The organism is Nocardia flavorosea NBRC 108225 (genome assembly GCF_001613385.1).
GTDB classification, from domain to species: domain Bacteria; phylum Actinomycetota; class Actinomycetes; order Mycobacteriales; family Mycobacteriaceae; genus Nocardia; species Nocardia flavorosea.
The window spans coordinates 56,514-153,550 of sequence record NZ_BDCG01000001.1; the positions used below are offsets into that span (position 1 = coordinate 56,514).

The window sequence follows — 97,037 nt, forward strand, 5'->3', positions numbered from 1 at the left end:
CGTGGCTGATGATCACGAGCGGTACCCGGACACCGGTGACGAAACGTTCGAGGCGGTCGAGACCGTCGAGGTCGAGGTCGTTGGTGGGTTCGTCGAGCAGCAGGATATCGAAACGCGACAGCAGAACCGAGGCGAGACCCGCGCGGGCAGCCTGCCCACCGGACAATCCCGTCATCGGGGTATCCAGCCCGCCCGCGAGGCGGGCGGTGAGCCCCAGATCGGCGGCAACCTCCGCGGCACGCTGTTCGAAATCGGCGCCGCCGAGCGCGAGCCAGTGTTCGAGGGCGGGGGAGTAGTCGTCGTCTCCGCCGTCGGCGAGTCGTTCGGCGGCGGCGTCCATGATGCGCTGGGCGTCGGCGACACCGGTCCGGCGGGCGAGATAGCCGAGTACGGATTCACCCGCGGTGCGCTCGGGCTCCTGCGCCAGATAGCCGACGGTGGCGGCGGGCGGACTGAGGGTGATACTGCCTTCCCCCGGGGCACCGTCAGCGAGCATGCGCAGAAGCGTCGATTTTCCCGCGCCGTTGACACCGACCAGCCCGATCACATCACCGGGAGCGAGAGTCAGATCGAGGTCGGCGAACAGGGTGCGTTCGGCGTGCCCGGCCGAGAGACCACTGGCCTGCAATGTTGCGCTCACCGCGCATATTCTGCCCGGACCGGCCGCAACGCTCGGAACCGGCTGTCGAGAGCGTACGCGGTGGTACAGAAGGAGACGGTTACCCGCACCGCGACCGTGGCCGGTCGGGATCGGTCGAGGCGCCGGCGGCACTCCGCAAGCGGATTCGGCATGGGGCGTGGGCTTGCCCCGCGATCGGAACGCGATGCCCTCGTATCGGATCTCGGCGGACCAACGGATCGCGGGGATAGCCGGCTCGGGTCTACGGCGACGAGACCGTTTGCCGACCCGCCGTCCCAGCCGCCGGGTTAGGGCCCGCCTCCGCACTACACGAAGGTCCGGCTGGCGGATGAGGGATTCCACGCTCCCGCGACATGGGAGCGTGCTCAGAGATAACAAAAGAAGGTGTTGCGTGGGACAGGTAGCCGGGCCGGGCTCTCGCGGAGGCTCAGGGCCTTGCGGGGTCGGCCCGGAGGGTGTCGGCGGTGATCGGGAGCGCACGCACACGGACCCCGGTGGCATGATGAATCGCGTTGGCGACCGCGGCGGCCGCGCCGACGATCCCGATCTCGCCCGCGCCGCGCGACCCCATCGGGTTGGTGTGCTCGTCCACTTCGTCCAGCCAGATCGCGTCGATGTCCTGGACATCGGCGTGCGCGCTGATGTGGTAGGACGCCAGGTCGTGGGTGACGATATGGCCGAACCGGTGGTCGCGCACGCTGTCCTCGTGCAGGGCCCCGGAAACACCCATTGTCATGCCGCCGATCAGCTGCGAACGCAGGGTGCGCGGGTTGATCGCCCGACCGATGGAGAAGACGCCCAGCATGCGTGGGATACGGATCTCGCCGGTGTCGCGGTGGACCCGGGCTTCGACGAACTGGGCGCCGAACGAGTGCAGAGCGAACTTTTCGGCGTCCGGATTCCCGGCCGCCCGGGCGCTGGTGCGCGAGCCCGTGGTGGGGGTTTCGCCGTGCTCGCGCCGGAAGGCCTGGGCGGCGGCGACCACAGCCGATCCCCACGAGCCGATTCCGGTGGATCCGCCGGCAACGCTGGCCTCGGGCAGGTAGGTATCGCCTATCCGCAGCCGCACCGCGTCCGGGGCGCAGCCCAGTGCGTCGGCGGCGATCTGGGTCAGCGCCGTCCAGGTACCCGTGCCGATATCGGCGGCACCGATATCGACGGTGTAGTGCTCGTCGGCACCGAATTCGATCCGGGCGGTGTTACCGGGCATCGCCATGGCGGGGTAGGTGGCCGCCGCGACCCCCGTCCCGACCAGCCAATCACCATCGATTCGTGCGCGCGGAGCGGGATCGCGTCCGGCCCAGCCGAGATGTTCGGCGCCGGTGCGCAGGCATTCGACGAGATGCCGTCCCGACCACGGCAGGCCCGTCTCCGGATCGGTTTCCGGCTCATTGCGGATGCGCAGCTCGATCGGGTCGATACCGCAGGCCACGGCGAGTTCGTCCATCGCCGATTCCGCCGCATACATACCGGGACATTCCCCCGGCGCGCGCATCCAGAACGGCACCGGCACATCCAGCGCGACCAGGCGATGGGAGGTCCGCCGGTTCGGGGTGGCGTACATCGTCCGGGAGGCGACCGCGGTCTGCTCGGCGAATTCCTTGATCCGGGAGGTCGTCTCGACCACCTCGTGCGACAGCGCGGTGAGCCTGCCCTCGCGATCCGCGCCCAGGCGCATCCGCTGCACGGTCGGTGTGCGGTAGCCGACCAGTGCGAACATCTGCTGCCGGGTGAGCGCAAATTTCACCGGCCGTCCCGCGCAACGCCGGGCAGCCAGCAGCGCGAGCACATTGTGGGCATGGGGCGCCCCCTTGGAACCGAACCCGCCGCCGACGTGGGGCGCCAGCACCCGCAGCTGGGAAGGTTCGAGCCCGAACAGCGGTGCCAGCGTCGACCGGACGGTGTGCACACCCTGCGTGGAGTCGTAGAGCGTGACCTCCGGCCGGCCGGTCGATTCGTCCCACAGCGCAATACAGGCGTGCGGTTCCATCGGGTTGTTGTGCTCGGTGGGCGTGGTGTAGGTCCGGTCGATACGCACCTCGGCCGCCGCGAATCCCGCTTCGACGTCACCGTCCTCGGTATCGGTCGGGAAAGTCGGATTCACCTGCTCGGGCGCGTAGCGGCCGGGGTCGTCGGCGCGCAGTTCGGTGTGATGTGGCTCGGACTCGTACTCGACCCGCACCAGATCGGCACCGTGACGTGCGATTTCGGCGCTCTCGGCGAGTACCGCGCCGATCAGTTGCCCGCGGAAGTGCACACGGTCGTCCTGGAGGATGCTCAGTTCACCGTCGGAGGCATCGGCGAGAGCGGGAGCGTCGAACACGGTAAGTGCCGCAACCACTCCCGGGAGACGCAGTGTATCGCCGGTGTCCATGGAATCCACCCGGCCCCGGGCGACGGTGGCCTGGACCGGATGGAGATACAGAGGATTGTCCACGGGATGTTCGACGGCATACGACGCCGTACCGGTGACCTTGGCGTGCCCATCCAGCCTGGTCAGCGGCGTACCCATCGATTCGGCCGGTATCAGTGTCATCGCTGTGCCTGTTCGGTGAGGGTCTGCAGGGTCGATACCAGGGTGCGGTGGGCGAGTCCGACCTTGAACTCGTTACCGTCCAGCGGCTGCGCGTCGGCGAGTTCGGCATCGGCGGCTCGTTCGAAGGTCTGCCGGGTCGCCGGGGCCGCGGTCAGTTCTGCTTCGGCCCGCCGCGCACGCCACGGTCGGTGCGCGACTCCGCCGAGCGCCAGCCGCGCGGACCGGATCGTGCTGCCGCCGGGTTCGAGGGCGAGTTCGGCCGTCACCGAGACCAGTGCGAACGCGTAGGAGGCACGGTCACGCACCTTGCGATAGTCCGCAACCACCCCGTCCGGTGGTGCGGGGATCTCGATCGCGGTGATCAACTGGCCGTGGTCCAGAACGGTGTCACGTTCGGGATGGTCCCCGGGCAGCCGGTGGAACTCGGTGATCGGGACCCGCTGTTCGCCGCCGGTGTTCTCCGTGACCACCGCGGCATCCAGTGCCGCGAGCGCGACCGCCATATCCGACGGATGCACTGCCACACAGTGCTCGGATGCCCCCAGGATCGCGTGATAGCGGACGTACCCGCCGAGTGCCGCGCAACCGCTGCCGGGCTCGCGCTTGTTACACGGCGTCGACACATCCTGGAAGTACACGCATCGGGTGCGTTGCAGCAGGTTGCCACCGGTGGTGGCCAGATTGCGCAGCTGTCCCGACGCCCCGGACAGCAGCGCGCGGGCCAGCGCCGGGTAACGGGCCCGGACCACCGGATGCGCCGCCAGATCGCTGTTGCGGACGGCCGCGCCCACCCGCAGCCCGCCGTCCGCGGTCTCCTCGATCTCGTCCAGCGGCAGCCGGCTGACATCGACCAGCAGTTCCGGCGCGGCTATGCCCAGTTTCATATGGTCGACGAGGTTGGTGCCGCCACCGAGGAACGCCGCCGCCGGTCGTTCGGCCACCGCCGCCACCGCCTCCCGGGTGCTCGCCGCGCGCCGGTACTCGAACGGGATCACCGGGCCGCCGCCTGCCGGATCGCCGCCACGATATTCGGGTAGGCCGCGCAACGGCACAGGTTGCCGCTCATCCGTTCCCGGATCTCGGCACTGTCGAGTTCCGCGGCGGCCGTGAGATCAGGGGTGACGTAACTGGGATTCCCGGCCTTCGCTTCCGCCAGCATCCCCACCGCCGAGCACACCTGCCCGGGTGTGCAGTAACCGCATTGGAAGCCGTCGTGCTCCAGAAACGCCTGCTGGACGGGGTGCAGGGTCTCGCCGTCGGGCAACCCGGCCGCGGTGACCACCTCGGCCCCGTCGTTGGCCGCGGCGAAGGTGAGGCAGGTGGTGGCACGCCGGCCGTCGAGCAGTACCGTGCACGATCCGCACTGTCCGTGATCGCAGCCTTTCTTGGGAGCCGTGACACCGAGCTGCTCACGCAGCGCGTCCAGCAGGGTGGTGCGGTTGTCCACGCGCAGCGTCCGCCGCTGCCCGTCCACGTCCAGCGCGATATCGCTGTGATTTTCGGCAGCTGTCATGGCCGCCGGATACCCCCGGCTCACGCCCCAAACCGGAGACCTTCGCAACGAATCGCGGTCGTGTCACCGGCGTGATGGATGGGACTGCCGAGATCACGCAGCCGCGCACCGCTGCCGTTGCGCCGCTGCGCGACGATCTCCGCGGCAATGGACACCGCCGTCTCCTCCGGGCTGTCGGCCCCCAGATCCAGGCCGGTCGGCGCGGCGAGACGCCCCAGTTCGACTTCGGTGACCCCGGCGTCACGCAGCCGGCGCACACGATCGGCGTGGGTGCGCCGGCTTCCCATCGCACCGATATACCCGGCCTCGCTGCGCAACGCCGCCGCGAGGAGCGGCACATCGAACTTCGCGTCATGGGTGAGCACGCAGATCACGGTCGATTCGGTCACGGGCGTCTCCGCGAGATACTCGTGTGGCCAGCGCACCACGACCTCGTGTGCCGCCGGAAACCGCGAGGCGGTGGTGAAGGCCGGCCGGGCATCGCAGAGGGTGACCCGGTAGCCGAGGAATCGGCCCATGCGGGTGAGCGCGGCTGCGAAATCGTCGGCACCGAAAATGAGCATGCGCGGTGGGGCGGGAAAGGACTGGACGAATACACGCATGTCGCATGCGGTATCGGTACCCGGTAAGTCGAGTATCCGGGTGGTAGTCGTATCGGCGAGTGCCCGCACCCGATCCAGCGAGGCATCCGTCGCAGAGCGGCCGTCACCGGGACGAGCCGGGATGAGTGTATGACGTGGGGCCGAAGCGTTGGCTCCGGCGACGATCGTCGCCAGCGCGACCGGCTGACCGTCCCGAATCGCTGCTAACAATGGCGCGAGCACTGCGCGCAGCGATTCGTTCACAGGTTCGACGAACACGTCGAGCCTGCCACCACACGGCAGACCCGGGGCCGAGAAGTCCCCGGCCCCGCCGTCGTACCGCAGCTGCTCCGGAACACCGCTGCGCATGACCTCCTGCGCCCGTGCGCAGATATCGCCGTCGACACACCCACCGGAAATACTGCCCACGATCCGACCAGAACCCGAAACTGCCAGCGTGGCCCCGGGCGGGCGCGGACCTCCGGACCAACTGTCCACCACTCGCGCCAAGGCGGACCGCGAACCTGCACGGGTCCACTTCAAGGCTGCTTCCCAAGCCGTATTCATCGGCTTGTGGGCATCGGCCGAGTGAGCCGCGAATGTGTGCGGACCGGCGGGTATCTCTGTGGTGCCGGAGTCTGCTTGTTGCTCATCCGTCTCGCCTACCCACCGAGGCCACTTTCAGTCCTCCGGCGATGCATTACGATCGCGGCAGCTGATCGGCGGGTCAGGCAGTGGAAAGTTCAGAGCCTCCACTGCGGGGAAGGCGGGAAGACCATCGGCAGGTTCGTCAACGCTCGGTGGAACGGGCCGGGGCGCCAGACGAGCTGGTCCACCGGGACTGCCAGTGTGATCTCCGGCAATGCATCCAGGAGCTGGTCGATGATTTCCTGGGCGAGCAGGTAGGAGAACGGCCGGGCGTGCGCAGGGCACGCGTGCGGCCCGGTGCTCCAGGCGAGGTTCCACCCATTGTCCAGGAATTCGCCCGTGTTCATCTCCGGGTCCGTATTGCACGCCGCCATACTGATGATCACCGGCTGATTCGCCTGCAGCCATACGTCCTCGATCAGGATCGGCTGGCGAGGGTAGGTGATGCAATAGTTCGCCATCGGTGGATCGGTGGCCAGCCGTTCATCCAGCGCCGTCTTGGTGGACAGGTGGAACTTGTTCTCACTGCTGGTGTAGCGGGGATCGGTCAACATCAGAACCAGAGTGTTGGCGATCAGGTTCAGAGGCGGTTCGACACCGGCCGCGAACAGCAGCACCAATTGGTGCACCATCTCTTCATCGGACAGTCCTGATTCGTGCTGGACCATCCTCGTGGTGATGTCATCACCCGGATGAGAGCGCTTGAGATGGGTGAGTTCGAGCAACGCTTCGCCCATACTGGCATTGACCGCGTCGGTGTCCACGCTGTCGAACATCGCCGCACTGGCCGCCGCGACCCGCTCACCGATATCCTGCGGACAGCCGAGCACCTGGCAGAACACAGAGAAGACCATCGGGGCGACATATTCATTCAACACATCGGCCTGCCCTCTTTCGCAGAACGTGTTGATGACCGTCATAGCGGATCGCTCCACCATCGGCCGCAGCGTGTTCAGGTCGATCCCGGCCAGGGCATCGTTCATCGCGCTGCGGTAGCGGGCGTGTTCGGCGCCGCTGGTGCGGATCGCGTTCGGCCGGTATTCGATCATCGGCATGATCGGGCTATCGACGGGCGCTGTCTTCTGCCAGATGCTCGGATCGGCCGGGAACCGGTCCGGATCGTTGAGAATGCGCACGGCGGTGCGATACTTGATCACCATTGTCGCCGGCACGCCCGGCCACATCTCGACCGGCACCAGCGGTCCGTAGTCTCGCCGCATCTGGCGGTATGCCCGGTGGGGATCGGCCGCAAATTCTGCACTGTAGATAGGGATCCGAGGACCGTCGTCGATCGACGCAGGCGAGTCGACGGGTGCGCCCTGGTGCGCGTGCTGCGGATACACGTAAATCTCCTTGATATCGTTTGCGGCAGCATAGTACCCAAGGTGTAGACCTCCGGGCGCCTATGTCGTTCCCTCACAATAGATTTCTGTCGCCGTGCAAGCGATTCGACCACGCATCGCAGATCGTTCATGCCGCGGGCCCGGCCGACCACGCTGCGGCAGGATGCCAGCCGAAACTGCAGTCACGTGGCTCTGACCGAGCCGGGGTCGGCGGTAACATCACCCGGGGACGTAGTTGCCTGGGCGCCGGGGTGGGTCCGGTGTGCCAAACCGGACCCACCCCTGTCGGGTCATCGGCGGGCAGGGTCCTGGCAACGAGCTTCCCATGCCGCGGGCAGATCCGCAGACAGGACCGGCGCACCGAGAATCTCGTCGTCGAATCCGAAGGCGTCCAGCACCGCAGGTAGATGACCGGCTAGGTTCTCGATGGCCCGGTGCAGTTCTTGTTGCAGGGTTGCCACGGCAGCGATATCGAGGAGACCGTGGGTGAGGTACCAGGTGGAATCCTGGTTGATCCGGTCCAGTACGAAAACATCACGTACGGCCGCGATCTCCGGCAAAGCGGCATATGCCTCGAGCGCTTGCAACGCCTGCTCGGAGCAATAGGCCTCCGCGAGGTCGAGGGCGTGCGGAACCACCGCAAGTCGATCTTCGAGACCGGGCGTAGCCAGGTGCGGTTGGGCTTCCCGTGCGACCGTCAGCGTACGCGCACAGAGCAACCGAGCACGGTCGGCGGGATCGCTGGGGTCGTGCAGGGTGATTTCGGGTGGCGCCGTCGCGGCGAGTTGTTTGGCCAGTACGCGACCGGCGACCGATCCGAGGACGTAGATATCGCCTTCGCCGGTGATGGCGGCATGACAGACGCCGAGGTAGTTGGCGACCCGGTTCGCGCTGAACATGCCTTGTGCAGCCATTTTGAGGCGGCAATCGGTGACTGTGTCCAATGCATGCTTCTGGATGAAGTGCTTGGCCAGCATCACTTTCACCACAGCATCGCGAGCGGTGAGGTCGGCCCCGGCGAGGAATGTCTTGGTCGCGTCGCCGAAAATGGTCCGTGCTACGGTGCCGGCCAGGTCGGTGAGCAGGGTGTCGCGGACGTGCGGGATATCGAGCATGACCGGTTTGTCGGTAGCGGTCATCGGCACCACCCGCTGGCCGGCGTAGCGCAGCGCGATGTAGAGAGCAGAGCGCGCCGAGGCATTCAGACAGGACGAAAGCGCCAAGCGTCCGACGGTCAGCTGACTGATCGCCGAGGCGAATGCCCGCTTCGGGCTGTCGGCATCCTGCCAGGTCAGGACACCGTTGTCATCGATGGTGGCCAGGTTGTTCGCCAGCCACGCATGGCGTTCGATCCGAAGGTTGTCGAAGCTGATGACCGAGTTGTCCATGATCACCAGCGGCTGATGGTCGAGCTGGGTGATGGTTACACCGGGTGCAGGTTCGCCGTCGGCGCCGCGCAGCCGTGCCGTGAACAGGTGCACACCCTGATCCACACCGGCCGCATCGATGAACCGCGCACCGATAACGCAGACCCGGCCTACGGGGATGCCGACCGACGGCATGAACTTCCGCGCGCGCGGATCCGGCGTGTTGAGCACGAACCCGTCGCCGTCCCAGGTTGCGGTGGTCCGCATGAACCCGATGTTGGAACCGCATTCGTATTCGGTCAGCAACATGACTCCGACGGCGGTGGCGTCGTCCAGGTCCATTAGGTATGGCGCCGCGGAATCGGAATCGGTCAGCGTGGCCAGACTGCCCGAGGCCAGGTTGTAGTGGCCGGAGATCAGTGGGATCAGATCCGTCGCCAATACCGCACACCAGTCGAACACCGCGAAGAGTTTGGGAAGATCGGTCGCGACAGCACGGGTGCCGATCTCGTCGACCAGGTACTTCAGCTGGTCGTAGGCGTTGAGACGCCGTTGTTCCTGGCTCTGTTTCTCCGTTACGCGGAAGTCCGGGTTGCTCAGGATCTTCTGTAGCTGCTGATGGAACTCCAGGTCGCCGTGCCGAAGAACCTCGGCGAGCGACGTATGTTCCAGATCCCCTTGGGTAACCATAACCGACTCCTACTCATATTCCGATCCCAGCGGACGCTAGTTCACCGCTGGGCATACTGCGGTGTCCCCTGCCGGCTTCCGAGCACTGCACCGGCGGCCGACCGCGCAGGTACGCGGATGTCCGCCGAAGCCGAGCCGGGGTGCTGTAGGACCACCTGTCAATAGCTCAATGCGGCACTCACCTTTGCGGGAGGGCTTGTTCCGAAGTGTGGCCAGGGCGGCTTCGCGGTGCGGCGCAGAATGATCGGGCCGCCCGGCGTTGCTCGGGGGATCCCGGATATGACCCGGGGATTTCCGGTGGCCGTCTGATCGGACGCGTCGGCCGATGTGCACGCGATGGCCGGGCTGTACGGCGTGCGCACCCGCGAGTGGGCTCTGCGGGCACCGCGATCTGCGGGATCGCTGTTGCCGCAAAGTTGCCGTTGACGCCCAGGAACACGAAAAGTATTGTGCCACAAAACGTCTTCGCGCTCATCGTGAATGATGACAGCAATTGGTCTAGGCCGTTGACCTTGTGTCTTGATGGTCTGCGTTCGCCGGGGCGGTTCGAGGTCTTCTCCAGGGGCGGCGGTTTGCTCGAGTTGTACCCGGCCTGCCTGCTGCGGTTATCTGCCCGGTCGGTACGTTCTGCTGCTCACCGTGGTGTCGATGTACTCCGAAACTTCATCTGGAATTGGTAGAGACCAAATGCGTTTCGCCCGTTACCGTTGTTAGCGGCTCGAGGGGGATAGGGCATAGCCCGGCCTCCGCCCACCGGTTCACGGTCAGATCGGAGTTCCGCATGTACACCCACGAAGACCCCGTCGTCATCGACCCGGAAGGCTCGGATATTCAGGGTGAGATCCGCCGCATCCGGGAACGGGGGCCGGTCACCGAAGTTGTGCTTCCTGGCGGAGTCCGGGCATGGTCGGTGACCGGCGCGGCCGAGCTCGAGCGGATTCTGTCCGGTTCCGAAGTTTCCAAGGACCCGCACCAGCACTGGCCGGCGTTCCGGAACGGGGAGATCGGCCAGGACTTCCCGCTTCTCAACTGGGTGAATACCCGCTCGATGTTCACCGCGTACGGATCCGAGCACCGCCGGCTACGCAACTTCGTAGCGCCTGCCTTCACAAACCGGCGAACGTCGGCCCTGGAGCCCCGAATCAGAGGGATCGCGAATGACCTGGTCAGGGGCCTGGATGCCGCCCCGGCGAGCGAACCCGTGAACATCCGCGAGCATTTCGCCTATCCGCTGCCGCTTCGCGTGATCAACGAGCTGCTGGGAGTCCCTGAACACCTGGTCGGGCCGCTGCGGAAATGTGTCGACGGCATCTTCGATATCGGATTGAGCGAAGCGGAAGCCGTAGCCAACTACGAGGAGATGATCGGGCTCCTGCAGACCCTTGTCGCGTATCGTCGGGAGAGTCCCGGCGAAGACATGACCAGTACGCTCATCTTCCATGTCGACGATCCCGCAAAAGATTTCAGCGCCCACGAGCTCGTCGGCACGCTGTATCTGACGGTCAATGCCGGACACGAGACCACTGTGGATCTGATCGACCAGTCGATCTACCTGCTGTTGTCCAACCCCGACTACCTGGCCGCAGCGCTCGACGGCAGGTTGAGCTGGACGGACGTGATAGAGGAAGTGCTGCGGTTCGAGCCGTCTATCGCACACGCACCATTGCGCTACGCGGTGCGGGATTTCTCCATCGGTGATGTGACGATCGCCGAAGGCGACCCGATACTATCCTGCCCCGCCGACGCCAACCGGGACCCTGAAATCTATGGTGAGAGCGCCGTTCGTTTCGACCCTACACGGACGAACAAGGGTCACATGGCCTTCGGGTACGGAGCACACCGGTGCCCTGGCGCGCCCCTGGCACGGTTGGAGGCGCTGCTGGCGCTTCCCACTCTCTTCCAGCGCTTCCCGCACATGAGACTTGCCGTATCCCCCGAAGAACTCGGCACAGTGCCGGGATTCATCGCCAACGGCCACGACCGCTTGCCGGTCTTCCTGAAATAGGCATCCGGCAGATCCCGGCTCCGCGTCAGTGGCGCGCGACGGAAATCGATTTCGTGTCGAGAAACCCCGCCAACCCCTCACGCCCGAACTCCCGCCCGATCCCGCTGGCCTTGACCCCACCGAACGGTGCGTGCGGGTCCATGCTGTAGGCCTGGTTGATTCCGAAGGTCCCGCTGCGGATCCGCTGGGCGACGGCCAGGCCGCGGTCTGTCTCCGCTGTCCACACCGACCCCGAGAGTCCGTATTCGGTGTCGTCGGCGAGCTGTACGGCGTGGTCGAGGTCGCGATAGGTGAGCACGGTGAGTACCGGACCGAAGATCTCTTCCCGCGCGATCCGCATGGTGGATTCCACATCGGTGAACAGGGTCGGTTGGACGTACCAGCCGCGGTCGAGGCCGGTGGGGGGCCGATGTCCGCCGGTGATCAGGCGGGCGCCTTCGGCGCTGCCCAGCTGGATGTAGTCGCGGATGCGCTGTCGCTGGCGGGCGGTGACCACGGGGCCGATGCGAGTGGAATCGTCGGCCGGATCGCCGACCGTGAGACCGTCCACCATGGCGGCCAGGGCGTCGATGTACTCGGTGCGGCGGTGGTGTGGCACCAGGATCCGGGTCTGGGCGACACAGGCCTGGCCGCCGTTCATCAACGCGGCGACCTGGATTCCGGCGGCGACTTCCGCTGGGTCGGCGTCGTCGAGGACCACGGCGGCCGACTTGCCGCCGAGTTCCAGGCTCACCCGTTTCAGTGCGGACCCGCATGCCGCGGCGACTTCGCGACCCGCTGCGGTGGAGCCGGTGAAGGACACCTTGTCGACATCGGGGTGCCCCACCAGATATCGGCCGGTATCGCGGTCGCCCGGGAGGATCGACACAACTCCGGGCGGAATATCTCGCTGTCCGCGACGAGTTCCGCCATCAGGTAGGCGTCCAGCGGTGTCTCCGGTGAGGGTTTGAGCACCACGGTGCAACCCGCGAGCAGCGCGGGAACCAGTTTGGCGACGACCATCAGCATCGGCATATTCCACGGGGCAACGGCTCCGACGACACCGACCGGTTCGTGCCGGACCAGGATATCGCTGCCGTAGTAGCCGGGCCGCGACTCCTGCCACGGGAAGCCCGCGGCGAGATCGGCCAGCGCGCGAATCATCACACCGGGTAGCCGGGCATGTGCCGAACGGGAGAAGGTGATCGGCGCACCCATTTCCGCGGTGACGAGCTGGGCGATCTCCTCGACGCGTTGCTCGTAGCGGCCGGCGAGGCCGCGGACGATCCGGATGCGCTCGGCGGGGTCGAGGCGCGGCCAGGGCCCGGTGTCGAAGGCTCGCCGGGCTGCCGCGACGGCGCGATCGACGTCGGCGGGCGCGGGGGCGGCGATCCGGGCGATCGGGTCTTCGGTGTGCGGGGAGATCACCTCGAACGCGAGATCTGATCCGGGTGGCACCCATTCGCCCCCGATGAAGAGATTGTCGTACCGGTGCATGCGTGAGTTCCTGTCAGGCCGTGTGCACGCTGAGTTCGCGAAGCAGGCGGACGGTGGGTGGTGGGTCGGACTGGACCGCTACCGGTTTCGACATCTCCCCGGAGCGCGCCCGGGCCCCCCATACTCGCCTGCACGGCTTCGAGGTCGTCGGCTTCGATTTCGTAGAGCGCGATGAAGCTTCCGTCACCGGCCAGTGGTTCCAGTCGGCGAGCAGAGACTATCCCGTCGATCTCGAGCATTTCGCCGATATGGGTTCCGGCGTACCAGCGGTGGTATTCGTCGAGCTCTTCCGGTGAGCTGGGGCGGGATTCGACGTAGAGGATTCCTCTGGGCACGGCGTTTCTCCTTTGTGTTTACGGGTCAGTTCGGTGCGGTGACCGGTTCGTTCTTGTGGACGCCGCCGTCTTTCATGACGAACCGCACCTGCTCCAGGGCGGTGATATCGCGGGTGGGGTCGCCGGGGACGGCGATGATATCGGCGAGCAGGCCCGGGGCGAGCCGGCCGCGGTCGCCGGCGTCGATCAGTTCGGCGCTGGTGACGGTGGCGGCGCGAATCGCCTGTACGGGGGTCATTCCGCGGTCGACCAGTGCCCACAGTTCCTTGGCGTTCTGCCCGTGCGGTACCGCGGGCGCGTCGGTGCCGCAGGCGATCTTCACACCGGCCTCGATGGCTTTGCCGAGCATGCGCCGGGCCTTCGGAAATACCTGGGCGGCCTTGCGCTGAAGCGCGGGTGGCGCTTTGGACGTATCGAGCCCTTCGGACAGATAGCTGGTCGGCACCAGGAACGTACCGTGGTCCACCATCATCTGCACGGTGTCGTCGGAGGCCAGTGATCCGTGTTCGATACAGTCCACGCCCGCCCGGATACAGGCGCGGATTCCGGCGTCGCCGTGGGCGTGGGCGGCGACCTTGATCCCGGCGCGATGGGCCTCGTCGACGATGGCGGCGAGTTCTTCGTCCGAGTACTGCTGGGTGCCTGGGGCGGTGCTGTGCGACATCACCCCGCCCGAGGCCGAGATCTTGATGACCTCGGCGCCGTATTTGATCTGGTACCGGGTCGCCGCCCGCACCGCGGACACACCGTCGGCCATACCCTCCTGCACCGACATCGGCATGATGTGCGGGGCGAGTTTCTGGAACATGGTGGGGTCGAGATGCCCGCCGGTCGGGGTGATCGCATGACCGGCGGAAACGATCCGCGGCCCCGGGAACCAGCCCTGTTCGATCGCGCGGCCGAGGTCCACATCCAGCAGGTAACCGCCGGTTTTCACCATCAGCCCGAGGTTGCGCACTGTGGTGAACCCCGCCATCAGGGTGGTTCGCGCGTTGACGGTACCGCGCAGCGTCCGGTATACGGGATCGTCCTGGACCCCGTGCATGGGGTTCGGCAGCCCGGTGGGGTTGTCGGGCCCGCCGATGAGCAGGTTGATCTCCATATCCATCAGGCCCGGTAACAGAGTGACGTCGCCGAGATCGAGTTCGGTGGCGCCCTCGGGGATCGCGGGCGGATCGACTGCCTCGATCAACCCGTCCCGCACCACGATCACCGCGGGGGAGCGGACGACCCCGGCGTCGATATCGAGCCGGCGTGCCGCCCGCAACACGGTCGCCGCGCCGCTCATGGCGCCGGTTCGATCACGCAGTCCATCGACGACTGACCGGCATCCGGTATCCAGGGCTGATTCCACACCTCTACCGGGAAGGACACCATGATCATCGAATACAGCAGGCGCAGCAGGTTCACCGCGTCGTCGGGCATATCGTCGAGGCCGACCTGATCGAGATAGGTCAGCGCGGCCTCGGCACGCGGGGTGATCGCATCGTAGAAGCGCTGCATATCCTCCATCGAGGAGGCCATGCGTTTGGCATAGCGTTCCCCCTCGGTGGCCAGGCACCATGCGGAAAACGGTTCGAGATCGGCGAATTCGGCGGGCAGTGCGCTCATCGCTGGGCCGCTCCTGTCTGCTGGTTACGGTGGTCGTCGACCCAGTCGGCCGCGGTCTTGTGCAGGTGGCGCAGCAGAATCTCCTGATCGTTCAGGGGGAAACGTGTCACTGCACGGGATTCCAGCATCATCTGGGTCGCTTCGAGGGTGCTGGCATCCTGCAGGCCGTATTCCTTGAACGTCACGGCTGTCATTTCGTGCGCGACCCGGTCGCGCGGTGTGCGCGCCGGCGCGAAATACAGGTTCCCCTCGAAGATATGGGTGTTGTAGGAGGTCGGCCAATAGTGGTAGGTGAGATACCAGCCGCTCGACCAGATCAGGATCACGAAATTGGGGAACAACTGGAAGGAATCCAGACCCCACGGATCGCATTTCGCCGGGTTGACCCCGGGTGGGAGTTCACCCAGTTCCGGAACGTCCCAGGGCCCGAAGAGCCCGCCGCGGGTGATGTCCTCCATGGGTTTACGCATGGAGGGGTCGAGCTCCCAGGTCACCACACCCGAGGTGCTGACCATACGGTGGGGGCCCTGTAGCTGATAGTGCGGTGCCTCGAAGCCGGCGGCCTGCGCGGCCGCGGAATAGTTGTCCGGCGACTGATTTCCGTGCAGAACCGCGGCGTGGTAGAACTCCGCGAACGCGTCCATATAGAGTTTCCAGTTCGCGCCCACTTCGGAACGGTAGGAATAGCGTTCGGTGAGCTGATCGAACGGGTAGCCGTCGAGATCGGTGATCATCGGGCCCAGGAATTCGCGCAGCGACTGTTCGGGTTCCGGCGCCAGATTGATGAAGATGAACCCTGCCCACACTTCGCAGTGCACCGGGGCGAGACCGTAATCCTTTTTGTCGAGGTCGAAGAATTCGCCCTCCTGCTGGACGAAGGTCAGTTCACCGTCCAACCCGTAACGCCAGCCGTGGTACTTACAGGTGAACTGCCGGCAGGTCCCCGAGACCTCCTCACGCGGGAGCTCGTTCCACACCAGTTTGTTTCCGCGGTGCCGGCAGATATTGAAGAATGCGCGCACCTCCTTCTGCTTGTCGCGCACCACGATCACCGATGTCCAGGCGGCGTGGATCTCCTTGGTGAAATAATTGCCGACCCGTGGAAGCTGCTCCACCCGCCCGATATTGAGCCAGGCCTTTTTGAATATCGCCTCGCGTTCGAGTTCGTAGATCTCCGGGGAAATCGAGTCCTCGTAGGACATCGGCGCGGTGCCGAGTTCGGGATAGTGCTGTGTCCAGCTGCCTTCGGCGGGTTTGGGCCAGCGCGCCATGGCGGTGCTCCTTGCGGTGGTTCGGGTCGGGCGGCGACTACGGGCCGGTCGCCGGCGGGGTGGCTATCGGATCGGCTCGTCGCCGAGAACGGTGGTGCGCAGCATCTCCCGGGGGGAGTTCTCGGGGTAGGGGGCGGCGCGATGGATGACACCGCGGTTGTCCCAGATCACGGTGTCGCCGACCGACCATTCGTGGCGGTACACCCGCTCGGGTGCGGTGCAGCGTGCGAGCAGATCGTCGAGCAGGGCACGGCCCCGGTCGCGATCCATTCCGATCACGTGATCGGTGGAGGTGCCGAGGACGAGGGAACGGCGCCCGGATTTATGGGTCCAGACCAGCGGGTGGTCCCGGGTCGGCCAGCTCCGCCAATACTCCAGCTGCCGGGGAGTAGGGTCGGCGGTGACGGGGCGCTGGGACGCCTCCAGCGAATGCAGGACCCGCAACGTTCGCAACTGCGTCTTCTCTTCGTCGGAGAGCCGGTCGTACGCCCGGTAGGTGCTGGCGAATTCGGTTTCCCCGCCGCTGACGGCCACGGCTTTCGCCGACAGGACGGTGGCCATCTGCGGGTAGGCGTCGTCCTTGGGGGTGCAGCCGTCGATATGCCAGTCGAAGGTACCGCGCAGATAGCTCGCGGAGGAGTTCTTGCCGGTATCCAGGCTCACCCGGTAGATCCCGCTGACGGGGTGGTGCCCGGCCGAGGTGTCGATCTCACCGAGCGTGCGGCAGAACGCCACTTGCGCCTCCGGCTCCAGGTGCAGGCCCCGGAACACCAGCACGCCGTTGGCCTCCAGCGCGTCGAGCACCAGCGCGGGAACGGTTGCGTCCGACACCATCCGGTCCGCGTCGAGCCCGACGATTTCGGCGCCGATCTCGTGGTTCAGTTTTTCGACGGTGACAGTGGTCATGATTGCTCCGCTCGGTCGGGCGTCGGTCCCGGTGACCGATTCGTATGCCGGTTCACGGCCACGGCTCCGCGATCCGTTCCAGCTCCGCGTCGGCACTGTCGACCGGCCGGGGTCGCAGGAAGATCTCGACCGCCATGGCCACCAGCGCCAGCGAATAGACGAGCTGCAGCAGATGCAGCACCTCGTCGGGCAGATCGTCGAGGGGGAATTTGTCGCAATAGGCGATCGCCTCCTCCAACCGGGGGAAGAACGCCGTATAGAACTCGTTCAGTTCGTCCATCGAGCTGTTCATCCGCCGTTCCCAGCGCTCGGTCTCGGTGGCCAGACACCAGATCGGTGCGAACCGCTCGAACTCGGCGAACGCCGGCGGCAACATGGTCTGCGCCATCGGAATCACACCCCCACCCGTGCGCCGCGATAGTCGCCGACCCAGTCCGCTACCACCTTGTGGAAATGCCGGACCAGGATCTCCTGGTCGTTCACCGGATAGGCGGTGATCCGCGCGGTGCGGTAGGCGGATTCGAGCGCGGTCTGGGTGCCGGTGAGCATTCCGGCGTCCTGGAGGGCGAATTCTTTGAATACCACTGAAGACACCTCGTGCTCCACTCGTTCACGCACGCTCCGGGCGGGCCGATAGCACAGGACTCCCTCGAACAGGTGACTGTTGTACGAGGTGGGCCAATAGCGGTAGATGAGATACCAGCCGCGGTAGAACAGGATTTCGAGATTCGGGAAGATCTGGAAGTTGTCGATACCCCACGGCTCGACGCGGCCCGGATTGATGCCGGGCGGGAGTTCGCCGATATCGGGTGACTCCCATGGGCCCACGAGTCCGCTGCGGGTGGCCCGTTCGATCGGATACATGAACTCCGACGGCAGTGTCCAGCGGCGGGCACCGCCGGTGCTGACCACCCGATGCGGTCCGTCGACCTGGAAATGCGCGCATTCGAAATTCGGCTCGGGATTGCGGACCGGGCCGGGCACCTGCTGCGAATGCAGGCCAGGGACGTGATAGTACTCCTGGAACGCGTCGGCAAACAGTTTCCAGTTGCTCTGGTTCTCGGCCCGGAATTCATACCATTCGGTCATCCGGTCGAACGGGTAGTCCTCCAGCGCGGTCACCATCGGACCCAGGAATTCCCGCAAGGTCTGCGGAGGTTCGGGGGCCAGATTCACGAAGACGAACCCGGCCCACACCTCGCAATGCACCGGAACCAGGCCGAGCGCCGATGTGTCCAGGTCGAAGAACTCGCCCTCCTGCTGTACGAAGGCCAGTTCCCCGTCGATGCCGTACCGCCACCCGTGGTATTTGCAGGTGAACTGGCGGCACGTCCCCGACGTCTCCGCCCGGGGATCCTCGTTCCAGACCAGTTTGTTGCCGCGATGGCGGCAGATGTTGTAAAAGGCCCGCACTTGTCGATCGCGATCGCGCACTACGATCACCGAGGTACGGGCGATATGGATTTCCTTGGTGAAATAACTGCCGACCCGCGGCACCTGCTCTACCCGGCCGATATTGAGCCAGGCCCGTTTGAAGATCGCTTCCCGCTCCAGTTCGTAGAACTCCGGCGAGATCGAATCCTCGAACGAAACCGGGCCGGTGCCGAGGTCCGGATAGTGCTGGGTCCAGGTGCCTTCCGGCGGTTTCGGCCAGCGCGCCATGGTCATTCCTCCCGTGCGGAGTCGTGGGATGTCGTCGCGGATCCGGTGGGCGGGTCCGGTGGCAGATCGACACTGTTGGTCACCAGCGCCAGACACAGGTAGGAGCCGGCGACGAAGAGCAGTTCGAGCAACTGCCGGGTGTCCAGATGTGCGGTGAGGGCGGTCCAGGTGCTGTCGCAGACCCGGTACCGGTCGAGCAGTTCATCCGTGGCGGCCAGCACCAGCCGGTCCACCTCGGGCCAGTGGGCTGTCTCGCCGCAGGCGATATCTTCGATCGTGCCGACGGTGATACCCAGACCCTGTGCGATGCGGGAGTGCTGGTCCCATTCGTAGGCCGACCGGGTCTGCCAGGCGACCCGCAGGATCGCGAGTTCGCGTAGCCGGGGATCGAGCGTGGCACGTTCCAGCAGTAGTCCGTTGTATGCCAGCCACGCCCCGCCCAATTCCGGGTGGTGTCCCAGGATCCCGAGGATGTTCGGCAGCGGCGGTGCGTCCGAGTCTCCGGACAGGTACCGGTCGGCGCGTTTCAACCGGCCCCGCAACATCGCACGTCCCTGTTCGGTCCAGTCCGCGGCGGCCAGTGGGGGGAGGCGGGGGCCGACGGTGGTCATATGACAGACCCGCCGTTGACGCCCACCACCTGGCCGGTGATGAACCGGGCCTCCTCGGAACAGAGGAAAGTGCAGGTCGCTGCGATATCGGCGCCGTCGCCGAGGTAGCCGACCGGGATGGCGCGGGCCATCGTCGCGCTGTCCGGAAGATGGCCTGCCGCCTGGGAATCACGCGACATCGGTGTGTCGATCCCCGACGGGGGGATGGTGTTCACCGTGATCCCGCACGCGGCGTACTCGCGCGCCAGCGCCTTGGTCATGGCGATCACGGCGCCCTTGGAGGCGGTGTAATGGACCATTTTCGGCGACCCCCGCTGGGCGCTGGACGAGGAGATCGTGACGATCCGGCCCCACCCCGCTGCCAGCATGTCGGGAATTACCGCCTGCACACAGTGGAATGTGCCGGTGAGGTTGATATCGATGATCCGGTGCCAGGACTCGAGGGAGATCTCGGTGAACGGTTCGAATGCGAAAACACCGGCGCTGGTGACCAGTACCTGCACGGGGCCCCATTCCGTGCGCACCTTGCACAGCGCTTCGTCCACGCCGGCACGGTCGGTGACATCCACTTCACAGCCCATCGCGGTCCCGCCGCCGGACCGTAAATCCTCGGCGACCCGCTGTGCGCCCGCGCCGTCGCGGTCGAGTACGGCGACGTGATCGCCGGTCGCGGCGAGCCGCGCGCAGATAGCGGCTCCCATCCCCGAAGCGCCGCCGGTGACCACGGCGACCCTGTTCGTTCTGCCGGGGTCATTCGCGGCCTTCGCCACGTGGGCACGAACCATGGTGTTCCCTCCGCGCTACAACGGTCGCCGGGCGATCCGCCGGTCTTAATCGACTGCTTAATTAAGCGGGTGATTAATGTTATACGGACGGGGTTCTCCGGCTGTCAAGGTCCGAAAGTGGCCTGAACAGGCCCGGTTACGCCGCCGGAGATCCACGTCGTAGGCCGGTCCGGCCGCCCTGCCTGGGTGGTTTCTAAGATCGAGGAGTCGGTGCGGCCGGCCGGAGTCGTTCGGTAGGGACTGCGACCGCAACGGTCGACCAAGGAGGTGCCATGGAGGAAAGCCGAAGGCCGGCCGACGCGGAGGCGGGGAGCGGAAGCCTTTCGTCGCGCTCGGCCTTACTCGATGCGGCCCAGCAGATCATGCTCGAGGACGGTTACGCGGCGGTGAGCTCGCGGCGCCTCGGTGCCCGCGCAGGGGTGAATCCCGCGCTGGTCTACTACTACTTCGGAAATATGGACAGCTTGTTCGTCGCGCTCTTCCGCCGCGGGTCCGAACGTAGTTACCAGCGCCTGTTGGAGGCAGCGGAATCCGAACAACCCCTCTGGGCGCTCTGGGATGCCATCCATCATCAATCCCGTACGGCGCTGACCATGGAATTCGTCTCGCTGGCCACGCACCGGCCGTCCATTCGCTCCGAAATCGCTCAGTCGTCCAAAAGATTTCGTGAGCTGCAACTGGAGATTGTCTCGGGAGCGCTGCGCGACCGCGACCCGGGCCCGTGGACCCCGCTGACACTGGTCATGCTGATGTCGAGTGTCTCCCGGTTCCTGCGGATCGAGGAAGCCTTCGATATCGACGCCGGTCATTCCGAGATCACCGCCGTGGTGGAGGAATTCCTCGAGCAGGTGGAAGGACCCCGGAACACCGGCGATCACGGGGGCGTGCCGCGCGGTGGCGCCGGATCGTCGGCGCAGTAGTCTGGGCGTGCCGGATCTTCGTCTCCCGAGAAATGGGCCCACCGTTATGACGTCTCTGTCCGAGAAGGCTGCCGCATTCCGTACACTCCACCGCCCCGGTGATCCCGTGATCCTGCCGACGGTATGGGACGCCTGGTCGGCGCAGCTGGTCCAGCAGGCCGGGTTCCAGGGGGTGACGGTGGGGAGCCACCCGCTGGCCGATTCGCTGGGCCGGTCCGACGGCGAGGGGATGTCGTTCGCCGAAGCGCTGGGACGCGTCCGGGAAATCACTGCGGCGGTGGATATTCCGGTGTCATTGGATATCGAGTCCGGCTACGGTCTGGAGCCGGTGCAACTGGTCGACGGGCTGATCGCGGCGGGCGTGGTGGGCCTCAATATCGAAGACACCGTGCACAGCGAAGGTGGCCGGCTGCGCGAAGCCCGGGAACACGCGGACTTCGTCGGCGCACTACGGCAGGCTGCGGACGGCGCCGGTGTGCCGCTGGTGGTGAACGCGCGGACCGATCTGTTCCTGCGCGGGCTCGGCGACGAGGCCGATCGCTTCGACCGGGCCGTGGACCGATTGCGACTGGCCGCCGAAGCAGGTGCCGATGTGCTGTACCCGGTCGGCTTCCACGACCCCGAAACGCTGCGACGACTCTGTGCCGAACTGCCGCTCCCGGTGAACGCCGTAGCCTTTCCGGACAAGGGCGACCGGACTGTTCTCGCCGAAGCAGGGGTCGCGCGGGTCAGTTTCGGCCCGCTTCTGCAGCGGGCGCTCACCGAGACCGTAAACGGGCTGCTGGAGCGCTGGAACTGACCCGGGTGCGATGGGCTACGCACTGATGCCGTGGGTGAGGACCGCCGCGAGTTCGCGATAGGCGGCGCTGTCGTCCAACCCGGTGCGAGCGCGGACGCCGCCCTGCTGGATGCGGACCATCATCGTTGCGGCCAGGTCGGCGGCGAAGGCGGCGTGGACGCCGCGGAACTCGCCGTCGGCGACGCCCTCGTCGATGAGTTCCTGGACCCGGCGGGCGGCGATACGAGTGTTTCGTTCGTAGACCTCGCGTGCCGGAGTGAAGTGGTCGAGGTCGGTCATGAACCGGTCCGAGGCCACGGCGAGCGCTTCACCGACCGCGGTGAGGTAGGTGGTGATGCGCTCGCGCGCTCCGTTCGCCGCGGCGACGTCGGTCTCCACGGTGGCGGTGGCACGTTTGAAGAAATGTACGGTCGCGGCGGTGACCAGCTGTTCCTTGCTGCCGGCGAGGGTATAGAGGGTGGATTTCGAGCATTTGAGCCGGGCGGCGATGGTGTCGAGGGTCAGGTGGGCGAAGCCCTCGGCCAGGAACAATGCGACGAGTGCGTCGAACAGTTCGGTACGGCGGGTGGTCGCGAAGGTCGCACGCTGCTCCATACCGGCGATAGTACTGGGGAACTTCTTGCAGTACTGATCGACGGGCAGTACTGTGGCCGACGTCCGAGTACTGTTCTGCGTATCGCCGCGAGGAGATTTCTGTGGCTGTCGACCGACTCCTGCCCACCGACGAGGCACGCGATCTCATCGGGCTGACCCGCGATGTGGCCGACAAAGTCCTCGCCCCCCTCGTCGACGAGCACGAAAAAGCGGAGACCTATCCCGAAGGCGTCTTCGCCACGCTCGGCGAAGCGGGTCTGCTGAGCCTGCCGTACCCCGAGGAATGGGGTGGCGGTGGGCAGCCCTATGAGGTGTATCTCCAGGTGCTCGAGGAGATCGCCGCACGCTGGGCCGCGGTCGCGGTGGCAGTGAGTGTGCACAGCCTGTCCTGCCATCCGTTGATGGCATTCGGCACCGAAGAACAGAAGCAGCGCTGGCTACCGGAGATGTTGGGCGGCGCCACGGTCGGCGCCTACAGCCTGTCCGAGCCGCAGGCGGGGTCGGATGCGGCGGCGCTCGCGTGCAAGGCCACCGCGGTCGACGGTGGATACCGGGTCCACGGTTCGAAGGCCTGGATCACTCACGGCGGTATCGCCGATTTCTACAACCTGTTCGCGCGCACGGGGGAGGGGTCCAAGGGGATCTCGTGTTTCCTGGTGCCGCGCGACACTCCGGGCCTGAGTTTCGGTAAACCGGAGGAAAAGATGGGTCTGCACGCCGTGCCCACCACCTCGGCCCACTACGACGACGCCTTCGTCCCGGACGAACGCCGGGTCGGCACCGAAGGGCAGGGGCTGCAGATCGCCTTCAGCGCCCTGGATTCCGGCCGGCTCGGAATCGCCGCCGTCGCCGTCGGGCTCGCGCAGGCCGCGCTCGACGAGGCCGTGGCGTACGCGCAGGAGCGCACGGCGTTCGGACGCAAGATCATCGACCATCAAGGGCTCGGTTTCCTGCTGGCCGATATGGCCGCCGCCGTGGATTCGGCCCGCGCCACCTACATCGACGCCGCCCGGCGCCGGGACGCGGGACTGCCGTACTCGCGCAACGCCTCGGTGGCCAAACTGGTCGCGACCGACGCCGCGATGAAGGTCACCACCGACGCCGTGCAGGTCCTCGGCGGCTACGGCTACACCCGGGATTTCCGGGTCGAACGCTATATGCGGGAAGCCAAGATCACTCAGATCTTCGAGGGCACCAACCAGATCCAGCGCCTGGTCATCAGCCGCTACCTCGCCGGCTGACCGGTCCCGTCGCTGCCCGGCTCACTCCGTGGTCGTGCCGATCCGGAGCCGGTTTCCGTCCGGGTCACACAGTTCGATTTCCCGTGCCCACGGCGCCTCTTCGATCCGCACACCGAATTCCGACGCAATGGTGTCGACATCGCGAACGCGGAGGTAGATCAGCGTATCGGGGCGGGCGTCGCCCGTGTGCTCCGATAGGAACAACCGCACGCCGCCTCGTGCGATTTCGACGAAAGCCGGAAGCTCCGGGGCGAAGCGGTGCTCCCATTGGGCGGCGAAACCCAGTCGCTCGTACCACTCGACTGCCGCGGCGGCGTCCTCGACGTGGAGAATCGGGATGACTTCTTCGTCCATGTGGTAATGGTCGCAGAGTGGAGCGCGCCCTCATCGCGCGCTCCACCCGCCGTCCATCGTGTAGGCCGCGCCGGTGACCATGCCCGCTTCGGGCGACGCCAGCCAGCTCACCAGTGCGGCGACCTCGTCCGGTTCCACGAGGCGTTTGATCGCGCTTTCGGTGAGCAGGATCTTGTCGAGCACGTCCTGTTCGGGGATTCCGTGTGCTTCCGCCTGGTCCGCGATCTGCTTGTCAACCAACGGTGTCCGAACGTATCCGGGGTTCACGCAGTTGCTCGTCACCCCGTGCGGGCCGCCCTCGAGCGCAGTCACTTTCGACAGGCCCTCGAGCCCGTGTTTGGCCGTCACGTATGCGGCCTTGAACGGCGAGGCGCGCAGGCCGTGGACCGAGGAGATGTTGACGATGCGACCCCAGCCCTGCCCGTACATATGTGGCAAGGCGGCGCGTACCAGCAGGAACGGTGCCTCGACCATGAGCATGAGCAGATGCCGGAAACGCTGGGGTGCGAAATCCTGGATCGGGCTGATGTGCTGCACCCCGGCGTTGTTCACCAGGATGTCGGTGTCGAGGGTCAGGTCTTCGAGGGCTGTGACGTCGAGTAGGTCGACCGTCCACGCCGTGCCGCCGAGTTCCGCGGCCACCGCCTCGGCCCCGGCGGTGTCGATATCGGCCACCGTGACCCTCGCACCCCGAGCCGCGAGCGCCCGGGCGCAGGCCGCCCCGATACCGCTCGCGGCGCCGGTGACCAGGGCATTGCGTCCCGTCAGATCGCTCATCGCGCGGGGACCGCGGCCGGGGCGAGGCTTTCGGCGTCGGCGCGGTCGAGGCTCTCCAAGGTCAGCCCCTTCGTTTCGCGTGCGACCAGTGCGGCGATCGCGCTGACCGCCGCCGCACCCGCCAGGTACCAGGCGATCGGCACCGCGGAGCCGTAGGTGTCCAGCAGCCGGACGGCGATGATCGGCGCCAGCGATCCCGCCACGATCGAGGTGACCTGATAGCCCAGGGACACGCCGGAATAACGCATCCGGGTCGGGAACATCTCGGCCATGAGCGCGGGCTGCCCGGCGTACATGAGCGCGTGGAAAACCAGGCCGATGATGATGGCGGAGACGATGACCAGGTTGTTACCGCTGTCCATCATCGGGAAGGCGAAGAAGCCCCAGGAACCCGCGGTCACCGCGCCGACAAGATAGACCGGCCGTCGGCCGAAACGGTCGGATAGGTTGCCCACCAGCGGAATCACCACGAAATGTACCGCGTGCGCGGCGAGCAGCCACCACAGGATCACCGAGGTGTCGGTGCCCACTTCCACCTTCAGATAGGTGATGGTGAAGGTGACGACCAGGTAGTACATGATGTTCTCGCCGAAACGCAGTCCCATGGCGGTGAATACGCCGCGCGGGTACCGGCGCAGGACCTCGACGACACTGAGTGATCCGGCCTTGATCTCCTCGGCCTCCTGCTGTGCCGCGACGAAGATGGGTGCGTCGGTGATCTTGGTGCGAATGTAGTAGCCGATCAGCACCACTACCGCCGACAACCAGAACGCCACCCGCCAGCCCCAGCCGAGGAATGCCTCGTCGGACAGTGTCGTGGTGAGTATCAGCAGCACCACCGTGGCCAGCAGGTTGCCCGCCGGCACACCCGCTTGCGGCCAGCTCGCCCAGAAACCGCGGCTGCGGCTGGGGCTGTGCTCGGCGACCAGCAGCACGGCGCCGCCCCATTCGCCGCCCACCGCGAAACCCTGGATGAATCGCAGGGTCACCAGCAGAGCCGGCGCCCAGTACCCGATCTGGCCGAAAGTCGGCAGGCAGCCCATCAGGAAGGTTGCGGCGCCGACCAGGACGAGACTGAACTGGAGCAGCTTTTTGCGGCCGTACTTGTCGCCGTAGTGCCCGAAGACCACGCCGCCCAGTGGACGCGCCACGAATCCGACCGCGTAGGTGACGAACGCGGCGAGGATGGCGTCCAGGTCGCTGGTGCCCTCGGCGAAGAACACCTTGCTGAACACCAGTGTGGCGGCAGTGCCGTAGAGGAAGAACTCGTACCACTCCACGACCGTGCCCGCCATCGACGCGGCGACCACCCGCCGCAGGCCGCCCGGATCGGCGCCCTTCGCGTCGACCGCATCGGTTCCGGGGCTGGGCTCCCGCATGGCAGTTCTCCTTCGCGCCGGGGCCGCACCAATGCAGTGTGACGATGCCCACAGTATTCGGCTGCACTGAGTATTGGTGCAGAGGAATGGTGCCGCAATGACCATTTCTGCAGCACCGTTGTGCAGAATTGCAGATATGAGTGCGTCCGTTCCCGGTCGTCCCAGCGCCGACGATCTCCTCGTGCTGCTCGCCGTCGGCCGTTCCGGTCGTTTCGTGACAGCGGCGGACGAACTGGGTATCAACCACACCACCATTTCCCGGCGCATCGCGGCGCTGGAACAGACCTTGGGCGGCCGGGTACTCACCCGCGTCACCGGTGGCTGGGAACTGACCGAACTCGGCCGCGAGGCACTGACCGCGGCCGAAGTGGTGGAATCGGCAGTGAAATCACTGGCCGCCGGCGCGGACGGGAACCGGGTGCTCGAAGGGGTGGTCCGGATGTCGGCGACCGACGGTTTCAGTGCCTATATCGCCGCACCCGCCGCCGCCCGGGTGCGGCGGCATCATCCGGGTATCGCGGTCGAAATCGTCGCGACCACCCGGCGGGCGTCCCGGCAGCGCTCCGGACTCGACCTCGAAATCGTCGTCGGCCAACCGCAGGTGCGCCGCGCCACCGCCACGCACCTCGCCGACTACCGCCTCGGCCTCTACGGTTCCCGCGAATACCTGCGCGACCACCCGGCGCCCGCGACGATCGACGATCTGGCCCGGCACCCACTGGTGTACTTCATCGACTCCATGCTCCAGGTCGACGATCTGGACCTGGCCTCCGGTTTCGTTCCCGCCATGCGCGAATCCGTCACCTCCACCAATGTTTTCGTGCACGTCGAGGCGACCCGCGCCGCGGCCGGTCTGGGCCTGCTGCCCTGTTTCATGGCCGATCGCCACCCCGATCTGGTGCGCATCCTGCCGGATTCGGTGGCGGTTACCCTCGGCTACTGGCTGGTCGCCCGGGCCGAGACACTGCGCCGCCCGGAGGTCGCCGCGGTGGTGGCCGCGATCCGGTCCGTGATCGAGAATCAACGCGATATCCTCGCGGGCCGGGGATGAGTGCGCCGCCGGAATCAGTCGACCCATTTCCGCCTGGCGGCGGCACCGAGGGCGGGGACGATCCGTCGTGGTGTGCCCGGAGCAACCGGGTGTGCAGCGCCGGATACAGCAGGGCTGCGTCAGCGGGCGAGGCGAATGCTTTTCCGGTGAGTCGTTCTATTCGCCCGAGACGATGCCGGACCGTGTTGCGGTGCAGGTGCAGATGCTTGCCTACAGCGGTGGGGGAGCCGCCGAGCCGGTACCAGGCCAGGGCGGTGTCGATCAGCAGCCCGCAATCCTCGGGATCGAGCCGGTCGAAGGCGGCGAGCAGATCGGCGAGAACATCCGCCGCCAGTTCCGGGTTCGCGGCGATCAGGGCACGTTCCGGCGCGGAGGCGTAGTTGTGGACCCCGGTCTCGCCCGGCGCCGAGCATCGGAGCGCGAAACGTGCCTGGGTGAGTGCGGCGGGCGCGGCGGCGAGGTCGGTGAAAGGCCGGCTCGCCCCCGCCCGTGACCGCACCGTCCGAAGCGTTCGCTCGAGAGTGGCCGGCGGGCGCGCGGCGGCCAAGGTGATCGGTTCGTCGCCGAGCACGGTCGACGCGGCGACGATTCCGTTGTCGTCGAGGTGGACATCGCCGACCAGAACGACCGAGACGGCTCGGGTGGGCAGGCCCATCCGGCGGCCGATTTCGGTGTGCTGTCCGGGCGGTAGCCCGGGATCGAGCAGTGCGCGCAGCATGCCCTGGCCGGGGTGCGTGGTCCCGCCCGCGACCACCCGCCGGCGGGCGTCGGCGGCTGCGACCGAATAGTCGTCGACAGTGGCCCATACCAGGGTGGACAGTCGAGGGAGCGCCGCCCGGACGTCGTCCCCGGCGGATTCGACGATGATCTCCCAGAACGCCAGCCCTGCGACGCGGAAGGCGTGCAGGAGGCTTTCCAGCGGAATACCGAGTTCGGCCTCGAGCCGCCCGGCGCGGCGGGCAGGCTCGAGGGAAAACGGGACCTCGGCGAGCGCGTCCAGCCATGCCGCGCAACTGTCGGAGACCAGCTCGACCAACTCGTCATGGCTGAGCGCGGCGTTCCCTCTGCATTCGGGCCGAGAACCTGCCCGGGGCCGGGCCGCCATCCGCGAGGCTGCCGCGGGGACCTTCGCCCTGGTCCCGGACCTGGCCTTCCACCTGGTATCGCTCCGCGTCGGCGACGACTTCTGGGTAGTGCGGTGGCAGTTGACCGGAACCTCGGCGACCGGCCGTGACGTGTGTGTCGATCTCGCGGATTTCGTGCTGGTCGAAGACGGCGCGGTCAAGGAGAAACATTCCTACGTCGACGGTGTCGCCATGCAGGCAACTCTGGCGTGACGTAGGTCTGTGCCGGCCGGGAGGATCAGGGGCGGAGAGACCACTGGTAACGGCTGGTGGGCACCAGATCCAGACCTGTATCGGCGCCGAATCGTGCGACGCTGGCCATGAGTTCGGTGATCCGGCGGCGGAGCTCGGCCTGGTCGCCGCCGCTGCCGTAGAACGTGTGCGGGTCGGTCATCGCGCCCATGGGGAAGTGTTCCTCGACAATGGCCGCGACCTCCGGTGCCGAGGGGGTGAGTTTCTCCTCGACGGTGTTCTGGATATAGGCGACGGTGTTCTGGGTGCGGATGGCGATCGGGGTGTGCTGCACCTGCCAGTACTGCAGGTATCGCGCTCGCGGCATCGACGCGGGCCTGCGCAGCAGGGCGATATTCGCCAGTGCGTCGCAGCGGGTGCCGTCCGGCACCGGCATCGGGTCGAGGCGGATGTTCTCGTGCACGAGATAGGCGTGCGGTGCCGGTTCGCCTGTGGTATCGGACACGGCGGCGACAATCGCGGCGGGGTCGCCGTCGGTCCATACCGAGACGAGGGCGGTGATCGGTTCACCGGGGCCGAACCGCATCGACGCGGGCGCGACGTCGGCGTCGTCGAGGTTCACCTGCACCGCGTTCGCGCCGCCTGCGGTCAGTGCTTCCCGCAATTCCGGTGTGTGGAACCGGTCGCCGAGATCTGCGCCGTGCAGGGCGATGATCAGTTTCGCCATGGCGAAAAAGTAGCACGTGTTCTACTTTTGCCGAGACGAAACGGCCACCCGACGCCGAGCGCAGAAAGGCCGACCCATGAGGTTCACCTACGCCGAGACCATGACCGACCCCACCTATTACGTGCCGCTGGCACAGGCCGCCGAGGCCGCCGGGTACACGTCGATGGTCCTCGCCGACAGCATCGCCTACCCCCGCGACTCCGATTCCACCTACCCTTACACCCCGGACGGCAGCCGGGAGTTCCTGGAGGACAAACCGTTCGTCGAAACCTTCGTCCTCGCTGCCGCGCTGGCCGCGGCGACCACCACCCTGCGGTTCACCCCGTTCGTGCTGAAACTGCCGATCCGGCCGCCGGTGCTGGTCGCCAAACAGGCGGCGTCGGTGGCGGCGCTCAGCGGTAACCGCCTGGGCCTGGGCGTCGGGATCAGTCCGTGGCCCGACGATTTCGAGATCTTCGACGTGCCGTTCGAGAAGCGCGGTAAGCGGATGGACGAATGCCTCGATATCGTCCGCGGACTCACCGCCGGCGGGTACTTCGAATTCCACGGCGAGTTCTACGATCTGCCGCCGATCAAGATCTCACCCGTGCCCACCGAGCCGATCCCGCTGCTCATCGGCGGGCACAGCCGACCGGCGCTGCGCCGCGCCGCGCAGCGCGGTGACGGCTGGATGCACGCCGGTGGCGATCCGGCCGAACTCGACCGTCTGCTCGCCGAACTCACCACCCTGCGCGCCGAATACGGCACCCGCGAGGATTTCGAAATCCATGTCATCTCGGTGGACGGTTTCACTGTCGACGGCGTCAAACGCCTCGAGGACAAGGGCGTCACCGATGTGATCGTCGGCTTCCGCAATCCCTATGGCCGCGAACAGGACACCGAGAGCCTGGACACCAAGATCGCCAATCTGTCCCGGTTCGCCGACGATGTCATCGCCCGCACCCGGTGAGCGCCGGAAAACGAGCCGAGGAAGTCGGAATGAGTAGTTTGGCAGGGAAAGTGGCGCTGGTGACCGGCGCCTCGTCCGGACTCGGGGCGGCGGTCGCACGACTGTTCGCCGGTCGTGGTGCCCAGGTCTTCGGCGTGGCACGCGACGAAACCCGGCTGACCGAGGTGTTCGCGGAGGTGCCCGGTGGCCGGTTCACCACCGGCGATATCGGCATCGCGCAGACCTGCCGGTCGATGGTCGAGGACTGTGTCGGCGCCTTCGGACGACTGGACATCCTGGTCAATGTCGCGGGCACGCACCGGATGCGCCACACCGGGGAAGTCACCGACGAGGACTGGGAGCACGACCTCGCGGTAAACCTCAACGGCCCGTTCTACCTGTGCCGGGCCGCGCTCCCGCACCTGCTGGAGACCGGCGGAAATATCGTCAATGTCGCCTCCATCGCCGGAGTCGAAGGCCAGGCGTATTCGGCGGGATACTGCGCCGCCAAACACGGTCTGGTCGGCCTGACCCGGGCACTCGCGGTCGAGTTCACCGCGGACCGCCTCCGCGTCAACGCGGTCTGCCCCGGTGGCATGCTGACCCCGCAGGTCACGGGGTTCACCCTGCCCGACGGCGCCGACCCGAACCTGGTCATGCGGGTCGCGTCCCCGCGGGGGATGAACCAGCCGGAGGAGGTCGCCTCGGTGGTCGCGTTCCTGGCCAGTGACGACGCCTCCGCGGTCCACGGTGCGGTCTATCTCGCGGACAACGGCAAAACGGCGGGCTAGCCGGGCGCTAGCCGGTCGGCGGTGCCATCGGGATCCGGCGATGAACGATCACGCCGGGCCCGGAGTTTCCGCTCACCGGGAATGCTGTTCCTGACGGCCCGGTCAATGGGAAGACCGAGCGCGCCGGGAATACGGCGGACCTAGCGTCGCCCGTATGAGTGCAGAATTCACCGGAGGTGCGCGATGACGCGCCTACCGGAACGAGTGGCGGTGGTGACGGGCGCGGCCGGCGGGATGGGCAGCGCCCACTGCCGCCGGCTGGCCGAGGAGGGGGCCGATATCATCGCCCTCGATCTCACCGAGAACGCGGACGGTCTGGCCGCGACGGCCGCGGAAGTCGAGCGTGCCGGCCGTCGGTGCCTCACCGGATTCGCTGATGTACGCGACCCACTGGCCGTCGAAGAAGCAGTGAACACCGGGGTGGCCCAGCTCGGCCGCCTCGACGTGGTCGTCGCCAATGCCGGTGTGTACGCGGGTTACGCACCGGCCTGGGAGCTGACCGACGAATCATGGCAGCGGGCACTGGATGTCAACCTGACAGGCGCCTGGCATACGATCCGCGCCGCCGCTGGGCATCTCGGCGAGGGCGCGTCGATCGTGATCGTCGGATCCACGAACGGAGTGAAGGGTGGCGCGACGGCCGCTCACTACGCGGCGAGCAAACACGCAGTGGTCGGGCTGGCTCGCACCCTCGCCAACGAGCTGGGACCACGGGGGATCCGGGTCAACACGGTGCACCCGGGGTCGGTGGCGACACCGATGATCCTCAACGACCGCGTATACGCGAAATTGTGCCCGGAGCTGCCGAACCCGACCCGGGAGGACGCGGCCAGGGTGCTCGCCCAGCGCACGATTCTCCCGGTGCCGTGGGTGGAGCCGGTGGATATCAGCAATGCCGTGTTGTTCCTCGCGTCCGACGAATCCCGGTACATCACCGGGATCGAGCTCGTCGTGGACGCCGGACTTACTCAGAAGGTGTGAGATGGGACGGGTTTCGGGCAAGGTCGCGCTGGTCACCGGCGCGGCACGAGGAATCGGACGGGCACAGGCGATCCGGCTGGCGGAGGAAGGCGCCGATATCGTCGCGATCGATATCTGCGGGCCGGTGGATACGGTGATCATTCCATCGGCGACTCCGGCAGATCTCGAGGATACTGTGCGTGCCGTGGAAGCAACCGGGGCGCGCATCGTGACCGCGGTGGCCGACGTCCGCGACGGCGTGGCGCTGCGCGCGGCCACCGACGCCGCGGTGGACCAGCTCGGCGGTATCGATATCGTCTGCGCCACCGCGGGCATCACCTCCAGCGCCCCCGGACTGGAACTGACCGAACAGCAGTGGCAAACCATGCTGGACGTCAATCTCACCGGTGTATGGCAGACGTGTAAAGCAGCTGCCCCGCACCTCATCGCCCGCGGCAGCGGAGCGATGATCCTGACCAGTTCGATCGCGGGCCTGCGCGGGCTGGTCGGGGTGGCTCACTACACGGCCGCCAAACACGGTGTGGTCGGGTTGATGCGGTCGCTGGCCCAGGAGCTCGCGCCGCACGGCATCAGAGTGAATTCGGTGCACCCCACCAACGTGGACACGCCGATGATCCAGAACGATATGGTCCGCAGATCCTTCCGGCCGGATCGCGAGCATCCCACCCGCGAAGAGTTCGCCGAGGTCGCGAGAACTATGAACATGCTGGCGATTCCCTGGGTCGAGCCGGTCGATATCGCCAACGCCGCACTGTTCCTGGCCTCCGAAGAGGCCCGCTATATCACCGCGGTGGCGCTGCCGGTGGACGCCGGCAGCACCCAGCGCTAGGGCGGTGCGGGGAAGCGGCCGTGCTTCCCCGCACCGTGGTCGAGCAGCTGGGACGACCACAGCGCGCCAGGCAATTCGGCGGTCGGCTCCCGTCCGAATCGGCCACCACGAACTCGGAGGGTCGCGGTTCCCGTCAGCGTTCGGCGCTACACGACAGGGCGGCGTTGCGACATCCGGTTCGTCATGCTCGCCGGCGTTCGTCGAACAGGTCTCGCGCCGTTCAGCGTCCACTCGGGCACGATGGTGAAGTGGAGCAACCTCGAATCCGGGTAGCCGCGTACGTGATCAGGCGCCGGACAGTCCCTGAACTCCTGGTGTTCGACCACGTCGGCCTACCCGAGGCAGGCACTCAGATACCGGCCGGTGGGGTGCAGCCCGGCGAAGGTCCCGAACAAGCGGTCGTGCGTGAGGTGGCCGAAGAAACCGGGCTGTTCGATGTCTGCGTGATCAATCGAATTGCTGTGGATCACCGCCCCCACCCGAGGACCCGGCATCCACGCCGAACAACGTTCTTCCGCCTCGACACCGGGCCGGACACACCTGATGCCTGGACGCATCGGGTCGACGGTACAGGCGACGACCATGGCCTGGAGTTCGCCTGTCACTTCGTGGCGCTGCCGCTGGAAAAGCCGTTGGCCGATAAACAGGACGTCTGGTTGGACCACCTCTCGAGCTGAGCCGTGGTCGAACGACTACAACACGGGGAACTGGGCGCTGCCGGTACCCCGGACGCCGGCCTTGCGGACACCATACGGACCCCTCGGTGCGGTGGTCCGGGAACGGTGCCGATCGTTGCGCGGGGTGTGTGCAGTTCAGCCGAGCCGCCCCGGGACAGGTTCGGTGCGGTACTCGTCGGTGCGTAGTTCACCCTCGGCGACGGCCCGTTCGATCGAATCGCGCAGTGCCGGACAGGTCGGGATCCAGTTGCTGGGCTCGCCCAGGGCCGCCCGCCGGGCGAATTCGGGGCAGGCGGATTCGGCATCGTCGAGCCATTGCACGCTGGTATGACTGGGGCTGTACTTCTCCACCAGGACGCGGTTTCCGCAGTTGGCGCACTGAATATTTCGCACGGTCACTCCTATGTCCGCCGGGCGCGCGCGGCGCGCCGATATCACCGATCACCCTCGCACGGCGGGGGCGCCCGATCCAGGTTCAGCCGAAATCGACATCGTCGGCCGACCAGAACGCGCGCATACCGGTGATCTGCGTGTCCACGTCGAAGGTCATGACGTCGATCGGTTCGACCATGATCGTTTTTCCGCCGGTTTCGGTGACCACCCGGAAGGAGAACGCGGCGTTACCGCCGCTCACACGCAGGCTCAGCAGTTCGGTGTGGCGGCGCGCCGACTCGAGGGGACTGTAGAACTTCTCGATGGCCGCGCGACCGGTGTGTGCCGGCGAGCCGACGGGGTCTTCCAGCGTGGCGTCCGGGTGATAGAGCGCGGCGATCTCGGCCGCGGTCCCGGTGGCGACGGTGTCGAGGTAGCGGCGCACGGCCGCACGGATCCGGTCCGGTTCCGGCATGGTGGTACTTCCTGTTCTGGTCGGGGCGGGTCAGCGTTCGAGCATGTCGCGGACGGCGAGATGGCTGAACAGCATCGAGGCGCCGATCGGGTTACCGCCGCCGGGATAGACGGTGCCGCTGACCGCGGCCATGGTGTTGCCCGCGGCGTAGAGCCCCGGGATCGCGGTGCCGTCGCCGTTCAGGACCCGGGCGCCGGTATCGGTGCGCAGGCCACCCTTGGTGCCCAGGTCGGACAGGCCGAACGCCGCCGCGTGGAAGGGCGGCCGATCGATCGGCACCAGGGGCGATTCGCCCTGGGAGAACGCGCGATCGTAGGCCTCGTCGCCGCGGCCGAAATCGGTATCGGCCCCGGCCGCGACCATCGCGTTGAAGCGCTCGACGGTTGCCACCAGGTTGGCGGCGGGCACACCGATCACCTCCGCCAGCTCCTCGAGGGTGTCGGCGGTCCGCCACAGTCCGGCGGCCACGTACTTCTCGGTCGCATCGAACGACACATTGGGGGCCTGCACCGGAGGTGTGACACCGTCCCGGTCGTCGTAGACCATCCAGTAAGGAAGGGTGAGCTCTCCCGCGCGCATACGGTCGATAGCGGCGCGCCCGAGCCGGTCGTACGGTGCGGACTCGTTCACGAATCGCCGCCCGTCCTGGTCGACGAAAATACCCCCGGTGAACCACAGTGCGAACGCCGACCGCCCGTCCGGGTGGGTGAGCCCGGGCGACCACCAGGCCTGATCCATCAGATCGGTATCGGCGCCGGCCGCGATCCCGGCCTCGTGCGCGTGGCCCTGGTTTCCGGGTGGTCCCATGGTGTCGCGTGCGCTGCCGGGGACACCGTAGCGCCGGCGCAGCTCGTCGTTGCCCTCGAATCCACCGGCGGCCAGGATCACCCCGCGCCGGGCCCGGATCGCCATGGTTCCGCCCGGCCGCTCGATCAGTGCACCGACGACGGCTCCGTCCTCCACCACGAGTTCGGTCAGGGCCGCGTTGCGGTGCAGGCGCACCTCCGGGTAGGTAGCCAGTGCGCGCAGGAAACGGCCGATCAGAGCTTGTCCGCCGATCAGCAGATCCGGCAGCGGGGCACCGAGCCGTTCGGTGTCCAGCGGCCCGCGTAGATGCTCGCGCAGCTCACCGAGCTCGGCCGCGGGCAGCGGGGCGGGCACGATATGGCGTTGCCCGTCCGTGCGTGCCTTGGGCGCGGCGCCGAAGTAGTCGGGCCACGGGTACATGTGGAACTCGAAACGGTCGTCGGCCTCGAGATACTCGATGAGATCGCGGCCGCGGCGCACATAGGTTTCCTGTAGTTCGAGCGGTGTGCGGTCACCGACGACGGCGCGATAATAGGTGAGCGCGTCGTCGAGGGTGTCGTCGGTACCGGCCCGCTCCAGCACCGGATTGCACGGGAACCAGACGCCGCCGCCACCCGAATACGCGGTGGTGCCGCCGAACTTGTCGGTCGCCTCCACCACCGCGACCGACAGCCCCTCCCGGGCCGCGGTGTAAGCACCGGCGAGTCCCGCGCCGGACCCTGCCACCAGGACATCGACCTCGTCGTCGAAGTTCACCACTGCTGTACCGCCTTTTCACGCTCCCGGATTGTGCCGAGGCCGACGCTAGATCGGCCGCCGCGCGGTGCGGGGCCGCCCTCCCGGTGACCGGGACACCCGGTCGGCATCCCCGTAGTCGCGTAGTGGTGTAACGGACCGGTATATGTGCGTTGATAGCATTCGGCGGTGACGACGAGCGAACCCGATCCGGCGCAGGTGAACCTGCCGCCGACCAGTTGGGCGGTGCTCGCCATGCTCTCCTACGAGGAGGAGATCTCCGGGTACGACCTGAAGAAATGGGCCGACTGGAGTGTCCGCTACATCTACTGGAGCCCGTCCTACAGCCAGATCTACTCGGAGCTGAAGAAGCTCGAACGGCACGGGTTCGCGCAGTCCCGGGTGGACAGCGACAACGCCATGCGCGGTCGCCGGCTCTATCGCATCACCCCGGCCGGCCGGGCAGCCGTCACCGCCTGGAGCAACAACGCGCCGGTCGACCCGCCGATGCTGAAACACCATGTGATGCTGCGGGTCATGTTCGGGCACCTCAGTTCCCCCGATCGGCTCAAGGAAATCCTGCGCGACCATATCGCCGATGTCGAGCGCCTGGAACGCAGCGCCGCCGTCGATTCGGAGGCCGCGAAAACCGAACCCGGATGGGCGTATTCGCAGATCGTGCTGCAATGGGCGCAGCGCTACTACGCGGCTGAACGCGACCTCGCCCGGCAGTTGATCGACGATATCGACGCGGCCGAAACCGCGCTGGTGACAGCCGAATACGATGAACAAACCGACTACCCGCATCCCCTGCCGGGGCGGTGGCGGGAGGTCGAGCAGCGGGTCCGGCAGGAGGATCCCGAACGGCGCTGACGGCGTGCCGGTATCGATTGTGAGCGCTACGGCAGACACGGCCGGGTCGGTCGCGGGCATCCGTGAGCCGTTCACGCCGGCCCCGCGATGCCTTACGCCGGGGGTGGGACGCCCGTATCTGCTGAGGAGATCGGCAGCCGCACAATGTTTCTCGCCACCACCATCGATTTTCTGGCCAAGCCGGAAACGCCCCGGTCGAGCCGTCGCCCGGATCGGATGAAGTCCTGCAGCTCACCCGATACCTGGTCTGGTTCGTCGTGATCGTGCCGATTGCGGCGCCGGTCAGCGCGGTCCCATGATCCTGGTGGTTGTGACTCGTCGATCCCGTCGGCGTGAACCGGACGGTCGTGGACCTGCCGGGCCGGGATGCCCGGGGCAGACCCCGGCTACGGGCCCGGCCCGGGCGGCTCTCGCTGGACCGGTTCGGCGGGCTACGGACCGCTCGGTTCCGGTGGCGGAAATCCGGTCATGTGAGCGCCGGCTCGGCGGGAACGCCCGGACGAAGTTTCGGTGCCGGGCCGAGCGGGCGGAGCTGTTGCAATGTGGGATGCACTCGGACCTCGCCGTCCTCGACATTGCGCCATATCCCGAGGGCGGTCATCCGGACCGGTGCGGCCAGCCGATGGTCGAGTTGCATCTGCTGGATCGGCCCGCAGATCGATACCGCCGCCACCGCCCGGCCGACCTCACCGATCGGCGCGGCGACGCAGCCGAAACCCGGCAGTGACTCTTCCCGCTCGAAGGCGACCCCGTGCGCCCGGACTTTTGCCAGTTCGGCCCGCAACTGTGCCGCGGTGGCGATGGAGTAGCGCGTTTTCGTCCGGACGGTGGTGCCGGCGCCGAAGAAATCGGGGGCCGCGGCATCGGCGAGGATCGCCTTGCCGACGGCCGTGCAGTGGGCGGGCTGGCGGCCCCCGACGCGGGTGGGGACCGCATTGCCGAGCCGGCCACCGACCTTGTCCAGGTAGACGACGTCCGTTCCGTCCAGCACGGCCAGATGCACGACGTAACCGGTCCTGCGGTGCAGTTCGTGCAGGAACGGGACGGCGGCGCGATGCAACCGGTCCTGATGGACCGCGAGGGAGCCGAGTTCCATCAGTCGCAGCCCGAGTTCGTAATCGCGTCCGTTGCGGCGCAGCCAGCGCAGGCGCACGAGCTGCTCGAGGATGCGGTGTACCGAGGACCGGGGCAGTCCGGTCCGCCGGACGACCTGCGCATGTGTCAGGCGGCCGTGTCCTTCGAACGCGTCGAGGACCAGCGAAATTCTCTCGATCACGGCACTCGGGGTCGCGGTGTCGGCGGGGGTGGTCATGGAGCCCTCCATCGGGGTCTGCGAGCTGATGCCCAACGGAATATGCCGATTAGGCATATACCTATTTGTAACATTGTGTTGTGCTCGCTGTCACACGAATCCCGGAAGATGGCCGAAAATGACGAACGGCCCTCCGGGGCGAGCGCAATGCTCGACCCGGAGGGCCGTATCCGGCGGTTCGGTTACCTGGTGGTGGTGTCGACCACGGCGCTACGGGCGATATTGGCGGCGACCTCGGCCTCCCAACTGGTGACCGCGCGTTCGGTATCGATCTCGAACTCGAACCGCTTGGTCATATCCTCGGTGATGTCCTCGACATCGACATAGAACTGCTTGTACCAGCGACGCAGCTGATACACCGGACCGTCCTCCTCCGACAGCAGCGGGTTGTCGATCGGCGCCTTGTTCTTCCAGATCTCGACGTCCTGTTCGAAACCCACCTCGACACCGCGGGCGAACTGCGCCGCCATGGCATCGGCATCAGCGTCCGACATTCCCTCCGGCTTCTTCACCATGGCGCCGTACTGCAGGACGAACGAGTTCGAGGTGACCGGATAGTGGCAGTTGATCAGCACCGTTTCGATCGTCCTGCCGCCTGCTTCGTTCCACAGCCAGTCGATCATGTAGGACGGGCCGAAATACGAGGCGTCCGACCGCAGCGAGGAATGCGGATCGTCGTAGTTGGTGCCGACGTTGATATCGCCGCGCGGTGTGGACCGCATGTACTGCGTGGCCACATGACCTTCGAAAACGTTCTTGAAGTAACGCGGAAAGGAGTAGTGGACGTAGAAGAAGTGGGCCATATCCACCACGTTGTCCACGATCTCGCGGCAGTGTGACCCCTCGACCAGCAAGGTGTTCCAGGTCCAATCGGTCCACTCGGCCGTGCCGTAACCGTCGATCTGCGGAATCGTCACCTCGTCGGTGGGTTTGCTGCCCTGCGGATCGTTCCAGACGAAGAGCTGGCCGTTACGTTCCAGCGTCGGCCAGGCCCGGGTCTTCGCCAACGGCGGTACCCGGCGGGCATACGGAATCCCCGTACACCTGCCGTTGCCGCCCCAGCGCCAGTCGTGGAACGGGCAGGCGATGGAATCGCCTTTTACTGTGCCCTGTGCGAGATTTCCGCCCATATGGCGGCAGTACGCGTCGATCACATGCAATGTGTCATCGGATTCGGACCGGAACACCACGAGGGTGGTGCCGAAGGCCTTGACCTCGTGCGGTCGGCCGTCCCGGAACGTTTTCGCCAGACCCAGGCAGTGCCAGCCGCGGGCGAACCGGGCCGGGGCCGCGGCCGCTTCGATCTGCCTGAATTCCTCGTCGCCGTGCTGGGTTTCCCCATTCGGTGCGTGAGCCGGCATCGGAACCTCCATGTTCCCACCAGAGTTGTGTGTCTGCGCCTGATGGTGACGCGGGTCGCCGCTCGGTGCGGGGTGAGGTCCCAGTCAGTGGGCCGGTTTCGCCGAGGTCCTGTCCGCGATGCCTCGCCGGCAGCCGAGGCGCGCGGTTGGCGGCGGGTGGGTTGCCGTGATCCGTGCGCAGCGTGTCGACCGGCTGCCGGGGACACGGTGGCTCCTATCCTGGTTCCGGGGATCGGCCCGCCGGCCGGTGGGGGCGTTCGACCGGGAATCGCCATCGGCACGTGATCGCGCCACGCTGAACGGAAGGTAGGACGGATGCAGCCAATCCCCGCGGGCGACCATATCGTGGTCGGCGTCGACGGATCCGAGACCTCGCTGGCCGCCGCCGAGTGGGCGACCGTGTTCGCCCGGAAGCTCGCCTTGCCGCTGCAACTGGTGCATTCTTCCCCGGCGCCGGGCCCGATGCCCGAGATCGCGATGACTCCCGACGAGCTGGCCGGGCGGTACCGCGCGTATCGCTCGGAATTGCTGACCACCGCTGAAGAGGCGGTGCGCCGATCGGCACCCGGAATAGAGCTGACCTCGATCGCGGACAGTGAGCCGCCTGCCGCGGGATTACTGAAAGCGGCCCGGGGAGCGGCGATGATCGTTATCGGCGCGACCGGCGCCGGGGCGGTCGAACGGTGGATTCTCGGATCGACGGCACTGCGGGTGGTCGATCAGGCGCGCTGTCCGGTGGCGGTGTGGCGTGGCGACCCCGACGGGCATCCGTCTCCGGACAATCGGCCGATCGTGGTGGGATGCGACGGCAGTCCGCTGTCGGCCGGGGCAACCGAACTCGCCTTCGCTTGGGCGCAGCTTTTCGCTGTTCCGGTGGTACCTGTACGAACCTGGACCGACAGCGCGGCGGCCGGGGATTCCGTCCCCACGGCGATGCAGGTGTTCGGACCGACCGCGATGACCGTCGATTGGGAGACCATCGCCCGCGCGGAGGCCGGGATACTGTCGACGATTGTCGCGCCGTACCGGGAAAAGTTCCCCGGTGTCGCCGTCGAGGAGCGGTCCCGGCGCGGTTCGTCCGTCCGTGAATTGCTACGGGCGCTCGACGAGGGGCAGATGCTGATCGTCGGCCACAAAGGCCGGGGGCGTCTGCGCGGGGCGCTGCTCGGTTCCACGACACAGAACCTGCTGCACCGGGCCCAGCGGCCGCTCATCGTCTACCGCGGGCCCGGCAGCTGACGGTCGCCGGTGTAGCCGCTGCTCACCGCGGCAGGGGTATACACGGCAGTCCGTGGCGTGGCGGTGATTGTCCGGACAGACGCGACAGCGGCGGTCAGCCGGTGGCGAGGGCGAACCACGCGGAGGCCGCCAGCAGGATCGCGGCGATCGCGAGGACAGCGCGGGTGGTGTAGACGTGTCGCATGGCGGCCCCGTTCAGACGAAGTCGAATCGTTCGGTGTGCAGGCGTTCGGCGGGAACACCGAGGTCGGCGAGGGCATCCTCCACGGCGGTGACCATGGGGCCGGGCCCGCATGCGAAATACTGCCTGCGGGGATGCCCGGCCGGTAGATGCCGGGCCAGTACGGCGCGATCGAGATAACCGTGTTCGCCGGACCAGCCGGCGGGTGGTCGTTCCGGAATCCGGACCACCGTGAGATCCAGCCGCTGCTCCAAGTCCCGGATCTCGTCGTCCAGGGTCGCTTCCGGCAAGCTCCGGACAGCATGGAAGAGCAGGACCGGGCGGCGATCTTCACGGTCCGCCATCGTGCGCAGGATGCTCGCCATGGGGGTGATACCGATACCGCCCGCGATCAGCACGAATCCGGGGCCTTCGTTGCGGTCGGGAGTGAAGACGCCGTGCGGGCCGGAGATGTAGGCACGCGTGCCCGCCGGGATATCGCCGACGGTCGAGGTGAAATCGCCCAGCGCCTTGATCGTCATCTCGACCCGCCGGTGTTCCTCGGCGCTGGAGGAGAAGGAGAACGGGTGGGCCGTGATCGAGAACGGCGCGCGGTTCACCACGAGCCATCCGAACTGTCCCGGTTGGAATCGGAATCCGTCATGACCCACCGGCACCAGGCCGAGGGTATGTGCATTACCCCGCTCGGCGGTGACCCGTTCGATCCGCCAGGGCCGGCGCAACCGGAGTATCGGTTCGACGACGCGAACCCACACCAGCAGCAGCACCAGTGCCAGCGTCATCAGTGCCCACAGCCATTTCTTCCACACCGCATCGAGGTAGTGGTCGACGAGGAACATATGGGCGAGCGCGCACGCGACAACCAGCACGGACAGCAGGCCGTGGCAGATCTGCCAGATCTCGTAGCGAATACGGAGGCGTTTGCGCCAGACGGAGGTGGCGATCAGGATCAGCAGCAGGACCGTCGAGGCGACTGCGAACCGCGCCCGCGGCGGAGCCTGCGCCAGGTTCAGCAGACCGACGATATCGGTACCCGCGATCTGCAGTAGCACCGGATGAGCGAGGATGAACGCCAGCGCCACATAGGACACCTGCCGGTGGAATTGCACCAGCGCGTCCTCTCCGAACGGTGCCGCGACGGCCCGGAACCGGGCGACCAGCGCGAATTGCAGGCCCAGCATCGACATTCCGACGAAGCCGAGGGCGACGGAGAATTCCGTCAGGAACCCGCGATCGGCGTCGGCGACACCGATCGCGGCGAATACCAGCGGAACGATCGCGGCGGCCAGGTACAGCCCGAACCACGCTATACCGCGAGCGATCAGCGACAACTCGTCCTCCTGGTGGTTCGACTCGACCGTTGTCTGCGAAACCCGGAATCAGCTCGGCGAATTCTATGATGCGCAGAGGACGCCGGTCACCGCGCCACGCAAGGGACTGCCGTACGGATTCCGATGTGCGGGTCGGTTGGTGATGTGCGGCGAAACTCGGATTTCGAAGAGGTCTACACGTACCTCTCGCGGTCGGTTCGGAAAAGGTGAGGATACGGGGATCCAGTGTTTTTCCGTCGAGCGTCACAATACGGCGGTTGATATCCGAAAGACGCTCGGAGTTCGATGAAGATGCGATGCTGCCGCCTGCCCTGTGGGCCTGTTCGTTACGCGCCGGCGGTGGGCGGCTAACAATTCTGATAATCCTTGTGAGTGCTGCTCTGTAAATGTGAGCTCATTGCAAGAAACCGTATTGCGGGCCACGGATTGCCGTGGTGGGGTGCTTTTGCGTGCAGGATCGACGAAAAACTTTTCACGCGAGTGTGGTTCGGCGAAACGAGGTGCTGACGTGGTCTGTACGAGGTGCTAATCTGCACACGGGAACTTCCCTGGAACGGGGACCCAATCGGACGATGGCTCTGCCGGACACGGATTTCCGAATATCACCGCCCAAGGTTTCGGGGAGCCTCGTCATTTCGAGCGATTTCGCAGCCGGAGAACAAACCGAAGGTTTCGTCAGAGGAAGAGAGGATCGGCATGAGTGCGGTTATCGGCCTCGGCTCGGCGGCCGCGGGAGCGGCCCTGAGCCTCGCGTGGGGCCTGCTGGGCATCATCATCTGAAGAAAGGAGGCGTCGTTTACCTGAGCAGCAAAGATACTATCCATCGAGTACTGAGGACGCTGTCGCCGGTCCGTAGCGCGATGCACCGAAGCGCGCCACGGCCGGTGAAGCGTGCGTGATACCCGGGTATTGCCGGATTACCGGTTCAGGCCGGCCTCCGCGGCGCCGGCGGTCAGTCGATCGAGGCCGAATGCCTCGACGGGACCGAGGGCGCCGGTGCCGAGCAGGCCGCCGTCGAGTACGGTCCGGGCGCCCCAGGCGAGGATCGCCGCGGTGAAGTCGTAGGGGTCCACCCCCGCGAGCGTCACCGAGGCTCGATTACGGCCCGCGGCATCGGATACGTCCGCGACCGCCCAGGTGCGGGTGCGGGCCCGTGCGGCGGGCGCCGGACCGCCGGTCGAGCCTTTCACCACACGGGTCAGCGCGGTTTCGCCCAACTTTTTCACGGGCTCCACGCGGGCGATCGCGGCGGTGATCAGTGAGGTTGCCCGCAGGCCGTGGGCGGCGGGCCCGGGAAGGCCGAGATAGACGTTCGCTTCGCGGAGCTGCGGATACGAGCGGGCCAACGCGAAATGCTCCGAACCCGGTACCGACGCCGCGGTGCGAGAGCGCCCGGCGACCTCGAAATCGCGTACCCGGGCCGCTGTTCGCTGGGGTACGATCCGGCCGTCGCGCAGGGCGAAACCGTCTTCGAACAGCATGCCCGCCATGGACGCGCGGGTGCCGCCGCTCGTGCCGGGATCGGCGATGAAGTAACCGATATCGGCGCGAACGGCGTCCGGCGCCTCGGCCAGGGCGAGAGCCGCGGCCAGATTGCCCGGCACATAATCGAATCCGAAGGCGGTGAGCAGTGCGATATCCGCCCGGCGGGCTTCGTCGTCGTGGTCGAATACCGTGCGGATGAACGGGCCTTCTCCGGTGGAATCGAAATAGTGCGCGCCCGCTGCGACAGCCGCTGCCAGTGCAGGCTTTCCGTAACGCAGGAAAGGGCCCACCGTCGAGATCAGCACATCGCCTCGGCCCAGAAGTGCACGGACCGAGGCGGGATCGGTCACATCGGCCACCGCGGTATCCGCGCCGCCGGTCTCGGTGGCCAGTTGTGCGAGGGAATCGGCGTTACGCCCGGCGAGCACGGGCGCGGTGCCGCGGGCGGTGAGCGCCTGCGCGATCAGGCGACCGGTGTAGCCGGTGGCTCCGAACAACACGATCTTCGGCATTGGCTGGTTCTTCCGTTCTGTCCATCGATCGGGTGGTGCGATATCACCGTGGTATGCACGACACTACGTCGGCACGGCTTGCCCGCAGTGGACCGCCCGCAGGTGGGGCCGGGGTAGGTCACCGCCCCGGTTCCAGCGCTCCACCGGCGGCCCGCCAGTCGATCAGTCCACCCGACATGTTCTTGGCTTCGAAGCCGTACTCGATCAATAGATTGGCGGCTCCGTAGGATCGCAGGCCACCGGTGCAGAAGGTGATCAACAGCCGATCGTCGGGCAGTTCGGCGCACTTGTCCGTCAACTGCTCCAGGGGCAGGTGGGCCGCGCCGGGGATCCGGGTCCGATGCCATTCGAATCCACGGCGGACATCGACGATGAGGGCGCCGGCTCGAACGGCCTCGATCGCTTCCGCCGCGGACAGAGAAGGTGCACGGTACAGGTAATGACGGATGCTCATACGGGCAGATCCTCGGTTCGTGGGTTCGGGCAGCGGCCGGCCGGTCGCCGGTTTCATCGGTCAGGTGTGTGCGCCCGGGCGGACGATCATCAGGACGACGACGATCAGCCACAGCATGTTGTAGAGACCGGCGAGCATGCCCAGGGTCCGGAGCCGGGCGCCGTGATCCGGAACCTCCATGGCCTCGCGCTGTATCGGATGGATGATCATCGTGATGATCGCGGCTACGCAGCCGGTGAGGATGATGGCTGCGGTGATCCAGATTTCGCCCAATCGTCCCTGTAGGACGGCGAGAATCATGCCGGCGACGGGGACGATCAGTGCCAGCCGTGCGTAGGTGCCGGTGATCCGGTGTAGGACGGCGGCGACGGCGGGGGAGCGCTCCGACGCTGGGTCCGCGATCGCCACCGACGGTGCGTAGCGCGGGAACAGGCTGGTGGCGACGGCGGAACCGCCGACGAAGATGATGGCCGCCAGGACGTGGACCGACAGCAGTAGTTGGTGCATGGACGAGCTACCTCTCAACCTTCAGGGTAGCTGAAGCTTAGCAGGCTTTCAGGCGGCCTGAAGGTTACTTGCGTCGCACCTCTCGATCCTCCGGTGTCAGGCCCCTGTCCCGCGAAACGCCTCCACGACGGCGGTACCGATCCGGCGCTGTACCGGGTCGGCCGCCGCACCGAACAGCCGCTCGTCCACTTCCGTGACCACCTCTTGGGCAGTCCGCAGCAGGCGCTCACCGTCCGCGGTGAGTTCGATCGCCGACGCCGACCCGGCGCGGGCGGTGCGGTCGCGGACGAGTCCGGCGGCGACGAGCGCCTTCACTGCGGTATGCGCGCTCTGCACGCTGATCCCCGACATCCGCGCCAGTTCGCTGAACGAGGCCCCCGGAACGCCGGAGATATGTCCGAGCAGACCCAAACGCCCCACGGTGAGATCCAAATCGGCCAGTCCCGCGTTCAGTTCGGTCTCCACCCGTCGCGCCAGCGTCAGTACGATGATCGAAGCGCTGGTCACCGGCGGTGTCCGGTCGTTGTCGGTACTCACCATCCCAGTTTCGCGCACACCGCCCGTTTCACCACTCGCAGGTACCTCGGGTCCTGGACTCGGTGCGCAGCCGATTCGTTCCGGGTGAGCGGCACGGACCCTCCGAACCCCAGCTGTCGATCGGTTCATGGCGACGTGAGTGCACGGTCGGTCGATGTCACTGTCTCATTCGAGTCTGCGGCGGCAGGTGGGTCGCCGCCGCCCTCATCGGCCGAGTCCCTGTTCGGCAGACCGGTGATCCGGTGGATGCCGCGAACGGCCGGTTGCTCTTGCGTGTGCGGCGGGTGCGCCACGGTTACGTGGCCACCCATGCCGGCGCCTTTCGGATCGTGGTGCGCCTACCGAGTTCTGGTCGTTCGAAACCAGTCGGTCGATGCGATGTTCCGCCGTACCGAGGTGATCGAGTTCGGATCCTGTTCGACACCGGAGCGCAGCCCGCGACGAGGCGATGAAAACGCCGCCGGCCGAGCGTTGCACGTCCGGGCTCGTTCGGTGTCCGCGGCGGCCGGCCTGTAGGCGACGGGTCGAGGTGGTGCGTCCGATAGGTTCACTATGAGCCGCAATCGTCGGTGAACCGGCGCGGCCGGATTCCGAATACGCAACCGGGAGGGTGGAATGGGGATCGAAGTACGCACCCTCGGTGCTGCGGAACTGGCCGAGGGGGCCGCCGGTGTATTCGCTCTGGACGCGACCACTGTGCTCGAACCGCTGCTGCTGATCGACCTCGACGGTGTCGACGGGGCTACCGCAGCTGCCGCCGCCGCGCGGACAGCGGCACTGGGGGGACCGGCAGTGGGATTCTGTTCCGGCGGTATCAGTGCGGAACTCGCGCCGTTGACGGCCGCGCTGGACCTGACCTACGCCGCGGCCGTGGCGGATCCGGCGGACCGGGCGGTCGTCGTCACCGGCGACGTGCCGGGCGCGGTCGCCGAGTTCACCGACTGCGTACGGCGATATCCGCAGGCGTCGAGTTTCGCGGCGCAGGTGGTACATGCTTCGGAGGGGCTGCCGGTGCCGGCGGCCATCGATGTGGAGTCCTTCGCCTACTCCACGCTGCAGGGCGGCCCGGAATTCGGTCGTTGGCTGGCGGAACGCCGCCGGCTGGGTCGTCCGCTACCGCCACCGCCCGACACCGATCCGGTTCTGCTCACCGAGGACGGCGACACCCTCCGGATCACGTTGAACCGCCCGGAGCGGCGTAACGCCTACGGCACGGCACTGCGTGACGCCCTGGTCGAGGCGTTGCGCACCGCGCAGCTCGCCGGCACGTTCGGCCGCATCGTGCTCGACGGTGCCGGTGCGTCGTTCTGCTCCGGCGGGGATCTCGACGAATTCGGCCATACGCCGGATACCGCGACCGCCCATCAGATCCGGACCCGCGGCGGGGCGGCCCGGTTGATGGCCCGGCTGGCGGCGCGCACCGAGGTCCGCCTGCACGGCCATTGTGTGGGCGCCGGGATCGAGATCTCCGCGTTCGCCGGGCATATCGTCGCCGCCCGGGATACCGTGATCCGGTTGCCCGAGGTGGCGATGGGGTTGATCCCGGGCGCGGGCGGCACCGTGAGCGTGCCGCGGCGGGTCGGTCGATGGCGGGCGCTGCACCTGTTCGTCACCGGTGTCGCGCTGGGTCCGGAGCGTGCACTCGAATGGGGGCTTGTCGACGAGATCGCGCCCGGCGAGTAGCGGGACCGTGTCACCGTTCTCGTCGGATTGTGGCGCTGTCGGCGAGATCGCGGGCGGTCGTGGACGCGAGGTGATTCGGGATGGTATTCGGCCTCAAAATGAGGTAAACATAATCATAGATTGTCGGGGCTCGAACTCCAGTGGTTGCAGGGGAGCGGCCTGACCGTATGGAGGTACGTGTAGTGGGACAGCCAGGGCTTCGTCCACAGAAGACCGCGATGTTGGTCGCACAGCGCATTGTCGAGGGCATCAACAAACGCGGCAACAAGGTCGGTGACAAACTGCCGCCGGAGCGGTTGATGCTCGAGGAATACGAGATCGGCCGGGGAACGCTGCGGGAATCGTTGCGGTTCCTGGAACTCCAGGGCGTTATCGCCCTCAAGCCCGGTCCTGGTGGCGGTCCGATCGTGCAGCAACCCGACGGTATGGGTCTGCAGACCGCGATCACGCTACTGCTGCAATTCGAGAATGCGCCCTTCCGGACCATCGTCGAGGCGCGTACGGCGCTCGAGCCGATGATGGCCCGGCTCGCTGCCGACCGGATCAGCGAAGAACAGCTCGCCACGCTGAAACATTCGGTGGACCATATGCGTGAGCACATCGACGACGAGGAGATCTTCGTCGAGATGAGCCGGGTCTTCCACGACACCATCGCGCAGGGGTCCGGCAACGCGCTGTTCGGCTATCTGATCCACGCGCTGCTGGATATGCTCGACGGCTCCGCGGTGGGGATGGAGTATCCGGAACGCCACCGCGTCGCGACCTGCGATATCCACGAGAAGATCTACAACGCCGTGGCCGCGGGGGATGCCGGTGCGGCACTTGCCGCGATGGAGGAACATATCGACGCGATCTGGCGGTACGAGGAGAAGAACTACCCCGAGGTCCTCGATACTCCGATTGCGTGGGGGTCCCGCGGCTGATCGGCCGGTGGTCCGGGCGAGATCTGCGCCGCCGGCTTGCTTCGCCTGCGGCAGTCTCCGAAGCAGCGGGCGGAGCTTGCCGACGCGCACCGGGGCTGCCGGGAGTCCGACCCGAAACGATCGGGCAGATCCCGGTCGCACGGGTTGCCCGCGGAGCCGCGAGCGGTCGGCGACCCCGTGGGAGAACCGGTGCAGTCAGGGCCGGTAGGGATCTGCCCGTTCGACCGGCGGCGCCGATTTCCAATCGGGCAGTCCGTATTCCGGTGTTCCGACTGGAGTCTTGCCGCCCGAAAGATGCGTCCACTGCGCGTGATTGAGCTGGTGGATGGAGAAACAGGCATCGAGCGCGGTGGTGAAGCCCATCGCGTCCTGACTCTGATTCACCGAATCCTTCACCAGCAGAGCGGCCATACTGGGCACTCGCGCGATCCGGCGGGCGAATTCCAGGGTGTTCTCGCCGAGCTCGCCGGCCGGGAAGATCTTGTTCACCATGCCCAGCGCGAGTGCGTCCTCGGCATCGAGACTGTCCCCGGTGAGCAGTAGCTCCTTGGCCTTGCGGGGGCCGAATTCCCAAGGGTGGCCGAAGTACTCGACACCGCACACACCCAGCCGGGTGGCGACGACATCGGCGAACCGAGTGCCCTGCGCGGCGACGATGAGATCGCAGGACCAGGCGAGCATGAGGGCAGCGGAGAAAACGTTGCCGTGCACCTCGGCGATGGTGATCTTGCGGAGTTTGCGCCACCGCCGGGTGTTCTCGTAGAAGTAGTGCCACTCCTGGTGGAAGCGGGATTCGACCGCGTCGTGGGTGGCCCCGGTACAGGTGAAGGACCAGTGCTGATCGGGTCCGGGTTCACGTTCGGTCCGGTATTCGGAGCTGCCCAGGTCGTGGCCCGAGGAGAAGACGGGCCCCTCACCTGCGAGGATCACCACCCGCACCGTATCGTCGGCTTCCGCCCGCAGGAAGGCGTGGGTGAGTTCCACGAGCAGTCCACGGTTCTGCGCGTTGCGGTATTTCGGGCGGTTCAGCACGATCCGCACGATCGTGCCGTCGTCGTGTGTTTCGTAGCGCAGATACCGGTAGTCCACGGAGGTCGCGGGGTCGAGCAGGGCTTCGGTCATCGTGAGTCCTTTTCTGATCAGGCTGGTCCGGACGGCGTCCGGACCAGCCCGCGGGCTTGGTCGAGAAGTGCCTGCGCGACGCCGTGGAAGCGGCGGCCGAGCGCGGTATCGGCCTTTCCGGCGCAGGCACGCGCATAGGTGCCTTCGAGGATGATGGCGAGCCGGTAGCAGGCCAGAACCTGATACCAGTCGAAGTCGGTCATATCCCGGCCGCTGACGGCTGCGTAGCGGGCGATGAGCTCGTCCCGCCCGGGGAGTCCGTCGAGATGGCGGGCGAGCCCGACCGTGCGGGTTTCACCGGGGTCGGGCCAGGTCGCGAGGAGGTGGCCGAGGTCGAGCAGGGGATCGCCGACGGTGCCCAGTTCCCAGTCGACGACAGCGGCCACGGCCGGCCGGTCGTGCCGGAACATGACATTGCCGAAGTGGTAGTCGCCGTGAATGATCCCCTTGCGCCACGCCGTGGGCCGGTGTGCGTCCAGCCAGCGGCCGATGTCGTCCACCCCGTCCAGTTCGGGACCGGGCCACCCGTCGAGTTCGTGATAGGAGTCGAGCTGGCGTCGCCAGCGCGCGGCCTGCCGGTCGAGCCAGCCGTTGGCGCGGGTGAGCTGGGCTTCGCCGAGTACGGCCGGATCGATCGACCCGAGTGCCGCCGCACTGTCGACCATGGACAGCCCCATCGCATGCTGCATCTCGGTGGACGAGGCGTGTGGTTCGGGGATCTCGGTGGTGGCGGTGAAACCCTCGACCGCGGCCATGACGAAGAAAACGCAACCCATGACGTCCAGGTCGTCACAGACGGCGACGAGACGGGGGTGGGGGACATCGCTTCCCGCGAGCGCGGCGAGCAGGCGTGCCTCCCGGCGCATCGTCTCGTCGCTGTTACCGCGTTTGTGCAGCGGCGGGCGCCGGAACACGTAGCCGGTACCGTCCCGGGTGAATCTCACCAGGATGTTCTGGGTGCCTCCGGTCAGCGGGACGATATCGGTGACGGGCCCGGTGCCCACCTCGTTGCGGTCGAGCCATGACGTCAGTGCCGTGACGTCCACCGGGTCCTGATCCCTCATCGATCCACCTCATGCCTTCCCTCTGTGACGTGTGACGGTGGTGCCGTCGCACGCAGCGACCGGAGGCACCCACCTACCGGAGCCTACACATTCCTACGAACCATTGTCATGATTTCTTTCATATTCCGGCGCATAGTTGTTATCGTTAGCCGCGACGGGCCCGAAAGTCTCCTGCCGCGCGTGGCTCGGCACCTCGGGTGCACATCAACAATCCAAGCGTTCTCACCAGGTGGTGCAATGGGTATCGAAATGGTTCTGGACATGGCCGCATCGGTCCATCCCGAGCGGCTTGCGCTCGGGCGGCGTGATGCGGGTATGACCTATCAGGAACTCGGCGACGTGGCCTCCGGTGGCGCCGCGGTCCTGGCCCGGTACGGCGCCGCGCATCTGGTGTTCGTGGGTGTCAACGGTCCGGTACTGCCGGTGCTGACCTTCGCCTCCGCCCGCGCCGGGGTCCCGCTGGCGCCGATGAACTACCGGCTGGCGGCCGATCAGCTGCGGGATCTCGTCGGGCAACTGGAACGGCCGCTGATCGTCGCCGATCCTGCCTATCGCGACACCCTCGACGGCGCCGCCGAGACGGTGCTGACCAGCGCGGAGTTTCTCGAACTGGCGCGCTCTGCCGATCCCGTCCCCACCGAACCGGCCCCCGACGACGCCACCGCCATCGTGCTGTTCACCAGCGGCACCACCTCCGCGCCCAAAGGCGTGCTGCTGCGCCACCAGCATCTGCTGTCCTATCTGCTCAACACCGTGGAATTCGGCTCCGCCGCCGAGGACGACGCGACACTGGTCAGCACGCCGCCGTATCACATCGCCGGAATGGGGGCCGTGCTCAGCAACGTCTATGCGGGCCGGCGGATGGTGCATCTGCCCGACTTCACTCCGCAGGGCTGGCTCGATATCGTCCGTGGTGAGGGCATCACGAGTGCCATGGTGGTGCCGACCATGCTCGCCCGTGTCGTCGAGCACCTGGACGGCGGCCCCGGCGACGCGCCGAACCTGGTGTCCCTGGCTTATGGCGGGGCCCGGATGCCGCAGCCCGTGCTCGAACGGGCGCTCCAGGCGTTCCCGGCGACCGGGTTCGTCAACGCCTACGGGCTGACCGAAACCAGTTCGACCATCGCGGTCCTGGGCCCCGACGACCATCGCGAGGCAATGGCGGATCCGTCGCTGCGCGGACGGCTGTCGTCGGTGGGCCGGGTGGTCCCGGGTATGGAAGCCGAGATCAGGGACGAGGACGGCACCGTGCTGGCAGCGGGCGAAACCGGTCTGCTGTGGGTCCGGGGGGCGCAGGTCAGCGGCGAATACATGGGCAAGGGGTCGGCACTGGACGCCGACGGCTGGTTCCCGACCCGGGACCGCGCCCGTATCGAGGACGGCTACCTCTATATCGGCGGCCGCGCCGACGACACCATCATCCGCGGCGGCGAGAATATCGCCCCGGCCGAAATCGAGGATGTGCTGGTCCACCACGACGACGTACGCGAGGTCGCCGTTATCGGCGTACCGGACGACGAATGGGGTGAACGGATCTGCGCGGTGATCGTGCCGGCCGGGCCCGGGCACGCCGATACCGCGGCCATCCGGACCTGGTGCCGCGAACGGCTGCGGGGCTCCCGGACGCCCGACGAGGTCGTGTTCGTGGAAGAGCTGCCCAAGACGCCCACCGGGAAACTGGTGCGCCGCGATCTCGTTGCGCAGGTCACCGCGCCGGCCCCGAACTGAGCTTTGCGCTCATCATCCGTTCCATATCCCCCTGGAGGATCCATGCGTAGTGCCGTGCTCGTCGACGTCGTCCGTTCGGCGTCGGGTAAGGGCAAGACCGGTGGCGCCCTGTCCGATATCCACCCGATCGATCTGCTGGCCGAGGTACTGCGGTCGCTGGTGGCGCGTAACGATATCGACCCCGTCCTCATCGACGATGTCATCGGCGGCTGTGTCGGCCAGGCCGCGGAGCAGGCCGGCAATATCACCCGGACCGCCGCGCTGGCGGCGGGTCTGCCCGAATCCACCCCGGCCACCACGGTGACCCGCGCCTGCGGTTCGAGCCAGCAGGCGGTGCATTTCGCGGCGCAGGGCGTGCTGGCGGGCTCCTACGATGTGGTGATCGCCTGTGGGGTGGAATCGATGAGCCGCGTACCGATGGGTACCGCACCGATGGGCCGGGACCTGGTCGGGGCCGGGCTCGCCCAGCGATACCCCGAGGGCTGGATCAGTCAGGGGGTGGCCGCCGAACTGGTGGCCCAGAAGTACGGGCTGACACGCGACGACGTCGACCGGTACGCGCAGGAATCGCATCGGCGGGCCGCGGCCGCCGCCGCTGCCGGGCATTACGACCGCGAGATCGTCCCCGTGCCGGTACCGGGCGGCGCGCACGTGACCGACGAAACGATTCGCGCGGCAACCACCCTCGAAAGCCTGGGCAAGCTGCGGGCCTCGTTCCACTCCGCGGACTCGGACCGGCGTTTTCCCGGCCTGGGCTGGATGATCACTCCGGGCAACTCGTCGCCGCTCACCGACGCGGCCGCCGCAACTCTGATCATGTCGGAGGAGAAGGCCGCGCAACTCGGGCTCACGCCGCGCGCCCGCTTCGTCGACTTCACGGTCGCCGGTGACGACCCGCTGTACATGCTCACCGCGCCGATCCCCGCGACCCGCACACTGCTCGACCGCACCGGCCGCACACTCGACGACATCGATGTCTACGAGGTCAACGAGGCGTTCGCGTCCGTACCGCTGGCGTGGGCGCGCGAATTCGATGCCGACCCGGCCCGGCTCAACCCCGCCGGCGGCGCCATTTCGCTCGGCCACGCGATCGGCGCGTCGGGCGTACGCCTGCTGGCCACGATGGTGGGCGAACTGGAACGCACCAGCGGCCGCTACGGCCTGCAGACCATGTGCGAACACGGCGGTATGGCCAACGCCCTGCTCATCGAACGTCTCTGACCGAAAGGCATACACGTGGACATCAACGGCAAAGTCACCCTGGTCACCGGGGGCGCATCAGGGCTCGGCCTGGCAACCGCGCGCCAGGTGCTCGATCAGGGCTCGAAAGTCGTCCTGCTCGATCTGCCGGCATCGAACGGGGCGCAAGTCGCTGCGGAACTGGGGCCGGAGGCTCTGTTCGCGCCCGCCGATATCACCGATGAATCCGCTGTCGCGGCCGCACTCGACGCGGCCGAAGGGTTCGGCGAACTGCGTGCGGTCGTCAGCTGCGCCGGAACCGGCCGGTCCCTTCGCGTCGTCGGCCGGCAGGGTGTTTTTCCGCTCGACGTCTTCACTCGCGTCGTCACGATCAACCTGATCGGCACGTTCAACGTCGTGCGGCTGGCCGCCGAGCGGATGTCGCGCCTGGAGGTCGACGGAGAGGAGCGCGGCGTCATCGTCACGACGGCCTCGGTCGCCGCTTTCGAAGGCCAGATCGGCCAGGCCGCGTACGCCGCGTCCAAAGCCGGTGTCGCCGGGATGACGCTGCCCCTGGCCCGGGATCTGGCCTCGCTGGCGATCCGGGTCGTCTCCATCGCCCCCGGACTGTTCGACACCCCGCTGCTGGCGGGCCTGAACGACGAGGCGAAGGCCTCGCTGGGCGCCCAGACCCCCCATCCCGGCCGGCTGGGCGATCCGCGGGAATTCGCTTCCCTGGCCGCGCATATCCTGTCCAACCCCATGCTCAACGGTGAGGTCGTCCGGCTGGACGGTGCCATCCGGATGGCACCGCGCTGATGGCGACGCCCGCGCCCCACAAGGAGGAACAACCATGACGGCTCCGGCACTTCCGCTGGAAGGCAAGGTCGCGCTGGTCACCGGCGGCAGTCGCGGACTCGGCCGCGAAATGGTGCTCGGGTTCGCGCGGGCCGGCGCCGATACTGTCATCGTCAGCCGCAAACTCGACAGCTGCGAGAAATTGGCCGCGGAGGTCACGGCGGCCACCGGTCGCCGGGCCCTGCCCGTCGCCTGCCACGTCGGCGATTGGGAGGCGCAGGACCAGCTGGTCACCCGCGTCTACGAGGAATTCGGCACGGTCGATGTCCTGGTCAACAACGCCGGGATGTCGCCGCTGTACTCGAGCCTCGAGGAGATCTCGGAGGCACTGTTCGACAAGGTCTTCGACGTCAACCTCAAAGGTGCGTTCCGGTTGACGACCCTGATCGCGCCGCGGATGGCCACCGCCGGTGGCGGCTCGATCATCAATATCAGTTCGATCGCCTCGGAGCGTCCCACTCCCGACGACCTGCCGTACGCGGCCGCCAAGGCCGGCCTGAACATCCTGACCAAGGGGTTCGCCCAGGCCTACGGACCGGCGGTGCGGGTCAACGCGATCATGGCCGGGCCGTTCCTCACCGATATCAGCAAGGCCTGGGATATGGACGCGGTCGCCGAGAAATTGAAGGCGCTTCCGCTGGGCCGCGCGGGTGATCCCGGCGAGATCGTCGGCGCCGCGCTCTACCTCGCGGGGCCGGGCTCCAGCTACACCTCCGGCGCGATCATCCCGGTCGACGGCGGCCGCAGCGCGATGCGCTGACTCGGCAGAACTCTTTTCAGAAAGGAACCAGGATATGAGCTGGGGATTCGAGACCGACCCCGAGTACCAGCAGGTGCTCGACTGGGCCGATGAATTCGTCACCCGGGAGGTCGAGCCGATCGACCAGGTCATCACCCATGCGTGGGATCTGCAGGATCCGTTGCGCCAGAAGCTGATACCGCCACTGCAGGACAAGGTCCGTGAAAAGGGTCTGTGGGCGACGCATCTCGGCCCCGAACTGGGCGGGCAGGGGTACGGCCAGCTGAAGCTGGCCCTGCTCAACGAGATCGTCGGCCGCACTCATTCGGGACCGATCGTCTTCGGCTGCCAGGCCCCGGATTCCGGCAATACCGAGATCCTCGCGCACTACGGCACGCCCGAAATCAAGGAACGGTATCTCGCGCCGCTCATCGAGAACACGATTGTTTCCTGTTACGCCATGACCGAGCCGCAGGGCGGTTCCAATCCGGTCGAATTCGAGACCACCGCCGTCCTCGATGGTGACGAATGGGTGATCAACGGCGAGAAATGGTTCGGTTCGAACGCGCGGTTCGCCTCCTTCTTCATCGTCATGGCCGTGACCGATCCCGAGGCCGAACCGCACCGGCGGCTGTCGCAGTTCATCGTTCCGGCCGAGACTCCCGGGCTCGAGATCGTGCGCAATACCGGCGTCTGGGGTCACGACTACGAGGTCGGCACGCATGCCTACACCCGCTGGACCGATGTGCGGATTCCCGAGGACCACATCCTCGGCGGGGTCGGGCAGGGATTCGAGGTGGCGCAGACCCGGCTGGGTGGTGGTCGTATCCATCACGCCATGCGCACGGTCGGCCTGGTGCGGCGTTCGCTGGACATGATGCTGGAACGAGCCGTCTCGCGGACCACGCGCGGCGGCCGGCTCGGCGATAAACAGCTGGTTCAGGAGATGATCGCCGATTCGTGGCTGCAGCTCGAACAGTTCCGGCTGCTGGTGTTGCGTACCGCGTGGCGGATCGACAAGGAGAACGACTACCGGAAGGTCATCAAGGACATCGCGGCGGTGAAGGCCGCGATGCCCAAGGTCCTGCTGGACGTGACCTCGCGGGCCGTACAGCTGCACGGTTCGCTGGGTGTATCCAAGGAACTTCCGTTGGGCAAATGGCTTTTCGAGGCCTACCACATGGGTCTCGCGGACGGCGCCACCGAAATCCACAAGATCGGGCTGGCCCGCCAGCTGCTGCGCGACGCCACACCGCACGAGGGCTTGTTTCCCAGCTACCATCTGCCGGCGCTCCAGAACGAGGCCCGGGAAAAGTTCGCGGCCGAACTGAGCGCTCTGGGGGAATAGTCCGCCGGCAACACATCGGCACCGTCCACCGGATCTCCTCTCGCCGAAGGGAGACCCGGCCCGCCGGCTGCGACGCCGTCCTGGGCCTCGGGGAACTGGTCGCCGGCCGAGGCATACGAGGCGGCTGCGCGATCTCGGGCTAGTCAAGGCAAATGATTCGCATGAAAGCTTGACTTCACGCTAATTCAGGCGAATGATATTCACATCTTCGGTGACGTGGATCACGACCGAAGTACCTGCGGTCGCGCCGTGTGGTCACTCCCACCCGCCACCGCGTTCCATCCCTCAAATCCTGCGGAGTTCACATGAGCGCATCAGCGCGCGCTTCGGGCGCGCGGCCCCACCGGCTGCGGCTCCTGATCGAGGTCCCGGCAGTCATCGTGCTCTTCGTCATGATGATCCATGTGACCGCCAACGCCCTGCTCCGGGCGTTCGCCTCGAGTCCCATCCAGAACACCCTCGAGATCACGCAGTACATCTATCTGCCGATCATCGCGCTGCTCGGGTTCGTCGCGGCCCAGCAACGTGGCGAGCACATCGTCGCAGACCTGGTCACGCACTACTTCCCGCGCCAGGTCCGCCGGGGCGTCCTGTTCGCCGGATACACCGTGGCCCTGATCGTGTCCGCCGGTTTTGCCTGGTTCGGACTGGAAGAAGCCCTGCACGCCCGGGATATCGGTCAGACCGCGGGCGTTTCGACGGTGGTGTCCTGGCCGGTGCTGTTCCTGGTACCGGTGGTCTTCGCCGTACTCACCGTCCAGTTCGGCCTCGCCGCCGTACGGGCAGTGCGCGGCGCCGAGGACGAGGACCGGGACGCCACCATGGCCGGCGATATCGACGGCGAGGTCCGGGCCGGGCACAGCAGTGCGGTCCCGACCGGCACGACATCGGATTCGGAGAAGAAATGACCACCGCCGCTGCGCCCGCGGAGAATGCGGGCACCCGCCCACTCACCCCACCACCGGCCGGGCCGGGCCGCAAACACCTGCTCCGCTCGTGGTCCGTCTTCGGTGTACTCGTCGTGGTGCTCCTGGCCACCGCTGCGGCGATGTTCATGCCGCTGAAGCCGCAGGCGATCGGGTGTGCGGCCCTGGTGATGATGCTGACCCTGCTGCTCCTGCGGCTACCGGTCGCCCTGACGATGATCATTCCCTCGTTCGCGGGTCTCTATGCACTTCGTGGTGAGAAAACCGTGGCCAGTGCGCTGTCCTCGCTGCCGTACCACCAGGTCGCCAGCTGGACGCTCAGCGTGGTGCCGATGTTCGTCCTGATGGGCCTGCTGATGTGGCGGTCCGGCCTGACCGCCAACCTCTACGCGGTGGCGCGGCATTGGCTCGGGTGGCTGCCCGGCGGTTTGGCGGTGGGCACCAATGTGGCCGGTGCGGGGCTGGCGACCGTCAGCGGTTCGACCACCGGGACGGCGTACGCGCTCGGCCGGATCGGTATTCCGGAAATGCTCAAGGCCGGTTACGACCGCCGGCTCGCGCTCGGTGCGGTGATGGTGGCGGGTCTGCCCGGTCAGCTGATCCCGCCCAGTATCCTGCTCGTCCTGTATGCGGGGATCGCGGAGGTCCCGGTCGGTAAGCAACTGCTCGCGGGGATCGGACCGGGCATCCTGGTGGCGATCCTGTTCACCCTGGCGATCGTTGTCTACTCGGTCTTCGGCAAGGACCTGGCGGGACCGAACCGGGGCCGCAGTACCGAAAGCGTGTCCTGGAAGGAGAAGATCACCGGCCTCGGGCAGGTATGGCCCATTCCCGTGCTGATTCTCGTGATCGTGGGAGGCATGCTCTCCGGCGTCTTCACCGCGACGGAGGCGGGTGCGGCGGCGGCGCTGTGCTCGGTGGGCGTGCTGCTGCTGTGGAAGCGCAAGACCGGCGGCGCCATGCGGGCGCTCGCCGACGGCGCCGTCGGCACGGTATCCACCGTCGGCGCGGTCTTCCTGCTTCTGCTGGGTGTCGAGGCGTTGTCGCGGATGATGACCCTGAGCGGAATCAGCAATGGTTTTGCGGACCTGATCGCGGGATGGGAACTCGGCCGCATCGAGTTCCTGCTGCTCATGGTCGTGGTCTACCTGGTACTCGGGGCGTTCATGGACCCTCTGCCGATGATGGTGCTGACCGTTCCGATCCTGATTCCGACACTGGAGAGCCTGGATATCTCGCTACTGTGGTTCGGAGCGTTCACGGTGTTCATGGGCGAACTGGCGATCCTTTCGCCTCCGGTCGGTGTGCTGGCGATGGTCATCCACTCGATCACCAAGGATCCGGAGGTCAATCTCGGCCGGAATATCCCGTTGAAGGATGTTTTCGTCGCCGCACTGTGGTTCCTGCCCATGGCGGTCGCGGTGGTACTGATCCTGATCTTCTTCCCGGAGATCTCGACATTCCTGCCGGATAATTCGAGCGCAGGCTGATATCGGTACTCCCGGAAATATCAGTTGTTCGGCCGGAGCGGATCCGCTCCGGCCGAACTGCTGTTACGAGCCGTTTCGTCCGGCGAGTACCCCGGTATCGGTGAGGGTGGCGATCGCCGTGTCGTCCAGCGCGAGAACGTCGCGCAGGACGTCGGGGCCGTCGGTGCCCAGATCGGCGGCCGGCCCGGTCCGCAGATGGACACCGTCGAACGACGCGGGCAGGGCGGCGGCGAGGTATTCGCCGATCCCGGGCTGGGACAGTGCGGCGAACAGCGGATTGGTCTCCAGGCCCCCGGACCGGACGACCTGTTCGAAGGTGCGGTACCGCTCGTGCAGGACCGAGGTACCGGCGAGCGCGCGGCCGACCTCGTCGGCATCGTGGGTACGGAACCACCGCGCGAACAGTGCGGTGAGCAGATCCCGGTGTTCGAAGCGGTCGCTTTCCCGCTCGAAATCCGCGCCGAGCGCGGTGGCCAGCGCGGCGACGGTCTCCTGGGTTCCGGTGAGCGCGGTCAGATCGCGGAAATGGCGCGGCGTCAATGCGACCACCATGAAGCGCGCGCCGTCGGCGGTGACGAAATCGGTGCCGTAGGTGCCGTAGACATCGTTACCGGTGGCCGGTCGAGCGGTGCCGTTGACCTGTACTTCCGTCAGATACCCCAGGGTGCCCGCGGTCGCGAGCGCGACATCTTCGAGGGGAAGCACGATCCGCGACCCCGCCCCGGTGGTGGCGCGGCGGTGGACCGCTGCCGTGATCGCGAGCGCGGCATGTAACCCGGCGGCGATATCCCAGGCGGGTAGTACATGGTTCACCACGCCGTCGTAGTCGTTCGGCCCGGTGATCTGCGGGAAGCCGAGGGCGGCGTTGACGGTGTAGTCCACGGCGGGCCGGCCGTCGCGGCGACCCAGCAGTTCCAGAGTGATGACATCCGGGCGCAAAGCGGACAGTGCGTCGTGGCTCATCCACGACCGGCCGCCCGTATTGGTCACCAGGATTGCGCCACCGGCGCCGGGCGCGGTCACCAGGCGCCGGACGATGTCCTGGCCGGCATCGCTGCGCAGATCGAGGGCGAGCGATCGTTTGCCCCGGTTGAGACCGGTCCAGTAGATCGATTCCCCGGTATCGGTCAGTGGCCAGCGGCCGGTATCGGCGGCCCCGCCGAGCGGGTCGATCCGGATCACCTCGGCGCCGAGCTGGCACAGCGTCAGCCCGCACAACGGGGAGGCGACGAAACTCGAGATCTCGACGATGCGGAGTCCGGTGAGGGGGCGATCGGGAGTGGGGTCGGGTGCGGTCATGCCGGTCTGTCCTTCTGTCGTACGGCGGCTGAGCTGGGCGAATCGTAATTAATGATAATAAATCACACCATAGTATTGACACACATCTTTATCGGCAGCAATACTGCCTGCATGGCCACCATTTCGGCAGTCGGTCCGGAAGATTTCGCTGACATCCTGGCGCAGACCCGTGCGTTCATCCGCAAGGAAGTGCTGCCGCGTGAACAGGAGATCGCGGATACCGACAGCATTCCCGACGATATCCGCAAGAACGCCGCAGCGATGGGCCTGTTCGGCTACGCGATCCCTCAGGAGTGGGGCGGTCTGGGGCTGGACCTCACCCAAGACGTCGAACTGGCAATGGAATTCGGTTACACATCGCTGGCGCTGCGGTCGATGTTCGGCACCAACAACGGTATCGCGGGCCAGGTCCTGGTGGGGTTCGGTACCGAGGAACAGAAGTCGCGCTGGCTCGCCGGCATCGCGTCCGGTGAGGTCGTCGCCTCCTTCGCGCTCACCGAACCCGGCGCGGGATCGAACCCCGCAGGACTGCGCACCAAAGCGGTCCGGACCGGCGACGACTGGGTGATCAACGGCGAGAAGCGCTTCATCACGAATGCCCCGCTGGCCGATCTGTTCATCGTTTTCGCGCGCACCCGGCCCGCCGACGAGAACGGCACCGGAATCGCGGTGTTCCTCGTCCCCGCCGATGCTCCGGGCGTGGAGGTTGCGCCGAAGGACCGCAAAATGGGTCAGGAGGGCGCCTGGACGGCCGACGTCCATTTCACCGATGTCCGGGTGCCGCATGCGGCACTCGTCGGTGGTAGCGAGGATGTCGGGTACCGGGCCGCGATGACCTCGCTGGCGCGGGGTCGCGTCCATATCGCCGCCCTGGCCGTGGGTGCGGCCCAGCGTGCGCTCGACGAATCCGTCGCCTATGCCGCGACCGCCACCCAGGGAGGAACGCCGATCGGGGATTTCCAGCTGGTGCAGGCGATGATCGCCGATATCGCCACCGGTGTGCTGGCGGGACGCGCGATGGTGCGGGAGGTCGCCGCCCGGTATGTCTCCGGCGAGGACCGGCGGACCGGCCCGTCGGCCGCGAAACTCTTCTGCACCGAAATGGTCGGCAAGGCAGCCGATCTCGCGGTGCAGATCCACGGCGGTTCCGGCTACCTGCGGGAAGTCGCCGTCGAACGGATCTACCGCGATGTGCGGTTGCTGCGCCTGTACGAAGGGACCAGCGAGATCCAGCGCCTCATCATCGGTGGCGGTCTGGTGAACGCCGCCAAGAAATCGGCCAAGGCTGGAGGGCGCTGATATGTGGTCCGACGCAGTATCCGGCGATACCGGCCTGCCGCTCGCCGGGTTCACCGTCGTCAGCCTCGAGCAGGCCGTCGCGGCTCCGATCGCGACCCGGCATCTCGCCGATCTCGGCGCCCGGGTGATCAAGATCGAGCGGATCGGCGAGGGCGATTTCGCTCGTAACTACGATGCCGCTGTGCACGGGCTTGCCTCGCATTTCGTGTGGTTGAACCGCGGTAAGGAATCGCTGTGCGTCGACCTCAAGGCCGATGCGGGTATCGCGGCGGTCCGCGCGCTGATCGCCGGGGCGGACGTTTTCGTGCAGAATTCCGCACCCGGCGCGGCCGAGCGGCTGGGCCTGGGCGCGGAGGATCTGCGCGCCGATCACCCCGAGCTGATCGCGGTCAATATGTCCGGGTACGGAACCTCGGGCCCGTTCGTGGACCGCAAGGCCTACGATATGCTCGTCCAGGCCGAAACCGGACTCGTATCGATCACCGGTACTCCCGAAACCGCCACCAAGACAGGTATTCCGACCTCCGATATCGCGGCCGGAATGTACGCACTGTCGGCGATCCAGGCGGCACTGCTGCGCCGGGAACGGACCGGAACGGGCGCGATCATCGATATCGCGATGTTCGACGCGACCGTCGAATGGCTCGGCCATTCCATGTACATGCAGATGTACCAGGACATCCAGATCAAACGGATGGGGCTGTCGCACGCGTCGATCGCGCCGTACGACGCCTACCCGACCCGGGACGGGCAGATCCTGATCGGCGTACAGAACGACCGGGGCTGGCGCACGCTGGTCACCGATGTGTTCGAGCGCCCGGATCTGGCCGATGACTCGCGGTTCGCGACCAATATCGAACGGGTGCGGCACCGGGCCGAAGTCGACGCCGTGGTCGGTGAGCTCACCTCGGGTTTCGAAACCGCCGATCTCGACGACCGCCTCGCGAAAGCGGGTATCCCGGCCGCGCAACTGGGTGATATGAAGGATCTGATCGCCCACCCCCAGCTGGCGGCCCGGGACCGGTGGCGTGAGGTGCAGACCGAGGCCGGACCGATCCGTGCCGTGTTGCCGCCCATGACTTTCCGCGATGTCGAGCTGCGGATGGGCGCGGTGCCGGCGCTGGGGGAGCAGACCGATGCGGTGCTCGCCGAGATCGGCCTGGGTGCCGAGCGGATCGCGGAACTGCGGTCGGCCGGAATCGTGCAGTAGCGCGCGCTCGCGCGTCGTATTCACAGATCAACGATTGGAGCGGGCAGTGGGACTGCTGGCAGGAAAGGTCGCCGTCGTCACGGGGGCCGCGCAGGGGATCGGCCTGGAGATCGCGCGTACCTTCGTCCGTGAGGGCGCCCGGGTTGTCGTGGCCGATATCAACGACGATGCCGGTGCGCAGGCGGTGGCCGAGCTCGGTGGAGCGGACAAGGCCGCCTACGTGCGGTGCGATGTGCGCGACGGTGCCGCAGTGGCGGATCTGGTCGATACCGCCGAGGACCTGTTCGGTCCGCTCGGTGTCTTCGTGAACAACGCGGGGATGACCCGGGACGCGACCATGCGCCGGATGAGCGAAGAGGATTTCGACGATGTCATCGCGGTGCACCTGAAAGGCGCGTGGAACGGTACCCGGGCGGCCGCGAACCGGATGCGTGAGCACGGGGCGGGGGCGATCGTGAACATTTCCTCGCTCTCGGGCAAGGTGGGCCTCGTCGGGCAGACCAACTATTCGGCCGCCAAGGCCGGAATCGTCGGTCTCACCAAGGCTGCGGCCAAGGAGGTCGCGTTCAAGAATGTTCGGGTCAATGCCGTTCAGCCGGGGTTGATCCAGACCCCGATGACCGAGGCCATGCCCGAGCGGATCTGGGAGCAGAAGATGGCGGAGATCCCGCTGGGGCGTGCGGGCCTGCCCAGCGAAGTCGCATCCGTGGTGTTGTTCCTGGCCGGCGACCTGTCGAGCTATATGACGGGCACGGTGCTCGAGGTGACCGGCGGCCGGTTGATGTGACCCGCGGCCGGACACGCCGGCCTCCGGTCATGGGATGAAACCTTGCCTTAATTCATGACTATGATTATGGTGAACTGGCGCATGTTTCGCGTCCCGGCAGGCGTGGGAAGTAACCCCGCACCGCCGGTGCAAACCACAGCGAAGGAGTGAGGATGTCCGACAACACCGCAGGTACCGAGGCCGGTAACGGCAGCCGGTTGCGCTGCAACGAATGCGGCTCGGAAGCAATCGTCACGACCGCCGGCGGTTCCGCGCTGAGCTGCTGCGGCGTCGCACTCGAGATCACTTTCGCCGGTCGCTGACCGCATCAGATCGAGGAGAACCCCGATGAACGAAACCGGTAAGCGCTACACCTGCGCCACGTGTTCGACCCAGGTCATCTGCGTCAAGAAAGGGGAGGGCAGTTTCACCTGCCACGGCGCGCCGATGGAACTGCGCACCGCCAAACCGCTGCCCTCGTCCGACTAGGGCCGCGGCACCACTCGGAAGTGATGTGCCGCGATATCGCGCGCCCCGGGCGGGCGCGGGCGGCGCGGCAAGTGTGTAACAGAAGGAGTCTCTGATGGCTGGTCCACTCGACGGACTCGTCGTGATCGACGCGAGCTGGGGAATGCCCGCGGCCATCTCGACGATGCTGCTCGCCGACTACGGCGCCCGGGTCGTCAAACTCGAACGTCCCGGCGGGCCGGCCGATATGGATTCCGTCCTGCGGAAATCGACCGATCGCGGAAAGTGGAGCGTCGAGGCCGACCTGGGCACTCCCGAAGGCCGCGCGATCGCCGAACGGCTCGTGGCCGGCGCGGACGTTTTCGTCGAATCCTTCGGTGCGGGCCGGGCCGATGCGCTCGGTATCGGCTATGACGCGTGGCACGAGAAATTCCCGGAGTTGGTGTACTGCTCGGTCACCGGGTACGGCCCCGAGGGGCCGCTCGCCGACCGTCCCGGCTACGAAGCGCTGCTGAACGCGCGCCTCGGCCAGATGGCCGAACAGCAGGGACATCGCGCCGGGCCGGTGTTCATGGGGCATCCGACGGTGTCCTACGGGACGGCGTTCATCACCGCGATCGGCATCCTTGCCGCGTTGCGAGCCCGTAAGGTCAACGGGACCGGGCAGAAGGTCGACACGTCTCTGCTGGACGGCATGCTGGCCATCTCGTCGATGAACTGGTGGTGGAACGAGCAGGATATCTCCTATCTCGCCCGCAGCGGCAATCAGAAAGGGTTCGGCAACAAACGGCTCATCACCGACCCGTTCCAGTGCGCGGACGGTAAATGGCTGATCCCGCATACCGGCGGTCCGGGCTCCTACAAGCGGATGATGGATCTGCTGGGCTTCGGCGAGCAGACTCAGACCATCGCCGGACCGGAGATGTCCGTACCGCTCGACGAGGTGGAACTGGATATCGCCCGGAACAAGGTGCCGGAGGCATTCCGGTCCCGCCCGCGCGACGAATGGCTCGAACTGTTCCACGCCGCCGATATCGCGGCCCTGCCCGTGCTGCATCCCGAGGAGACCTTCGCCGACGACCAGGTGCGGTTCGCCGGAATCGCGGTCGATATCCCGGATCCCGATCACGGCACCCTCCGTCAGATCGGCCCCGTCGTCCGATTCGAGAAATCCGCCCCGGGCACACCGGATCCCGCCCCGCGCGTGGGTGCGCACAACGATCGGATCGACGAGATCACCCGTTCACCGCGGTGGGCGCCCGCACCGACCGGTGACCCCGTGGCCGCACCGCTGCAGGGTGTGCGCATTCTGGACTTCAGTTCCTATTTCGCCACCGGGTTCGGTGCCCGGCTGCTGTCGGATCTCGGCGCCGAGGTGATCAAGGTCGAACCGCTGGTCGGTGACCAGATGCGCCCGCTCGGCGACCTGTTCGAAGGCGCCAACCGCGGTAAGCGCACCATCGCGCTCGACCTGCGCTCCGCCGAAGGGCAGGAGATCGCGCACCGCCTCGTTGCCGGCGCCGATGTGGTGATGCAGAACTACCGTCCCGGCAAGGCCGAGAAGATCGGCCTCGGCTACGAGCAGTTGAAGGCGATCAACCCCGACCTGATCTACGCCTACCTGCCCGGATTCGGTTCCGCGGGGCCGAAATCCACGCTGAAATCGTTCGCCCCGCTCGTCTCGGGCCTGGTCGGGCTGAACTTCGAAGGTGCCGGCGAGGGTAATCCGCCGATCCGCCGGGTGATCGGTAACGAAGACCTCTACAACGGGTTCCTCGGCGCCGTCAGCGTGCTGCTGGCCTTGCATCATCAGGCCAATACCGGTGTGGGACAGTACGTCGAGAGCCCGCAGTTGCATTCGAGCCTGTTCGTGATCAGCGAGCACTGCGCCACCGTGGACGGCGCCGCGGTACCCGCGCACCGGCTGGACGCCGAGCAGATGGGTCTGTCGCCGCTCTACCGGCTGTATCGCACGATCGACGGCTGGATCGCGATCGCGGTGTTCGGTGACGCGGCCTTCGGCCGGCTTGTGAGTGCCCTGAACCTGGGCGATCTGGCCGCCGATACACGGTTTGCGACCGCCGCCGGCCGGGCCATGCACGCGGATGCACTGGCCCAGCGGCTCACCGAACGATTCACGGAGCTCACCAGCGCCGACGCGTTCGCGGTGCTGGACGGCAACCAGGTGCCCGCCGAGATCCCGCTCGACTATCCGATCATGCCCGAACTGCTGTGGGAGGAATGGGCCCTCGACTCGCAGCGAGTGGTCGAACACCACCATCCGGAATACGGCTGGTCGCGAGAGGTCGGCATGGTGATCCACCTGTCCGATACGCCCGGCCGGTTCAAAGGCGGCAGCCCCCGGCTCGGTGAGCATTCGGCCGAGATCCTGGGCGAAATCGGCTATTCCGCCGACGAGATCACCGCACTGATGGCGACCGTGTGCACATTGCCCGCGGCCGCGGCAAAGGAATCTTGAACCATGGATATCATCTATCCCGCCGAAGCAGAGGCGTACCGCGGAAAGATCCGTGCGCTGCTCGAATCGAAACTGCCGCAGGGGTGGCGCGGTATCGGGGCGCTGTCGGAATCCGAACAGGACGAATTCCTGACGAGCTGGCGCACAGTGCTCTCCGACAATGATCTGCTCGCCGTCTCCTGGCCGCAGGAGTACGGCGGGGCCGGGCTGTCGAGTATCGAGCAGGTGGTGCTGAACGAGGAGCTGATGCGGCTCGGCGTACCGGACGGTACCGAAAACGACACCCTCGGCATCAAACTGCTCGGCAACACCATGACCGTGCTCGGGACCGAGGAGCAGAAGCAGTACTTCCTGCCCCGCGTGCTGTCCGGCGAACACGTCTGGTGTCAAGGCTATTCGGAACCCGAAGCCGGTTCGGACCTCGCCGGGATGCGGGCCCGCGCAGTCCTCGAGGGTGACGAATGGGTGATCAACGGCCAGAAGACCTGGACTTCCCAGGGCCACCGGGCCAATTGGATCTTCGTGATCGCCCGGACCGATCCGACGGTGGCAAAACACAAGGGGCTGTCGTTCCTGCTGGTTCCGATGGACCAGCCCGGGGTCGAGGTACGCCCGATCGTCAACGCGGCGGGCTATGTCGCATTCAGCGAGGTGTTCTTCACCGACGCCCGGACGCCGGCCTCCTATGTCCTCGGCGGGGTGAACGGTGGGTGGAACACGGCCAACACCCTGCTCGGTTTCGAGCGCGGGGTGCGCGCCACCACCGATGCCGTCCGCTTCGGCCGCGAGGTCGAACGGCTCATCGAGCTGGCTCGCGAACGCGGTCTCACCTCCGATCCGCGAATCCGCGCCGAACTCGCCTGGTGCTGGTCGCGGGTGCAGACCATGCGCTTCCGCGGCTACCGCGCGCTCACCAAACTTCTCAACGGTGGTTCCTACGGCGTGGACGGGTCCTTCTCCAAAGTGATCTGGAGCGAATTCTTCCAGCGGCTCACCGAGGTCGGAATGCAGATCCTCGGCCTCGAGGTACTCACCCCGACCGGCGGCGGCAACGACGGCATGCTGGTGACCCCCAACCCGGGCGCCGACAATTCGTCGCGCTGCTGGACCGATATCGCCCTCTACGCTCGCGCCGCCACGATCTACGGCGGTAGTTCGCAGATCCAGCGCAACATCATCGGCGAACAACTGCTCGGGTTGCCGAAGGAGCCTCGCCTCGACGGCGGCCCCTTCCAGGACATCGGACGCCGTAAGAGCGCCTGACTCGCTGCTTTCCGCCATCACCGTGGCGGAACGGAAGAACGGAAAGTTACACCGTGTACTTCGCTTTCGACTCCGACCAGGAGGAGTTCCGGAGCTCGCTGCGCCGTCTCCTGTCCGAACGTGCCCCGATGACCCGCGTGCGCGAGGTCGCCGAACACGGCACCTACGACGCCGAGACCTGGCAGCTGCTGACCTCGAATATGGGGATCCCGGCCCTGCATATCGCCGAGGAGTTCGGCGGAGGCGGATTCAGTGTCCTCGAAACCGCGATCGTGGCCCAGGAACTGGGCCGCGGGCTCACCCCGGTGCCGATGCTGACCACCACCGGCGCCATCGAGGCCGTCCTACGGCTCGGCAGTGCCGAGCAACATCGTGCGCTGCTGCCGAAACTCCTCGACGGCAGCGCAATCGGTTCCCTCGCGCTCAGCGGAGCAAAGGACACCACGGTCGCCGCCGCGCAGGTACGCGCCACCGGGGATCCCTCCGCCCCGCTGCTCACCGGCCGGCTCGACTACGTCGCCTTCGGTCACGTGGCCGACCTGCTGGTGGTGCCCGCGCTGACACCAGTCGGAGATACGGTGGGTCTGTACGCCGTCGAATCAGGGGCGTCCGGTGTGCGCGTCACCGCCCAGCCGTCACTGGACCCGACCCGGCCCGTATCGACAGTCGAGCTGACCGATAGCCCCGCCGCGCTGCTGGGGTCGGATCCGGAATCGATCGGCCGCGTCGTCGATCTGGTGCGTACGCTGCTCGCGAACGAGGCCCTCGGCGCGGCCGAGGCCGTGCTGGAGATGGCGGTGGCCCACGCCAAACAACGTGTTCAGTTCAACCGCCCGATCGGCTCGTTCCAGGCGATCAAGCACAAATGCGCCGATATGGCGATCGCGATCGATGCGGCGCAGGCGACGGTGATGTACGCATCGATGTGCGCCGAATCGGATAACGAGGAATTCCCCCGCGTCGCGGTGATGGCGAAATCGCAAGCGGCGGAATGCCTGACGCTGTGCGCATCGCAGAACATCCAGATCCACGGCGGTATCGGGTTCACCTGGGAAGCGGACCCGCATCTGTACTTCCGCCGGGCCAAGGCCACCGAACCTCTGTTCGGCGACCACGCCCACCACACCGATCTGCTGGCCGATCTCGTCGGCATCTGATCCGCGTTCCCGACGATCTGCTCGAGTGAGCGGACGACAGCCCGGGCTACAGGGGCCGAGGACGGCTCTTCGGCTCTGCCCAGTTCCGCCGACGCCGGGGTAAATCGAGAGTTGCAGCCGGTGGCTGCGGAAGCAGGGGTCCTCGCCGCAGGTACCTGCGGAGCACACCCCGGGCCGTCGACAAGTTGCCGTAGCCCTGTCCGGGAAATTCCGTTGTCGGCTCGTGAGGCGGGCTGATAGCATCTGCGAGCGTCGTGGCATCGAACGGCATACCGTTGCCGATCAGGCCGGAAACCCCTCGAGCCCGCGGTCTCCCCGGACGATGGCGTCGGATCCACGCACCCGAATCCCGAGCAGGTCGAGGGCGAAGCCGGCGTACTCGGCAGCGATCTGCTCCGGCGTCGCGGGTCCGTCGAGACGGAACCATTGGGGTAGCGAGGTGCACATCGTCGTGATGGCGCGGCCCGCGATCCGGGCCCGGGCGGTCGGCAGATTCTCCTCGTTCAGGGCGGTGTCGATGTCCTCGTCGAGGATGTACTGGAGTTCGTTGCGGGAATTGGTGATCCGTCGCCGATTGTCCTGGGTCAGGCTGCGCATTTCGCTTGCTCCGATGAAGGCGAGTTCGCGGTGGTGGGTGTGGAAGAGGGCGAGCGCTTCGACGACGTGGGATACGCGGCCTCGTCCGGTGTCCGCGTCGCGGCGTGCCGCGCGGACCCGCCAGTGCAATTCGTCCATGGTCAGGTCGAGCGCTCGTACCAGCAGATGTTGTTTGTCGCGGTAATGGTGGTAGACGCCGGGCACGCTCATGCCGGCGCGGCGCGCGATCGAACGCATGGTCGCACCGTGGTAGCCGGTTTCTACGAAGGCGGAGATCGCCCCGGCGAGTACCGGGTCGATATCCAGTGACGGGAACTTCCGCCACGCGTTGGGCGACTCGGTGCCCGGTTCGGCCGGAGACTCGAGCCTTTCGCGCGGTCGGAGATTTCCGCCGGTGAGCGATTCGTGTTCGCCGACCAGCCAGGACACGGTGGTACCGAGAACGGTCGCCAGCGCGTGTAGTCGCGGAATGGATATGCCGGTTTTACCGTTCTCCACGGCGCTGAGGGTGGCGGGGCTGACCCTCAGCTGTTGTGCGGTCGCCCGCAGCGATAGGCCTGCCGCGATCCTGGCTTGCCGCACTCTGGCTCCCGCGCTGTGCCGATCCCGGTTCGCGTCACGCATGGTGTTCAGCATATCTGAACGGTCGCCATGGTGCACTGACCTGCGATTGACAGCGTCGTCCAAGTCATGTCACCCTGCTTGCATGGTGGTGGCCGAGCGATCGTTCGGCAAACGAGATAGAGGAGCCGGCCCGTGGCGATCGATCTGTCCCTTCCCGGCGAGGTGCAAGCCCTCGTCGATCGGACCCGCAGCTTCGTCCGTGAACATGTCGTTCCCCTGGAGGACGCGCACGACGGTGATATCGCCGCGGCGGGTGGGGACACGTTCCGGGTGGAATTGCAACAGGCGGCCCAGGAGGCGGGAGTGTTCGCCCCGCACGCGCCGGTCGAGTACGGCGGGCACGGTCTGGGAATGTCGGACCGGGCGCCGGTCTTCGAGGAAGCCGGGTATTCCCTGTTCGGGCCGACGGCGCTGAATATCGCCGCGCCGGACGAAGGCAATGTGCATATGCTCGCGCATATCGCGAACCCGGAGCAGAAAGCGCAGTATCTCGCTCCGCTCGCGCACGGCGATATGCGTTCGGCGTTTGCGATGACCGAGCCGGCTCCCGGCGCCGGATCGGATCCTTCCGCGCTGTCGACGCGCGCGGTGCGGTCCGAGGGCGGCTGGCGGATCAACGGGACCAAGTTGTTCATCACCGGCGCAGACGGTGCCGGTTTCTTCATCATCATGGCGCGCACCTCGGGTGAGCCGGGGGCGCGGGGCGGTGCGACGATGTTCCTGGCTCCGGCCGATACCCCGGGGATCCGGGTGGGACGTCATCTCGACACGCTGGACCGGTCGATGGTCGGCGGCCATTGCGAGGTGTTATTCGAGGATCTACTGGTCCCGGACTCGGCGGTCCTGGGCGAGGTGGACCGGGGTTTCGAATACGCGCAGGTGCGCCTCGGCCCGGCCCGCATGACGCATGTGATGCGGTGGCTCGGCGCCGCGCGCCGCGGGCACGATGTGGCGGTGGCCCAGGTGGCACGGCGCGAAGGATTCGGTGCGAAACTCGGCGATCTCGGGATGGTCCAGAAAATGGTCGCCGACAACGAAATCGATATCGCCGCCACCCGCGCACTGCTCACCCGCGCCTGCTGGGAACTCGACCGTGGCGAATCCGCCGGTAACGCCACCTCGATCGCGAAGACCTACGCGGCCGAAGCGATCTTCCGGATCGTCGATCGCAGTATGCAGATGTGCGGTGGTCTCGGGGTGTCCGGTGACCTGCCGCTGGCGCGGCTCTCGCGTGAGGTGCGCCCGTTCCGTATCTACGACGGACCTTCGGAGGTGCATCGGTGGGCGATCGCCAAACGCACGGTCGGTGCCGCCAAACGGGCACTGCGGGACAGCGAATGAACCTACCGGGTATGGATGTCGCCGCGCTCGAGCGGTTCCTGCGCGAGCAGGGTATCGAGGTGCGCGGTGACCTGCGCGTGGAACTGATCAGCGGTGGCCGGTCGAATCTGACCTTCACCGCAGCCGACGATGTATCGCGGTGGGTGGTCCGCCGCCCACCGGTATCGGGCCTCACCCCGTCGGCCCACGATATGGCCCGCGAATACACGGTGACCGACGCGCTCCAGGCCTCTGCGGTACCTGTCGCGAAAACGATCGCGTTCGATGCGGAAGGCACCGCGCTGGGCGCGCCGATGACAGTCGTCGAATTCGTCGACGGCACCGTGATCCGCGACCAGGACGATCTCGCCGCGCTCAGTGACGAGCAGGTGCGCGCTGCCGTTGCGGAGTTGGTGCGGGTACTCGCCGAGCTGCACGCGGTGGATCCCGCGGCGGTGGGTTTGGCGAAGTTCGGCCGGCCCGCAGGATTTCTCACCCGTCAGGTGAATTTGTGGGCGTCGCAGTGGGAGCGGGTCACAACCCGCGAACTCACCGACGTCGCCGCCCTGTACGCGGCGCTGGTGGACGCGGTACCCGCGGAATCGGCGGCCTCGATCGTGCACGGCGACTTCCGTATCGACAACACCATCCTCGGCGCGGCCGACCCCGGCCAGGTGCGCGCCGTGGTCGACTGGGAACTGTCCACCCTCGGCGATCCGCTCACCGATGCCGCGCTGATGTGCGTATACCGCTCGCCTGTGTTCGACCTGGTCCTCGGCTCCCGCGCCGCCTGGACCAGCGACCGGGTGCCTGCACCCGACGCGCTCGCCCAGGCCTACGCCACCGCCTCGGGTCGCGACCTCGGCAACTGGGGCTTCTACCTCGCCCTCGCCAATTTCAAACTCGGTGTGATCGCCGAAGGGATCACCCACCGGGCTCGGCACGGTTCGGACGCAGGTTCGGCCGCCGGGCGGGCGGCCGAAGCCACCCCGGAGTTCATGGCGGCCGGGCTGCGGGCATTGAAGGGAGACGGGAAATGACCGGCGGCACCACGAAAACCGCGCTCGTCAGCGGTGCAACCCGTGGTATCGGCCTGGGTATCTCGACACTGCTCGCCCGGCAGGGCTACGCGCTGACACTCACCGCTCGCGATACCGAGCGACTCGCCGCGGTCGCCGCCGAGCTGCGCGTGTCCGGCGCCGCCGATATCGTGACGGTGGCCGCGGATATGGCCGACGGTGACGGTATCGAGCGAGTGCTGGGCGCGCATGCGGAGCGTTTCGACACGATGTCCGCGCTGGTCCTCAATGCGGGAGTCGGTACCGCCGGCGCACTCGCCGACGCCTCGATGCGTCGTTTCGACAAAACCCTGGCCGTGAATCTGCGCGCACCCGTGCTACTCATCCAGGGTGCTCTGCCGATGCTGCGGGCAGGCGCGGCGGCCGACCCCGGCCGCGGCGCGAAGGTGATCGCACTCGCCTCGATGGCAGGGGTATACGCCGAGGCCGGATTGGCGGTGTACGGCGCGGCCAAGGCGGCGCTCATCTCGCTGATTACGACCTTGAACGCCGAAGAATCGCCCAACGGGGTCACGGCCACCAGCATCGCACCCGGCTATGTGGACACCGAGATGAGCGCATGGATCCACGACCGTATCCCGCCCGACCGGATGCTGGCTGTGAACGACGTGGTCGAGATGGTCGACGCGCTGCTGCGGTTGTCCTCGCGTGCGGTCGTACCGAATATCGTCATATCGCGCGCCGGAACCGACGGCTACCACGCATAACGCGACTGCTTCCGGCCGGGACACACCTCCACAGTGCGTCCGATTTCGAGCTGGCCGCCCATGACCCGGAGCAGAGTGTTAGCTTAGCCTAAGCAGATCGCAAGTGACGGAGGTCGGGGTCCGGTAATGGCCGTGCGGAACAGTGGGGCGGAAGTGGTGGTGAGCGATCCGGTGGTGACCGGCACCCCGGCGCTGCCCGCGTCAGGAGGTGGCCGATGACCTGCGCCGACGATATTCGCCGGGCAGGTGGACCTCCGAGGGCCGGTGGTCGTCGAATCCCGAACCTCCCCAGAGGCTCCCGTGTTCGTACCTGAGAGGCGTATCGTGACTCCCCCTGCCACCTCCACCACCCATCGCGAAGGCTACGTGCCCTTTCCCGGCGAGGAGGCCGCGGAATACCGTAGCGCGGGTTACTGGCAAGGACGCTCGCTCGGTGAGCTGCTGCGTGAGACCGCGCGGCGGTACCCGCATCGGACCGCACTGCTCGGCACCGACGGACATAGTTACGCGACGCTCGACGCGGAGGCCGATCGGCTGGCGCACGGGTTCCGGGCGCTCGGGATCGCGCCGGGGGACCGGGTCGTGGTGCAGTTGCCGAATGTGGCCGAGTTCGTGCCGGTATTGTTCGGGCTGTTGCGGGCCGGGATCATTCCGGTGCTCACCTTGCCCGCCCATCGGCGTAGCGAGATCGAACATCTGGCCCGGGTTTCCGAAGCGGTCGGCTATATCGTCGCGGACAGGATGGGTGACTTCGACTACCGGGAGTTGGCCGCCGAGGTTCGCGCGGCAGTGCCGTCGTTGCGGCACGTCCTGGTGCTCGGTGACCCCGGCCCGTTCGTCGGCCTGAATTCCGTGCCGTGCGAGGGTGCTTCACTACCCGAGATAGATCCGGGCGATATCGCGCTCATGCTGGTTTCCGGGGGCACCACCGGGCTGCCGAAGCTGATCGCCCGCACCCATGACGATTATGTCTACAACGCGACCGCGAGTGCGCACGTCTGTGAACTGTCCGAGGACGATGTGTACCTGGCGGCACTTCCCGCCGCGCACAATTTCCCGCTTGCCTGCCCTGGAATCTTGGGCACGATCGCTGTGGGGGGTGCGGTGGCCTTCGTCACCGAACCCAGTCCGGAAACTGCCTTCGCCGCGATCGAGCGGAACAGGGTGACGGTGACCGCGGTCGTACCGCCGATTGCCCAACTGTGGTGTGCGGCAGTCGAGTGGGAAGAGGCCGATCTGTCCTCACTGCGGTTGCTACAGGTCGGTGGCGCTCGCCTGGCCGAGGTGAACGCTCGCGAGGTCGAGCCTGCACTCCAGGCACAGCTGCAGCAGGTGTTCGGTATGGCCGAGGGGTTGCTCAACTTCACCCGCCTCGACGATCCGGACGAGTTGGTGTGCGGCACCCAGGGGCGGCCGCTGTCCCCGGGCGACGAGATCCGTGTCGTCGACGGTGACGGCAACGACGTCGCTCCCGGAGCGGAGGGTGAACTGCTCACCAAGGGCCCCTATACGATTCGCGGCTACTACCGGGCGCCCGAGCACAATAGCCGCGCTTTCACTCCGGACGGCTACTATCGCAGCGGTGATCTGGTGCGCCGCCTGCCCAGTGGTCATCTGGTCGTTTCCGGCCGTATCAAGGACGTCATCAACCGTGGCGGTGAGAACGTCTCCTGCGACGAGCTCGAGGAGCACCTGCTCGCTCATCCGGCGGTCCGCCATGCTGCCGCCGTCGGGCTGCCCGATGCCGCGCTCGGTGAGCGGGTCTGTGCCGTCCTGGTTGTCGCCGGTGAGATGCCGGCGCTGTCCGAGATCAAGGCATTCCTGACCGACCGCGGCGTGGCCACGTACAAGCTTCCCGATGTGCTGCGTCGTGCGGACGCTCTGCCCACGACCGCGGTCGGCAAGATCGACAAGAAGGCCTTGCGCGCCGAGGGGTGACGAAGGAGGTGGTCGAGCCGGCGCAGCCGGTCGGGTGGCCGATCCCGTGGCCGGCGCAGATGAGCGCCGGCTGTCCGGTGCCGCTGCTCGGTTATGCCGCGACGACGTAGGGCGCGATACTTTCGAGTTTCTCGCAGGTTTCCTCGAATTCGCGCTCGGGTGTGGATTGTTCGATGATCCCCGCTCCGGCGCGCAGCCATGCGCCGTGGAGGGTTTGGTAGACAGCGCGGAGCACCAGCGTGGCTTCCAGTGAGCCGGAGGGGGAAACGGTCAGTACCGCGCCGGAATACAATCCCCGCGGATCGCGGTCGAGCCGGAAGATCGCATCGATCCCTTCGCGTTTGGGGATTCCGGCGGCAGTGACGGCCGGGAACAGGGCTTCCAAGGCGTCCCAACCGGTGCGGTCGGCGGTGAGCAGGCCGCGGACGGTGGAGGTGAGGTGCTGGACGCTACCGCGTTCGCGCACTGTCATGAAATCGATGATGGCCGGTGTGCCGGGTACTGCGATCGCGGTGATCTCGGTGAACGAGGTGTTCACCGACATCGCGTGTTCGGCGATTTCTTTGGGATCGCCGAGTAGGTCCGCGCGCGCGGCGAGGTCGGCCGCCCGGCTGCGCCCGAAGCGGCGGGTGCCGGCCATCGGTTTGGTGGTGATCACCCGGCCGTCGTCGACGGAAACGACCAGCTCCGGGCTGAACCCGGCCGCCGCGAGCCCGCCCAGCCGCAGCAGGAAGGACCGAGCGGGGGTGTTGTGTGCGCGGCCCAGCCGGTAGGTGGCCGGTATATCGACCATGAAGGGCAACTCGACCTTCCGCGAGAGTATGACCTTCCGGTACCGGCCGTTGCGGATTTCCGCAGCCGCCTGGGTAACTCGTTCACGGTAGCCGGTCCGATCGCTGCGGACATCTGCCGGATGCGGTACCGGCAGCGCACTGTTCTGCGCGGCAACGACGAGGTCGTGGATCGCCCGGGTCTCGTCCGGCGTCGCACCGGAGATCCGGATACCGGACATCGCGATCCGCACCTCGATACGTGGAATCATCAGATGTGCCAGTGTCGTGGGCGCAGCCACATGGGCGGTGGCATCCAGGGCCCAGGCGCAGAATTCGAATCCGACCCAACCGTAGACGTTCCGTCCCTCGAGGGGGAGCGCGCGGAGTGCCTGATCGAGGGTGTGTGCGGGCCTGCCGGTCCATCGGCGGATGCTGCTGCGCCCACCCCATTCGATGCGCAACTCCTCGACGCCCATTTCGACGGTACCGATCGGGTCGGCCGCGAACACCCACTCTCCCGGGCGTTCGTATACCACGTACTCGCCGAACAGGTCGGCCCCCGCCAGCCCCGCCACCGCCGCCACCGGATCGGTCACATAGCCCGCCTGCGAGCGCTCATCCGTGATCGACAACGATCCTCCAAAGGTCATACCCGACGCGGAAAGTTAGGCTAGCATAGCCTTAGCTTTTGCTCTCTCGGTGCGGGCGGAGAAAGATCGCTGGTTTGGGTCTGGTTCGGTGTCGTGGGTATGTGTAGGCTAACCAAAGTTGTCGACCGTGTCTCCACCGGGAGAAGGCGATGGTGGATAGCCGGTGCGCCGCTGGTGCCCGCACTGTTCGGCAGGTGACCTCAACGGTCACGAGTTCGGTATCGGAGGACGTATACCACAATGGCGCGCAGAGGATTTCAAGGTGTGGTACTGAACGCCTTCGGTGTTCAGTACCACACCGCCACCGTCTCGACTGCTGAGCAATTGACACCGCGGATGCGCCGGGTCTGGTTGACTGCGCCGACGTTGTTGGCCGATATCGATATCGAACCGACGGCGTGGCTGCGGATGTGGTTCCCCGACAACAAGGGATCGGACGCGGAATTCCAGCGCGGGTACACCATTGCGGAGGTCGACCCGGATACCGCCGACAGGTTCGCGGTAGATTTCGTCCTGCACGAGCCCGCGGGCCCGGCCTCGGCGTGGGCGTTGAACGTGACCGGCGGTGAGACGATCGAGGTGACCTCGTTCGGGTCGCGAGGGTTCTCGGTATCGGAGGATCTACCGGCCGGCTATCTGCTGATCGGTGATTCGGCCTCTGTCCCGGCGATCAATACGATCCTGGCCGCGGTGCCACATCAGGTGGCCGTCGAGGTCTACCTGGAACAGCATCACGAGGATGATCTGCTGATCCCGCTGGTGCATCATCCGCTGGCGCAGGTGCATTGGATTCCGCGGACCTCGGAGGAAGCGCTTGCCGCGGCCCTGGAAGTGCGCGATTGGTCGAACTGGTACGCCTGGATGGGGCCGGAATCGAAGGCCCTCAAGCACCTTCGGGCGCGGGTGAAGGAATTCGGCTTCCCCAAGACCGATGTGTATGCGCAAGCGTACTGGGTGCACGGCCGGGCGATGGGCAAAGAACGCAGCGCCGAAGAGCGTGCCGCCGCGGTCTCCGTTCTCCCGGCCGGTGCCGCGGAGAGTGCGATCGCCGGCACTGCTTCGGGCGGTGCCGTATCGACGGTGCCCGACGAGGCAGCGCCGGAGGCACTCGATGCCGGATCTGCCCCCGCGGCGCAGGTCGCAACGAACGGCTCGGCGCGGGATCCGCGATCCGTTCGGGCCGGAAGGTGGCGCTCTCAGGCGGGTAGCCGTCTGTTCGCCGGCATCAAGACGAAGCTCTACGTGGCGGGCTTCCTGCAATTCTTCGTCACACTGATCCAACTGGCGCCCTATGTACTGCTGGTGGAACTGGCGCGGGAACTGCTCGCGGGCAGTGGAAGCGACACGCTGTGGCGTCTCGGCCTGTGGGCGCTGGGACTGTTCGGGCTGGGGGCCTTGCTGGAATCGGCGTTGCAGCTGTGGTTACACACGGTCGACGCACGGTTCAGCCGTGACCTCCGCGGACGGTTGCTCGGCAAGCTGGCGAAGCTGCCGCTGGGCTGGTTCACCGCGCGCAGTTCGGGGCAGGTGGACAAGCTGATCAACGGTGACACGCTCTCGCTGCACTACCTGATCACGCATGCGGTGGTCGATGCGGTGGCCGCGGTGGTGGCGCCGCTTGCGGTACTGGTCTACCTGTTCTTCGTGGACTGGCGAATGGGGCTGGTGCTGCTCATACCGATCCTGGCCTACGTATTCACGATGATGACGATGATGGCGACATCGGGGCCGAAGACGATGCAGGCGCAACGCTGGAGCGAACGGATGAAGCGCGAGGCGACCTCCTATATGGACGGTCAGCCGGTGATCCGGGTATTCGGTGGTTCGGCTGCGTCGCCGTTCCGGCGCAGCCTCGATCAGTACATAGCCTTCCTGGACGGCTGGCAGCGGCCGTTCGTCGGCAAGAAGTCGGCGATGGACCTGATCACCCGGCCGGTGACCTTCCTGTGGCTGATCCTCGTGGCCGGTACCGCGCTGGTCGCGGCAGATGGCATGGATCCGGTGGATCTGTTGCCGTTCCTGTTCCTGGGCACGACATTCGGCTCACGCCTGCTCGGCATCGGCTACGGCATGATGGGGTTGCGGGAGGGCCGGGAAGCGGCGCAGAAGATCCAGGTCGTCTTGGACACCGACGAGCTCGAGGTGCGGTCCGGGCCGGCGGGTGCGGTCGATGAACCGGGCCGCGTGGTGTTCGACGAGGTGAGCTTCGGCTACCGGCCGGGCGCGCCCGTGATCGAGAACGTCTCGCTCACGCTGGACCCCGGCACGGTCACCGCACTGGTCGGCCCCTCCGGCGCCGGAAAGTCGACACTGGCCGCGCTGCTGGCCCGTTTCTACGATGTCGGTTGCGGTGCGATCCGGGTGGGTGGCCGCGATATCGCGACGCTGACGCCGGATGAGCTGTACGCGCAGGTCGGCTTCGTTTTCCAGGACACCCAGCTGGTACGCGGCACGGTGCGGGAGAATATCGCTCTGGCGGTACCGGACGCCGCCGACGATGCGGTCGAGCGCGCGGCGCGCGACGCACAGATCCACGACAGAATCCTTCGAATGCCGCAGGGATACGACACGATGCTGGGTGCCGACAGCACCATGTCCGGTGGTGAACGGCAGCGGCTCACCATCGCTCGGGCGCTGCTGGCCGACACCCCGGTGCTGGTGCTGGACGAGGCCACCGCGTATGCCGACCCGGAGTCGGAGTATCTGGTTCAGCAGGCGCTCAACCGGCTGACCGTCGGGCGGACGGTGCTGGTGATCGCGCACCGGCTGCGCACCATCACCGAGGCCGACCGGATCGTGGTCCTGGAAGGTGGACGGATCGCCGAATCCGGTACGCACACCGAACTCCTCGCCGTCGAGGGCCGCTACCGGCAGCTGTGGAATGCCGGCGCCGATGTCGAGGAGATCGCCCGATGATCCGTACCATGATGAGCCTGCTGCCGGCCGAACAGCGCAGCCGGACCACCGGATATCTCGCTCTCCTGATGGTTTCGGTAGTCCTGCGGGCAATCGCGGTGGTCCTGGTGGTGCCACTGGTCACGGAACTGTTCGGGGACACACCGGCCGATGCGTGGCGGTGGGTGGGGGCATTGACTCTCGCCGTCGCCGCCGGCTGGGTTGTGGACACGATCACTTCGAGGATCGGTTTCGACCTCGGATTCCACCTACTCGACAACGCGCAGCGGTCGGTTTCGGCACAGGTGGCGCGAATTCCGCTGCGCTGGTTCACGGAGCACAACTCGGCCGTCACACGGCGCGCGATCGCCACCACCGGCCCGGACCTCGTGGGCCTGGTGGGTTACCTCGTGACGCCGCTGTTCCAAGCTGTCGCGCTACCGGTCGCGATCGCCGTCGCGCTGGTGCCGGTCGCCTGGCAGCTGGGGCTGGTCGCGCTGCTCGCCCTGCCGTTGATGCTGGGTTCGCTGTGGCTGACCAACCTGCTCACCCGGCGCGCCACCACGGTGTCCAGGGAAGCCAACAGTGTGCTCACCGAGCGCATTCTCGAATTCGCGCGTACCCAGGCCGCGCTGCGTGCGGCACGACGCGCCGAGCCGGCCCGCAACGAAACCGGTGCGGCATTGTCCGCCCAGCACGGGGCAACAACCCGGTTGCTGCTGCTGAATGTCCCGGGGCAGGTGCTGTTCGGTCTGGCGAGCCAGCTCGTGCTCCTGCTGATGGCGGGTACTGTCGCGTGGCTGGCTGTAATGGGCACGATCGGGATTGCCGAGGCTGTTGCGCTGATCGTGGTGGTGGTGCGGTTCCTGGAACCGTTCGCTACGTTCGGTGATCTCGCGACGGCATTGGAAACCAGCCGTGGTGCGCTGCGCGATATCCGCACCGTCGTCGAGGCGTCCGAACCCGAGCAGAACAGCAGGGCGATGCGGGATGCCGATGAGCCGGCTTCGATCACGTTGCGTGCAGTGCGTTTCGCCTATGGTGCCGAGCCGGTGCTCGACGATGTGGATGTCGAGTTCGAGGCGGGCAGAGTGACGGCGGTGGTCGGGCCCTCCGGGTCCGGAAAGAGCACGCTACTCGCACTGATATCGGGTTTGGAGATGCCCACGTCCGGCAGCGTCACCGTCGGCGATGTGGAGCTCGGTGCTCCCGATGCCACGGACCGGCCGGCAGTGGCCGGCATGGTATTCCAGCAGCCGTACCTGTTCGCCGGCACCATCCGGGAGAACGTCCTGGCGGGCGCCCCGGAGACCGATCCGGGACAGTTGGCACAGGCTCTGCGCCTGGCACGGGTCGACGAGTTCGCCCAGCGGCTGCCGGAGGGGCTGGACACTCCGGTCGGCGAGGCGGGTTCGGCGCTGTCGGGTGGTGAACGTCAGCGGGTATCGATCGCGCGGGCGCTGCTGAAGCGGTCTTCGGTGCTGCTCGTGGACGAGGGCACCAGTGCGCTCGATGCAGAGAACGAGGCCGCGGTGGTAGCCGCCATCACCGGCGACCCGCAGCAGCGAACCCGTGTGGTGGTGACGCATCGCCTCTCCACCATCGTAGGCGCGGACCGGGTGCTGTTCCTGGACGACGGCCGGATCGTCGAGGACGGCACGGTCGACGAATTACGTGCTGCCAACGGTCGTTTCGCCGAGTTCTGGGCGCAGCAGCACGCGGCTGCCGGGTGGCGGATCGGCGCGGAACCTGCGGCCGTGGGGACTCCCTGACGGCCGCCTGTACCCACCGGGCGGGGTATCCACGGTAGGTGGTCCCCGGCCTGTTCGGGCCGGGGAGGCGAGCGAAGTTGAATACATCCCATTTCTGTTTGCTTTAGCTTAGGCTAAGCTTCCTTTGGTTGCCCCGGCGCGCCGGCGCTCATGGATGTCCTGCGGTGCAGCGGTTTCCGTGCGGCGGCCGATCGCCTCGGGATTGGTAAGCATGCCCTAATTACTTAGGGTATGCTAAGTGTGCAGTACGGTGATCTTCGAGAGGCGTCTCATGGTGGTTGCTCGTCCAGAGGCGGGTGCGGATATCGACATCCGGGCAGAAGTGGGAGCGATCCTGGGGATTTCACCGGAGACCCTCGAGCTGGATACCGACCTGGTCACGCAGGGTTTGGACTCGTTGCGCATGATGCGTCTGGCCGGCCGGTGGCGTAAGCGGGGAATGGATATCGATTTCGCCCGGCTCGCCACCGTGCCGACGATCGGCGCGTGGTCGCTGCTCCTGCGGTCCGGCGATACCGGGGAGCAGTTCGGGCTCACTCCCGATGCCGCCCTCGCCATCGATATCGAACAGCCCTTCCCCTTGGCGCCGATGCAGCACGCGTACTGGATAGGTCGCTCCGCGAACCTCACCTACGGTGGTGTGGCCGCCCACCTCTACGTGGAGTTCGATGGCCGCGAGCTCGATCCCGAACGTCTCCGGACGGCCGTGGCGGCTCTGGTTGCGCGTCATCCGATGCTGCGGATACGGGTGCTGCCCGACGGCCGGCAGATCATCGGGCAGCACGCAGATGTCTTTGCGGCACACGACCTGTCGTCGGAAACTCCGCAGGCCGCCGCCGCGGTCCTGGAACGCCGTCGCACCGAGGGTACGCATCGCGCGTTACCGATCGAGGACGGCGAGGTGCTGCGTATCGAACTGACCCAGCTCCCCGGGGGCGGTTCCCGGGTGCACCTGGATGTGGACATGATTGCCGCCGATGCCATGAGCTATCGCGTGCTCGTCGACGATCTGGCGCGTCTCTACCGGGGCGAGGAGCTGCCGGAACTGGGCGTGACCTACCCGGAACTGTCGGCCCAGCGCGCCGCACGTACCGCCCGTGCCGAGGATATCGCCTGGTGGCAGCAGAAGATCGCCGATCTGCCGGGCCCCCCGGAACTACCGGTGAACGAGGAGCGGACAGGCCGGGATGCCGCCACCGTGCGGTTACATCACCTCATCGACGCCGCTGACCGGCGCCTGCTGGAGGAACACGCGCACCGCCGCGGCGTGACACCCGCAGCCGCGGTGGCGGCCGTTTTCGCGGAGGCCGTCGGCGCGTACTCGGGAACCCCGCGATTCCTGCTCACCGTGCCGCTGTTCGACCGGGATATGGACCATGCCGATGTCGACAAAGTGGTCGGCGACTTCACTTCCTCGCTCGTGGTCGATGCCGACCTGCGTGTGCCCGCGACTCTGGCCGAGCGGGCCGGACAGATGCGTGCTGCGATGCACGACGCGGCCGCGCACGGCAGTTTCGGTGGTCTGGATGTTGTGCGCGAACTGAGCCGCCGGCGTGGCGGACCCGTGGTGTCACCGGTGGTTTTCACCAGTGCGCTGGGCCTCGGTGAACTTTTTTCGCAAGCGGTCACCGACGTACTCGGTGAGCCCGCCTGGATTGTCTCTCAGGGCCCGCAAGTGCTGCTGGACGCGCAGATCACCGAGGTCTCGGGTGGACTGCTGCTGAACTGGGACGTCCGCGCTTCCGACCTCGAACTCCGGACCGCGCGGGCGATGTTCGACTACTACGTTCGGCTGCTGGACCTGCTGATCGCGGGGGAGTGGGACGGCACCGCACCCGATCCGGTATCGGATGAGGTTCGGGCGCAACGGCGGGCCACCGAACGTCCACTTTCCGCGACCGAGGTTTTCGACGGGACTCTGCACGGGCACTTCCTGGCCGCGGCCGATCATCGCGCGGATGCTCCCGCCGTCATCACCGACGCCCGGACATGGACGCACCGGGAAGTCGCTGTCGAGGCTCGGCGCATTGCGGGCGCCCTGCACGCCGTGGGAGTGCGGTCGGGCGACACCGTGATCGTCGACCTACCGAAGAGCGGTGCACAAATCCTGGCGGCGCTCGGTGTGCTGACCGCGGGTGCCACCTATGTGCCGATGGCGCCCACCCAGCCGCGGGTACGCAGAGAACGGATCGCCGCGGTCGCATCCCCCGCCGCCGTACTCACCGATCTACCGGCACGCTGGGCGGATTCGCAGCGCCCGGTTCTCGACCTGGCGGCCGCCCGTACCGCCGCGGCTGCCGAACCGGTGCCGGTCTCACCGGAGGCCCTCGCCTACATCCTGTTCACCTCGGGTTCGACCGGACAGCCCAAGGGGGTCGAGGTACCCCATCGCGCCGCGGTCGCCACCCTCACCGACCTGACCGGGCGCTACGGTCTCGGTCCCGAAGACCGTAGCCTGCTGGTCTCGTCGCTGGAGTTCGATCTCTCCGTCTTCGATATCTTCGGTCTGCTCGCCGTCGGCGGCGCCGTGGTCGTCCCCGGTGCCGACGAGGACACCAAGGTCGACGAATGGTCCCGGCTGCTGCGCGACGGCGCTGTCACCGTGCTCAACTGTGTGCCGTCGATCCTGGGTATGCTGCTGGACCTGGCGCCGCTGCCCGAGTCGCTGCGGGCGATCATCATGGGTGGCGACAAGGTCGCCGCCTCCCTGCTCGACCGAGTCGCGCAGCAGCTGCCGAACTGCCGCGTCGCCGGTCTCGGTGGCACCACCGAGACCGCGATCCACTCGACCATCTGCGAAGCGAGCGATATCCCCGCGGGCGCGGCCTTCGTGCCGTATGGAGTCCCGCTGGGCGGCGTGCGTTGCCGGTCGGTCGATCCGGCCGGACGGGACCGGCCCGATCTGGTCCCCGGCGAGTTGTGGATCGGCGGTGCGGGTGTGGCCGACGGCTACCGGGGCGACCCGGAGCGCACCGCCGACCGATTCGTGGACTACGACGGCGTCCGCTGGTATCGCACCGGAGATCTGGTGCGCTACCTGCCCGGCGGCTTTCTCGACTTCCTCGGCCGGGCCGACCATATGGTCAAGATCCGCGGTTATCGAGTCGAGCTCGGCGAGGTCGAGGCCGGCCTGCTGACCCTGGACGCCGTCACCGCCGCGGTCGCCTGGTCCGATGGAAACGAACTGCTCGCGGCGGTGACCGCCACGAGTCCGGACGGTCCGGCGATCCGCGAAGCACTCACCGAGGTGCTGCCGCCCCATCTGATTCCGCGGGCCGTCACCGTGCTCGAGGAGCTACCGCTGACCTCGAACGGCAAATACGATCGCGCCGCCATCGGCACACTGGTCACCGGCGCCGGGCGGGTGGGATCCGTCGCTCCCCGCACCCCCGTCGAGACCGCGCTGGTCACTGTGCTCGGCGAACTGCTGAGTACCCGCCCGATCGGCGTCACCGACGATTTCATCGCCCTCGGTGGAGATTCCGTGCTCGCCACCGCGTTCGTCGCTCAGGTACGCCAGTGGCTGGACGTGCCGCGCCTGACGGTGTCCGATATCTTCCGGCGCCGAACCCTGGCTGCGCTGGCCGAACGACTGATCGAACTGGAAGGTGCGCGGACCACGCAGGTCGCCGAGATCTTCCTCGAGGTGGCGCAACTGTCCGACGAGCAGGTCCGGGCCGAGGCCGGTGACGGTGGTGCTACGACGTATCACTTCCAGTCCCGCAGAATCGATGTGGACCGCGATCTGGAATCCGTGCACCGATGGCTCAGCCACCCCAAATCCCACTACTGGGACATGCTGAACAGCTCGCTCGCCGATGTGGAGAAGCTGATCCGCGATGCCGGCGCCGACCCGGATCCGCGCTTCGGTATGCGCATCGGGTACTTCGAGGGGGAACGCCAGTTCCTCTTCGAGTTGTACAACCCGCTGACCAGTGATCTGGCCCAGCCGGGCACCGGTTACGTGTACGAAACCGGTGATATCGGCATGCATCTGCTGGTGTCCAGCAGTGAACGGCGACTGCCCGGTTTCACCGGTGCGGTCATGGTGCACATCATGCGCACCGCCTTCTTCGAGGCCGGTGCCCGTCGTGTGGTGGTCGAACCGGATGTACGCAACGCCGATGTGCAGCGGCTCAATGCCGCCGTCGGTTTCCGGGTTGCCGGTGATTTCCCGGTATCCGGCAAAACCGCCCGGCTCAGCTACTGCACCCGTGCGGATTTCGCCAGGGCGACCGATAACGGGCGCACTATGGCCGGAGAGGTCGAGTCGTGAGTATCGATGTCCGGGGTGCCATCGAGGTACCCGCGCCTGCCTGCTCGTACCGGCAGGTCTACAACACCCGGCTCGCCAGGAAGATACTGGCCGAGTTCTGTCATGAACGCTTTGTTCGGCCCACCGAGGTGTCTCCGGGCGAGTATGTGGTCCATTCCGACGATCGCGAAACCGAATACCGGTTCCGCGCCGAGGTGCTGTCGCTGGACAGCTGGTGTATCGACGCGGCGTCGCTGCGGCGGGTCCGTAAGGGCGAGGAACTGCGTATCGACGCGATCGACCTGATCGTCGATGTGAGCGGTAGCCTCGGCATCTCGATCGACGCTCTACCCGAATACCTCGAGGAGCTCACCAACACTGCCTCGATCAGTATGGACCGGCCCGATACGCGCCGGATCCCGGCGGCGGAACTGGCGGTCGCCGATTTCCAGACCATCGAGAAGACGATGACCGAGGGACATCCGTGCCTCGTCGCCAATGCAGGGCGCCTCGGCTTCAGTGCCGACGATATCGGGCGGTACGCGCCGGAATCGGGCGGTCGCTTCGCGCTGGAGTGGGTCGCGGTGCTGCGTGCGAACACCGATTTCGCCGCGATGTCGGGTATCGACTACGACGACCTGATTCGCGACGAACTCGGCGAGGACATCCTTGCCGAGTTCGATCGCAGGCTCACCGGGCACGGGTACGACCCGGCATCCTACTACTACATGCCGGTACATCCATGGCAGTGGGCGGAGAAAATCGCCCGGATCTACGCGCTCGATATCGCGGAAGGCCGGATCGTGCCGGTGGGCCCGGGACCGGATCGCTACCAGCCGCAGCAGTCCATCCGAACCTTGTTCAACGTGACGGTTCCGACGCGCCACTACGTGAAAACGGCGCTGTCCATCGTCAATATGGGCTTCACCCGCGGGATGTCCGCCGACTACATGCGCACCACCCCGCTGATCAACGACTGGGTCCGCAGTCGGGTCCACGACGATCCCTACCTGGCCTCGATCGGCTTCGAGATGATCTACGAGGTCGCCGCGATCGGCTATCGCAACACCACGCTCACCGCGATCACCCGGCCGGGTTCGGAGTACCGGAAACTCCTGAGCGCGCTGTGGCGGGAAAGCCCCGTGTCCCGGGTCGCCGAACAGGAGCAGCTGACCACCATGGCCGCCCTGTTGCATATCGACCACAACGGTATTCCCCTGGCCGGGGCGTTCATTCAGAGATCGGGCCTCACCGCGCAGGAGTGGGTGGCCCGGTATCTGCGGGCTTATCTGCACCCGATCATCTATCTCCTCTATCGCTACGAGTTCAAGTTCTCTCCGCACGGCGAGAACCTGATCCTCGTACTCGACAACGGGGTACCGGTACGCGCCGTCCTCAAGGACATCGGTGAAGAGATCTGCCTCTTCGATGCGCCCGACGATATCCCGGAGGCCTGCCGCCGGGCGGTGACCGAGGAAGCCGACGAGATCCGCAATCTGGGTGTGCTCTCGGATGTGTTCGACGATTTCCTGCGTCACCTCGCATTGCTGCTGCACGAGAACGGGATCGTCGCCGACGAGGACTTCTGGGCCACCGTCGCGCACAGTGTCGCCGAATTCCAGACCGGGCATCCGGATCTGGCCGAGCGCTTCCGGAAATGGGATCTGTTCGCCCCCACCTTCAAGGCCATCCACCTGAATCGCCTGCAGCTGTCGGACAACCGGCGCATGGTGAACCTCGGCGACTCGTACTCGACACTGGTGGACGACGATCACGAGCTGCTGAACCCGATCGCCCGGCATCGGCCCGCAATCGCGGCGACCTCCGGTCCGGGGGTGTATGCCGCGTGAGCATCGCAGACGACAACCGGCCCGATCTGGAGATCATCCGGGACGCGCAGGGCATCCCGCATATCACCGCGGACTCCGCCGAGGGCGCACTCTTCGGCCAGGGATATGCGTGCGGTGTCGACCGCGCCTGGCAGATCGAATTCCTGCGGTTGCGTGCCGAAGGGCGCACCGCGGAGGTTTTCGGTGCGGACACCGTTGAATGGGACGCATTCGCCCGCCGTGCCGGAATGGACCGCGCCGCCCGCCGGATCTACCGGGCCTCTTCGGCGCGCACCCGATCCCTGCTCGCTGCCTATACCGATGGCGTCAACAGCACTCTCGAGGCGGCCGATTCTCCTGAGCTGACCGAACTCGCACACCGTCCGGCATCGTGGCAGCCGTGGACGCCGATCGCGGTGTTCCTCATGCACCACATCCTGTTCGGCCGTTTTCTCACGAAACTGTGGCGGTTGCATGCGGTGCGCGCACTCGGCCGTGACGCGCTGACCCTGTTCGATTGCGAGGGCGTGGATCCGGCGGGAGACACGGTGCCCGAGTATCCGGACGACGCATTCCTCACCGAACTGCTCGCGATATTCCCCGCGGGCTCCGAACAGAGCGCCTCGGCAATCCCGTTGTTCGGTGATGCCCTGTCCGGTAGCAATGCCTGGGGCGTCGCGGGTGCACGCACCGCGACCGGTGCACCGTTGATCGCAGGCGACCCGCACCGGTTCCTGGAACTCCCCGGCATCTACCAGCAGTTCCATCTGGCGGCACCGGAATTCGATGTTGTCGGCTTCGCCTTCGCCGGGGTACCCGGTACGCCGCATTTCGCCCACGCGGGCACTGTGGCCTGGGGCATCACCAACGGGATGGCCGACTACCAGGACCTGTACATCGAACGGCTCACCCGGGGCGGTGCCGGCGTGCTCGCGGACACCGCCACCGGCTGTCGCCCGGCCGAGAGCAGAACCGAGCGGATTCTCGTACGCGACGGCGAACCGCTCGAGCTCGAGATCATCACCACGGGGAACGGCGGCGTCGTATTCGGCGGTCCGGACGCATCGTTCGCAGTGAGCCTGCGCACCCCCATGCTCACCGATCCCGGGATGACCTTCGACGCCGCACTGGATGTGCTGTTCGCCGAAACCACCGGCGATGTGGAACAAGCCCTGGCCCAATGGGTCGAGCCCGTCAACCGGATCGTCATCGCCGACGCGACCGGGCGGCTCATCCACCACGTCACCGGGAAGTTTCCACGGCGGGCCCCGGAGAACTACTGGCTGCCGGTGCCCGGCTGGGACGAGCGCTACCAGTGGCACGGGTACGTCACCGAGTCGGTACGCGACGAGCAGTTCGATGCGGGTGTGCCCGCGTATTCGGTGATCGCCAACCAGCGCATCCCGGAAACGGCTTCGTTGCAACCCACCACCACCGAGACCGTGCCACCCCATCGAGCCGACCGCATCGATGCGCTTCTCGCGGACACACCGGCCATGACGGTGGCCGACTGCGAAGGTATCCATGCCGACGTGCACAACGGTGCGGCCGACGCAGTGTTGCGCCTGCTACCGCCGCTGACCGGGTTGAGCCCGGGCGCCGACCGGCTACGTGGCCGGTTGCTGGGCTGGGACCGCCGTATGCACGCCGGCAGTACCGACGCCTACCTGTTCGCCGAAGTACGAGCTCATCTGGTCCGGGCGGTCGCCGCCGACCCGGCGCTGTCCGGGCTCGCCGCACCGCACGGGTACGGCGCCACCTTCACCCCGTGGTTCGTGGTGCAGACCCGGATTGCGGCCGCACTGGAATCGGTGGTCGCCGGTGCCGCGGCGCTGGGCGTGGATATCACCCGGCTGGTCATCGGCGCACTCGACGCCGTCGCGGAAGCTGCCGACGCCGACGGGCAGCTTCCGGCCTGGGGGAGTGTGCATGTACTCGCTCCGATCCACGGATGGGACCTGGTCGGCGCGACACCGAAGCACCCCGAGGTCGCACGGCAGCTCCGCCCGCAACCACAACCGCTGGGTGGGGATGCCGAGTGCGTCATGGCCAACGGCAGTGCAGTGGGCTTCTCGCACGCCTGCGGTGTCGGATCGGCCGCTCGCTATGCGTGGAACCTGGCCGACCGTGACGCGAGCCGGTGGATCGTGCCGCTGGGCGCGAGCGGCGATCCACGTTCCCCCTGGTTCGAGGATCAGGCGCCGCTCTGGGCACAGGGCGAGCTGATCGACATCGTCAGCGACTGGACGACGCTGCGGGAAACCGCGGCGCGGCGCGACGAATTCACCCGGATCGCCGGGACGTTGCGGCTCGCGCTGTCCGCGGCGGCTGAGCAGTCCCCGATCGGCCCGAAGCAGGAAGAAATATGACAAACCTACTGACCGACGCGCGACTGGAGGTCCTGCGCCGGCGCCTTGCGGTCGCCGGCGCAGGCGCCGGCCCGGCGGCGGATCCCCCCACCGCCGAGACGGTGTCCACCGCCGGTCTCGCCGTCGCCGAACGCCGGATGTGGAAGATCTACCAGCTCGACCCGGACTCGATATCCCACAACATCGGCCTGATCCTGGACTTCACCGGTTCCCATACGATCGGCTCGGTGATCGCCGCGTTCGAGGTCATGGTGCGTAATGCGGCGGTGCTCAGCTCGGTGATCGTCACCGGGGCGGCGGGCGATCCACGCCGGGAGGCCATCGAGCACACCGGCCGTTGGGTCGAGCCCGGCGTCGTCTGGGAGTGGGGCACCCTGTCGGCGCACGGCGCACTGACAGCTACCGGCGAACCGGTCGGCCGCGAGCAGATCCGGGCGGCGGCCCAGGCATTGGCGCAGGCACCGTTCGACCTCACCCGGGAGCCGCCGTTACGGGCGCGGATCTTCGCGGATGCCCGCGGTGCGGTCACGGTGACGCTGGTCGTCCATCACCTGGCTGTGGACGACACCTCCTGGCCGTTGCTGCTGGGTACGCTGGTCTCCGGTTCCTGGCCTGCCGTCATCGGCCGGCCCGCCCGCCCTGCGACGGTCGTGAGCCCCGAGGGAATCGATCGGGCACTGCGGCACGCCCAGGACACCTGGGCGGCCACCGACGTCCGGTACCCGCTGTCGGGTGAGCTGCCCGGCGACAGCGCCGAGCAGAGCTGGCTCGCTCCGCTCGCCGAGGGCGCCGGTATCCGCCTCCGAACACCGATCGAGCCCGCCGGCATCGGGGCGTTGGACGGTGTCGCCCGCGAAGTCGGCGCCACCCTCAACGCACTTCTCATCGGAGTATGCGCCGTGAGCGTGTACGCACTCACCGGCGCCGCCGACCACGTCCTGCTGGTGCCCGCCGACAACCGTGATCCCGATGACGGCCCCGACCGGGTCGGCTACAGCGGCAATATCGTCCCGATGCGTTTCCGCTTCGACCCGGCAGCGAACGTGCATGATTCATTGCGCGCGGCGGTTTCGGTGGTGTACCGGGCGATGGAGTTCGCCACTGTCGACTACGGCACCGTGCTCACCGCCCTGCGCACCGCGGGCGGACGCTTCCCCGTTGCCGAGATCATGGCGTCCGTGCGGAACGCGCCGCTGCGAGGCATCCCGGTATCGGATCGCGGCCCGGTGAACTACGAATCCGTATTTCACGGCGTCGGCAACTATCCGCTGACGCTGGCCTTCGAACGCGGCGCCGACGAACGCGTCCACCTGGAGGTCGATTATCAGCCGGATGCCGTCGGCGCCGATCTCGCCCGCACTGCGGGCGCTGTCGTGTCCGCAGTAGTTGCGGCCGTGCCACGTGCATTGGACCGCCCCCTGAACGAACTCGTTCGGACCGTCCGCGAATCCACCGCCGCAAGCACCTAGATCACGCAGTCGAAAACTGCTTCGCCGCGCCGCGTGGGGACGGACGGAAAACGAACGCAGTTGCTATCCATATCCGAGTCGATGGGCTACCCGTGTCAGAGAAAATCGCATTCCCACGAAGACAGAGATCCAAGTTCGCCACGCCGGGAGATGGGTGGACGGCAATCGGCCACGGCCTCGCGCAACTGGCCGGGCCGGTCGAATCCCGGCATCACGGCGCACCACTGCCCTGGGGAGATCCCGCCGCCGTGCTCCACGCCGTGGCCGAGCAGCTGGGCCCGGAGCAGGTTCCGGACCACGGGGCGGGAGAGGACGCGGCGCTGAACCGGGTGGCCGAACTGATCGCCGCCTACGGCCTGGACCTCACCCACCGGCATGCGGCGGCACACCTGCAGCCGCCCTCGCTACGGGTGGCGGTGATCGCCGATGCGCTCGCCGGTGCCACCAACGCATCGCTGGATACCTACGATTCGGGACCGGCAACCCTGGCCATCGAGAAATGGACCATCAGCGCACTTGCCAAGCTGGCCGGATTCACCGAAAGGTCCGGTGGTGTCTTCGGCCCCGGTGGCTCCTACTCGAATCTGCTCGCGCTGCTGATCGCTCGTGACTACAGCGCCGCCCGGCTCGGTATCGATACCCGCAGCAACGGGGTGAGCGGCCTGCCCCGCCCGGTGGTGCTGTGTTCGCAGATCGCGCATTTCTCCGTCCACCGCGCGTGCGCGGCACTCGGTCTCGGGGAGAGCGCAGCGATCGGCGTTCCGGTCGATTCCGCGCACCGGATGATCCCGGAGGCCCTCGACGAGTTGCTCACCGGACTCGCCGAGAGCCACAGCCCGGTCGCGATCGTGGCCACCGCAGGTACCACCGACTTCGGCTCCGTGGATCCGTTGCCCGAGATCGCCCGCATCGCGGCGCGCCACGACGTCTGGATGCACGTCGATGCCGCATACGGTTTCGGCACACTGTTCTCCGATAAGCTCGCCGGGCTGCTCACCGGCCTCGAACGGGCCGACTCGGTGACACTGGACCTGCACAAGGTCGGCTGGCAGCCCGCCGCCGCCAGCGTGCTGCTGCTGGCCGATCAGCAGCGATTCTCCTCGTTGAACCGGTCGGTGGCCTACCTCAACCCGGACGACGATATCGAGGCCGGTTTCGGCGGCCTGCTCGGCCAGACCTTGCAGACCACTCGCCGCCCCGATGTGCTCAAGGTTCTGGCGACCTTTCTCGCCTACGGCCGCACCGGGTTGGGCGAGATGCTCGATACCTGCCACGACCTCGCCCGCCATGCCGAGCGCCGTATCGTCACCGAGCCGCAGCTCGAACTCGTCGCGCCGGTCACCATGACCACGGTCGTGTTCCGCTACCGCTGCGAGGATCTGGACCTCGACCAGGTGAACGGGGAACTGCGCCGGCGACTGATCAGCACCGGTAAGGCGCTGATCGGCCGCACCCAGGTATGCGTCCACGGCGCGGGCGAGCCCCGGACCTGTGTGAAGCTCACCCTGCTCAACCCGGAAACCACCGAGCGGGATATCGATGTCTTGTTCGACGAACTCCTGCGTATCGGGCTGGAAGTCGAATCCGAAGGTCTGCGTCGCGAGCACGGCGAGATGGTGAAGATCCATGAGTGACATACGGACAGTCGACGTACTGGGTATCGGCTGCGGGCCGTTCAACCTGTCGTTGGCGGCCATGGCCTCGACGGTCGACGGCCTCGACCTCCTCGTGGTGGACTCCGCCGAGGAATTCCGCTGGCATCCCGGCCTCCTGTTCGACGAGGCGAAACTGCAGGTCAGTTTCCTGTCCGATCTGGTCTCCCTGGTCGACCCGACGCACCCGCTGTCGTTCCTGGCCTATCTGGCCGACGTGGACCGCCTGTACCCGTTCCTGGTTCGTGAGGATTGGTTCCCGACGCGACGCGAGTACGAGGCGTACCTGCTGTGGGCAGTCGGAAGGCTGGATTCGCTGCGGTTCGGCATCACCGTCGACGCGGTGCGCTGGGACGGCGAGCGAGGGCATTTCGAGGTGTCGATGTCCGGGCCCGGCACCACCTCGATGGTGTACGCGGAGCATGTGGTGGTCGGCGTAGGTACCGAACCGTCCATCCCGCAGACGCTTGCGAACGGCTCTTCCGCACTGGTACACAGCGCGCAATACCTGTACCGCCGCGACACCGCCCATCGCGCGGAGGCCGTCACCGTGATCGGCTCCGGCCAGTCCGGTGCCGAGATCGTCGTCGACCTGCTGGAAGAGAATTTTCGCGGTGGTCCGGCTGTGCGCTGGTGGACACGGACCCCGTGGTTCGCGCCACTGGATTTCACCAAGCTGTCCTTGGAAATGACCACACCGGCGTACATGGACTACTTCCACAGCCTGCCGGAGGCCACCCGCGACCGAGTGCGGGCCGGGCACTGGCAGTTCCACAAGGGCATCTCCACCGATACCTTGGAACGCCTGCACGATCTGCTCTACCGGCGTCAGTTGCTGGAGAAGCCACAACCGGTGGAGCTGCGCAACGGTGTCACGGTCGAGGGACTCGATACGCTGCCCGACGGCCGCCTCCGAGTCCGGGGCGAGCACCGGGACACCGGAACGAAGATCGCACACACCACCGACCTGGTTATCGCGGCGACCGGTTACCGGCCCCGGAGGACCGACTTCCTCGGACCCGTGGAAGAGCACCTGCGGCGTGATTCGCGCGGTCGTCTGGTGATCGAGAACAACCATGCGGTGAGCGCCGGCGACGCGCTGCGGGGCCGGCTGTTCGTGGCCAATGCCGACGAACACAGTCACGGTGTCTCCGCGCCGAACCTGGACATCGGTGCTGTGCGCAACGCCAAGATCCTCAACACCGTGACCGGGCGCGAGGTCTATCGCATTCCGCGGAATACCGCGTTCACCAGCTTCGGGGTCACCGGCGAGGAGGGGTCCGAATAGTGGGCCGGCACCCGTTACCAGGTATGCCTTGCGCAGTGCGTCCGTGTGCCGGGCCCGTTCGCCGGACGCTCTCCACCAGTGGTGTCTCTCCGTCCGACCGGAGGAACAACGTCGGCCCCGCAGCCGACGGATCCGAACATTTTCCGAGGAGTTTCTAGATGTCCGACCGAATTCGCGACGTACTGCACAGCATTCTGGAGGAAGATCTCGACCTGTCGCTCACCGACCTCGACCGGGAGTCACTGCTGGTGGAGGATCTCGGCATCGATTCGGTCGCCTTCGCCATCGGCGTCGTGGCCATCGAAGAGCGCCTGGGCGTCAAGCTCACCGAGCGGGAGATGGCCGAGGCCGCATCGGTCGGCGATCTGGAGGACCTGATCCGCGCCAAATCCGGCGCCGCCGCATGACAGTCGCCGCGCCCGCCGACTCGTACTCCGATCTGCTCGCCCGGGCCTTCGACTACCGGGTGGTCCGGTGGACCGAACAGGCCGAACAGGTCAACGAGTTCCCGCGCGTCCTGCTCGAACATCTCGGTGCCGAGGGAGTGTTCGCCCGTAAATGGAACGACCGCAAGGTCACCGACCTCTGCGACCATTTCGCGCTGGCTCGCGAACTGGGGGCGCTCGGTTCGGCGGCCATCGGCGTCGGCGTCAGCCTGCACGATTCGGCGATCGCCGTGCTGCGCCGATTCGGGCGGACCGATTTCCTGCGGCAACTCGCCGAGCAGGCGATCGCGGTCGACAAAGTTCTGTGCATCGGGGCGTCCGAGGAATCGGGCGGCTCGGATCTGCAGAACGCCCGGACCCGGATCGAGCCGGAGCGCGGCGGCTACCGGGTCGTCGGGCACAAGAAGTTCGTTTCGCTCTCGCCGATTGCCGACTACATGCTCGTCGTCGGGCGCAGCCTCGGCGACGAACCGGCCCCCGACTCGGGCAATGTCGCGCTGGCCGTGGTGCCGGTATCGCAGGTGCAGGTCGGCGAGCCGTACCGGAAGCTGGGTGCCGGCCCGCTGGATACCGCCCCGGTGAGCATCGACACCTGGATCCCAGAGGACGCGCTCCTCGCCCGTCCCGGCACGGGTTTGGCGGTGATCAGCTGGGGCCTGGCCCACGAACGCTACTCGGTAGCCGGTCAGATCGCCGCGTCCTGCGAGCGCATGCTCGGCGTGACCCTGGCCCGGATGTACGACCGCGCCCAGTTCGGCAAGCGCCTCTACGACCATCAGGCGCTGCGACTCCGCGTCGCCGATCTGCAGTCGCGGGTCGATACCCTGCGCCACGCGCTGGCCGGGGTCGCCGCCGAGGGACGTATCAATCTGCGTACCGCCGCCTCGCTCAAAGTCACTGCCGCCAATCTGGGCGAAGAAGTGGCCTCGGAGTGCCTGCACATCTGGGGCGGTATCGGCTACCTCGATACCGGTCTCCCGCTGAACCGCTGGTTCCGGGATATGAAACTGGCGCGCGTCGGGGGCGGTACCGACGAGGTGCTGTGGGAGTTGGTGGCCGCGGCCATGAAGCCCGACACGGACGGCTATCAGGCTTTACTCGCGAAAGTGGACATGTAATGACAGACGCCTCGGTAACGACGCTGACCCCCTCGGATCACACCTACCTGTACCTGGACACCGAGAGCAGCCCGATGCACTGGGCGATGCTGCTCGAACTGTCCGCCGATGGCGCCCAGGTGAATATCGGCGATGTGCGCGACCGGGTGCGTGAGCGCAGCGAACTGTTCGAACTGTTCCGGCTCGGCATCGACGGTGGGCGGTGGCGCCGACCTCGCGAAGTGGTGGCCGAGAAGGTCGATGTGGACCGTCATCTCGCCGCCGCCGAATACGCTGATGCGGCGGAGTTGAGACAGCGGGTCACCGCACTGCTCGAGACGCCGCTGCCTCGGCCGCAACCGATGTGGCACATCACCCTGTTCACTCCGGCCGGCGACGGCTCCCAATACTTCATGCTGCGCGTGCATCATGCGGTGTCCGACGGTATCGCGGGCGCCGCATTCGCCGCGCTGCTGGCCGATGGCACGCCCGAGGAACTTGCCGGGTTCGAGCGGTTCGCGACCAGTCCGCGGTTCCGCACGCCCGAGATCGAGCCAGAAGTGCTGAAGGAGGCAAAGGCCGCCTTCGCCGCACAGCACGCCGCAGGAAAGTCCGGCCGCAACTGGCCGAAACTCACCACATCCGGCCGGCGCGAATACGCCCTGTACAGTGCGTCCACCCGCGATGTGCGCCGCGCTGCCAAAGCACACGGTGCCTCGGTGCACGAGTTCTTACTCGCCGCCATCGGCCGCGCGATCAGCATCGCCCCGCCCGGCTCGGAACCCGCCGAAATCATCCGGGTAACGCTACCGGTGACCAACGATCCGCAGTTCCGGCATACCGGCAACGCCGTGATCGTCACGCCGCTCAACCTGGCCGGTAACGAGACTGATCTCGGCCGGCAGCTCGAGCGGTGCAAATCGGAGCTGGCCATCGTCGAGAAGCGTCGTCCCGAGCTCGCCTCCGCTGCGCCCGCAAGGGAACCCGGTTTGCCGTGGGTGCTACGGCGGATCACAGGCGGTGCAGCCATGAAGTATATGGGTCCAGATATTCACGTCGGCATCAACCCGGGATTCTCGCGAGCACGCTCGGTACTCGGCACGCCGATAGTCGAACTGTCCGCGTTGTCGCCGCTGGTCGGTTATTCGTTCTCGGTGACCTCGCTGATCCTCGGCAACCGGACATCGTTCGGTGTCGTTGCCGACCCGGTGTCCCTGCCTGAGGGGTACGCCGACACCTTCGTGAAGCACTTCGGCCAGGTGCTTCGCGAGGCTTGATTCGCACCGGCTGAATCGTCCGGCGGATAGAAATGGAAGTTCTAATGAGCAGAATTACCCAGTTGCTCTTCGACAACCCGGTTTCTGAAGCGAAGGGTTTGTGGAGTGGCTCCGACGTTTCGGAGCTGACGTTCCGGTCCTGGGATCGGCTGCGGGCTACGGCCGGCCGGGTTGCGGCCGGCCTCGCCGAGGCAGGGGTGGTGCCGGGCGATTCCGTCGCGATCCTCGCGGGTCCGGCCGACAATGTCGCGGTTGCCATACAGGCGATCTGGATGCGCGGAGCGGTGTTCACCATGCTGCATCAGCCCACCCCGCGCATGAATCTCGAGACTTGGCTGGCGGATACGCGCGCCGTGATCGAGATGCTCGGTGCCCGGCTGGTCGTTGCCGGAGAGCCGTTCACCGATTCCGTGCGCGATCTCGACCTCGGTGCGTCCATCGCTGTAATAGAGGAGCTGGCCGAGCGGACCGAAA

General features: G+C 66.8%; 82 protein-coding genes and 2 pseudogenes (1 of these 84 only partly in view). 47 read left to right on the plus strand and 37 right to left on the minus strand.

All coding sequences use genetic code 11. The annotated features are described in order from the left end of the window. From NFL01S_RS00265 to NFL01S_RS00295, 7 genes are all read right to left on the minus strand, one after another. Positions 1-640: the 5' portion of an ABC-F family ATP-binding cassette domain-containing protein gene (locus NFL01S_RS00265; RefSeq protein ID WP_062970237.1), read on the minus strand. Its footprint begins 1,001 nt before the window's first position; only the first 640 of its 1,641 coding nucleotides appear in the window; its start codon is at positions 638-640; the stop codon falls past the left edge of the window. A gap of 427 nt (positions 641-1,067) precedes the next feature. Next, on the minus strand, positions 1,068-3,176 hold the full coding sequence (locus NFL01S_RS00270) for a xanthine dehydrogenase family protein molybdopterin-binding subunit (RefSeq protein ID WP_062970239.1): 2,109 nt from the start codon (positions 3,174-3,176) through the stop codon (positions 1,068-1,070). Continuing rightward, positions 3,173-4,171, minus strand: a complete 999-nt coding sequence (locus NFL01S_RS00275; protein ID WP_062970382.1) for an FAD binding domain-containing protein — start codon at positions 4,169-4,171, stop codon at positions 3,173-3,175. Before NFL01S_RS00275 ends, NFL01S_RS00270 begins: the two co-directional genes overlap by 4 nt. Next, on the minus strand, positions 4,168-4,689 hold the full coding sequence (locus NFL01S_RS00280; RefSeq protein WP_062970241.1) for a 2Fe-2S iron-sulfur cluster-binding protein: 522 nt from the start codon (positions 4,687-4,689) through the stop codon (positions 4,168-4,170). Before NFL01S_RS00280 ends, NFL01S_RS00275 begins: the two co-directional genes overlap by 4 nt. A 20-nt stretch (positions 4,690-4,709) precedes the next feature. Beyond that, a complete protein-coding gene (locus tag NFL01S_RS00285; RefSeq protein ID WP_062970243.1) occupies positions 4,710-5,837 on the minus strand; it encodes an XdhC family protein in 1,128 nt (375 codons plus the stop codon). A 176-nt stretch (positions 5,838-6,013) separates the two neighbouring features. Continuing rightward, positions 6,014-7,114 carry a cytochrome P450 family protein gene (locus tag NFL01S_RS00290; protein WP_307614442.1) on the minus strand — a complete coding sequence of 367 codons (1,101 nt, stop codon included), beginning with the start codon at positions 7,112-7,114 and terminating at the stop codon, positions 6,014-6,016. Positions 7,115-7,551: 437 nt separating this feature from the next. Continuing rightward, complete coding sequence (locus tag NFL01S_RS00295; protein WP_062970247.1) at positions 7,552-9,318, minus strand: acyl-CoA dehydrogenase family protein; 1,767 nt, start codon at positions 9,316-9,318, stop codon at positions 7,552-7,554. A gap of 673 nt (positions 9,319-9,991) precedes the next feature. Here NFL01S_RS00295 and NFL01S_RS00300 point away from each other — a divergent pair. Then, on the plus strand, positions 9,992-11,323 hold the full coding sequence (locus NFL01S_RS00300) for a cytochrome P450 family protein (RefSeq protein WP_245670461.1): 1,332 nt from the start codon (positions 9,992-9,994) through the stop codon (positions 11,321-11,323). Between the two features lie 25 nt (positions 11,324-11,348). On the opposite strand, the pseudogene NFL01S_RS00305 reads toward NFL01S_RS00300, so the two are convergent. Then, positions 11,349-12,799: pseudogene (locus NFL01S_RS00305) on the minus strand (aldehyde dehydrogenase). A gap of 53 nt (positions 12,800-12,852) precedes the next feature. On the opposite strand from NFL01S_RS00305, the gene NFL01S_RS35100 reads away from it, so the two are divergent. Next, positions 12,853-13,095, plus strand: coding sequence for a hypothetical protein (locus tag NFL01S_RS35100; RefSeq protein WP_157116098.1), 243 nt, complete (start codon positions 12,853-12,855; stop codon positions 13,093-13,095). A gap of 64 nt (positions 13,096-13,159) precedes the next feature. On the opposite strand, the gene NFL01S_RS00315 is transcribed toward NFL01S_RS35100, so the two are convergent. From NFL01S_RS00315 to NFL01S_RS00350, 8 genes are all read right to left on the minus strand, one after another. Further along, positions 13,160-14,422, minus strand: coding sequence for a metal-dependent hydrolase family protein (locus tag NFL01S_RS00315; protein ID WP_062970252.1), 1,263 nt, complete (start codon positions 14,420-14,422; stop codon positions 13,160-13,162). Further along, entirely contained in the window at positions 14,419-14,745 is a 327-nt protein-coding gene (locus tag NFL01S_RS00320; protein ID WP_062970253.1) for a hypothetical protein, read from the minus strand. The genes NFL01S_RS00315 and NFL01S_RS00320 overlap by 4 nt, the downstream gene beginning before the upstream one ends. After that, on the minus strand, positions 14,742-16,016 hold the full coding sequence (locus tag NFL01S_RS00325; protein WP_062970256.1) for an aromatic ring-hydroxylating oxygenase subunit alpha: 1,275 nt from the start codon (positions 16,014-16,016) through the stop codon (positions 14,742-14,744). Before NFL01S_RS00325 ends, NFL01S_RS00320 begins: the two co-directional genes overlap by 4 nt. Before the next feature lie 63 nt (positions 16,017-16,079). Beyond that, complete coding sequence (locus NFL01S_RS00330) at positions 16,080-16,922, minus strand: TauD/TfdA dioxygenase family protein (protein WP_062970258.1); 843 nt, start codon at positions 16,920-16,922, stop codon at positions 16,080-16,082. Between the two features lie 52 nt (positions 16,923-16,974). Continuing rightward, positions 16,975-17,310, minus strand: coding sequence for a hypothetical protein (locus NFL01S_RS00335; protein ID WP_062970384.1), 336 nt, complete (start codon positions 17,308-17,310; stop codon positions 16,975-16,977). A gap of 5 nt (positions 17,311-17,315) precedes the next feature. Beyond that, on the minus strand, positions 17,316-18,584 hold the full coding sequence (locus NFL01S_RS00340) for an aromatic ring-hydroxylating oxygenase subunit alpha (RefSeq protein WP_062970260.1): 1,269 nt from the start codon (positions 18,582-18,584) through the stop codon (positions 17,316-17,318). 2 nt (positions 18,585-18,586) lie between these two features. After that, positions 18,587-19,195 (minus strand): carboxymuconolactone decarboxylase family protein, encoded by a 609-nt coding sequence (locus NFL01S_RS00345; protein WP_062970262.1) that lies wholly within the window; start codon positions 19,193-19,195, stop codon positions 18,587-18,589. Continuing rightward, on the minus strand, positions 19,192-19,980 hold the full coding sequence (locus tag NFL01S_RS00350; RefSeq protein ID WP_062970263.1) for an SDR family NAD(P)-dependent oxidoreductase: 789 nt from the start codon (positions 19,978-19,980) through the stop codon (positions 19,192-19,194). Before NFL01S_RS00350 ends, NFL01S_RS00345 begins: the two co-directional genes overlap by 4 nt. Positions 19,981-20,252: 272 nt before the next feature. On the opposite strand from NFL01S_RS00350, the gene NFL01S_RS00355 reads away from it, so the two are divergent. Both NFL01S_RS00355 and NFL01S_RS00360 read left to right on the plus strand, forming a co-directional pair. Then, on the plus strand, positions 20,253-20,900 hold the full coding sequence (locus NFL01S_RS00355) for a TetR/AcrR family transcriptional regulator (RefSeq protein ID WP_062970265.1): 648 nt from the start codon (positions 20,253-20,255) through the stop codon (positions 20,898-20,900). Positions 20,901-20,946: 46 nt separating this feature from the next. Next, positions 20,947-21,699, plus strand: a complete 753-nt coding sequence (locus tag NFL01S_RS00360) for an isocitrate lyase/PEP mutase family protein (protein ID WP_062970266.1) — start codon at positions 20,947-20,949, stop codon at positions 21,697-21,699. Positions 21,700-21,714: 15 nt separating this feature from the next. On the opposite strand, the gene NFL01S_RS00365 is transcribed toward NFL01S_RS00360, so the two are convergent. Beyond that, positions 21,715-22,293 carry a TetR/AcrR family transcriptional regulator gene (locus NFL01S_RS00365; protein WP_062970269.1) on the minus strand — a complete coding sequence of 193 codons (579 nt, stop codon included), beginning with the start codon at positions 22,291-22,293 and terminating at the stop codon, positions 21,715-21,717. A 101-nt stretch (positions 22,294-22,394) separates the two neighbouring features. Between NFL01S_RS00365 and NFL01S_RS00370 the strand changes: the two genes are divergently transcribed. After that, positions 22,395-23,534, plus strand: coding sequence for an acyl-CoA dehydrogenase family protein (locus NFL01S_RS00370; RefSeq protein ID WP_062970271.1), 1,140 nt, complete (start codon positions 22,395-22,397; stop codon positions 23,532-23,534). A gap of 21 nt (positions 23,535-23,555) precedes the next feature. Here the strand turns inward: NFL01S_RS00370 and NFL01S_RS00375 are convergent, their stop codons facing one another. Genes NFL01S_RS00375 through NFL01S_RS00385 form a run of 3 tightly spaced genes read right to left on the minus strand, consistent with a single transcriptional unit; the run spans position 23,556 to position 26,044 of the window. Further along, positions 23,556-23,888, minus strand: coding sequence for a glyoxalase superfamily protein (locus tag NFL01S_RS00375; RefSeq protein WP_062970273.1), 333 nt, complete (start codon positions 23,886-23,888; stop codon positions 23,556-23,558). Positions 23,889-23,918: 30 nt separating this feature from the next. Next, positions 23,919-24,665 carry a 3-hydroxybutyrate dehydrogenase gene (locus tag NFL01S_RS00380; protein WP_062970274.1) on the minus strand — a complete coding sequence of 249 codons (747 nt, stop codon included), beginning with the start codon at positions 24,663-24,665 and terminating at the stop codon, positions 23,919-23,921. After that, positions 24,662-26,044 (minus strand): MFS transporter, encoded by a 1,383-nt coding sequence (locus NFL01S_RS00385; protein WP_062970276.1) that lies wholly within the window; start codon positions 26,042-26,044, stop codon positions 24,662-24,664. The genes NFL01S_RS00380 and NFL01S_RS00385 overlap by 4 nt, the downstream gene beginning before the upstream one ends. A gap of 136 nt (positions 26,045-26,180) precedes the next feature. On the opposite strand from NFL01S_RS00385, the gene NFL01S_RS00390 reads away from it, so the two are divergent. Further along, a complete protein-coding gene (locus tag NFL01S_RS00390) occupies positions 26,181-27,095 on the plus strand; it encodes a LysR family transcriptional regulator (protein WP_174555619.1) in 915 nt (304 codons plus the stop codon). 103 nt (positions 27,096-27,198) lie between these two features. On the opposite strand, the pseudogene NFL01S_RS37795 reads toward NFL01S_RS00390, so the two are convergent. Continuing rightward, positions 27,199-28,200 (minus strand): annotated as a pseudogene (locus NFL01S_RS37795) (PucR family transcriptional regulator); the annotation flags it as partial. A 28-nt stretch (positions 28,201-28,228) separates the two neighbouring features. On the opposite strand from NFL01S_RS37795, the gene NFL01S_RS37800 reads away from it, so the two are divergent. Further along, positions 28,229-28,432 carry a hypothetical protein gene (locus tag NFL01S_RS37800; protein ID WP_503826391.1) on the plus strand — a complete coding sequence of 68 codons (204 nt, stop codon included), beginning with the start codon at positions 28,229-28,231 and terminating at the stop codon, positions 28,430-28,432. A gap of 25 nt (positions 28,433-28,457) precedes the next feature. Here the strand turns inward: NFL01S_RS37800 and NFL01S_RS00405 are convergent, their stop codons facing one another. Next, positions 28,458-29,138: a hypothetical protein gene (locus tag NFL01S_RS00405; RefSeq protein WP_062970282.1), complete on the minus strand. Its 681-nt coding sequence runs from the start codon at positions 29,136-29,138 to the stop codon at positions 28,458-28,460. 76 nt (positions 29,139-29,214) lie between these two features. Between NFL01S_RS00405 and NFL01S_RS00410 the strand changes: the two genes are divergently transcribed. The 5 genes from NFL01S_RS00410 (at position 29,215) to NFL01S_RS00430 (ending at position 33,344) form a co-directional block, all read left to right on the plus strand. Then, positions 29,215-30,087: a TIGR03619 family F420-dependent LLM class oxidoreductase gene (locus tag NFL01S_RS00410; protein ID WP_062970284.1), complete on the plus strand. Its 873-nt coding sequence runs from the start codon at positions 29,215-29,217 to the stop codon at positions 30,085-30,087. Positions 30,088-30,116: 29 nt separating this feature from the next. After that, positions 30,117-30,857, plus strand: a complete 741-nt coding sequence (locus NFL01S_RS00415; RefSeq protein WP_062970386.1) for an SDR family NAD(P)-dependent oxidoreductase — start codon at positions 30,117-30,119, stop codon at positions 30,855-30,857. A 183-nt stretch (positions 30,858-31,040) separates the two neighbouring features. Then, positions 31,041-31,838 (plus strand): mycofactocin-coupled SDR family oxidoreductase, encoded by a 798-nt coding sequence (locus NFL01S_RS00420; RefSeq protein WP_062970286.1) that lies wholly within the window; start codon positions 31,041-31,043, stop codon positions 31,836-31,838. 1 nt (position 31,839) lies between these two features. Continuing rightward, positions 31,840-32,667 (plus strand): mycofactocin-coupled SDR family oxidoreductase, encoded by an 828-nt coding sequence (locus tag NFL01S_RS00425; protein WP_062970288.1) that lies wholly within the window; start codon positions 31,840-31,842, stop codon positions 32,665-32,667. 248 nt (positions 32,668-32,915) lie between these two features. Continuing rightward, complete coding sequence (locus NFL01S_RS00430) at positions 32,916-33,344, plus strand: NUDIX hydrolase (protein ID WP_062970290.1); 429 nt, start codon at positions 32,916-32,918, stop codon at positions 33,342-33,344. A gap of 135 nt (positions 33,345-33,479) precedes the next feature. On the opposite strand, the gene NFL01S_RS00435 is transcribed toward NFL01S_RS00430, so the two are convergent. The 3 genes from NFL01S_RS00435 to NFL01S_RS00445 form a co-directional block, all read right to left on the minus strand. Further along, a complete protein-coding gene (locus tag NFL01S_RS00435) occupies positions 33,480-33,737 on the minus strand; it encodes a hypothetical protein (protein WP_062970388.1) in 258 nt (85 codons plus the stop codon). Positions 33,738-33,819: 82 nt separating this feature from the next. Next, the gene (locus NFL01S_RS00440; RefSeq protein WP_062970291.1) at positions 33,820-34,191 is read right to left on the minus strand and encodes a nuclear transport factor 2 family protein; all 372 of its coding nucleotides are present in this window, start codon (positions 34,189-34,191) and stop codon (positions 33,820-33,822) included. A gap of 30 nt (positions 34,192-34,221) precedes the next feature. Next, positions 34,222-35,757 (minus strand): FAD-binding protein, encoded by a 1,536-nt coding sequence (locus tag NFL01S_RS00445; protein WP_062970293.1) that lies wholly within the window; start codon positions 35,755-35,757, stop codon positions 34,222-34,224. Between the two features lie 231 nt (positions 35,758-35,988). On the opposite strand from NFL01S_RS00445, the gene NFL01S_RS00450 reads away from it, so the two are divergent. Further along, positions 35,989-36,606 (plus strand): PadR family transcriptional regulator, encoded by a 618-nt coding sequence (locus NFL01S_RS00450; RefSeq protein WP_084492294.1) that lies wholly within the window; start codon positions 35,989-35,991, stop codon positions 36,604-36,606. 466 nt (positions 36,607-37,072) lie between these two features. Here NFL01S_RS00450 and NFL01S_RS00455 read toward each other — a convergent pair whose 3' ends face one another. Together NFL01S_RS00455 and NFL01S_RS00460 are read right to left on the minus strand one after the other, a co-directional pair. Continuing rightward, positions 37,073-37,918, minus strand: a complete 846-nt coding sequence (locus tag NFL01S_RS00455; RefSeq protein WP_062970389.1) for an IclR family transcriptional regulator — start codon at positions 37,916-37,918, stop codon at positions 37,073-37,075. Positions 37,919-38,100: 182 nt separating this feature from the next. Next, the gene (locus NFL01S_RS00460) at positions 38,101-39,279 is read right to left on the minus strand and encodes a 3-ketosteroid-9-alpha-monooxygenase, oxygenase component (protein ID WP_062970391.1); all 1,179 of its coding nucleotides are present in this window, start codon (positions 39,277-39,279) and stop codon (positions 38,101-38,103) included. 315 nt (positions 39,280-39,594) lie between these two features. Between NFL01S_RS00460 and NFL01S_RS00465 the strand changes: the two genes are divergently transcribed. Beyond that, a complete protein-coding gene (locus NFL01S_RS00465; RefSeq protein ID WP_062970297.1) occupies positions 39,595-40,518 on the plus strand; it encodes a universal stress protein in 924 nt (307 codons plus the stop codon). A gap of 195 nt (positions 40,519-40,713) precedes the next feature. Here the strand turns inward: NFL01S_RS00465 and NFL01S_RS00470 are convergent, their stop codons facing one another. The 5 genes from NFL01S_RS00470 to NFL01S_RS00490 all read right to left on the minus strand — a co-directional run bounded on the left by NFL01S_RS00470 (position 40,714) and on the right by NFL01S_RS00490 (position 45,528). Continuing rightward, entirely contained in the window at positions 40,714-42,030 is a 1,317-nt protein-coding gene (locus NFL01S_RS00470) for a ferredoxin reductase family protein (RefSeq protein WP_062970299.1), read from the minus strand. Between the two features lie 917 nt (positions 42,031-42,947). Then, entirely contained in the window at positions 42,948-44,027 is a 1,080-nt protein-coding gene (locus tag NFL01S_RS00475; RefSeq protein WP_062970301.1) for a saccharopine dehydrogenase family protein, read from the minus strand. A gap of 118 nt (positions 44,028-44,145) precedes the next feature. After that, positions 44,146-44,481, minus strand: coding sequence for a rhodanese-like domain-containing protein (locus tag NFL01S_RS00480; protein ID WP_062970393.1), 336 nt, complete (start codon positions 44,479-44,481; stop codon positions 44,146-44,148). Positions 44,482-44,541: 60 nt separating this feature from the next. After that, the gene (locus NFL01S_RS00485; protein WP_062970303.1) at positions 44,542-44,988 is read right to left on the minus strand and encodes a hypothetical protein; all 447 of its coding nucleotides are present in this window, start codon (positions 44,986-44,988) and stop codon (positions 44,542-44,544) included. A gap of 96 nt (positions 44,989-45,084) precedes the next feature. Next, a complete protein-coding gene (locus NFL01S_RS00490) occupies positions 45,085-45,528 on the minus strand; it encodes a MarR family winged helix-turn-helix transcriptional regulator (protein ID WP_210744418.1) in 444 nt (147 codons plus the stop codon). A 612-nt stretch (positions 45,529-46,140) separates the two neighbouring features. Between NFL01S_RS00490 and NFL01S_RS00500 the strand changes: the two genes are divergently transcribed. Then, on the plus strand, positions 46,141-47,208 hold the full coding sequence (locus NFL01S_RS00500) for an enoyl-CoA hydratase/isomerase family protein (RefSeq protein WP_062970307.1): 1,068 nt from the start codon (positions 46,141-46,143) through the stop codon (positions 47,206-47,208). A gap of 218 nt (positions 47,209-47,426) precedes the next feature. Then, entirely contained in the window at positions 47,427-48,131 is a 705-nt protein-coding gene (locus tag NFL01S_RS00505; RefSeq protein WP_033242641.1) for a FadR/GntR family transcriptional regulator, read from the plus strand. A gap of 195 nt (positions 48,132-48,326) precedes the next feature. Here the strand turns inward: NFL01S_RS00505 and NFL01S_RS00510 are convergent, their stop codons facing one another. Both NFL01S_RS00510 and NFL01S_RS00515 read right to left on the minus strand, forming a co-directional pair. Beyond that, entirely contained in the window at positions 48,327-49,253 is a 927-nt protein-coding gene (locus NFL01S_RS00510) for an enoyl-CoA hydratase (RefSeq protein WP_062970309.1), read from the minus strand. A gap of 17 nt (positions 49,254-49,270) precedes the next feature. After that, on the minus strand, positions 49,271-50,317 hold the full coding sequence (locus NFL01S_RS00515; protein WP_062970311.1) for a phosphotransferase family protein: 1,047 nt from the start codon (positions 50,315-50,317) through the stop codon (positions 49,271-49,273). Positions 50,318-50,554: 237 nt separating this feature from the next. Between NFL01S_RS00515 and NFL01S_RS00520 the strand changes: the two genes are divergently transcribed. The 7 genes from NFL01S_RS00520 to NFL01S_RS00550 all read left to right on the plus strand — a co-directional run bounded on the left by NFL01S_RS00520 (position 50,555) and on the right by NFL01S_RS00550 (position 58,585). Further along, positions 50,555-52,045, plus strand: a complete 1,491-nt coding sequence (locus NFL01S_RS00520; protein WP_062970313.1) for a class I adenylate-forming enzyme family protein — start codon at positions 50,555-50,557, stop codon at positions 52,043-52,045. A gap of 42 nt (positions 52,046-52,087) precedes the next feature. Continuing rightward, positions 52,088-53,266, plus strand: coding sequence for a thiolase family protein (locus tag NFL01S_RS00525; RefSeq protein WP_062970316.1), 1,179 nt, complete (start codon positions 52,088-52,090; stop codon positions 53,264-53,266). 15 nt (positions 53,267-53,281) lie between these two features. Beyond that, entirely contained in the window at positions 53,282-54,043 is a 762-nt protein-coding gene (locus NFL01S_RS00530; protein ID WP_062970318.1) for an SDR family NAD(P)-dependent oxidoreductase, read from the plus strand. Positions 54,044-54,077: 34 nt separating this feature from the next. Then, positions 54,078-54,842 carry an SDR family NAD(P)-dependent oxidoreductase gene (locus tag NFL01S_RS00535; protein WP_062970320.1) on the plus strand — a complete coding sequence of 255 codons (765 nt, stop codon included), beginning with the start codon at positions 54,078-54,080 and terminating at the stop codon, positions 54,840-54,842. 34 nt (positions 54,843-54,876) lie between these two features. Then, positions 54,877-56,169, plus strand: a complete 1,293-nt coding sequence (locus NFL01S_RS00540; protein ID WP_062970321.1) for an acyl-CoA dehydrogenase family protein — start codon at positions 54,877-54,879, stop codon at positions 56,167-56,169. 305 nt (positions 56,170-56,474) lie between these two features. After that, complete coding sequence (locus NFL01S_RS00545) at positions 56,475-57,077, plus strand: TRAP transporter small permease (protein WP_062970396.1); 603 nt, start codon at positions 56,475-56,477, stop codon at positions 57,075-57,077. Further along, the gene (locus NFL01S_RS00550; RefSeq protein ID WP_062970323.1) at positions 57,074-58,585 is read left to right on the plus strand and encodes a TRAP transporter large permease; all 1,512 of its coding nucleotides are present in this window, start codon (positions 57,074-57,076) and stop codon (positions 58,583-58,585) included. The genes NFL01S_RS00545 and NFL01S_RS00550 overlap by 4 nt, the downstream gene beginning before the upstream one ends. 63 nt (positions 58,586-58,648) lie before the next feature. On the opposite strand, the gene NFL01S_RS00555 is transcribed toward NFL01S_RS00550, so the two are convergent. After that, positions 58,649-59,884, minus strand: a complete 1,236-nt coding sequence (locus NFL01S_RS00555) for a CoA transferase (protein ID WP_062970324.1) — start codon at positions 59,882-59,884, stop codon at positions 58,649-58,651. 111 nt (positions 59,885-59,995) lie between these two features. Between NFL01S_RS00555 and NFL01S_RS00560 the strand changes: the two genes are divergently transcribed. From NFL01S_RS00560 to NFL01S_RS00585, 8 genes are all read left to right on the plus strand, one after another. Then, entirely contained in the window at positions 59,996-61,183 is a 1,188-nt protein-coding gene (locus tag NFL01S_RS00560) for an acyl-CoA dehydrogenase family protein (protein ID WP_062970327.1), read from the plus strand. A gap of 1 nt (position 61,184) precedes the next feature. Continuing rightward, a complete protein-coding gene (locus NFL01S_RS00565; RefSeq protein ID WP_062970329.1) occupies positions 61,185-62,393 on the plus strand; it encodes a CaiB/BaiF CoA transferase family protein in 1,209 nt (402 codons plus the stop codon). Positions 62,394-62,439: 46 nt separating this feature from the next. Next, complete coding sequence (fabG, locus tag NFL01S_RS00570) at positions 62,440-63,180, plus strand: 3-oxoacyl-ACP reductase FabG (RefSeq protein ID WP_062970331.1); 741 nt, start codon at positions 62,440-62,442, stop codon at positions 63,178-63,180. A gap of 152 nt (positions 63,181-63,332) precedes the next feature. Further along, entirely contained in the window at positions 63,333-63,482 is a 150-nt protein-coding gene (locus tag NFL01S_RS35105; RefSeq protein WP_157116102.1) for a hypothetical protein, read from the plus strand. Positions 63,483-63,507: 25 nt separating this feature from the next. Beyond that, positions 63,508-63,648, plus strand: a complete 141-nt coding sequence (locus NFL01S_RS35110) for a hypothetical protein (protein WP_157116104.1) — start codon at positions 63,508-63,510, stop codon at positions 63,646-63,648. Positions 63,649-63,742: 94 nt separating this feature from the next. Further along, on the plus strand, positions 63,743-66,106 hold the full coding sequence (locus tag NFL01S_RS00575) for a CaiB/BaiF CoA transferase family protein (protein WP_062970333.1): 2,364 nt from the start codon (positions 63,743-63,745) through the stop codon (positions 66,104-66,106). Between the two features lie 3 nt (positions 66,107-66,109). Then, a complete protein-coding gene (locus NFL01S_RS00580) occupies positions 66,110-67,369 on the plus strand; it encodes an acyl-CoA dehydrogenase family protein (RefSeq protein ID WP_062970335.1) in 1,260 nt (419 codons plus the stop codon). 53 nt (positions 67,370-67,422) lie between these two features. Then, a complete protein-coding gene (locus NFL01S_RS00585; protein ID WP_063915766.1) occupies positions 67,423-68,526 on the plus strand; it encodes an acyl-CoA dehydrogenase family protein in 1,104 nt (367 codons plus the stop codon). 282 nt (positions 68,527-68,808) lie between these two features. Here NFL01S_RS00585 and NFL01S_RS00590 read toward each other — a convergent pair whose 3' ends face one another. Further along, a complete protein-coding gene (locus tag NFL01S_RS00590; protein WP_062970400.1) occupies positions 68,809-69,747 on the minus strand; it encodes a TetR-type transcription factor C-terminal domain-containing protein in 939 nt (312 codons plus the stop codon). 132 nt (positions 69,748-69,879) lie between these two features. On the opposite strand from NFL01S_RS00590, the gene NFL01S_RS00595 reads away from it, so the two are divergent. The 4 genes from NFL01S_RS00595 to NFL01S_RS00610 all read left to right on the plus strand — a co-directional run bounded on the left by NFL01S_RS00595 (position 69,880) and on the right by NFL01S_RS00610 (position 74,791). Continuing rightward, positions 69,880-71,088, plus strand: a complete 1,209-nt coding sequence (locus NFL01S_RS00595) for an acyl-CoA dehydrogenase family protein (RefSeq protein WP_062970337.1) — start codon at positions 69,880-69,882, stop codon at positions 71,086-71,088. Further along, on the plus strand, positions 71,085-72,107 hold the full coding sequence (locus tag NFL01S_RS00600; RefSeq protein ID WP_062970339.1) for a phosphotransferase family protein: 1,023 nt from the start codon (positions 71,085-71,087) through the stop codon (positions 72,105-72,107). The genes NFL01S_RS00595 and NFL01S_RS00600 overlap by 4 nt, the downstream gene beginning before the upstream one ends. After that, the gene (locus tag NFL01S_RS00605; RefSeq protein WP_062970341.1) at positions 72,104-72,853 is read left to right on the plus strand and encodes an SDR family NAD(P)-dependent oxidoreductase; all 750 of its coding nucleotides are present in this window, start codon (positions 72,104-72,106) and stop codon (positions 72,851-72,853) included. The genes NFL01S_RS00600 and NFL01S_RS00605 overlap by 4 nt, the downstream gene beginning before the upstream one ends. A 324-nt stretch (positions 72,854-73,177) precedes the next feature. Then, positions 73,178-74,791, plus strand: coding sequence for a (2,3-dihydroxybenzoyl)adenylate synthase (locus tag NFL01S_RS00610; RefSeq protein WP_062970402.1), 1,614 nt, complete (start codon positions 73,178-73,180; stop codon positions 74,789-74,791). A 91-nt stretch (positions 74,792-74,882) separates the two neighbouring features. Here NFL01S_RS00610 and NFL01S_RS00615 read toward each other — a convergent pair whose 3' ends face one another. Continuing rightward, the gene (locus NFL01S_RS00615; RefSeq protein ID WP_062970343.1) at positions 74,883-76,196 is read right to left on the minus strand and encodes a salicylate synthase; all 1,314 of its coding nucleotides are present in this window, start codon (positions 76,194-76,196) and stop codon (positions 74,883-74,885) included. 258 nt (positions 76,197-76,454) lie between these two features. Here NFL01S_RS00615 and NFL01S_RS00620 point away from each other — a divergent pair, with 258 nt between their 5' ends. The 12 genes from NFL01S_RS00620 to NFL01S_RS00675 all read left to right on the plus strand — a co-directional run. After that, positions 76,455-79,130, plus strand: a complete 2,676-nt coding sequence (locus NFL01S_RS00620) for an ABC transporter ATP-binding protein/permease (RefSeq protein WP_062970345.1) — start codon at positions 76,455-76,457, stop codon at positions 79,128-79,130. Beyond that, positions 79,127-80,881, plus strand: a complete 1,755-nt coding sequence (locus NFL01S_RS00625) for an ABC transporter ATP-binding protein (protein ID WP_062970348.1) — start codon at positions 79,127-79,129, stop codon at positions 80,879-80,881. Before NFL01S_RS00620 ends, NFL01S_RS00625 begins: the two co-directional genes overlap by 4 nt. 271 nt (positions 80,882-81,152) lie before the next feature. Beyond that, a complete protein-coding gene (locus tag NFL01S_RS00630) occupies positions 81,153-85,157 on the plus strand; it encodes a non-ribosomal peptide synthetase (protein ID WP_062970350.1) in 4,005 nt (1,334 codons plus the stop codon). After that, positions 85,154-86,986, plus strand: coding sequence for an IucA/IucC family protein (locus tag NFL01S_RS00635; RefSeq protein WP_062970352.1), 1,833 nt, complete (start codon positions 85,154-85,156; stop codon positions 86,984-86,986). The genes NFL01S_RS00630 and NFL01S_RS00635 overlap by 4 nt, the downstream gene beginning before the upstream one ends. After that, complete coding sequence (locus NFL01S_RS00640; protein WP_063915771.1) at positions 86,983-89,334, plus strand: penicillin acylase family protein; 2,352 nt, start codon at positions 86,983-86,985, stop codon at positions 89,332-89,334. The genes NFL01S_RS00635 and NFL01S_RS00640 overlap by 4 nt, the downstream gene beginning before the upstream one ends. Then, on the plus strand, positions 89,331-90,803 hold the full coding sequence (locus tag NFL01S_RS00645; protein ID WP_062970354.1) for a condensation domain-containing protein: 1,473 nt from the start codon (positions 89,331-89,333) through the stop codon (positions 90,801-90,803). Before NFL01S_RS00640 ends, NFL01S_RS00645 begins: the two co-directional genes overlap by 4 nt. A gap of 92 nt (positions 90,804-90,895) precedes the next feature. Then, positions 90,896-92,437, plus strand: a complete 1,542-nt coding sequence (locus tag NFL01S_RS00650) for a pyridoxal phosphate-dependent decarboxylase family protein (protein ID WP_062970356.1) — start codon at positions 90,896-90,898, stop codon at positions 92,435-92,437. Further along, positions 92,430-93,743 carry a lysine N(6)-hydroxylase/L-ornithine N(5)-oxygenase family protein gene (locus NFL01S_RS00655; protein ID WP_062970358.1) on the plus strand — a complete coding sequence of 438 codons (1,314 nt, stop codon included), beginning with the start codon at positions 92,430-92,432 and terminating at the stop codon, positions 93,741-93,743. The genes NFL01S_RS00650 and NFL01S_RS00655 overlap by 8 nt, the downstream gene beginning before the upstream one ends. Before the next feature lie 158 nt (positions 93,744-93,901). Beyond that, the gene (locus NFL01S_RS00660; protein ID WP_033246142.1) at positions 93,902-94,150 is read left to right on the plus strand and encodes an acyl carrier protein; all 249 of its coding nucleotides are present in this window, start codon (positions 93,902-93,904) and stop codon (positions 94,148-94,150) included. Beyond that, a complete protein-coding gene (locus NFL01S_RS00665) occupies positions 94,147-95,307 on the plus strand; it encodes an acyl-CoA dehydrogenase family protein (RefSeq protein WP_062970359.1) in 1,161 nt (386 codons plus the stop codon). Before NFL01S_RS00660 ends, NFL01S_RS00665 begins: the two co-directional genes overlap by 4 nt. Further along, the gene (locus tag NFL01S_RS00670; RefSeq protein WP_062970361.1) at positions 95,307-96,563 is read left to right on the plus strand and encodes a wax ester/triacylglycerol synthase domain-containing protein; all 1,257 of its coding nucleotides are present in this window, start codon (positions 95,307-95,309) and stop codon (positions 96,561-96,563) included. The genes NFL01S_RS00665 and NFL01S_RS00670 overlap by 1 nt, the downstream gene beginning before the upstream one ends. Positions 96,564-96,607: 44 nt before the next feature. Beyond that, a partial coding sequence (locus tag NFL01S_RS00675) for an AMP-binding protein (protein ID WP_169812135.1) occupies positions 96,608-97,037 on the plus strand: 430 nt, incomplete at its 3' end.

Excerpts from the sequence above, each read along its gene's own strand:
- NFL01S_RS00270 (WP_062970239.1), bottom strand. The coding sequence starts at position 3,176 with ATGACACTGATACCGGCCGAATCGATGGGTACGCCGCTGACCAGGCTG.
- NFL01S_RS00280 (WP_062970241.1), bottom strand. The coding sequence starts at position 4,689 with ATGACAGCTGCCGAAAATCACAGCGATATCGCGCTGGACGTGGACGGG.
- NFL01S_RS00285 (WP_062970243.1), bottom strand. The coding sequence starts at position 5,837 with ATGAATACGGCTTGGGAAGCAGCCTTGAAGTGGACCCGTGCAGGTTCG.
- NFL01S_RS00295 (WP_062970247.1), bottom strand. The coding sequence starts at position 9,318 with ATGGTTACCCAAGGGGATCTGGAACATACGTCGCTCGCCGAGGTTCTT.
- NFL01S_RS00315 (WP_062970252.1), bottom strand. The coding sequence starts at position 14,422 with ATGAGCGGCGCGGCGACCGTGTTGCGGGCGGCACGCCGGCTCGATATC.
- NFL01S_RS00320 (WP_062970253.1), bottom strand. The coding sequence starts at position 14,745 with ATGAGCGCACTGCCCGCCGAATTCGCCGATCTCGAACCGTTTTCCGCA.
- NFL01S_RS00325 (WP_062970256.1), bottom strand. The coding sequence starts at position 16,016 with ATGGCGCGCTGGCCCAAACCCGCCGAAGGCAGCTGGACACAGCACTAT.
- NFL01S_RS00330 (WP_062970258.1), bottom strand. The coding sequence starts at position 16,922 with ATGACCACTGTCACCGTCGAAAAACTGAACCACGAGATCGGCGCCGAA.
- NFL01S_RS00335 (WP_062970384.1), bottom strand. The coding sequence starts at position 17,310 with ATGGCGCAGACCATGTTGCCGCCGGCGTTCGCCGAGTTCGAGCGGTTC.
- NFL01S_RS00340 (WP_062970260.1), bottom strand. The coding sequence starts at position 18,584 with ATGGCGCGCTGGCCGAAACCGCCGGAAGGCACCTGGACCCAGCACTAT.
- NFL01S_RS00345 (WP_062970262.1), bottom strand. The coding sequence starts at position 19,195 with ATGACCACCGTCGGCCCCCGCCTCCCCCCACTGGCCGCCGCGGACTGG.
- NFL01S_RS00350 (WP_062970263.1), bottom strand. The coding sequence starts at position 19,980 with ATGGTTCGTGCCCACGTGGCGAAGGCCGCGAATGACCCCGGCAGAACG.
- NFL01S_RS00355 (WP_062970265.1), top strand. The coding sequence starts at position 20,253 with ATGGAGGAAAGCCGAAGGCCGGCCGACGCGGAGGCGGGGAGCGGAAGC.
- NFL01S_RS00360 (WP_062970266.1), top strand. The coding sequence starts at position 20,947 with ATGACGTCTCTGTCCGAGAAGGCTGCCGCATTCCGTACACTCCACCGC.
- NFL01S_RS00365 (WP_062970269.1), bottom strand. The coding sequence starts at position 22,293 with ATGGAGCAGCGTGCGACCTTCGCGACCACCCGCCGTACCGAACTGTTC.
- NFL01S_RS00375 (WP_062970273.1), bottom strand. The coding sequence starts at position 23,888 with ATGGACGAAGAAGTCATCCCGATTCTCCACGTCGAGGACGCCGCCGCG.
- NFL01S_RS00380 (WP_062970274.1), bottom strand. The coding sequence starts at position 24,665 with ATGAGCGATCTGACGGGACGCAATGCCCTGGTCACCGGCGCCGCGAGC.
- NFL01S_RS00385 (WP_062970276.1), bottom strand. The coding sequence starts at position 26,044 with ATGCGGGAGCCCAGCCCCGGAACCGATGCGGTCGACGCGAAGGGCGCC.
- NFL01S_RS00390 (WP_174555619.1), top strand. The coding sequence starts at position 26,181 with ATGAGTGCGTCCGTTCCCGGTCGTCCCAGCGCCGACGATCTCCTCGTG.
- NFL01S_RS00405 (WP_062970282.1), bottom strand. The coding sequence starts at position 29,138 with ATGGCGAAACTGATCATCGCCCTGCACGGCGCAGATCTCGGCGACCGG.
- NFL01S_RS00410 (WP_062970284.1), top strand. The coding sequence starts at position 29,215 with ATGAGGTTCACCTACGCCGAGACCATGACCGACCCCACCTATTACGTG.
- NFL01S_RS00415 (WP_062970386.1), top strand. The coding sequence starts at position 30,117 with ATGAGTAGTTTGGCAGGGAAAGTGGCGCTGGTGACCGGCGCCTCGTCC.
- NFL01S_RS00420 (WP_062970286.1), top strand. The coding sequence starts at position 31,041 with ATGACGCGCCTACCGGAACGAGTGGCGGTGGTGACGGGCGCGGCCGGC.
- NFL01S_RS00425 (WP_062970288.1), top strand. The coding sequence starts at position 31,840 with ATGGGACGGGTTTCGGGCAAGGTCGCGCTGGTCACCGGCGCGGCACGA.
- NFL01S_RS00440 (WP_062970291.1), bottom strand. The coding sequence starts at position 34,191 with ATGCCGGAACCGGACCGGATCCGTGCGGCCGTGCGCCGCTACCTCGAC.
- NFL01S_RS00450 (WP_084492294.1), top strand. The coding sequence starts at position 35,989 with ATGCTCTCCTACGAGGAGGAGATCTCCGGGTACGACCTGAAGAAATGG.
- NFL01S_RS00455 (WP_062970389.1), bottom strand. The coding sequence starts at position 37,918 with ATGACCACCCCCGCCGACACCGCGACCCCGAGTGCCGTGATCGAGAGA.
- NFL01S_RS00460 (WP_062970391.1), bottom strand. The coding sequence starts at position 39,279 with ATGCCGGCTCACGCACCGAATGGGGAAACCCAGCACGGCGACGAGGAA.
- NFL01S_RS00465 (WP_062970297.1), top strand. The coding sequence starts at position 39,595 with ATGCAGCCAATCCCCGCGGGCGACCATATCGTGGTCGGCGTCGACGGA.
- NFL01S_RS00475 (WP_062970301.1), bottom strand. The coding sequence starts at position 44,027 with ATGCCGAAGATCGTGTTGTTCGGAGCCACCGGCTACACCGGTCGCCTG.
- NFL01S_RS00480 (WP_062970393.1), bottom strand. The coding sequence starts at position 44,481 with ATGAGCATCCGTCATTACCTGTACCGTGCACCTTCTCTGTCCGCGGCG.
- NFL01S_RS00485 (WP_062970303.1), bottom strand. The coding sequence starts at position 44,988 with ATGCACCAACTACTGCTGTCGGTCCACGTCCTGGCGGCCATCATCTTC.
- NFL01S_RS00490 (WP_210744418.1), bottom strand. The coding sequence starts at position 45,528 with ATGGTGAGTACCGACAACGACCGGACACCGCCGGTGACCAGCGCTTCG.
- NFL01S_RS00500 (WP_062970307.1), top strand. The coding sequence starts at position 46,141 with ATGGGGATCGAAGTACGCACCCTCGGTGCTGCGGAACTGGCCGAGGGG.
- NFL01S_RS00505 (WP_033242641.1), top strand. The coding sequence starts at position 47,427 with ATGTTGGTCGCACAGCGCATTGTCGAGGGCATCAACAAACGCGGCAAC.
- NFL01S_RS00510 (WP_062970309.1), bottom strand. The coding sequence starts at position 49,253 with ATGACCGAAGCCCTGCTCGACCCCGCGACCTCCGTGGACTACCGGTAT.
- NFL01S_RS00515 (WP_062970311.1), bottom strand. The coding sequence starts at position 50,317 with ATGAGGGATCAGGACCCGGTGGACGTCACGGCACTGACGTCATGGCTC.
- NFL01S_RS00520 (WP_062970313.1), top strand. The coding sequence starts at position 50,555 with ATGGGTATCGAAATGGTTCTGGACATGGCCGCATCGGTCCATCCCGAG.
- NFL01S_RS00525 (WP_062970316.1), top strand. The coding sequence starts at position 52,088 with ATGCGTAGTGCCGTGCTCGTCGACGTCGTCCGTTCGGCGTCGGGTAAG.
- NFL01S_RS00535 (WP_062970320.1), top strand. The coding sequence starts at position 54,078 with ATGACGGCTCCGGCACTTCCGCTGGAAGGCAAGGTCGCGCTGGTCACC.
- NFL01S_RS00540 (WP_062970321.1), top strand. The coding sequence starts at position 54,877 with ATGAGCTGGGGATTCGAGACCGACCCCGAGTACCAGCAGGTGCTCGAC.
- NFL01S_RS00545 (WP_062970396.1), top strand. The coding sequence starts at position 56,475 with ATGAGCGCATCAGCGCGCGCTTCGGGCGCGCGGCCCCACCGGCTGCGG.
- NFL01S_RS00550 (WP_062970323.1), top strand. The coding sequence starts at position 57,074 with ATGACCACCGCCGCTGCGCCCGCGGAGAATGCGGGCACCCGCCCACTC.
- NFL01S_RS00555 (WP_062970324.1), bottom strand. The coding sequence starts at position 59,884 with ATGACCGCACCCGACCCCACTCCCGATCGCCCCCTCACCGGACTCCGC.
- NFL01S_RS00560 (WP_062970327.1), top strand. The coding sequence starts at position 59,996 with ATGGCCACCATTTCGGCAGTCGGTCCGGAAGATTTCGCTGACATCCTG.
- NFL01S_RS00565 (WP_062970329.1), top strand. The coding sequence starts at position 61,185 with ATGTGGTCCGACGCAGTATCCGGCGATACCGGCCTGCCGCTCGCCGGG.
- NFL01S_RS35105 (WP_157116102.1), top strand. The coding sequence starts at position 63,333 with ATGTCCGACAACACCGCAGGTACCGAGGCCGGTAACGGCAGCCGGTTG.
- NFL01S_RS35110 (WP_157116104.1), top strand. The coding sequence starts at position 63,508 with ATGAACGAAACCGGTAAGCGCTACACCTGCGCCACGTGTTCGACCCAG.
- NFL01S_RS00575 (WP_062970333.1), top strand. The coding sequence starts at position 63,743 with ATGGCTGGTCCACTCGACGGACTCGTCGTGATCGACGCGAGCTGGGGA.
- NFL01S_RS00580 (WP_062970335.1), top strand. The coding sequence starts at position 66,110 with ATGGATATCATCTATCCCGCCGAAGCAGAGGCGTACCGCGGAAAGATC.
- NFL01S_RS00590 (WP_062970400.1), bottom strand. The coding sequence starts at position 69,747 with ATGCGTGACGCGAACCGGGATCGGCACAGCGCGGGAGCCAGAGTGCGG.
- NFL01S_RS00600 (WP_062970339.1), top strand. The coding sequence starts at position 71,085 with ATGAACCTACCGGGTATGGATGTCGCCGCGCTCGAGCGGTTCCTGCGC.
- NFL01S_RS00605 (WP_062970341.1), top strand. The coding sequence starts at position 72,104 with ATGACCGGCGGCACCACGAAAACCGCGCTCGTCAGCGGTGCAACCCGT.
- NFL01S_RS00620 (WP_062970345.1), top strand. The coding sequence starts at position 76,455 with ATGGCGCGCAGAGGATTTCAAGGTGTGGTACTGAACGCCTTCGGTGTT.
- NFL01S_RS00625 (WP_062970348.1), top strand. The coding sequence starts at position 79,127 with ATGATCCGTACCATGATGAGCCTGCTGCCGGCCGAACAGCGCAGCCGG.
- NFL01S_RS00630 (WP_062970350.1), top strand. The coding sequence starts at position 81,153 with ATGGTGGTTGCTCGTCCAGAGGCGGGTGCGGATATCGACATCCGGGCA.
- NFL01S_RS00645 (WP_062970354.1), top strand. The coding sequence starts at position 89,331 with ATGACAAACCTACTGACCGACGCGCGACTGGAGGTCCTGCGCCGGCGC.
- NFL01S_RS00655 (WP_062970358.1), top strand. The coding sequence starts at position 92,430 with ATGAGTGACATACGGACAGTCGACGTACTGGGTATCGGCTGCGGGCCG.
- NFL01S_RS00660 (WP_033246142.1), top strand. The coding sequence starts at position 93,902 with ATGTCCGACCGAATTCGCGACGTACTGCACAGCATTCTGGAGGAAGAT.
- NFL01S_RS00665 (WP_062970359.1), top strand. The coding sequence starts at position 94,147 with ATGACAGTCGCCGCGCCCGCCGACTCGTACTCCGATCTGCTCGCCCGG.
- NFL01S_RS00670 (WP_062970361.1), top strand. The coding sequence starts at position 95,307 with ATGACAGACGCCTCGGTAACGACGCTGACCCCCTCGGATCACACCTAC.